The organism is Cytobacillus oceanisediminis (assembly GCF_022811925.1).
In the GTDB taxonomy this organism is placed as follows: Bacteria; Bacillota; Bacilli; order Bacillales; family Cytobacillaceae; genus Cytobacillus; species Cytobacillus oceanisediminis_D.
The window spans coordinates 2,121,618-2,236,960 of sequence record NZ_CP065511.1; the positions used below are offsets into that span (position 1 = coordinate 2,121,618).

General features: G+C 40.3%; 115 protein-coding genes, 1 tRNA gene and 1 pseudogene (2 of these 117 cut by a window edge). 102 read left to right on the plus strand and 15 right to left on the minus strand.

The window, feature by feature from the left end; genetic code table 11:
- From pnp to IRB79_RS11050, 35 genes are all read left to right on the plus strand, one after another.
- Window positions 1-1,493: the 3' portion of a polyribonucleotide nucleotidyltransferase gene (gene pnp / locus IRB79_RS10880; RefSeq protein WP_243508444.1), read on the plus strand. The gene continues 628 nt to the left of window position 1, outside the view; only the last 1,493 of its 2,121 coding nucleotides appear in the window; the start codon falls outside the window, past its left edge; the stop codon is at window positions 1,491-1,493.
- A gap of 185 nt (window positions 1,494-1,678) precedes the next feature.
- The gene (locus tag IRB79_RS10885; RefSeq protein ID WP_243508445.1) at window positions 1,679-2,695 is read left to right on the plus strand and encodes a polysaccharide deacetylase family protein; all 1,017 of its coding nucleotides are present in this window, start codon (window positions 1,679-1,681) and stop codon (window positions 2,693-2,695) included.
- A 42-nt stretch (window positions 2,696-2,737) separates the two neighbouring features.
- Window positions 2,738-3,973 carry a M16 family metallopeptidase gene (locus IRB79_RS10890; RefSeq protein ID WP_243508446.1) on the plus strand — a complete coding sequence of 412 codons (1,236 nt, stop codon included), beginning with the start codon at window positions 2,738-2,740 and terminating at the stop codon, window positions 3,971-3,973.
- Window positions 3,974-4,122: 149 nt separating this feature from the next.
- The gene (locus IRB79_RS10895; RefSeq protein WP_243509346.1) at window positions 4,123-4,377 is read left to right on the plus strand and encodes a YlmC/YmxH family sporulation protein; all 255 of its coding nucleotides are present in this window, start codon (window positions 4,123-4,125) and stop codon (window positions 4,375-4,377) included.
- A gap of 375 nt (window positions 4,378-4,752) precedes the next feature.
- Complete coding sequence (gene dpaA, locus IRB79_RS10900) at window positions 4,753-5,655, plus strand: dipicolinic acid synthetase subunit A (RefSeq protein WP_221877847.1); 903 nt, start codon at window positions 4,753-4,755, stop codon at window positions 5,653-5,655.
- Window positions 5,652-6,251: a dipicolinate synthase subunit B gene (gene dpaB / locus IRB79_RS10905; RefSeq protein ID WP_243508447.1), complete on the plus strand. Its 600-nt coding sequence runs from the start codon at window positions 5,652-5,654 to the stop codon at window positions 6,249-6,251. The genes dpaA and dpaB overlap by 4 nt, the downstream gene beginning before the upstream one ends.
- A gap of 287 nt (window positions 6,252-6,538) precedes the next feature.
- Entirely contained in the window at window positions 6,539-7,588 is a 1,050-nt protein-coding gene (asd, locus tag IRB79_RS10910) for an aspartate-semialdehyde dehydrogenase (RefSeq protein ID WP_243508448.1), read from the plus strand.
- Between the two features lie 41 nt (window positions 7,589-7,629).
- Complete coding sequence (gene dapG / locus IRB79_RS10915; RefSeq protein ID WP_243508449.1) at window positions 7,630-8,874, plus strand: aspartate kinase; 1,245 nt, start codon at window positions 7,630-7,632, stop codon at window positions 8,872-8,874.
- Between the two features lie 128 nt (window positions 8,875-9,002).
- On the plus strand, window positions 9,003-9,869 hold the full coding sequence (gene dapA, locus IRB79_RS10920) for a 4-hydroxy-tetrahydrodipicolinate synthase (protein ID WP_243508450.1): 867 nt from the start codon (window positions 9,003-9,005) through the stop codon (window positions 9,867-9,869).
- Between the two features lie 330 nt (window positions 9,870-10,199).
- Window positions 10,200-11,867, plus strand: coding sequence for a ribonuclease J (locus IRB79_RS10925; RefSeq protein ID WP_243508451.1), 1,668 nt, complete (start codon window positions 10,200-10,202; stop codon window positions 11,865-11,867).
- Between the two features lie 139 nt (window positions 11,868-12,006).
- On the plus strand, window positions 12,007-12,747 hold the full coding sequence (locus tag IRB79_RS10930; protein ID WP_243509347.1) for a ClpP family protease: 741 nt from the start codon (window positions 12,007-12,009) through the stop codon (window positions 12,745-12,747).
- Entirely contained in the window at window positions 12,744-12,965 is a 222-nt protein-coding gene (locus tag IRB79_RS10935) for a YlzJ-like family protein (protein ID WP_009330685.1), read from the plus strand. The genes IRB79_RS10930 and IRB79_RS10935 overlap by 4 nt, the downstream gene beginning before the upstream one ends.
- Before the next feature lie 164 nt (window positions 12,966-13,129).
- Entirely contained in the window at window positions 13,130-15,469 is a 2,340-nt protein-coding gene (locus IRB79_RS10940; RefSeq protein ID WP_243508452.1) for a DNA translocase FtsK, read from the plus strand.
- A gap of 428 nt (window positions 15,470-15,897) precedes the next feature.
- The gene (locus IRB79_RS10945; RefSeq protein ID WP_113881995.1) at window positions 15,898-16,623 is read left to right on the plus strand and encodes a GntR family transcriptional regulator; all 726 of its coding nucleotides are present in this window, start codon (window positions 15,898-15,900) and stop codon (window positions 16,621-16,623) included.
- Window positions 16,624-16,696: 73 nt separating this feature from the next.
- Window positions 16,697-17,803 (plus strand): BMP family lipoprotein, encoded by a 1,107-nt coding sequence (locus tag IRB79_RS10950; protein WP_243508453.1) that lies wholly within the window; start codon window positions 16,697-16,699, stop codon window positions 17,801-17,803.
- 237 nt (window positions 17,804-18,040) lie between these two features.
- On the plus strand, window positions 18,041-19,576 hold the full coding sequence (locus tag IRB79_RS10955) for an ABC transporter ATP-binding protein (protein ID WP_243508454.1): 1,536 nt from the start codon (window positions 18,041-18,043) through the stop codon (window positions 19,574-19,576).
- Window positions 19,569-20,615 carry an ABC transporter permease gene (locus tag IRB79_RS10960; protein ID WP_206836555.1) on the plus strand — a complete coding sequence of 349 codons (1,047 nt, stop codon included), beginning with the start codon at window positions 19,569-19,571 and terminating at the stop codon, window positions 20,613-20,615. Before IRB79_RS10955 ends, IRB79_RS10960 begins: the two co-directional genes overlap by 8 nt.
- Window positions 20,616-21,575: an ABC transporter permease gene (locus tag IRB79_RS10965; protein WP_243508455.1), complete on the plus strand. Its 960-nt coding sequence runs from the start codon at window positions 20,616-20,618 to the stop codon at window positions 21,573-21,575.
- Window positions 21,576-21,898: 323 nt separating this feature from the next.
- On the plus strand, window positions 21,899-23,179 hold the full coding sequence (gene yfmF, locus IRB79_RS10970; RefSeq protein WP_243508456.1) for an EF-P 5-aminopentanol modification-associated protein YfmF: 1,281 nt from the start codon (window positions 21,899-21,901) through the stop codon (window positions 23,177-23,179).
- On the plus strand, window positions 23,179-24,468 hold the full coding sequence (yfmH, locus tag IRB79_RS10975) for an EF-P 5-aminopentanol modification-associated protein YfmH (protein WP_243508457.1): 1,290 nt from the start codon (window positions 23,179-23,181) through the stop codon (window positions 24,466-24,468). Before yfmF ends, yfmH begins: the two co-directional genes overlap by 1 nt.
- Window positions 24,469-24,528: 60 nt before the next feature.
- Entirely contained in the window at window positions 24,529-25,251 is a 723-nt protein-coding gene (gene ymfI / locus IRB79_RS10980; RefSeq protein ID WP_243508458.1) for an elongation factor P 5-aminopentanone reductase, read from the plus strand.
- A 116-nt stretch (window positions 25,252-25,367) separates the two neighbouring features.
- Window positions 25,368-25,625, plus strand: a complete 258-nt coding sequence (locus IRB79_RS10985) for a DUF3243 domain-containing protein (RefSeq protein WP_206836571.1) — start codon at window positions 25,368-25,370, stop codon at window positions 25,623-25,625.
- A gap of 232 nt (window positions 25,626-25,857) precedes the next feature.
- Window positions 25,858-26,649 carry a YmfK family protein gene (locus IRB79_RS10990; protein WP_243508459.1) on the plus strand — a complete coding sequence of 264 codons (792 nt, stop codon included), beginning with the start codon at window positions 25,858-25,860 and terminating at the stop codon, window positions 26,647-26,649.
- 21 nt (window positions 26,650-26,670) lie between these two features.
- A complete protein-coding gene (locus tag IRB79_RS10995; protein ID WP_243508460.1) occupies window positions 26,671-27,591 on the plus strand; it encodes a helix-turn-helix domain-containing protein in 921 nt (306 codons plus the stop codon).
- Between the two features lie 120 nt (window positions 27,592-27,711).
- Window positions 27,712-28,290, plus strand: coding sequence for a CDP-diacylglycerol--glycerol-3-phosphate 3-phosphatidyltransferase (gene pgsA / locus IRB79_RS11000; RefSeq protein WP_243508461.1), 579 nt, complete (start codon window positions 27,712-27,714; stop codon window positions 28,288-28,290).
- 26 nt (window positions 28,291-28,316) lie between these two features.
- Window positions 28,317-29,567 (plus strand): competence/damage-inducible protein A, encoded by a 1,251-nt coding sequence (locus IRB79_RS11005; RefSeq protein WP_243508462.1) that lies wholly within the window; start codon window positions 28,317-28,319, stop codon window positions 29,565-29,567.
- Between the two features lie 270 nt (window positions 29,568-29,837).
- Window positions 29,838-30,878, plus strand: coding sequence for a recombinase RecA (recA, locus tag IRB79_RS11010; protein WP_206836583.1), 1,041 nt, complete (start codon window positions 29,838-29,840; stop codon window positions 30,876-30,878).
- A 421-nt stretch (window positions 30,879-31,299) separates the two neighbouring features.
- Entirely contained in the window at window positions 31,300-32,862 is a 1,563-nt protein-coding gene (gene rny, locus IRB79_RS11015; RefSeq protein WP_206837660.1) for a ribonuclease Y, read from the plus strand.
- A 129-nt stretch (window positions 32,863-32,991) separates the two neighbouring features.
- On the plus strand, window positions 32,992-33,789 hold the full coding sequence (locus tag IRB79_RS11020) for a TIGR00282 family metallophosphoesterase (protein ID WP_221877865.1): 798 nt from the start codon (window positions 32,992-32,994) through the stop codon (window positions 33,787-33,789).
- Between the two features lie 281 nt (window positions 33,790-34,070).
- Window positions 34,071-34,331, plus strand: a complete 261-nt coding sequence (gene spoVS, locus IRB79_RS11025) for a stage V sporulation protein SpoVS (protein ID WP_026585459.1) — start codon at window positions 34,071-34,073, stop codon at window positions 34,329-34,331.
- Between the two features lie 154 nt (window positions 34,332-34,485).
- Complete coding sequence (locus tag IRB79_RS11030) at window positions 34,486-35,409, plus strand: dipeptidase (RefSeq protein WP_243508463.1); 924 nt, start codon at window positions 34,486-34,488, stop codon at window positions 35,407-35,409.
- A gap of 300 nt (window positions 35,410-35,709) precedes the next feature.
- Window positions 35,710-37,446 (plus strand): 2-oxoacid:acceptor oxidoreductase subunit alpha, encoded by a 1,737-nt coding sequence (locus IRB79_RS11035; RefSeq protein WP_206836592.1) that lies wholly within the window; start codon window positions 35,710-35,712, stop codon window positions 37,444-37,446.
- On the plus strand, window positions 37,447-38,313 hold the full coding sequence (locus IRB79_RS11040; protein ID WP_035330715.1) for a 2-oxoacid:ferredoxin oxidoreductase subunit beta: 867 nt from the start codon (window positions 37,447-37,449) through the stop codon (window positions 38,311-38,313).
- Between the two features lie 308 nt (window positions 38,314-38,621).
- Window positions 38,622-40,172 carry a tRNA (N6-isopentenyl adenosine(37)-C2)-methylthiotransferase MiaB gene (gene miaB, locus IRB79_RS11045; RefSeq protein WP_243508464.1) on the plus strand — a complete coding sequence of 517 codons (1,551 nt, stop codon included), beginning with the start codon at window positions 38,622-38,624 and terminating at the stop codon, window positions 40,170-40,172.
- The gene (locus IRB79_RS11050; protein ID WP_243508465.1) at window positions 40,172-40,597 is read left to right on the plus strand and encodes a YlbF/YmcA family competence regulator; all 426 of its coding nucleotides are present in this window, start codon (window positions 40,172-40,174) and stop codon (window positions 40,595-40,597) included. The genes miaB and IRB79_RS11050 overlap by 1 nt, the downstream gene beginning before the upstream one ends.
- 103 nt (window positions 40,598-40,700) lie before the next feature.
- Here IRB79_RS11050 and IRB79_RS11055 read toward each other — a convergent pair whose 3' ends face one another.
- The 3 genes from IRB79_RS11055 to IRB79_RS11065 all read right to left on the minus strand — a co-directional run bounded on the left by IRB79_RS11055 (window position 40,701) and on the right by IRB79_RS11065 (window position 41,833).
- Window positions 40,701-41,051, minus strand: a complete 351-nt coding sequence (locus tag IRB79_RS11055; RefSeq protein ID WP_009330660.1) for a hypothetical protein — start codon at window positions 41,049-41,051, stop codon at window positions 40,701-40,703.
- Between the two features lie 65 nt (window positions 41,052-41,116).
- The gene (locus IRB79_RS11060) at window positions 41,117-41,413 is read right to left on the minus strand and encodes a hypothetical protein (protein ID WP_243508466.1); all 297 of its coding nucleotides are present in this window, start codon (window positions 41,411-41,413) and stop codon (window positions 41,117-41,119) included.
- A gap of 45 nt (window positions 41,414-41,458) precedes the next feature.
- Window positions 41,459-41,833 carry a hypothetical protein gene (locus IRB79_RS11065; RefSeq protein WP_243508467.1) on the minus strand — a complete coding sequence of 125 codons (375 nt, stop codon included), beginning with the start codon at window positions 41,831-41,833 and terminating at the stop codon, window positions 41,459-41,461.
- Window positions 41,834-42,150: 317 nt separating this feature from the next.
- Here IRB79_RS11065 and IRB79_RS11070 point away from each other — a divergent pair, with 317 nt between their 5' ends.
- The 13 genes and pseudogenes from IRB79_RS11070 to IRB79_RS11130 all read left to right on the plus strand — a co-directional run bounded on the left by IRB79_RS11070 (window position 42,151) and on the right by IRB79_RS11130 (window position 58,427).
- On the plus strand, window positions 42,151-42,696 hold the full coding sequence (locus IRB79_RS11070) for an outer spore coat protein CotE (RefSeq protein ID WP_206836605.1): 546 nt from the start codon (window positions 42,151-42,153) through the stop codon (window positions 42,694-42,696).
- A 208-nt stretch (window positions 42,697-42,904) separates the two neighbouring features.
- Window positions 42,905-43,123 (plus strand): annotated as a pseudogene (locus IRB79_RS11075) (VOC family protein); the annotation flags it as partial.
- 336 nt (window positions 43,124-43,459) lie between these two features.
- A complete protein-coding gene (locus IRB79_RS11080; protein WP_431833431.1) occupies window positions 43,460-43,909 on the plus strand; it encodes a VOC family protein in 450 nt (149 codons plus the stop codon).
- 117 nt (window positions 43,910-44,026) lie between these two features.
- Window positions 44,027-44,644: a PH domain-containing protein gene (locus IRB79_RS11085; protein WP_243508468.1), complete on the plus strand. Its 618-nt coding sequence runs from the start codon at window positions 44,027-44,029 to the stop codon at window positions 44,642-44,644.
- 324 nt (window positions 44,645-44,968) lie between these two features.
- Complete coding sequence (gene mutS / locus IRB79_RS11090; protein ID WP_243508469.1) at window positions 44,969-47,569, plus strand: DNA mismatch repair protein MutS; 2,601 nt, start codon at window positions 44,969-44,971, stop codon at window positions 47,567-47,569.
- Window positions 47,570-47,587: 18 nt separating this feature from the next.
- Complete coding sequence (gene mutL / locus IRB79_RS11095) at window positions 47,588-49,510, plus strand: DNA mismatch repair endonuclease MutL (protein WP_243508470.1); 1,923 nt, start codon at window positions 47,588-47,590, stop codon at window positions 49,508-49,510.
- Window positions 49,511-49,927: 417 nt separating this feature from the next.
- On the plus strand, window positions 49,928-51,655 hold the full coding sequence (locus IRB79_RS11100; RefSeq protein ID WP_243508471.1) for an ABC transporter substrate-binding protein: 1,728 nt from the start codon (window positions 49,928-49,930) through the stop codon (window positions 51,653-51,655).
- A gap of 59 nt (window positions 51,656-51,714) precedes the next feature.
- Complete coding sequence (locus tag IRB79_RS11105; RefSeq protein WP_243508472.1) at window positions 51,715-52,704, plus strand: ABC transporter permease; 990 nt, start codon at window positions 51,715-51,717, stop codon at window positions 52,702-52,704.
- Between the two features lie 16 nt (window positions 52,705-52,720).
- Window positions 52,721-53,575, plus strand: a complete 855-nt coding sequence (locus IRB79_RS11110) for an ABC transporter permease (protein WP_243508473.1) — start codon at window positions 52,721-52,723, stop codon at window positions 53,573-53,575.
- Complete coding sequence (locus IRB79_RS11115; protein WP_243508474.1) at window positions 53,575-54,600, plus strand: ABC transporter ATP-binding protein; 1,026 nt, start codon at window positions 53,575-53,577, stop codon at window positions 54,598-54,600. The genes IRB79_RS11110 and IRB79_RS11115 overlap by 1 nt, the downstream gene beginning before the upstream one ends.
- Window positions 54,600-55,643: an ABC transporter ATP-binding protein gene (locus IRB79_RS11120; protein ID WP_243508475.1), complete on the plus strand. Its 1,044-nt coding sequence runs from the start codon at window positions 54,600-54,602 to the stop codon at window positions 55,641-55,643. Before IRB79_RS11115 ends, IRB79_RS11120 begins: the two co-directional genes overlap by 1 nt.
- A gap of 17 nt (window positions 55,644-55,660) precedes the next feature.
- Complete coding sequence (locus tag IRB79_RS11125; protein WP_243508476.1) at window positions 55,661-57,055, plus strand: M20/M25/M40 family metallo-hydrolase; 1,395 nt, start codon at window positions 55,661-55,663, stop codon at window positions 57,053-57,055.
- A complete protein-coding gene (locus IRB79_RS11130; RefSeq protein WP_243508477.1) occupies window positions 57,036-58,427 on the plus strand; it encodes a M20/M25/M40 family metallo-hydrolase in 1,392 nt (463 codons plus the stop codon). Before IRB79_RS11125 ends, IRB79_RS11130 begins: the two co-directional genes overlap by 20 nt.
- 147 nt (window positions 58,428-58,574) lie before the next feature.
- Here IRB79_RS11130 and IRB79_RS11135 read toward each other — a convergent pair whose 3' ends face one another.
- Window positions 58,575-59,177, minus strand: coding sequence for a GntR family transcriptional regulator (locus IRB79_RS11135; protein WP_243508478.1), 603 nt, complete (start codon window positions 59,175-59,177; stop codon window positions 58,575-58,577).
- Between the two features lie 170 nt (window positions 59,178-59,347).
- A complete protein-coding gene (mreBH, locus tag IRB79_RS11140) occupies window positions 59,348-60,355 on the minus strand; it encodes a rod-share determining protein MreBH (RefSeq protein WP_243508479.1) in 1,008 nt (335 codons plus the stop codon).
- A gap of 275 nt (window positions 60,356-60,630) precedes the next feature.
- Between mreBH and miaA the strand changes: the two genes are divergently transcribed.
- The 8 genes from miaA to IRB79_RS11180 all read left to right on the plus strand — a co-directional run bounded on the left by miaA (window position 60,631) and on the right by IRB79_RS11180 (window position 67,604).
- The gene (gene miaA / locus IRB79_RS11145) at window positions 60,631-61,593 is read left to right on the plus strand and encodes a tRNA (adenosine(37)-N6)-dimethylallyltransferase MiaA (RefSeq protein ID WP_243508480.1); all 963 of its coding nucleotides are present in this window, start codon (window positions 60,631-60,633) and stop codon (window positions 61,591-61,593) included.
- Between the two features lie 27 nt (window positions 61,594-61,620).
- A complete protein-coding gene (gene hfq, locus IRB79_RS11150) occupies window positions 61,621-61,854 on the plus strand; it encodes an RNA chaperone Hfq (protein WP_035330690.1) in 234 nt (77 codons plus the stop codon).
- Between the two features lie 419 nt (window positions 61,855-62,273).
- Window positions 62,274-63,224 carry a stage V sporulation protein K gene (spoVK, locus tag IRB79_RS11155; RefSeq protein ID WP_243508481.1) on the plus strand — a complete coding sequence of 317 codons (951 nt, stop codon included), beginning with the start codon at window positions 62,274-62,276 and terminating at the stop codon, window positions 63,222-63,224.
- Between the two features lie 66 nt (window positions 63,225-63,290).
- A complete protein-coding gene (locus IRB79_RS11160) occupies window positions 63,291-63,524 on the plus strand; it encodes a glutaredoxin family protein (protein WP_221877880.1) in 234 nt (77 codons plus the stop codon).
- Between the two features lie 353 nt (window positions 63,525-63,877).
- The gene (locus IRB79_RS11165) at window positions 63,878-64,828 is read left to right on the plus strand and encodes a hydroxyacid dehydrogenase (protein ID WP_243508482.1); all 951 of its coding nucleotides are present in this window, start codon (window positions 63,878-63,880) and stop codon (window positions 64,826-64,828) included.
- 111 nt (window positions 64,829-64,939) lie between these two features.
- Entirely contained in the window at window positions 64,940-65,284 is a 345-nt protein-coding gene (locus tag IRB79_RS11170; RefSeq protein WP_243508483.1) for a UxaA family hydrolase, read from the plus strand.
- 2 nt (window positions 65,285-65,286) lie between these two features.
- The gene (locus IRB79_RS11175; protein WP_243508484.1) at window positions 65,287-66,444 is read left to right on the plus strand and encodes a UxaA family hydrolase; all 1,158 of its coding nucleotides are present in this window, start codon (window positions 65,287-65,289) and stop codon (window positions 66,442-66,444) included.
- 74 nt (window positions 66,445-66,518) lie between these two features.
- Window positions 66,519-67,604, plus strand: coding sequence for an Ldh family oxidoreductase (locus tag IRB79_RS11180; RefSeq protein WP_243508485.1), 1,086 nt, complete (start codon window positions 66,519-66,521; stop codon window positions 67,602-67,604).
- A gap of 66 nt (window positions 67,605-67,670) precedes the next feature.
- On the opposite strand, the gene IRB79_RS11185 is transcribed toward IRB79_RS11180, so the two are convergent.
- Window positions 67,671-68,366, minus strand: coding sequence for a FadR/GntR family transcriptional regulator (locus tag IRB79_RS11185; protein ID WP_243508486.1), 696 nt, complete (start codon window positions 68,364-68,366; stop codon window positions 67,671-67,673).
- 159 nt (window positions 68,367-68,525) lie between these two features.
- Window positions 68,526-69,590, minus strand: coding sequence for a YeiH family protein (locus IRB79_RS11190; RefSeq protein ID WP_243508487.1), 1,065 nt, complete (start codon window positions 69,588-69,590; stop codon window positions 68,526-68,528).
- 418 nt (window positions 69,591-70,008) lie between these two features.
- On the opposite strand from IRB79_RS11190, the gene IRB79_RS11195 reads away from it, so the two are divergent.
- From IRB79_RS11195 to IRB79_RS11205, 3 genes are read left to right on the plus strand one after another with little or no spacing between them, the layout of a single operon-like run.
- On the plus strand, window positions 70,009-71,004 hold the full coding sequence (locus IRB79_RS11195; protein WP_243508488.1) for a TRAP transporter substrate-binding protein: 996 nt from the start codon (window positions 70,009-70,011) through the stop codon (window positions 71,002-71,004).
- A gap of 19 nt (window positions 71,005-71,023) precedes the next feature.
- Window positions 71,024-71,596, plus strand: coding sequence for a TRAP transporter small permease (locus IRB79_RS11200; RefSeq protein ID WP_243508489.1), 573 nt, complete (start codon window positions 71,024-71,026; stop codon window positions 71,594-71,596).
- A 19-nt stretch (window positions 71,597-71,615) separates the two neighbouring features.
- A complete protein-coding gene (locus tag IRB79_RS11205; RefSeq protein ID WP_243508490.1) occupies window positions 71,616-72,896 on the plus strand; it encodes a TRAP transporter large permease in 1,281 nt (426 codons plus the stop codon).
- 18 nt (window positions 72,897-72,914) lie between these two features.
- Here IRB79_RS11205 and IRB79_RS11210 read toward each other — a convergent pair whose 3' ends face one another.
- Window positions 72,915-73,532 (minus strand): trimeric intracellular cation channel family protein, encoded by a 618-nt coding sequence (locus IRB79_RS11210; RefSeq protein WP_243508491.1) that lies wholly within the window; start codon window positions 73,530-73,532, stop codon window positions 72,915-72,917.
- Window positions 73,533-73,751: 219 nt separating this feature from the next.
- Here IRB79_RS11210 and hflX point away from each other — a divergent pair, with 219 nt between their 5' ends.
- The 5 genes from hflX to IRB79_RS11235 all read left to right on the plus strand — a co-directional run bounded on the left by hflX (window position 73,752) and on the right by IRB79_RS11235 (window position 80,839).
- Entirely contained in the window at window positions 73,752-75,026 is a 1,275-nt protein-coding gene (hflX, locus tag IRB79_RS11215) for a GTPase HflX (RefSeq protein ID WP_431833417.1), read from the plus strand.
- Window positions 75,027-75,039: 13 nt separating this feature from the next.
- Window positions 75,040-76,311, plus strand: coding sequence for a methionine gamma-lyase family protein (locus tag IRB79_RS11220; RefSeq protein ID WP_243508493.1), 1,272 nt, complete (start codon window positions 75,040-75,042; stop codon window positions 76,309-76,311).
- 188 nt (window positions 76,312-76,499) lie between these two features.
- Window positions 76,500-76,907, plus strand: a complete 408-nt coding sequence (locus tag IRB79_RS11225) for a MerR family transcriptional regulator (protein WP_279401056.1) — start codon at window positions 76,500-76,502, stop codon at window positions 76,905-76,907.
- Window positions 76,908-77,011: 104 nt separating this feature from the next.
- Window positions 77,012-78,346 carry a type I glutamate--ammonia ligase gene (gene glnA, locus IRB79_RS11230; protein ID WP_035330680.1) on the plus strand — a complete coding sequence of 445 codons (1,335 nt, stop codon included), beginning with the start codon at window positions 77,012-77,014 and terminating at the stop codon, window positions 78,344-78,346.
- Window positions 78,347-79,057: 711 nt separating this feature from the next.
- On the plus strand, window positions 79,058-80,839 hold the full coding sequence (locus tag IRB79_RS11235) for a phage tail family protein (RefSeq protein WP_243508494.1): 1,782 nt from the start codon (window positions 79,058-79,060) through the stop codon (window positions 80,837-80,839).
- 500 nt (window positions 80,840-81,339) lie between these two features.
- Here the strand turns inward: IRB79_RS11235 and IRB79_RS11240 are convergent, their stop codons facing one another.
- Complete coding sequence (locus IRB79_RS11240; RefSeq protein WP_009330566.1) at window positions 81,340-81,624, minus strand: DUF4257 domain-containing protein; 285 nt, start codon at window positions 81,622-81,624, stop codon at window positions 81,340-81,342.
- Window positions 81,625-81,909: 285 nt separating this feature from the next.
- The gene (gene lexA, locus IRB79_RS11245) at window positions 81,910-82,533 is read right to left on the minus strand and encodes a transcriptional repressor LexA (protein WP_053436273.1); all 624 of its coding nucleotides are present in this window, start codon (window positions 82,531-82,533) and stop codon (window positions 81,910-81,912) included.
- Between the two features lie 156 nt (window positions 82,534-82,689).
- Here lexA and yneA point away from each other — a divergent pair, with 156 nt between their 5' ends.
- From yneA to IRB79_RS11290, 9 genes are all read left to right on the plus strand, one after another.
- Complete coding sequence (gene yneA / locus IRB79_RS11250) at window positions 82,690-83,022, plus strand: cell division suppressor protein YneA (protein ID WP_243508495.1); 333 nt, start codon at window positions 82,690-82,692, stop codon at window positions 83,020-83,022.
- 9 nt (window positions 83,023-83,031) lie between these two features.
- Entirely contained in the window at window positions 83,032-83,679 is a 648-nt protein-coding gene (locus IRB79_RS11255; protein ID WP_243508496.1) for a YneB family resolvase-like protein, read from the plus strand.
- A 144-nt stretch (window positions 83,680-83,823) separates the two neighbouring features.
- Complete coding sequence (locus IRB79_RS11260; protein WP_009330562.1) at window positions 83,824-84,057, plus strand: DUF896 domain-containing protein; 234 nt, start codon at window positions 83,824-83,826, stop codon at window positions 84,055-84,057.
- Window positions 84,058-84,293: 236 nt separating this feature from the next.
- Window positions 84,294-86,300 carry a transketolase gene (tkt, locus tag IRB79_RS11265; RefSeq protein WP_243508497.1) on the plus strand — a complete coding sequence of 669 codons (2,007 nt, stop codon included), beginning with the start codon at window positions 84,294-84,296 and terminating at the stop codon, window positions 86,298-86,300.
- A gap of 276 nt (window positions 86,301-86,576) precedes the next feature.
- Window positions 86,577-87,014, plus strand: a complete 438-nt coding sequence (sirA, locus tag IRB79_RS11270) for a sporulation inhibitor of replication protein SirA (protein ID WP_243508498.1) — start codon at window positions 86,577-86,579, stop codon at window positions 87,012-87,014.
- A gap of 86 nt (window positions 87,015-87,100) precedes the next feature.
- Entirely contained in the window at window positions 87,101-87,316 is a 216-nt protein-coding gene (locus IRB79_RS11275; RefSeq protein WP_009330559.1) for a YneF family protein, read from the plus strand.
- A 134-nt stretch (window positions 87,317-87,450) separates the two neighbouring features.
- Window positions 87,451-87,891 carry a DUF6376 family protein gene (locus IRB79_RS11280; RefSeq protein ID WP_243508499.1) on the plus strand — a complete coding sequence of 147 codons (441 nt, stop codon included), beginning with the start codon at window positions 87,451-87,453 and terminating at the stop codon, window positions 87,889-87,891.
- A gap of 105 nt (window positions 87,892-87,996) precedes the next feature.
- Window positions 87,997-89,745, plus strand: a complete 1,749-nt coding sequence (locus tag IRB79_RS11285; protein WP_243508500.1) for an ABC transporter transmembrane domain-containing protein — start codon at window positions 87,997-87,999, stop codon at window positions 89,743-89,745.
- Window positions 89,746-89,749: 4 nt separating this feature from the next.
- Complete coding sequence (locus tag IRB79_RS11290) at window positions 89,750-91,543, plus strand: ABC transporter ATP-binding protein (protein ID WP_243508501.1); 1,794 nt, start codon at window positions 89,750-89,752, stop codon at window positions 91,541-91,543.
- A gap of 39 nt (window positions 91,544-91,582) precedes the next feature.
- On the opposite strand, the gene IRB79_RS11295 is transcribed toward IRB79_RS11290, so the two are convergent.
- Window positions 91,583-92,344 carry an MBL fold metallo-hydrolase gene (locus IRB79_RS11295; RefSeq protein WP_243508502.1) on the minus strand — a complete coding sequence of 254 codons (762 nt, stop codon included), beginning with the start codon at window positions 92,342-92,344 and terminating at the stop codon, window positions 91,583-91,585.
- 118 nt (window positions 92,345-92,462) lie between these two features.
- On the opposite strand from IRB79_RS11295, the gene IRB79_RS11300 reads away from it, so the two are divergent.
- Entirely contained in the window at window positions 92,463-92,870 is a 408-nt protein-coding gene (locus tag IRB79_RS11300; RefSeq protein ID WP_243508503.1) for an Lrp/AsnC family transcriptional regulator, read from the plus strand.
- A 68-nt stretch (window positions 92,871-92,938) separates the two neighbouring features.
- On the opposite strand, the gene IRB79_RS11305 is transcribed toward IRB79_RS11300, so the two are convergent.
- Window positions 92,939-93,109 carry an aspartyl-phosphate phosphatase Spo0E family protein gene (locus IRB79_RS11305; RefSeq protein WP_243508504.1) on the minus strand — a complete coding sequence of 57 codons (171 nt, stop codon included), beginning with the start codon at window positions 93,107-93,109 and terminating at the stop codon, window positions 92,939-92,941.
- Window positions 93,110-93,455: 346 nt separating this feature from the next.
- On the opposite strand from IRB79_RS11305, the gene IRB79_RS11310 reads away from it, so the two are divergent.
- The 3 genes from IRB79_RS11310 to IRB79_RS11320 all read left to right on the plus strand — a co-directional run bounded on the left by IRB79_RS11310 (window position 93,456) and on the right by IRB79_RS11320 (window position 95,443).
- Window positions 93,456-94,163, plus strand: a complete 708-nt coding sequence (locus IRB79_RS11310; protein ID WP_071156551.1) for a cytochrome c biogenesis CcdA family protein — start codon at window positions 93,456-93,458, stop codon at window positions 94,161-94,163.
- Window positions 94,164-94,442: 279 nt separating this feature from the next.
- Window positions 94,443-94,802 (plus strand): response regulator, encoded by a 360-nt coding sequence (locus IRB79_RS11315; protein WP_275723591.1) that lies wholly within the window; start codon window positions 94,443-94,445, stop codon window positions 94,800-94,802.
- A gap of 152 nt (window positions 94,803-94,954) precedes the next feature.
- Window positions 94,955-95,443, plus strand: a complete 489-nt coding sequence (locus IRB79_RS11320) for a CcdC family protein (RefSeq protein ID WP_243508505.1) — start codon at window positions 94,955-94,957, stop codon at window positions 95,441-95,443.
- A 48-nt stretch (window positions 95,444-95,491) separates the two neighbouring features.
- Here IRB79_RS11320 and IRB79_RS11325 read toward each other — a convergent pair whose 3' ends face one another.
- Together IRB79_RS11325 and IRB79_RS11330 are read right to left on the minus strand one after the other, a co-directional pair.
- Window positions 95,492-96,019 (minus strand): DinB family protein, encoded by a 528-nt coding sequence (locus IRB79_RS11325; RefSeq protein ID WP_243508506.1) that lies wholly within the window; start codon window positions 96,017-96,019, stop codon window positions 95,492-95,494.
- A gap of 77 nt (window positions 96,020-96,096) precedes the next feature.
- Window positions 96,097-96,522 (minus strand): DUF2621 domain-containing protein, encoded by a 426-nt coding sequence (locus IRB79_RS11330; RefSeq protein WP_243508507.1) that lies wholly within the window; start codon window positions 96,520-96,522, stop codon window positions 96,097-96,099.
- 332 nt (window positions 96,523-96,854) lie between these two features.
- Here IRB79_RS11330 and IRB79_RS11335 point away from each other — a divergent pair, with 332 nt between their 5' ends.
- The 25 genes from IRB79_RS11335 (at window position 96,855) to IRB79_RS11455 (ending at window position 114,877) form a co-directional block, all read left to right on the plus strand.
- Window positions 96,855-97,829 (plus strand): tyrosine-type recombinase/integrase, encoded by a 975-nt coding sequence (locus IRB79_RS11335; protein WP_243508508.1) that lies wholly within the window; start codon window positions 96,855-96,857, stop codon window positions 97,827-97,829.
- Window positions 97,829-97,942, plus strand: a complete 114-nt coding sequence (locus IRB79_RS11340) for an anti-repressor SinI family protein (RefSeq protein WP_243508509.1) — start codon at window positions 97,829-97,831, stop codon at window positions 97,940-97,942. Before IRB79_RS11335 ends, IRB79_RS11340 begins: the two co-directional genes overlap by 1 nt.
- 1,563 nt (window positions 97,943-99,505) lie before the next feature.
- Window positions 99,506-99,721 carry a BhlA/UviB family holin-like peptide gene (locus IRB79_RS11345; protein ID WP_243508510.1) on the plus strand — a complete coding sequence of 72 codons (216 nt, stop codon included), beginning with the start codon at window positions 99,506-99,508 and terminating at the stop codon, window positions 99,719-99,721.
- Complete coding sequence (locus IRB79_RS11350; protein WP_243508511.1) at window positions 99,721-100,071, plus strand: hypothetical protein; 351 nt, start codon at window positions 99,721-99,723, stop codon at window positions 100,069-100,071. Before IRB79_RS11345 ends, IRB79_RS11350 begins: the two co-directional genes overlap by 1 nt.
- 10 nt (window positions 100,072-100,081) lie before the next feature.
- Window positions 100,082-101,380: a hypothetical protein gene (locus IRB79_RS11355; RefSeq protein ID WP_243508512.1), complete on the plus strand. Its 1,299-nt coding sequence runs from the start codon at window positions 100,082-100,084 to the stop codon at window positions 101,378-101,380.
- Window positions 101,377-101,652 (plus strand): hypothetical protein, encoded by a 276-nt coding sequence (locus IRB79_RS11360; protein WP_243508513.1) that lies wholly within the window; start codon window positions 101,377-101,379, stop codon window positions 101,650-101,652. The genes IRB79_RS11355 and IRB79_RS11360 overlap by 4 nt, the downstream gene beginning before the upstream one ends.
- 21 nt (window positions 101,653-101,673) lie before the next feature.
- On the plus strand, window positions 101,674-102,099 hold the full coding sequence (locus IRB79_RS11365; RefSeq protein ID WP_243508514.1) for a hypothetical protein: 426 nt from the start codon (window positions 101,674-101,676) through the stop codon (window positions 102,097-102,099).
- A gap of 80 nt (window positions 102,100-102,179) precedes the next feature.
- Window positions 102,180-103,058 carry an SU10 major capsid protein gene (locus IRB79_RS11370; protein ID WP_243508515.1) on the plus strand — a complete coding sequence of 293 codons (879 nt, stop codon included), beginning with the start codon at window positions 102,180-102,182 and terminating at the stop codon, window positions 103,056-103,058.
- A gap of 72 nt (window positions 103,059-103,130) precedes the next feature.
- Complete coding sequence (locus IRB79_RS11375; protein ID WP_243508516.1) at window positions 103,131-103,304, plus strand: helix-turn-helix domain-containing protein; 174 nt, start codon at window positions 103,131-103,133, stop codon at window positions 103,302-103,304.
- Between the two features lie 206 nt (window positions 103,305-103,510).
- Window positions 103,511-104,365, plus strand: coding sequence for a hypothetical protein (locus IRB79_RS11380; RefSeq protein WP_243508517.1), 855 nt, complete (start codon window positions 103,511-103,513; stop codon window positions 104,363-104,365).
- A gap of 94 nt (window positions 104,366-104,459) precedes the next feature.
- Complete coding sequence (locus tag IRB79_RS11385; RefSeq protein ID WP_243508518.1) at window positions 104,460-104,621, plus strand: hypothetical protein; 162 nt, start codon at window positions 104,460-104,462, stop codon at window positions 104,619-104,621.
- A 36-nt stretch (window positions 104,622-104,657) separates the two neighbouring features.
- Complete coding sequence (locus IRB79_RS11390; protein WP_243508519.1) at window positions 104,658-105,749, plus strand: hypothetical protein; 1,092 nt, start codon at window positions 104,658-104,660, stop codon at window positions 105,747-105,749.
- A 336-nt stretch (window positions 105,750-106,085) separates the two neighbouring features.
- A complete protein-coding gene (locus IRB79_RS11395; RefSeq protein WP_243508520.1) occupies window positions 106,086-106,331 on the plus strand; it encodes a hypothetical protein in 246 nt (81 codons plus the stop codon).
- Window positions 106,331-106,726, plus strand: coding sequence for a hypothetical protein (locus IRB79_RS11400; protein ID WP_243508521.1), 396 nt, complete (start codon window positions 106,331-106,333; stop codon window positions 106,724-106,726). Before IRB79_RS11395 ends, IRB79_RS11400 begins: the two co-directional genes overlap by 1 nt.
- A gap of 50 nt (window positions 106,727-106,776) precedes the next feature.
- Window positions 106,777-108,381, plus strand: coding sequence for a terminase large subunit (locus tag IRB79_RS11405; RefSeq protein WP_243508522.1), 1,605 nt, complete (start codon window positions 106,777-106,779; stop codon window positions 108,379-108,381).
- Between the two features lie 75 nt (window positions 108,382-108,456).
- Complete coding sequence (locus IRB79_RS11410; RefSeq protein WP_243508523.1) at window positions 108,457-109,782, plus strand: phage portal protein; 1,326 nt, start codon at window positions 108,457-108,459, stop codon at window positions 109,780-109,782.
- A 372-nt stretch (window positions 109,783-110,154) separates the two neighbouring features.
- Window positions 110,155-111,042: a hypothetical protein gene (locus IRB79_RS11415; protein ID WP_243508524.1), complete on the plus strand. Its 888-nt coding sequence runs from the start codon at window positions 110,155-110,157 to the stop codon at window positions 111,040-111,042.
- 79 nt (window positions 111,043-111,121) lie between these two features.
- Window positions 111,122-111,361, plus strand: coding sequence for a hypothetical protein (locus IRB79_RS11420; RefSeq protein WP_243508525.1), 240 nt, complete (start codon window positions 111,122-111,124; stop codon window positions 111,359-111,361).
- Window positions 111,362-111,474: 113 nt separating this feature from the next.
- Window positions 111,475-111,855 (plus strand): hypothetical protein, encoded by a 381-nt coding sequence (locus IRB79_RS11425; protein WP_243508526.1) that lies wholly within the window; start codon window positions 111,475-111,477, stop codon window positions 111,853-111,855.
- Window positions 111,856-112,036: 181 nt separating this feature from the next.
- Window positions 112,037-112,312, plus strand: coding sequence for a hypothetical protein (locus IRB79_RS11430; protein ID WP_243508527.1), 276 nt, complete (start codon window positions 112,037-112,039; stop codon window positions 112,310-112,312).
- A 221-nt stretch (window positions 112,313-112,533) separates the two neighbouring features.
- Window positions 112,534-113,019, plus strand: coding sequence for a restriction endonuclease (locus IRB79_RS11435; RefSeq protein ID WP_243508528.1), 486 nt, complete (start codon window positions 112,534-112,536; stop codon window positions 113,017-113,019).
- 422 nt (window positions 113,020-113,441) lie between these two features.
- On the plus strand, window positions 113,442-113,693 hold the full coding sequence (locus IRB79_RS11440; protein ID WP_243508529.1) for a hypothetical protein: 252 nt from the start codon (window positions 113,442-113,444) through the stop codon (window positions 113,691-113,693).
- A 45-nt stretch (window positions 113,694-113,738) separates the two neighbouring features.
- Window positions 113,739-114,080, plus strand: coding sequence for a hypothetical protein (locus tag IRB79_RS11445; protein ID WP_243508530.1), 342 nt, complete (start codon window positions 113,739-113,741; stop codon window positions 114,078-114,080).
- A 15-nt stretch (window positions 114,081-114,095) separates the two neighbouring features.
- Window positions 114,096-114,467: a hypothetical protein gene (locus tag IRB79_RS11450; RefSeq protein WP_243508531.1), complete on the plus strand. Its 372-nt coding sequence runs from the start codon at window positions 114,096-114,098 to the stop codon at window positions 114,465-114,467.
- 313 nt (window positions 114,468-114,780) lie between these two features.
- Window positions 114,781-114,877: transfer RNA gene (locus tag IRB79_RS11455), tRNA-Sec, on the plus strand.
- Window positions 114,878-115,173: 296 nt separating this feature from the next.
- On the opposite strand, the gene IRB79_RS11460 is transcribed toward IRB79_RS11455, so the two are convergent.
- Window positions 115,174-115,343, minus strand: partial view of an LCP family protein gene (locus IRB79_RS11460; RefSeq protein WP_243508532.1) — the final stretch only. 775 nt of this gene lie beyond the right edge of the window; the window shows 170 of its 945 coding nt (coding positions 776-945); its start codon lies off the right edge, out of view — the gene reads right to left on this strand; its stop codon occupies window positions 115,174-115,176.

Sequence of the window (115,343 nt, forward strand, 5' to 3'; positions counted from 1 at the left end):
AGGAAATTAAACGCCTTATTGCTTTCCAGGAAGCAATTGCATCTGAAATCGGCAAAGAAAAAATGGAAGTTGTTTTATACCAGGTTGACCAGGACCTTGAGGCTGAAGTTCGCGGCATCTGTGAGAAAGATATGATTCAAGCAATCCAGGTGCAGGAGAAGCATGCCCGTGAAGCTGCCATTAAAGCAGTTAAAGAAGAAATTACAGCTAAATATGTAGGTGAAGAAGCAGACGAAGACAAGCTGAAGCAAATCAGGCAGATCCTTGATAAAATTGTTAAAGCTGAAGTGCGACGTCTAATCACAGAAGATAAAGTTCGCCCGGATGGACGTGGACTGGATGTTATCCGCCCGCTATCATCAGAGGTAGGCCTTCTTCCGCGCACACATGGTTCCGGTTTATTTACACGCGGACAAACTCAGGCTCTGAGCATTTGTACCTTAGGAGCTCTTGGCGACGTACAGATTCTTGATGGGCTGGGAATTGAAGAAGAAAAGAGATTCATGCACCACTACAACTTCCCTAACTTCAGTGTAGGTGAAACTGGGCCAATCAGAGGGCCAGGACGCCGCGAAATCGGGCATGGAGCTCTTGGAGAACGTGCTCTTGAGCCGATTATTCCTTCTGAAAAGGATTTCCCTTATACGATCCGTCTTGTATCTGAGGTATTGGAATCCAATGGTTCAACATCACAGGCAAGTATTTGTGCAAGTACATTGGCTATGATGGATGCCGGTGTGCCTATTAAAGCGCCAGTTGCCGGTATAGCAATGGGTCTTATTAAATCAGGCGAGCATTATTCAATTCTGACTGACATTCAGGGTATGGAAGACCACCTTGGCGACATGGACTTCAAAGTGGCGGGTACTTCCAAGGGTGTTACTGCCCTCCAAATGGATATCAAAATTGAAGGCTTGTCACGTGAGATTCTTGAGGAAGCATTGCAGCAGGCGAAAAAAGGCCGCATACAGATACTTGATTCCATGCTGAGCACTATTGGGCAGCCAAGAAAAGAGCTGTCTGAATATGCTCCTAAGATTCTGATGATGTCAATCAACCCTGATAAAATCCGCGATGTTATTGGGCCAAGCGGAAAGCAGATCAATAAGATTATTGAAGAAACAGGCGTTAAGATTGATATCGAACAAGATGGAACAGTATTCATCTCATCTGTAGATGAAGAGATGAATCAAAAAGCGAAGAAGATTATTGAAGATATCGTACGTGAAGTGGAAGTTGGACAAATGTATCTTGGCAAGGTGAAACGAATTGAGAAATTCGGTGCATTTGTTGAAATCTTCTCCGGTAAAGATGGATTGGTTCATATTTCTGAACTTGCTGAAGAGCGTGTAGGAAAAGTGGAAGATGTTGTATCCATCGGTGACGAACTTCTAGTAAAAGTTACTGAAATTGATAAGCAAGGCCGCGTAAACCTTTCCCGCAAAGCCGTATTGCGTGAACAGCGTGAGCAAAAGGAAAAAGCACAGCAATAATACTAACCTCTATTTAGGAGAGAAGCATTTTGCGGGGCGAAATTTCCTAAAAGCCAGGGGAAACCCTGGCTTTTTACATACACGAATATCCATGGGCGTTTGCCCTATACTGCATACCTTTGTAATATGCTTCCGTTCTACCTTGTCCCTTTGAATCATACTATGAATTGAAGGAGGCATGAAGAATGAGAAAGTTTATCCATATTGCTATCATGTTTGTTATAGCACTTGCTTTTATCAATAATCCTTTTACTGATCAGTATGTATCAGGCCTCAAACAGGAGACGGGAGCCGTAACTGTTTCCAAGGCTAAGGATTCACTTTATGAAGAGATTGCAGCAAGAAAAGAGGAATACAGCATTCCTGCACAGGATGCAAAAATAGACCCTGTATGGAAAGCCATTCCAGGGCTTAACGGAATTGAAATAGATGTTGAGGCATCTTATAAAAAGATGAAATCAGAGAAAGAGTTCATTGAAGATAAGCTTGTATTTAAACAAATTCAACCGAAGGTGAAGTTAAAGGACCTTCCTCCGTCACCTGTATATAAAGGCCATCCCGATAAACCGATGGTCAGTTTCATTATTAATGTGGCTTGGGGAAATGAATATTTGTCAGGTATGCTGGCCACTTTAAAGGAACATAATGTGTCAGCAAGTTTTTTTCTTGAAGGAAGATGGGTAAAGAATAATCCGGAACTTGCCAGAATGATTATGGATGCAGGACATGAAGTGGGCAACCATTCGTACACTCATCCGGATATGAAAGTGATTTCTTCGGCTAAGACAAGGGAAGAAATCCAAAAGACAAATGATGTGATTGAAGCCACGATGGATGAAAAGCTGAATAAGCCAATTACATGGTTTGCTCCTCCAAGCGGCAGCTATAGGGATGAAACAGTGAAGATTGCTGCTGAGAAGAATCTCGGCACCGTTATGTGGACTGTTGATACAGTGGATTGGAAAAAGCCACCCCCTGATGTGCTGATAAATAGGGTGTTATCAAAGGTCCATAATGGAGCACTGATTCTGATGCACCCTACTGACTCCACCGAAAAATCACTCGATAGACTTATAACGGGGCTTAAGCAGAAGAACCTGCAGATTGGAACAGTATCTGAATTGTTAAGCGAGAAGAGAATTCAGAATCGGGAAAATAATAATCAGGATTTTGGAAAAAATAACAATAATAATATAAACTAATGGAAGCATATGTCTTTGGGTTTCAGAACAGGAGGAATTTATTTGATCAAGAAATATACATGCCAAAACGGAGTAAGAGTCGTACTAGAAAACATTCCAACCGTCCGTTCAGTTGCGATCGGAGTATGGATCGGAACAGGTTCACGAAACGAGATTCCCGAAAATAATGGAATCTCTCATTTCCTCGAGCACATGTTTTTTAAGGGAACGAAAACAAGATCAGCCCGGGAAATTGCCGAGAGCTTTGATAGCATTGGCGGCCAGGTGAACGCCTTCACTTCAAAAGAATATACATGTTACTACGCAAAAGTGCTGGATACCCATTCTGACTTTGCTCTTGAAGTGCTTTCTGATATGTTTTTTAACTCCACCTTTGTGGATGAAGAACTGAACAAAGAAAAGAATGTTGTTTACGAAGAAATCAAAATGTATGAAGACACGCCTGATGATATCGTACATGACCTTTTGAGCAAAGCAATCTATGAGAACCACTCTCTTGGCTATCCGATCCTTGGCACAGAAGGAACTCTGGCCACGTTCAATGGTGAAACATTAAAACAGTATATGCATGAAACATACACACCTGAAAATGTCGTAATCTCCATTGCCGGAAATATCGAGGAGTCTTTCATCAAGGAAGTAGAAAAATACTTTGGATCCTATGAAGGCGGAAAGAGAGAACGCTCTGAGCAGAAGCCTGAATTCCATTCAAACCATCTTGCCCGTAAAAAGGATACCGAGCAGGCACATCTTTGCTTAGGGTTCGAGGGGCTGCAGGTAGGGCATGAGGATATATACAATCTGATTGTTTTAAATAATATATTGGGTGGAAGCATGAGCAGCCGCTTATTCCAGGATGTCAGGGAACAAAAAGGATTGGCATATTCTGTTTTCTCTTATCATTCTGCCTTCCAGGATAGCGGAATAGTGACGCTTTACGGCGGAACAGGCGCTAAACAGCTGGACGTACTGTTTGATACGATTCAGGAAACCCTTGCCACTCTTAAAAAAGAAGGCATTACAGATAAAGAGCTGAATAACAGTAAGGAACAGCTCAAAGGAAGCTTGATGCTTAGCCTTGAAAGCACAAACAGCAGGATGAGCCGTAATGGCAAAAACGAACTGCTTCTGGGCCGCCATCGTTCTATGGATGAAATTGTAGAGGAAATCGATGCAGTTTCCATGCAGGGCGTGAATGACATGGCGAATTCCATTTTCACAGATCAATACTCTGTTGCTTTAATCAGCCCGGATGGAGAACTTCCAAAAAACCTTTAATATATTTGTTGTGGCCCTATTGCAAAAGCGGTGAACAGCATACTAGAAACAGCCTGTATTCCTGCAGGCTGTTTTCTTTTGTCTTGGACTTCTAAAACTTCTCGCTGAACGATAAAAATATAGAGAAAGAGAAAAGAGGAGGGCAGATGATGAGATTAAGTGAGCTGAGCGGAAAGGAAATCGTGGATGTGAAGCGTGCGGAACGGCTGGGGGTACTTGGGCAGACAGATCTTGAAATAAATGAAAAAAATGGACAGATCCAGGCATTGCTCATCCCTTCATTAAAGTGGTTCGGCTTCAAGCGCCAAGGAGACGAAATCCGGGTTTCATGGCAGCATATAAGGAAAATTGGCAATGACATGATCATTATTGATATTCCGGAAAATGCTGATCAGCAGGAATAGTCTTGAAAGAAGGGCCGATTAGGTCCTTTTTGTTTTTGGCTGTTTTTAGGCAATCTCCTTAATATCTTCAAAAATCCCCTTCCATCGCTGACCCATTTTCTTTTTAGTGGAAAACTCACCTATTGCCCCGTTCACACATAAGATGTTGAAGTAGTTCAATACAACAATTCCCTTATGGTTATTAGATGAATTGCCGGCCAAAAAATAACGCCACATTTCGTTTAAGATAGATCTGCTTGTGCAATTGCTGTCTCGTGCCGCAGCTATTGTATAGTGGCGTTGCCGGTGCGAGGATTTTTTACCAGGAGTCATGCGGTCATTGGCTTCAAAAATAAATGCTTTCTAAAAAGAAAGAAAAAAGAAGGTGAGTGTTGCATGCTGACAGGAACCCAAATAGCAGTCATCGGCGGTGATGCACGGCAGCTGGAAATCATCCGGAAACTGACTGAGCTTGATGCAAAGCTCTCATTAATTGGATTTGAGCAGCTGGATCATGCGTTCTCTGGTGCGGTAAAAGAAAAAATAGATGAAGTGGATTTTTCCAATATAGACGGGATTATCCTGCCTGTTCCCGGCACGGGTCTGGAGGGTCAGATCGAAACGATTTTCTCCAATGAAAAAGTGACTTTTGAAGAGGAAATTCTTTCGCAGACTCCAGCACACTGTACAGTTTATTCCGGCATAACCAATTCGTATTTAACAGGAGTTACTAAATCGGCAGACCGCCGTCTTGTTCAATTATTTGAACGGGATGATGTTGCTATTTACAATTCAATTCCAACAGTAGAAGGAACCATCATGATGGCGATCCAGCATACTGATTTCACCATTCATGGATCTAATATAGCCGTAATCGGCCTTGGCAGAGTCGGAATGAGTGTAGCAAGAACCTTTCATGCACTGGGTGCAAAAGTGAAAGTGGGGGCGAGAAAAAGTGAACACATTGCCCGGATAACGGAAATGGGTCTTACCCCATTCAACCTGAAAGAGATTGAGGATGCGGTAAAAGATGTTGATATTTGCATAAATACAGCTCCTCATTTAGTTGTAACAGCGTCCGTCATTTCGAAAATGCCTACACATACGCTTATCATTGACCTGGCTTCAAAGCCCGGAGGAACCGACTTCCGCTACGCGGAAAAACGGGGAGTGAAAGCGCTGCTCGCACCAGGCCTGCCTGGAATTGTTGCTCCGAAAACAGCCGGGCAAATCTTGGCGAATGTTCTTTCTCAATTGATTATGGAAGATTTGCAAAAGAGAAAGGGGAATACAATATGAGTTTGAAAGGAAAAAGAATCGGATTTGGCTTAACAGGATCACATTGCACGTACGATGCAGTGTTCCCGGAAATAGAAAGGCTTGTTCTTGCAGGGGCTGAAGTGCTTCCGGTCGTTACCTTTACGGTAAAGAGCACTGAGACTAGATTCGGGAAAGGGGAAGACTGGGTTCAAAGAATTGAAGATCTGACTGGCAATAAAGTGATCGATTCAATTGTGAAAGCGGAGCCGCTTGGACCTAAGATTCCTCTGGATTGTATGGTGATTGCCCCGCTTACTGGAAATACCATGAGCAAATTTGCCAATGCCATGACCGATTCGCCCGTGCTGATGGCAGCAAAGGCAACCCTAAGAAACGGCAAACCAGTTGTGCTTGGTATCTCCACAAATGATGCACTCGGTTTAAATGGGGTAAACTTAATGAGACTAATGGCTACGAAAAATATTTATTTTATCCCTTATGGCCAGGATGATCCTGTGAAGAAGCCAAATTCAATGGTGGCAAGAATGACAGCATTATCTGACACAGTGCTTCAAGCCATGGAAGGCAAGCAGCTGCAGCCTGTTTTAGTGGAAAGATATAAAGACGAAAGTTAGCCCCCTATTTTTTCTAGCAAAAATTTTAGTCCTTTAGTGAGCGAATATGTTAGAATAAAGATTATTACGATAACCAACCTCCAAGCTGTGTTTAAAATAATATTAACCCCTTGGAGTAATGACAATATGCTGATAATATAAATGGAAGCCTGCCATCTTTAAAATCAGGCAGGAAAACGGCTGCCAATTGACTTTGGCTGCCGTTCTATTGAATTTTGGGCATATTGTTTGTCACTAAAACTAATTTTGCTAGAAAAATATAATGTTACTGGAAGGGGAAAAGAAATTTGGAACAGAAAAAAGGATTTCATGTCGCGGTAGTTGGAGCAACTGGTGCAGTTGGCCAGCAAATGATCCAAACACTTGAAAATAGAGATTTTCCGATCTCTGAATTAACACTTTTATCATCAGCCCGTTCTGCAGGCTCGAAGGTAGCGTTCAAGGGCCAGGAGTATACGGTTCAGGAAGCAAAGCCAGAGAGCTTTAAAGGCGTGGACATCGCATTATTCAGTGCCGGCGGAAGCGTATCCCAGGAACTTGCTCCTCATGCGGTTGAACATGGTGCCATTGTGGTAGACAACACAAGTGCATTCCGTATGGATCCAAATGTGCCTCTTGTCGTACCTGAAGTAAATGAAGACGACCTTCATACGCATAATGGCATTATCGCCAATCCAAACTGTTCTACGATTCAAATGGTAGTTGCGCTAAAGCCGGTTAAAGAAAAATACGGTTTGAAAAAAGTAATTGTTTCTACTTACCAGGCTGTTTCAGGTTCAGGAGCAGCTGCAGTTCAAGAGCTGAATGAGCAGACAAAAGCCATTATAAATAATGAAGACTATGAGCCTGCAATTCTTCCTGTTAAGAGCGATAAAAAACACTATCAGATTGCTTTCAATGCGATTCCGCAAATTGATAAGTTTCAGGATAATGGCTACACTTTTGAAGAAATGAAAATGATCAATGAGACAAAGAAAATCATGCATATGTCCGATTTGCAAGTGGCTGCTACATGTGTGCGTCTCCCAGTGGCAACTGGACACTCAGAGTCCCTTTATTTTGAAGTGGAAACAGACAGCGTTACTGCAAATGAAATAAAGAGTCTTCTTGAAAATGCACCAGGTGTTGTCCTGCAGGATGATCCGGATAACCAGATTTACCCGATGCCTGCTGATTGTGTCGGTAAAAATGATGTGTTTGTCGGCCGTATCCGCAAAGATTTGGATGAGGATAAAGGCTTCCATATGTGGGTGGTTTCTGATAATCTTCTTAAAGGGGCAGCATGGAATTCCGTGCAGATCGCCGAAAGCTTAATTAAACTTGGGATAGTGAAATAGTTAACGTATTCTCTTCATGTTGAGAGGTTAGAGGTGTTTTAATGAATATCATCGTTCAAAAATATGGAGGCACATCAGTCCGCGATGAAAATAGCCGCGGACATGCGCTTAAGCACATAAAAAAAGCGCTGGCTGATGGATATAAGGTTGCTGTCGTTGTTTCGGCGATGGGCCGAAAAGGCGATCCTTATGCAACAGATACACTGCTTTCGCTTGTAGAAGGCAATAACAGCAAGATCAGCAGACGCGAAACGGATCTGCTTTTATCCTGCGGTGAAGTTATCTCAAGTATCGTTTTTTCAAACATGCTAAATGAACATGGAATCACAGCAGCAGCTCTAACAGGGGCACAGGCAGGATTTAGAACAAATAATGATCATACAAATGCAAAAATTATCGATATGAAATGCGACAGACTTTTGAAAGAGCTTGAGAATCACGATGTTATCGTCGTCGCAGGATTTCAGGGTTCTTCTAAAACCGGTGATGTCACCACGATTGGAAGGGGCGGCAGTGATACCTCCGCAGCGGCACTTGGCGCAGCCTTAAATGCCGAGTGGATTGATATCTTTACTGATGTGGAAGGCATCATGACTGCTGATCCGCGCATTGCTGAAAACGCACGCCCATTATCAGTTGTCACTTATACGGAAGTATGCAATATGGCGTATCAGGGTGCTAAGGTGATTCACCCGCGTGCTGTCGAAATTGCCATGCAGGCCAAGATTCCGATCCGAATCCGCTCAACATACTCCGACAGTCTCGGAACGCTTGTCACAACATTGAATAAGAACAGACGCGGAACAGATATTAAAGAGCGCTCGGTAACTGGAATTGCCCACGTATCCAACGTGACACAAATAAAGGTTCTTGCGAAGAAAGACCAATATGATCTTCAGTCAGAGGTCTTTAAAGCCATGGCAAACCAGGGGATCAGCGTTGACTTTATCAATATATATCCAAATGGCGTCAACTACACCGTTACGGAAGAAATGACGGATAAAGCGATTAGTATTCTAAAGGGCCTGGGTCACGATCCGCTGGTTGAAAGAGAGTGCGCAAAGGTTTCGGTTGTCGGTGCAGGAATGCAGGGTGTACCCGGCGTGGCTTCACGAATCGTGACGGCATTGTCCGAGCAGGGAATTCGCATCTTGCAATCTGCAGACAGCCATACAACAATATGGGTTCTGGTGAAGCAGGCAGATTTGGTAAAGTCTGTTAATGCATTGCACGATGCTTTTCGCCTGGAAGAAGATTTGGCAGAATATGAGAGAACAGACATTTAATCTTAGAAAAATATCATGTTTAAAAAAGGGGAAGAAAGCCCTTCAGCGGTTAACGACGGATTTGCATCCTATTCGGCAGATCCGCCCGTTTCTTCCCGGTCTTTTAAACATCTGCAAGGAGTGTAAACATGTTTCTATTTGGCCGAGTATCAACAGCAATGGTAACGCCATTCGATCATAAGGGACATATTGATTTCCCTAAAACGACACAGCTTATCAATCATCTTATTGAAAACGGTACAGATTCATTGGTCATTGCCGGAACTACCGGCGAGTCGCCAACACTGACAAAAGAGGAAAAGCTGGCATTATTCAAACACACAGTGAAAGTGGCTGACAAACGCGTGCCTGTTATTGCCGGCACTGGAAGCAATAATACGTATGAATCCATTGAATTAACGAAAAAAGCAGAGCAAATTGGTGTAGATGCCATCATGATCGTGGCACCTTATTACAATAAACCAAATCAGGAAGGGCTTTATCAGCATTTCAAGGCAATTGCGGAAAGCACAAGCCTCCCAGTAATGGTTTATAATATTCCGGGACGCTCTTCAGTCAATATTCTGCCTGAAACGATCATCCGCCTTTCGGAAATCTCAAACATCGCGGCAGTTAAAGAAGCAAGCGGAGATCTGAATGCAATGGCAAAAATCATTGCCAATACGGATGATGACTTCATGCTTTATAGCGGTGATGACGGGCTTACTCTTCCATGCATGGCAATTGGCGGAACTGGAATCGTATCTGTGGCTTCCCATGTGATTGGCAATGAAATGCAGGAAATGATCACAGCTTATCTGAATGGTGAAAATGAAAAGGCTGCAAAAATCCATCAAAAAATTCTTCCGATCATGGAAGGCCTTTTTGCTGCCCCAAGCCCTGTGCCTGTAAAAACAGCACTGCAGCTTAAAGGGCTCGATGTCGGATCCGTCCGTCTTCCAATGGTTCCGTTGACAGAACAGGAACGCAGCGCAGTTGCTTCCCTTTTTAAATAATTCCGAGCCTGCCAACCAGTGTTTTGCTGGTTGGTTTTTATTTTTGTTAACAAGTCGTCAGTCTTTTGTAAAAACGGTCACCATGGAGTTCGCATGAAGCCCAAAACCAAAAGCCGTAAGTGGAAATGGTCGTCATGGTGCTTCCAAGCAGCCTAAACCAGAGCCATGTATTTTCTTCAATGAAACCCTGTAAGCATACGAGAAGCCAAAAGTATCTGGCCCACTCCTATACGCCCCATGTATAAATTTGGTTGTCATGGTTTTATGACTTCAAGTATAATATGGATAACTGATCTTGATCGGCTGAACATGCATGGGAGGATACGTACATTGAAAAAGAGACAGAATGAAAGCATCAAGCTAGCAGCACTCGGAGGAGTCGGAGAACTTGGGAAGAATATGTATTTGGCAGAGGTGGACGAGGACATATATGTTATCGATGCCGGATTAATGTTCCCTGAAAATGAAATGCTCGGAATTGACATCGTGATACCGGATATTACATATTTAGTACAAAACAAGGAAAGAGTGAAAGGGATTTTTCTGACACATGGACATGAAGATCACATTGGCGGCCTGTCTTATGTGCTGACAAAGGTCAATGTACCTGTTTATGGAACAAAGCTGACTCTGGCGCTGGCAAAAGCCAAAATGAAGGAACAGGAATACAAAGGCAAAGCGCAGTTTATTGAAATTAATTCAGACACCAAAGTGGAATTTGATTCGGCAGATGTAACTTTTTTCAGGACTGGCCATAGCATACCGGATAGTGTCGGGGTGGCTATCCATACATCCGAGGGTGCGATTGTGTATACAGGAGATTTCAAATTCGATCAGGCATCGACTGCCTTATACAAACCTGAAATCGGTAAAATGGCGCGCTTGGGGGAAGAGGGGATTCTTTGCCTTCTATCTGACAGTACAGAAGCAGAAAAGCCAGGCTACACCAACTCAGAATCGAAAGTGGCCAGAGAGATGACAGCTGCATTCTATGCTGCAAAGGGGAGAGTCATTGCTGCTTCATTTGCGTCTGACTTAATCCGTATACAGCATATTTTTGATGCTGCTATGGAAACGGGCAGGAAAGTGGCAGTGGTCGGGAGAAGTCTGCAAAAGATCTATGATATTGCCATGCAGCTTGGATATTTACAGGTAGGAGAAGATGTGATTATACCTGTCGCTGAAATCGGCAAATACAGTGATGACCAAATCGTTGTTCTTACGACAGGTACTCAGGGGGAGCCAATTGAGGCCCTTCAAAAAATGGCGAAGCAGTCTCACAGACAGGTGAATATAAAGAAGGGTGATACCGTTTTACTGGCGGCATCCCCTTTAAGAGGAACAGAGGTATTAATTTTTAAAACGATCGATATGCTGTTTAGGGCGGGTGCTGAAGTCATCCCTGGGAAGGGAACTTTTAATACCTCCAGCCATGGCAGCCAGGAAGAACTTAAATTTATGATTAATCTGATGAGCCCAAAATTCTTCATCCCGGTTCATGGGGAATACCGAATGCTGAAAGCGCATGCTAAAATTGCCAGGGACTGCGGATTATCAGGCGGACAAATTTTCATCCCGGATAAAGGCGATGTAGCAGAAATTAAGGATGGTGCAATCGTTCCCGGAGGAAAAATCCCTTCAGGAAATGTGCTGATTGATGGGATCGGTGTTGGCGACGTCGGAAATATCGTATTAAGGGACCGAAAGCTGCTATCGCAGGATGGAATCTTATTAGTGGTGGTCACTCTCAATAAAAAGGAAAAGAAAATTTCCGCTGGCCCTGAAATCATTACAAGAGGTTTTGTATATGTCAGGGAATCAGAAAAGCTTCTGGAAGAATCTGTAAAAATAGTAAGGGAAGCGGTAGAGCAGAACCTTGCCAGAGAATCCTTTGACTGGTCCGGCATTAAGCAGGATATGCGTGACAGCCTGAATCAGTATCTGTATGAAAAAACAAAACGCAGACCAATGATTCTTCCAATTCTTATGGAGGGATAACAAATAAAACACAGCCCGGCATTGAATGCCGGGCTGTGTTTTTTGCCCTCACTCTTCAGCAATAAAGCGCATGAAAAAGAATCCCGCGTTCATACTAACAATATATTGCTTGAAGGGAGAAATAAGGATGGAAAACGATATGAAAAATAACCGCAATGAGAGCGGGGAAGGGCAAGAACAGCCGAAAGAGGATAAACCATCTGCCCTTATGGAGAAGATTCAGCAGCTTGGACAGACGAATGTGCCGCAGCTGTCCCAGGATTCCAAAATTCATTGCTTGACCATTGTCGGACAAGTAGAAGGACATCTTCAGCTTCCGCCGCAAAATAAAACAACAAAATATGAACACTTAATTCCTCAAATTGTAGCGATTGAGCAAAACCCAAAAATAGAAGGTCTTTTGGTCATTTTGAATACAGTAGGCGGTGATGTGGAAGCCGGGCTGGCAATATCAGAAATGCTGGCATCTTTATCAAAGCCAACCGTCTCCATTGTCCTGGGAGGGGGCCATTCCATTGGTGTGCCTATTGCTGTGTCATGCGATTATTCATTTATTGCAGAGACGGCTACGATGACCATCCACCCAATCAGACTGACTGGCCTGGTAATCGGTGTGCCGCAAACGTTTGAGTATATGGATAAAATGCAGGATCGGGTAATTAATTTTGTAACAAAGCATTCAAATATCTCCGAACAGAAATTTAAAGACCTGATGTTTGATAAAGGCAACCTAACCAGGGATATTGGGACAAACGTGGTCGGCAGGGATGCTGTTGAATATGGCCTGATTGATGAAGTAGGCGGGGTAGGGCCTGCGCTGGCAAAGCTGAATGAGCTGATTGATATGAATAAACCCAAAGAAGAAGTGATGGTTCAATGATCCTATATACCATGATGCCACAGGAACTCATTTATCAAAATGAGCAGGATGATTTTGGAAAACAGAAAATTGTGTCATATGAAGGAATTCCCCTACTAGTTGAAATGAATGCAGGACAGGAATGCCGTATCTTAAGAATCATGAGCAGTGACCCTACCCATTATATGGATGAAAGATATACTCCCGGGTCCATGATCACTTTAACTCAGTTAAGCTGAGAAATACATTTAAAAAACAACTTAATTAAGAATCGATATGATATAATAAAAGTAACTTTAGAAGCAGCCAAAAAATGGCTGCTTCTTCTTTCATAGCAGACATGATGTATTACATAATGAGATTTTGATGATGCTGTTAATAAGAACAATGATAAGGTGATAAAATGGCCAAAAGAAAGAAAAGAAAATCTAAAAAAAACGAAACATTGAAACGGACAATGAAATTTGAACTTATTGCGCTGATCATACTGGCACTTGCTGTAATATCAATCGCTAAGCTTGGAGCGGTCGGCAAAGCAACCGTGCTTTTTTTCCGTTTCTTTATGGGAGAATGGTACATGCTCAGCCTGATAGGGTTAGTCATCTTTTCAGGTTACCTGATGTGGAAGAGGGCTCTTCCCTACCTATTCCACACTAAATTAATTGGTATTTATCTCATCATCAGCTCCCTGCTGCTGTTAAGCCATGTCACATTATTTCAGCTTCTCTCAAATGGAGGGAAATTTGATGATCCAAGTGTGATAGCCAATACATGGGAATTATTCAGGATGGAAGTCCGGGGAGAAACAAGCACAACCGATTTAGGCGGAGGAATGCTGGGGGCTATTTTTTTCGCACTGTTTTATTATCTTTTTGATGAGGCAGGTTCAAAGATTGTAGCCTTTTTATTAATTATTATCGGTTTTGTACTCATTACAGGAAAAACCTTCGGAGATGCTGCCGGAAAAATGATGGCCGCAATGCTGAATTTCTGCAAAAAACAATGGGCTGCTTTTATAGATGATATGAAAGAATGGAAACAAAAAAGCAGAGACAGACGAGAAGAAAGGCAGTCGAGAAGAGAAGAAGAACAGCAGGCTATCCAGCACGAAGAAGAATCTGAGACTGTTATAACCATCAATAATTCTGTTGAACCGGTATCTGAACCGGCGCCAGAACCGATTATTTCAAGCTTTGCCGAAAGAGCTTATCAGGAAGATCCTCGGGAAGCCGCTTCTAATCAGCCTCAGGAAGCAGCAGAGACTGAGCCGGAGGATGAGAATGCACCGCCAATTACGTTTACTGAAGTGGAAAACAAAGACTATGAGCTGCCGCCAATCAGACTTTTGAAATTGCCAAGGCAAACCGATCAAAGCGGTGAGTATGAGCTTATCCATGCGAATGCGGCTAAGCTCGAAAGAACATTTCAGAGTTTTGGGGTAAAAGCGAGAGTGACACAGGTTCATTTAGGACCGGCTGTTACAAAATATGAGGTACATCCCGATGTTGGGGTAAAGGTCAGCAAAATCGTTAGTCTGAATGATGATTTGGCATTGGCACTGGCAGCAAAGGATATACGGATAGAAGCACCAATCCCAGGTAAATCTGCCATTGGAATTGAGGTCCCTAATTCTGAAGTGGCCATGGTTTCTCTAAGGGAAGTTATTGAATCCAAGCAAAATGACAAACCTGACTCCAAGCTTCTGATCGGGCTTGGCCGTGATATCACCGGGGAAGCTGTCCTCGCAGAACTTAACAAAATGCCCCACCTACTTGTTGCCGGTGCGACAGGAAGCGGGAAGAGTGTGTGTATTAACGGAATTATTACCAGCATTTTGATGAGGGCAAAACCTCATGAAGTAAAATTAATGATGATCGACCCTAAAATGGTGGAATTGAATGTATATAATGGGGTGCCGCATTTGCTGGCGCCGGTTGTGACAAATCCGAAGAAAGCAGCTCAGGCGCTGCAAAAAGTCGTCAGTGAGATGGAAAGGCGCTATGAGCTTTTCTCCCATACTGGCACAAGAAATATCGAAGGCTACAATGAGTATGTAAAAAGGCATAATGCCGAAGAGAAAGCACAGCAGCCCCTTCTGCCTTACATTGTGGTCATAGTGGACGAGCTTGCAGATTTAATGATGGTAGCGTCCTCCGATGTCGAAGATGCAATCACGCGCCTTGCTCAAATGGCAAGGGCAGCAGGCATTCATTTAATCATCGCAACCCAGCGTCCGTCAGTAGACGTTATCACAGGTGTAATCAAAGCGAATATACCATCAAGGATTGCATTTGCCGTTTCATCCATGACGGATTCCAGAACCATTTTGGATATGGGCGGTGCGGAAAAACTACTTGGAAGAGGAGATATGCTCTTCCTGCCTGTAGGTGCTTCCAAGCCAGTCCGTGTACAGGGTGCCTTCCTGTCTGATGAAGAAGTCGAAGAGATAGTGGATTTCGTCATCGGTCAGCAGAAGGCACAATATCAGGAAGAGATGATTCCAGAGGATATCCCTGAAGCGGCAGGAGAAGTGGATGATGATCTTTATGAAGAAGCTGTTGAATTGATTCTGGAAATGCAGACTGCTTCTGTATCCATGCTTCAAAGGAGATTCAGGATCGGCTATACCAGGGCTGCAAGGCTGATTGACGAAATGGAAGCAAGGGGCATTGTCGGTCCATATGAAGGCAGCAAGCCAAGAGCTGTGCTGCAGGGCAAGCCTTCTGAAGAAGCAAGCTCCTAAATTTTATAAGCATGACACATTAAAAAATGGCCAGTCTTCAGACGGCCATTTTTTTATGCTTTTAGAAGATATATGCCTAAAAAATGACGGCAGCAAAAAAAGGTATGTAAATATGCCATACTACTAAAAACGCTTACATAAAATGAAAGAGGTATGGTACTTTCAACTCATCACAAAATAGGATTTTATGCCAGGTGCATTTTTCACCAAAAATCAAAATGTAATCGTTTTCAAAGTAGTATTATACCAGAAAAAAGGAATTGGTACAGAGGGATTCACAAACATTTTGTTCTTTTCACCTTTTTTCGACAAATTGATAAATTTCTATTTCTTTATTGGGTAAAAAGTGTTATAGTATTTTCGATTAGTAGGAATGATTGAACATCAGAGGTCTGATGTCTTGAGAACTGAAGTTGGAGGAACCCTGCATGTCTATTAAGTCAGATAACCGGCATTTATATTTGCAAGTCATCGATCGATTAAAACAAGACATTGAAGATGGAGTGTATAAAGAAAAAGAAAAACTTCCGTCCGAATTTGATCTTGCCAAACAGCTTGGTGTTAGCAGAGCTACACTGAGGGAGGCGTTGCGCATTCTTGAAGAAGAAAACGTAATTATCCGCCGTCACGGTGTAGGCACCTTTGTCAATGCAAAGCCGCTTTTTACATCAGGCATCGAACAGCTTAATAGTGTCACAAATATGATTTTGCAGGCAGGGATGAAGCCGGGAACCGTTTTCTTAAGTTCTGTAACTATGGGACCGACTGAAGATGATATCCGCAGATTCTCATGTTCGTTAGACCAGGAGATTGCCGTGATTGAGCGGGTAAGAACTGCAAATGGTGAACCGGTCGTTTATTGTGTGGATAAAGTTCCTGAGAATATTCTTCCGGACACATTTTCCCACGAACAAGAGTCGATCCTCAACATGCTTGAAGAAGAGGCAAACCGGAAAATCACCTATGCTGTTGCCCAAATCGAGCCTATTGGCTATCACGAGAAAATTTCTCCTATTCTGGAATGTGACCCGGAAACCGCATTGCTTGTATTGAAGCAGATGCATTTCGATGAAGCGGATACTCCGATTCTCTATTCGGTCAATTATTTCAGAGCTGATAAGTTCAGTTTCCATGTCCTCAGAAAGAGAATCTAGCTTTTGGGGGATACACGAAAACACAATCATTCATTCCGCTAATGCAAAATCAATTTCTTAGGGGGTACCAACCTTGAAAAAGCGTAAATTTGGATTGGCGCTATCTTTAGTTCTTGCTGCTGGAACGATTCTGGGTGCTTGCGGCAAAAGTGAAGAAAAAGGCGGAGAAACAGCTGGCGGAGACGAAAAAGAAAAAGCATTCTCTGTAGCGATGGTAACAGATGTCGGCGGTGTAGATGATAAATCATTTAACCAATCTGCCTGGGAAGGTTTACAGGCATTTGGTGAAGAAAATGGCCTTGAAAAAGGAAAAGGCGGATTTGACTATCTTCAATCACAGTCAGATGCTGACTATTCTACAAACCTTAATACATTAGCTCGTCAAGATTTTAATCTTGTTTTTGGTATCGGCTTCCTAATGGAAGGTGCGATCAATGAGATTGCTCAACAGCAAAAGGATGCGCATTTCGGTATCGTTGACGCGGTTGTCGATCAGCCAAACGTAGCAAGCATCATGTTCAAAGAGCAGGAAGCTGCATTCCTTGCAGGTGTTGCTGCAGCCAAAGCAACTAAAGAAAACAAAATTGGTTTCATCGGCGGTATGGAAATACCGGTTATCGAGCGTTTCGAATCTGGATTCCTAGCTGGTGTTCAAGCGGTAAACCCTGATATTAAAGTAGAAGTTCAATATGCTGGAGCATTTGATAAAGCTGAATTAGGTCAGACAATTGCTTCTAAAATGTACTCTTCTGGCGTAGACGTAATCTTCCACGCTGCTGGCGGAACAGGAAACGGTCTATTCAAGGAAGCTCGTGACCTTAAAAAGAAAGACCCGGCAAGAGAACTTTGGGCAATTGGTGTTGACTCAGACCAGACAGCTGAAGGTGTAGTTGAAATCGATGGCAAAGAGCACAATGTAATCCTTACATCTGCACTTAAGCGTGTAGACAATGCTGTTAAGGACCTTTCTACAAAGGCAAAAGACGGCAGCTTCCCTGGCGGAGAAACGACTACTTACGGATTGGCTGAAGACGGTGTAGGCCTTGCTCCTATCAATCCGGAAGTATCTGCAAAAGCAGAAATCGAAGGTGCAGTTAAAGAATGGCAGGAAAAGATCAAGAGTGGTGACCTGACTGTTCCATCTACAAAAGATGAACTGGCTTCTTTCTCAGCTGAATAATTAACTTACAAGGAATAAGCAGGTTGCACTGCGGCCTCTTATTCCTTTTTTAAAAAAATTAAAAGTTTAATTGAAGGACAGAAAGAATTCTGTATTTCACTTAGATTTTTAGTTCCTTTATATTTTACTATTCTTTAAAGGGAACTTGGCGTTTTGGCCAGGTTTTTCTAAGAATTGCCAAGGTCTGACCTCTTACTACTAATGATTTCCTTATATTTTGAGCAAGGAGTGAAACAAATGGATTATGTTATTGAAATGCTCAACATCCGCAAGGAGTTTCCTGGAATCGTAGCCAATGATAATATCACGCTTCAGCTGAAACCAGGTGAAATTCATGCGCTGCTTGGCGAAAACGGTGCGGGCAAATCAACATTGATGAACGTCCTTTTTGGCTTATATCAGCCTGAAAAGGGTGATATAAAAGTTAAAGGAAAACCGGTGCGCATCACCGATCCAAATATAGCAAACGACTTGGGCATCGGGATGGTTCACCAGCACTTTATGCTAGTAGACCGTTTCACCGTCACTGAAAATATTATTCTAGGAAAAGAAACGACTAAAAGCGGAAAAATAGATATTAAAAAAGCTGAGAAGGAAGTCAGGGAAATTTCCGAGCGATATGGACTTGCTGTAGACCCTCAGGCGAAAATTTCAGATATTTCTGTAGGTATGCAGCAGAGGGTGGAGATTTTAAAGACCCTGTATCGGGGAGCAGAAATCCTTATTTTTGATGAGCCTACAGCTGTTCTGACTCCACAGGAAATTAAAGAGCTTATTCAGATCATGAAAACCTTAATCCAGGAAGGCAAATCTATTATTTTAATCACCCACAAGCTGAAGGAAATTATGGAAGTTTGTGATCGTGTAACGGTTATCCGCAAAGGGGTAGGTATCGGTACGGTTAATGTCAGCGAAACGAACCCTAATGAACTTGCCAGCTTAATGGTGGGAAGGGAAGTTACTTTTAAAACGGATAAAACAGACTCGAAACCGCAGGAGCAAGTGCTTGAAATTCAGGATTTACATGTAAAAGATTCCCGAGGGCTTGGCGTGGTTAATAAACTTAACCTTAATGTACGGGCCGGGGAAATTGTCGGTATTGCCGGTGTAGACGGAAATGGACAGTCTGAGTTAATAGAAGCAATCACAGGCTTGAGGAAGTCTGAAAGCGGTTCAATTAAATTGAATGGCAAGGAAATTATGAATATGTCTCCGCGTAAGGTAACGGAGAAGGGGGTAGGGCATATCCCTCAGGACCGTCATAAGCATGGACTTGTCCTCGATTTTCCTATTGGAGAGAATATGGTTCTGCAAACCTATTACAAAGCTCCATTCTCTAAAAAAGGTGTTCTGAACTTTAAAGAAATCTACAGCAAAGCAAAAAAGCTGATTAAAGAATTCGATGTCAGAACCCCAAGTGAATATACACTTGCAAGGGCACTTTCTGGAGGTAACCAGCAGAAAGCCATAATCGGACGTGAAATTGACCGCAATCCAGATCTCCTGATCGCTGCTCAGCCGACACGCGGATTGGATGTTGGAGCGATTGAATACATTCACAAGCGTCTGATTGAACAGCGTGACCAGGGGAAAGCAGTGCTGCTTATTTCATTCGAATTGGAAGAAATTATGAATGTCAGCGACCGTATTGCTGTTATTTATGAGGGTGAAATTGTAGCAGTAGTTGACCCGAAACAAACAACTGAACAAGAATTAGGTTTATTGATGGCCGGTTCTAAACGGAAGGAAGCGGGTGGCGAAAACCATGTCTAATCGCATGAAGAATATTGTCGTACCTCTAGTTGCCGTTCTGCTAGGTGTATTAGTAGGTACAATCATTATGATAGCAACAGGGTATAATGCCGGATCTGCATTTATTGCCCTATGGAACGGTGCTTTCGGAGAAATCTACTACACTGGTGAAGTAGTCAGACAGGTGACTCCATATATTCTTGCCGGTTTGGCAGTTGCATTTGCTTTCCGTACAGGCTTATTTAACATCGGAGTTGAAGGACAGCTGATCGTCGGATGGCTCGCAGCTGTTTGGGTAGGAGTTGCATTTGAACTTCCAAAGTTCATCCATCTGCCGCTCGCTGTTCTTGCAGCTGCAGCAGCGGGTGCGCTATGGGCATTCATTCCAGGACTGCTGAAAGCCAAGTTTAAAGTTCATGAAGTAATTGTCACGATCATGATGAACTATGTGGCATTGCATGTAACGAACTATATAATCCGTACGGTTCTTTCAGAAAAAAGTGACCGTACTGAGATGATTGCAGACTCTGCATCACTGCGTTCCCCATTTCTTGAGGGATTAACTGATTATTCTCGTCTGCACTGGGGAATTTTAATTGCTTTAGCTTGTGTGTTTATTATGTGGTTCCTATTAGAAAAAACATCAAAGGGATACGAATTGCGCGCTGTAGGCTTTAATCAGCATGCATCTGAATATGCAGGCATGAGCGTCAGTAAAAACATAATTCTTTCAATGGTCATCTCAGGAGCATTTGCTGGTCTTGCAGGTGCGATGGAAGCTTTGGGTACATTCGGATACGCTGCCATCAAGGGCGGTTTTACCGGTGTAGGATTTGACGGGATCGCAGTTGCACTTCTAGGCGGTAACGGTCCAATCGGAATTATTTTTGCAGCATTGCTATTCGGAAGCTTGAAGGTCGGCGCCTTAAACATGCCGCTTGAAGCTGGAGTCCCAAATGAACTGGTAGATATTATCATTGCTCTTATTGTGTTCTTTGTTGCAGCAAGCTATATGATTCGCATCTTTATTGACCGTATCAGCAAAAAGGGGGTGAAGTAAGTGGGCTTAATGGAGATCCTATTAATTATTATTCCATCAACTTTGCTTTGGGCAGCCCCGCTTATTTTCACTGGATTGGGCGGAAACTTTTCAGAAAGCTCCGGTGTTGTAAATATCGGTTTAGAAGGCTTGATGGTAATTGGAGCATTCACTGCCATTGTCTTTAACCTTACGTTCGTAGATGTATTTGGCAGCATGACGCCATGGGTAGCATTACTCGCAGCTATGGTTGTCGGAGCGCTTTTATCCATCCTGCATGCTGTTGCTTCTATTACGTTTAGAGCAGACCAGGTAGTCTCCGGTGTTGCGATTAACCTTCTGGCAATTGGAGCTGCACTGTTCCTGGTTAAATTCATTTATGGGAAAGGCCAGACGGATATCATTCAAAAAGGTTTCAGCAAGGTGGATATACCATTTTTAAGCGATTTACCTTTAATCGGAAAACTTTTTTTCTCAAACACATACTATACTTCATTTGCAGCGATTGCCGTTGCATTTCTTGCCTGGTTTGTGATGTTTAAAACTCCATTCGGACTAAGGCTGAGGGCGGTTGGTGAACACCCAATGGCTGCCGATACAATGGGTATTAATGTTACCAGAATGAGATACATTGGGGTATTAATCTCCGGTGCCCTAGCAGGAATTGGCGGCGGTGTGTATGCGCAATCCATTTCTTCAGATTTCGGCCATGCAACGATCAGCGGCCAGGGCTTTATGGCATTGGCAGCATTGATCTTTGGTAAATGGCATCCGCTTGGTGTTATGGGTGCGGCTTTATTCTTTGGATTTGCGCAAAGCTTGAGTATCATTGGCTCAAGCCTTCCATTCCTGGAGAATATTCCAAATGTATATCTTCTCATTGCACCATATGTTTTAACGATTCTGGCATTAACTGGTTTCATAGGACGCGCTGATGCTCCAAAAGCATCTGGTACTCCATATATAAAAGGAAAACGCTAAACAGCAAAGCCTCATTTCATTTAGAAATGGGGCTTTTTATTGCTCATTGAAATCCTGTCTTCTTGTCTTTTGTTCCTCATTTGGAGATATGCAGTTAATCCGCAAGCATTCATCGGCATAACTTCCCGATTTTCTTATATATAACCTTCCATTACAGCCAATAACTTGAAATAAAGAAATAGGGCAAGGTATAGTAAGAATATGATTTAATACAAAGGATATTATAGAAGATAGCAGCAAAGTGCTTACATATAGGGGATGTTCCCTATTCTTCATATTGACCGTACTTTGGACTCATCAATCTACCGACAGGAGGAAAAGAAATGGCTGTAATCTCTGAATCCGTAAAAGCCATGAATGGCTATAAGCTTCATGTAGTTAAAACAGAGAAATATAAAACCAATACACTGGTTTGGAAAATGAAAGCCCCGCTTGAAAAGGATACTGTTACATTAAGATCTTTATTGCCGCATGTCCTGCAAAGCAGCAGTTCGTCTTACCCTGCAACCGGAAAGCTACGCTCTTATCTTGATGAACTATATGGTGCAACTCTTTTTGTGGATTTGGCGAAAAAGGGCGAGTATCATGTCATTACCATTTCAGTTGAAATTGCGAATGAGCAGTTTCTTTCAGACCCGACTCCTCTATTGAAAAAAGCGTTCCAATTTTTATCGGAGATCCTGACTAAGCCAAATGTGCAAGGCGGTGCTTTTGACCAGGATACGGTTGAAAAAGAGAAAAGGACGCTGAAACAGCGAATTCAATCCGTTTATGATGATAAAATGCGCTATTCCAATTTCCGGCTGGTACAGGAAATGTGCAAAGATGAGCCTTATGCGCTGCATGTGAATGGTGAGAAAGAAGATGTGGACAAAATTACGCCTGATAGCCTTTATGAATATTATCAGCAGGCAATGGCGCAGGATGAGCTTGATTTATATGTTATAGGTGATGTGGATGAGGCGGATGCCGAATCCTACGCAGGTGAACTTTTATCTTTTGAGGAAAGAACACCTCAGACAGCGCCGGCATCTGCAGGAAGGGCCAAGGAATCTGTTAATGAAGTCAGGGAAGAACAGGATGTGAAGCAGGGGAAACTTAATATCGGCTACCGGACAAATGTCGTTTACGGAGATCCTGATTATTATGCCCTTCAGGTATTCAATGGAATTTTCGGAGGTTTTTCTCACTCAAAATTGTTCTTGAATGTCCGCGAAAAAGCCAGTCTCGCATACTATGTAGCCAGCCGCCTTGAAAGCCATAAAGGCTTAATGATGGTTATGTCGGGAATCGATAACAGTAATTATGACCAGGCAGTGAATATTATTAAAGAACAGCTGGAAGCCATGAAAAACGGGGACTTTACGGAACAGGAAATGGAGCAGACCAAAGCAGTCATAAAAAATCAGCTTCTGGAGACTGTTGATACAGCCCGCGGGATTGTCGAAGTCCTCTATCATAATGTTGTGTCAGGCAAAGAAATTACGCTTCAAACCTGGATGGATGAAATGGATAAGGTAACTAAAGAGGAGATTGCCGAAACAGCTAAGAAGGTCAGTTTGGATACAGTGTATTTCCTGACAGGAAAGGAGGCGGGCAAGTAATGGAAAAAATCACTTTTGACCAGCTTCAGGAAGAGCTGTATTATGAAAGCCTCGAAAATGGGCTGGATGTATATATTTTGCCGAAAAAGGGTTTTAACAAGACCTATGCCACGTTTACAACGAAATATGGTTCGATCGACAATCATTTCCTGCCCCCTGGAAAAGGTGAATTTGTAAAAGTTCCAGATGGGATTGCCCATTTTTTGGAGCACAAGCTTTTTGAAAAAGAAGATGGCGATGTATTCCAGCAATTCAGCAAGCAGGGAGCATCAGCTAATGCCTTTACTTCTTTTACAAGGACGGCTTATTTATTCTCCAGCACATCCAATGTAGAGTTGAACCTTGAGACGCTGATTGATTTTGTGCAGGATCCTTATTTTACAGAAAAGACTGTTGAAAAAGAGAAAGGCATCATCGGTCAGGAAATCACCATGTATGATGACAATCCTGACTGGCGCTTATATTTTGGCCTGATCGAAAATATGTACAAAAACCATCCGGTTAAAATCGATATCGCAGGTACGATCGAGTCCATTTCCCATATCACGAAAGATATGCTGTATGAATGCTATGAAACCTTCTACCATCCAAGCAACATGCTTCTGTTCATCGTCGGACCCGTTAATCCGGATCAGATTATGTCCCAGGTGAGGAATAATCAAAGCAAGAAGAATTATAAAGAGTTGCCGGAAATAAAACGCCAATTCGAAGAAGAGCCTGCTGAAGCGGCCGAAAAGAAAAAAGTTCTTGAGATGAATGTTCAGACATCAAAGTGCCTTGTTGGGATAAAGAGCAGTAATGCAAACCAGTCCGGCAAGGAAATGCTTAAAAATGAACTGAGTCTGAATGTGCTGCTGGATATCTTATTCGGTAAAAGCTCTGAGCACTACAGCTCACTGTATAATGCAGGATTAATTGATGACACGTTCTCTTTTGATTATACACAGGAAGAGGGCTTTGGTTTTGCCATGGTGGGCGGGGACACAAATGATCCTGACCGTTTGGCAGAAACATTGAAAAAGATGCTGCTGGATGCAAGGGAAAAGGGAGCTATTTCACAGGAAACACTTGATAGGACAAAGAAGAAGAAAATAGGCGCATTCCTGCGTGCCGTCAATTCACCTGAATATATAGCCAATCAATTTACCCGGTATGCTTTTAATGAGATGGATTTGTTTGATGTAGTGCCGACGCTTGAAAGCATTACGCTTGAGGATGTGGAAAATGCTGCTGGTAATTTGATAAGCGAAGAACGGTTTACGGTTTGTCAGGTTGTGCCTAAGAAATAAAAAGCTGTTTCAGCAGAGCGCCATAAAAAGGCGCTTTGCTTTTTTTGAGGAGTGTATGAAATGAGAAAATTTGCGTTAATAACTGGAGCGAGCGGAGGAATCGGCCAGGAAATCAGCATCAAACTGGCGGAGGAAGGCTATTCGCTTTATTTGCATTACAATCAAAACAAGCAGAGTATAAACAGTCTGCTGGACCGCCTGCAGACCTTTGACGGAGAATACATTCCGATCCAGGCTGACCTGTCTGTACAAGGCGGCTATAAAAAAATTATACCAAATATCTTTTCGCTTGATGCCATTATCCATAATAGCGGGTCAGCACAATATGGACTTCTTACGGAATTGCCGGAAAAGGAAACAGAGGCTCTGATGAATCTTCATGTGACCTCACCGCTCCTGCTGACCAAAGAGCTTCTGCCAAAACTTATTTCAAAGGGCAGCGGGAATGTCGTAGTTATTTCCTCTATATGGGGCCAGACGGGTGCAGCTTGTGAAGTTGCATACTCAGCAGCAAAGGGTGCTCAAATTGCTTTTGCAAAAGCTTTAAGCAAGGAAGTTGCCCTGAGCGGGGTGAGGGTTAATGCTGTTGCACCAGGTGCCGTCGAGACCGCCATGCTGAATGATTTTTCTGAAGAAGAGCTCGATGCCGTAAAAAGCGGCATTCCTATGGGCAGGCTTGCCTTGCCTGCTGACATTGCCAACTCCGTTTCCTTCCTTCTTTCAGAAAAGGCCTCCTATATTACCGGACAGGTTTTGGCTGTAAATGGCGGCTGGTATACGTAACTGCCAATCGTTCAAAGAAGTGTCACTTATTTTTTGGTTATGTCTATTAGTGCATGCATATTTTATTCAGCCCCTAAGCACAATATAATTGTACAACATTTAAAGGAGGCAAAATTATGTCTGTACTAGATAACTGGCAGCAGTGGAAAGATTTCCTTGGCGATCGTCTTCATCAGGGAATGGATCAGGGAATGAATAAGGAAACTGTAAATGACCTTGCTTTTCAAATCGGCGATTATTTAGCCAAGCAAGTGGAGCCAAAGAATGACCAGGAAAAAATCCTTGCTGATCTTTGGTCCGTAGCAAGTCCGGAAGAGCAGCATGCCATTGCAAATATAATGGTAAAGCTTGTTCAAAATGACGGTACTCACTAAGAATTTAATAGCAGTCAGCGAAAAGAGAGGATTTCCTCTCTTTTCGTTTTTCCCCCAAAAAGATTTCCTTCCCGGCCAAACGGTTTTTTTCTTTCATATTGGCAAAAAATCATATATTATAGAACCTAGATGAAAATTTAGGATAAGTTTAATAAAAATTTACATAACCAAAAGTTACATATACATATAAAATGCGCAAATAGGTGCGCATGATGCAGGAGGAGGTTTTCCGGTGGAGAAAACAGAATGGTATTTGGAATATGAAATCCAAAAGAATCGTCCCGGCTTGCTTGGTGACATTTCTTCCCTGCTGGGTATGCTTTCCATTAATATTGTGACGATCAATGGTGTGGATGAAGGCCGAAGAGGCTTGCTGATCTTGGCTAAGGACCACGAACAGATTGAACGCTTACAGTCTATTCTTAATACAATGGATACGATTAAAGTGATTAAGCTCCGGGAGCCTAAACTGAGAGACCGTCTTGCCGTGCGCCATGGAAGATACATTCAAAGGGATGCCGACGACAAGAAAACGTTCAGGTTTGTCAGGGATGAGCTGGGCCTCTTAGTAGATTTCATGGCCGAATTATTTAAACAGGAAGGGCACAAGCTAATAGGGATCAGGGGGATGCCAAGGGTTGGAAAGACAGAATCTATTGTCGCTTCCAGTGTCTGTGCTAACAAACGCTGGCTATTTGTTTCATCCACTCTGCTGAAGCAGACGATACGCAACCAGCTGATCGAGGATGAATACAATGAAAACAATTTGTTCATAATAGACGGAATTGTCTCAACCAGACGTGCAAACGAACGGCACTGGCAGCTCGTCCGGGAAATTATGCGCCTTCCTGCAGTAAAGGTTGTTGAGCATCCGGATATTTTTGTGCAAAACACTGAATACTCCCTTAATGATTTTGATTATATTATTGAGCTCCGTCATGATCCTGAGGAAGAGATTACTTATGATGTAGTAGAGAAAAACAATATGTTCTCTGAATCTGATTTTGGAGGCTTTGATTTTTAGTAAGTTGGAAGGTGTTGTAAATTGACAGAACTAGGCAATCGTTTAAAAGAAGCGCGGCTGGCTAAAGATATGAGCCTTGACGATCTGCAAAAGGTCACAAAAATACAAAAGCGCTATTTGATGGGAATTGAAGAGGGCGATTATAGCATGATGCCCGGAAAGTTTTATGTCAGGGCATTTATAAAGCAATATGCTGAAGCGGTTGGAATTGAGCCGGAAGAAATTTTCGAGCAGTATAAAAATGACATTCCGGCACAGGTGGATGATGATATTCCGGAAAAGCTATCCCGTGTTCAATCCAGAAAAGATCTTTCGGGCAGGACTTCAAAGGTATTCGATATTCTTCCAAAGGTACTCATTGGTGTCTTTATAATTGGTCTCATCGCGGTCCTTTATAATTTCCTGGGGGCCAAAGATCAGGCGGATAATGATGAAAAGCCATCAGATCGGACAGATGGACAGACGGTAATAGAAGAGTCTGAAAATCTTGCAGATAGTAAAAAAGAAGAAAATGATAAAGATGAATCAGCAGGTAAGAAAGAAGAATCTGCTGACAAAGAGTCTGCTGAGGATAATGCCGAGGATCAAGAAGCAGAGGAAGCGCCAAAGCAGGAGGTTGCTGTGGTGCAATCCAGCGGAAATGGAACGGTTTATGAATTGAAAAATGCGGACAAGTTTGAACTGGAAGTTGTGTCTACAGGAGAAACCTGGGTGAATATCAAAAACGGCAAAGGAAATTCCTTCTACCAGGGAATGCTGACAGCTGATGGCACGAAAAGCAAGAAGGTAGACTTTTCAAAGGAAACCGAAGCTTCCATTGTAGTCGGAAATTCGACTCAAACTGAAATCTATGTAAACGGCGAAAAAATTGAGTATAAGGTGCCGCCTTCACAATCTGTCAAGCAGGATATAACCATTAAGTACGCGCCGAAGACCGAATAGTCATCTTCTTTAGATGACTATTTTCGCTTTTTATGTAAAAATTATCAGTAAAAGGTTTGCTGCGAATGTTTGAGACCTTTTTTTGCAAGAAGCTTCATTTACTATACTTGGAGGTAAAACATGAATCTGCCAAATAAAATTACTGTGTCACGTATCATGCTGATACCAATATTTCTGCTCGTAATGCTTGTTCCTTTTTCCTGGGGAAATGTAGAGTTCCTTGGAGCGGAAATGCCGGTAACCCATCTGATTGGAGCTCTTATCTTTATCATTGCTTCAGTTACCGATTGGGTCGACGGCTACTTTGCCCGCAAATACAACCTGGTTACAAATCTGGGCAAGTTTCTTGATCCGCTTGCAGACAAGCTCCTGGTCTCTGCGGCATTGATTGTCCTGGTTGATCTTGGGCTGGCTCCATCCTGGATTGTGATTATTATCATCAGCCGTGAATTTGCCGTAACAGGTTTAAGGCTCGTTCTGGCGGGGGAAGGAGAAGTAGTCGCAGCGAATCAGCTTGGCAAAATCAAAACATGGGCTCAAATTGTAGCCATTTCTGCACTGCTTTTACATAATATTATTTTTGAAATGGTTTCAATTCCGTTTGATCTGATTGCCCTATGGGTTGCGATGTTCTTTACCATCTGGTCCGGCTGGGACTATTTTGCAAAAAACAAGCAGGCCTTCATTAACTCAAAGTAATTTTTTTGCCAGAAAGGGGCTTTTGAATGAATGCAGAAATTATAGCTGTCGGGTCTGAGCTTTTACTTGGACAAATCGTTAATACAAATGCCCGCTTTCTTTCCCGGCAGCTTGCTGAACTGGGCATTAATGTTTTTTACCATACAGTGGTTGGCGATAACCCTGAGCGCCTGAAGTCTGTGATCAAAATTGCGGAAGTTCGATCAGATCTGATCGTTTTCACTGGCGGGCTGGGGCCGACAAAGGATGATTTGACGAAAGAAACGATTGCCCGCCATCTTGGCAAAGAGCTTGTCATGGATGAACAGGCGCTTGAATCCATACAGCTGTATTTTAAACGGACCGACAGAGTGATGACTGAAAATAATAAAAAACAGGCTCTTGTACTTGAGGATGCACAAGTGCTACCTAACGAGCATGGAATGGCTCCTGGAATGATTTCCGATAATGGCGGGCATGTTTTTATGCTCCTCCCGGGACCGCCAAATGAAATGGAGCCTATGTTCCTGAAACATGCTTTTCCAGCCCTGCAATCCAAGCTGGGCACAGATGATGTGATTGTTTCCCGGGTATTGCACTTTTTCGGGATTGGAGAAGCCATGCTTGAAACTGAGATTGAAGATATTATCGATGCGCAGAGTAATCCAACGATTGCCCCGCTTGCCTCTGATGGGGAAGTCACGCTAAGGCTTACGGCAAAGCATAGCCAGCCTAACACTGCTATGATGCTGATGGATGAAACTGAAGCCAAGATCCTCGATCGTGTCGGTGAATTCTTCTATGGCTACGATGACACTTCCTTGATGCATGAGCTTACCAAGCTGATCAAGGAAAACAATATGACTATTTCTGCTGCTGAGAGTTTAACAGGCGGCATGTTCCAGCAGGAGTTTACATCTATTCCGGGAGCAGGCAGTCTTCTAAAAGGCGGAGTGGTTTGTTATACAAACGAAGTTAAGGCTGAAGTTTTAAAAGTCCGCAAAGAAACGATTGATAACGACGGGGTCGTCAGTGCTCAGTGTGCAGCAGAGCTTGCTGAGAATGTAGCCAGTCTGACTAACTCAGATATCGGGATCAGCTTCACAGGTGTTGCAGGTCCTGACGAACTGGAAGGCAACCCGGTGGGAACCGTATATATAGGCATCTGGATAAAAGGTAAGCTTGTCCAGACTGAAAAGCTGAACCTTGGGGGAACCAGGGCAGCAAACCGGGTCCGTACGGTAAAATACGGCTGCCATTTTCTTATAAAAGCATTAAAAGAAAGTCAGAGCGCCTAAAAGCGTTCTGATTTTTTAATAGCCTGAAAAATAGACAGAATTCTTATCGAAATGCCATTTCTTCTATTGATTCACACCTGAAAATTCCATTTTCCTCCGCATGAATTGATATTTTCGGGCAAAATGTCCCGGTGAAAAAAATCGAATGGATGTTCGACTTTTTGCTCGACAAATGCATTGAAAAGGTTTATAGTAGAGTTAGGTTTTGAGATGAGACAAAACGAATCTAATCAAAAGATAGATTCGTCTATATAAAAGGAGGAACTATTAGTGAGTGATCGTCAAGCAGCTCTTGAAATGGCGTTAAAACAAATAGAAAAGCAATTTGGTAAAGGTTCTATTATGAAGCTTGGTGAACAGACTGACCGCAAAATTTCCACTGCACCAAGCGGATCCCTTGCCCTTGATGCAGCTCTTGGGGTAGGCGGCTACCCAAGAGGACGTATTATTGAAATTTATGGACCTGAGAGCTCTGGTAAAACAACAGTAGCCCTGCATGCAATTGCAGAGGTTCAGGCAAGCGGCGGACAAGCTGCTTTTATCGATGCTGAACATGCTCTAGACCCTGTTTATGCACAAAAGCTTGGTGTAAATATTGACGAGCTTCTTCTTTCCCAGCCGGATACAGGTGAGCAGGCGCTTGAAATTGCAGAAGCTCTTGTTCGAAGCGGCGCTGTTGATATCCTGGTAATTGACTCTGTTGCAGCCCTTGTGCCAAAGGCTGAAATTGAAGGGGAAATGGGTGACTCCCATGTTGGTTTGCAGGCCCGCCTTATGTCCCAGGCACTTCGTAAACTATCTGGTGCAATCAACAAATCTAAAACCATTGCGATTTTCATTAACCAGATCCGTGAAAAAGTCGGAGTTATGTTCGGAAACCCTGAAACCACTCCTGGCGGACGCGCATTGAAATTCTATTCTTCTGTCCGTCTTGAAGTACGCCGTGCAGAAACCCTTAAGCAGGGCAATGAAATGGTTGGTAATAAGACAAAAATCAAAGTTGTCAAAAACAAAGTCGCTCCGCCATTCAGAGTAGCGGAAGTAGATATCATGTACGGTGAAGGAATCTCGAAGGAAGGCGAAATCATCGATCTTGGATCTGAACTGGATATTGTCCAAAAGAGCGGTTCATGGTACTCATTTAACGAAGAGCGCTTAGGCCAAGGCCGTGAAAACGCCAAAGTATTCCTAAAAGAAAACCCGGAAATCCGCCTCACTATCCAAAAACAAATCCGTGAACACTACGGACTTGACGAAGATAAAGTAATCAGCGGAGACGAAGAGCAGGAAGAATTCGAGCTTATCGATTAATACAAAGAAAAAGCAAAGCCCGGGCGGCTTTGCTTTTCTTATGGATAATTAGTGATTCACTAAGCATTTATTAATAGAGCCAAAACTTGCACAAAATTATTAAGAGTTCAAACCAATCGAAATATTAAGAAAAGCCCTTAGGACAAACCCTTGACAATAAAATTCCACAGCTTTACAATTAAAAATGTATATTTTACATTTTATATGTAAAGAAATTCTTACTGAGTTAGACTTTGTCTGGCTCCAGGCTCCATTGGCTATTCATACGTTAATATTATGCCAGCCCAAAATGGATGCCCAATGCTTTTTTAAGATTGAAACGTTTAAAAGCCTTAGTGCTGTATGTTGAATTGGACAATGTACATGCCGACACTTTAAAAAACGTAACACAAACAAGTTCATAGCAAGAGGAGGTGAAATGATGGATCTAGTAACAGCAATCATCTCCATTTTGCTTGGCCTAATCGTCGGTGCTATTGTTGGCTATTTTGTTCGCAAATCTATTGCCGAAGCAAAAATTGCAGGAGCTAAAGATGCTGCTGAGCAGATTTTGGAAGACGCAAAGCGAGAAGCTGAGGCTACGAAGAAAGAAGCCCTGCTTGAAGCGAAAGATGAAATTCACAAGCTTCGCACAGATGCGGAAAGTGAAATTCGTGATCGAAGAAATGAACTGCAAAAACAAGAAAATCGCTTAATGCAAAGGGAAGAGAACCTTGATCGCAAAGATGAAACGTTAGATAAACGTGAAGTGCTTTTAGAAAAGAGGGACGATTCTCTTAGCAAAAGACAACAGCATATTGAAGAGATGGAAAGCAAAGTGGACGAGATGATTAAAGAGCAGCAAGCTGAGCTGGAACGTATCTCAGGCTTGACTCGTGAAGAGGCAAAGTCCATCATTTTAGAGCGCACGGAGCAGGAAGTGGCTCACGATGTCGCTATTATGGTAAAAGAGAGCGAGACTAGAGCGAAAGAGGACGCAGATAAGAAAGCGAAGGAAATCTTGTCACTGGCTATCCAAAGATGTGCAGCGGATCATGTAGCAGAAACTACTGTATCAGTTGTCAACCTGCCAAATGATGAGATGAAAGGGCGCATTATTGGCCGTGAAGGCCGTAATATCCGTACTCTGGAAACTCTGACTGGAATTGATCTCATAATCGATGATACGCCGGAAGCGGTTATTTTATCCGGTTTTGATCCGATTCGCCGTGAGACTGCACGCTTAGCTTTAGACAAACTGGTTCAGGACGGACGCATCCATCCAGCTCGGATTGAGGAAATGGTTGATAAGGCCCGCCGTGAAGTGGATGAACACATCCGGGAAATCGGTGAACAAACTACTTTCGAGGTTGGTGTTCATGGTCTGCATCCAGATTTAATCAAAATTCTTGGCCGTTTAAAATTCCGTACAAGCTACGGTCAGAATGTGTTAAAGCATTCAATGGAAGTGGCTCAGCTTTCAGGTTTGCTGGCTGCCGAATTAGGACAGGACGAAACATTGGCACGCCGTGCAGGATTGCTTCATGATATCGGTAAAGCAATCGACCATGAGGTGGAAGGAAGCCATGTTGAAATTGGTGTGGAACTTGCCACTAAGTATAAGGAGCATCCTGTTGTCATCAACAGTATCGCTTCCCACCATGGTGACACAGAGCCTACATCGATCATTGCCGTACTTGTCGCTGCAGCTGATGCTTTATCAGCAGCAAGACCTGGAGCAAGAAGAGAGACGCTTGAGAACTATATTCGCCGTCTGGAAAAGCTTGAAGAGATTTCAGAATCCTATGATGGCGTTGAAAAATCATTTGCCATTCAGGCAGGACGCGAAATTCGTATTATGGTTAAGCCTGAACAAATTGATGACCTTGAAGCTCATCGTTTGGCAAGGGATATCCGTAAGAAGATTGAAGAGGAACTTGATTATCCAGGCCACATCAAAGTCACGGTTATCCGTGAAACGAGGGCCGTTGAATATGCAAAATAAAGCGATGCTCATGCATCGCTTTATTTCTTTTTTGGGAAGTGCTTTATATTGATGCAGGAAACTGTGTTAAACTAATAAAAATGACTGGAAAAGCATACATATATCTTTAAAAACAGAAAGGGATATGACATGAATATATTGTTTGTCGGAGATGTAGTGGGTTCCCAGGGGCGGGATATGATCACTGAATATGTACCGAAGCTAAAAGAAAAATACCGCCCGCATATCACGATTATTAATGGGGAAAATGCAGCGGGTGGAAAGGGAATTACCGAAAAGATTTACCGCGGCTTTCTGGAAGCTGGTGCTCAGGCGGTAACTCTCGGTAATCATACCTGGGATAACCGGGAAATTTTTGAATTCATTGACCGCGCTAAATATATGGTTCGTCCGGCCAATTTTCCTTCAAATAATCCTGGCAAAGGCATGGTGTTTTTAAAATTTAATACAGAGGAAGTAGCGGTGATCAGCCTTCAGGGCAGGACTTTTATGAATACAAGTGATTGTCCTTTCCAAAAGGCGGATGAACTGATAAAAGAAGCCCGTGAAAGGACTCCGTTCATTTTTGTTGATTTTCATGCGGAAGCAACAAGTGAAAAACAGGCAATGGGCTGGTATTTGGATGGAAAAGTATCAGCAGTCGTGGGTACGCATACACACGTGCAGACAGCCGATAACCGTATTTTGCCTGGCGGGACAGCCTTTATGTCTGATGTGGGAATGACAGGCCCTTATGACGGTATCCTTGGTGTTGAAAAAGAAGCTGTAATCAAAAGGTTTTTGACCGGCCTGCCGGTTCGATTTGAGGTTCCGAAAGAAGGCAGGACCCAATTAAGTGCAGCATTCATTGAGCTGAGTCCAAAAACGGGTCTGGCAAAAAAAATTGACCGGATCTTGATTAACGATGACCATCCTTTTTACTCATAAACTGATAAAAACTGCATTCGGATGTCCGAGTGCAGTTTTTTAGTTTTTGCAGAAAATTCAGCCTTAAACCCTGCTTTTTTTTGTCCAAGCCGGAATATGTGAATTCTAAGCTGAATATAGTAGCAATGGAATGATATATAGACCTGGTGCTAAATTCCATCAAAGCGGGATGTGCATGAACGGAAAGTAATTGCTTATCTGAAGGCATTCAGCCTTTGCAGAAGGCGAATCAGCGCTTTGAGCAATGCATACAGGAGGGGTAAAACGAGGAGGAGCTAGGAATGGAAATATTAAAAGTTTCAGCAAAATCTAATCCTAATTCTGTAGCTGGTGCGCTTGCTGGAGTTCTTCGCGAAAGAGGAAGTGCGGAAATCCAGGCTATTGGTGCGGGTGCATTGAACCAGGCTGTTAAGGCAGTAGCGATCGCAAGAGGATTCGTAGCGCCTAGCGGAGTGGATTTAATTTGTATCCCTGCATTTACGGATATCCTGATTGACGGCGAAGAGCGGACTGCCATTAAGCTGATTGTGGAGCCGCGTTAGGCAAAAGCTTCAGAATGGGAAATCATCCTTTGTCATATGCATAAGTCAGCAAAATATAAATTCATGCAAAAATATTAAAACCTGTTTGCATTATAGGCAAACAGGTTCTTTTTTTAATAAGATAAAGCTATGCAGAAAAAGGGAGGAAAACAGCGTGAAAATATTTGATGCACATTGTGATGTCCTATATAAAATGTTTATGGACAGAAAGGTTGACTTTAAAAATTCAGGCAGTCTTCAGGTGAACCTGGAAGGGCTGCAGGCTTCCTGTTTAAAAGTTCAATGTTTTGCCATATATGTTCCTGAATCTGTCCATCCAGAAATGAAGTTCAACGCAGCCCTATATATGACCGATCTGTTTTACGATAAAGTGCTTAAACCCAACCCGCAATTAAAGCTCATTAGAAGCAGCCGGGACATCGACCTGCTGCAGGATGATGAAGTAGGGGCAGTGCTGACACTGGAGGGATGTGATGCAGTTGGCTGCGATCTGCTTAAACTGAAGACGCTTCTCAGGCTGGGAGTGTCTTCAGTGGGATTGACCTGGAATTATGCAAACTGTGCAGCTGATGGAGTGCTTGAAGAAAGGGGGGCAGGGCTTTCTTCATTTGGCAAACAAGTGGTTTATGAATTAAATGCCAGCAAAGCATGGTGCGATGTATCCCATCTTTCTGAACGCGGGTTCTGGGATGTGATGGAATGGGCGGACTATCCTTTTGCCTCTCACTCGAACTGCTATTCGCTGTGCCCGAATCCCCGCAATTTATCAAACGAACAGATCGAAGCCCTGATTGACCGGGACAGTGTGATGGGCATTACATTTGTGACGGAGTTTTTATCAGGAAAACAAACAGCCACGATTACAGACATCCTAAGACATCTTGAACATGTATGTTCACTTGGAGGAGAGAATCATGTAGGCTTTGGTTCGGATTTTGACGGTACGGATGGAAGAGTTACAGGTTTGGAGGATGCAAGAAAATACGATAGCCTGATAAATGAACTAACAAAATATTATTCTGATATACAAGCTGAAAAATTTTCATTCCGGAATTTTTATAACAGATTTCCAAGGTGAAAATGGTGAAAAAACTGTATATCAAGGGATGTGAGAGACCTAATAAATCCAAAATGAAATAATCTTTTTAGTATTTTTCAAAAAATAAAAAAATATTCATCTTTTAGCCAATAAATATTCAGAAAGGGTTGCTTTTTTAGACACATAGGTCTAGAATTGAAAGCGTTTAGTACCCATCCATCTTCCAGAATATAGCCTTTCAGGTATGGTGAAATAACAGGATTGACTGGACAAGTACTACACTTATATTAAATAAACGTTTTTACATAATTTCTTAACGTATCTAAAGGGGTGTAAGACATGATCAATCAACTTTCATGGAAAGTTGGAGGACAGCAAGGGGAAGGTATCGAAAGTACCGGGGAGATTTTTTCCATTGCATTAAATCGTTTAGGCTACTACCTGTACGGTTACCGCCACTTTTCATCACGTATTAAGGGCGGGCACACGAACAACAAGATTCGCGTCAGCACGTCACAAATTCGTTCTATTTCGGACGATTTAGATATTCTGGTAGCTTTTGACCAGGAAACAATCGATTTAAACTACAAAGAACTTCACGATAAAGGGATCATGATTGCAGATGCGAAATTTGATCCAAAACAGCCAGAAGATACGAATGCAGCTTTGTTTGCAGTGCCTTTTACAGAGATTGCTACAGAGCTTGGAACATCCCTGATGAAAAACATGGTTGCTGTTGGTGCGACATGTGCAGTTCTAAATTTAGATATTAAAGTATTTGAAGAAGTAGTTCAAGAGATTTTTGGGCGAAAAGGACAGCAGGTTGTCGATAAGAACATGGAAGCCATTCAGGCTGGCTTTGATTTCATGAAAGAAAAGCTAAGCGATGATGTGGAATTAATGGAGCTTGAAAAAGCTGACGGGCTGAAGCGTTTATTCATGATCGGAAACGATGCAATCGCTCTTGGTGCGCTTGCAGGCGGATGCCGCTTCATGGCCGCTTACCCAATCACACCTGCATCCGAAATCATGGAATATCTGATTAAAAAACTTCCGGCGCTTGGCGGATCTGTCATCCAGACTGAAGATGAAATTGCCGCAGTTACAATGGCAATTGGTGCAAACTACGCCGGTGTCCGCTCAATTACAGCATCTGCTGGTCCTGGACTTTCCCTTAAGATGGAAGCAATCGGCCTTTCAGGGATTACTGAAACACCTCTTGTTATCGTTGATACACAGCGTGGCGGCCCTTCTACAGGACTACCGACAAAGCAGGAGCAATCTGACTTAATGGCAATGATTTACGGAACTCATGGCGAGATTCCAAAAATCGTGCTTGCTCCAAGTACTGTACAGGAAGCATTCTATGATACGGCTGAAGCTTTCAACCTTGCAGAAGAATACCAGTGCCCGGTTATTGTCCTCTCAGACTTGCAGCTTTCTCTTGGAAAGCAGACAGTGGAGCCGCTTGATTTCAGCAAAGTTGAAATCCGCCGAGGAAAGCTTGTTACAGAAGAACTTCCTGAAATTGAAAACAAAGGCTACTTCAAGCGCTTTGAGGTTACAGAAGATGGGGTTTCACCTCGAGTGATCCCTGGCATGAAGAACGGAATCCACCATGTGACGGGTGTGGAGCATGATGAAACTGGAAAACCTTCTGAATCAGCTGCAAACCGCAATGCGCAAATGGATAAGCGTTTCCGCAAGATTGAAAATATTAAATTCAATACACCTGTTCACAAGAATGCTCCTCATGAAGAAGCAGACTTGCTAATCGTCGGCTTCAACTCAACACGCGGTGCAATTGAGGAAGCAATGAGCAGACTTGAACAGGACGGTATTAAAGTGAACCATGCACAAGTTCGCCTGATTCATCCTTTCCCAACTGATGAGTTATTGCCGCTTGTGAAATCAGCTAAAAAAATCGCTGTAGTAGAAAACAACGCTACTGGACAATTAGCGAACATCATGAAGATGAACGTCGGACATGCTGAGAAAGTACATAAGCTATTAAAGTACGACGGAAATCCATTCTTGCCGCATGAAATTCACACAAAATGCAAGGAGTTGTTCTAAATGGCCACATTTAAAGATTTTCGAAATAATGTAAAACCAAACTGGTGCCCAGGCTGTGGAGACTTCTCCGTGCAGGCTGCGATTCAGCGTGCGGCAGCAAATGTTGGTTTAGAGCCTGAGAACTTAGCTGTAGTATCAGGCATTGGATGCTCCGGACGTATTTCCGGCTATATCAATTCATACGGTTTCCACGGCATTCATGGGCGTTCACTGCCGATCGCCCAGGGTGTGAAAATGGCTAACCGCGATTTAACAGTTATCGCATCCGGCGGTGACGGAGATGGATTCGCGATCGGTATGGGCCATACGATCCATGCGATCCGCCGTAATGTGAACATCACTTATATCGTAATGGATAACCAAATCTATGGTTTAACAAAAGGACAGACTTCACCGCGTTCTGCGGCTGGTTTCAAAACGAAGTCCACTCCGCAAGGTTCTATTGAGCAGGCGATTTCTCCAATGGAAATGGCATTAACAGCCGGTGCGACTTTCGTGGCACAAAGCTTCTCAACTGACCTTAAAGATTTGACTGCGTTAATCGAAGCAGGCATCAAGCATGATGGCTTCTCTTTAATTAACGTGTTCAGTCCATGTGTTACATACAATAAAGTAAACACATATGACTGGTTTAAAGAAAACCTGACAAAGCTTAGCGATGTGGAAGGCTATGACCATTCAAGCCGTGAAATGGCTATGCAGACTCTTATGAAGCACAGCGGCCTTGTAACTGGCTTAATCTATCAGGACACAGAGCGCAAGTCTTATCAGGAATTGCTTTCAGGTTACTCTGAAACTCCTTTATCACAAGCGGATCTTGAACTTGATCAAGCTCACTTTGATAAACTTGCAGCTGAATTTATGTAATCATAAGAAGTCCGGGAATCCCGGGCTTCTTTTTTCTTGTGTTGAAATAAGATTAAATGTGACACTTATCACACACAAAATATTAAATTTAGTCTAGTATTAGTGAATGTGCAGGATTAAAATTATCCCTGATCGTACATACAAGTAATAGCTTCTGATAAGAGGCTGAGTGCTGTTTTCTATTGTTTTAACTATCAGAAAGCCTTATACTATAATAATGTGCACATATATAAATTGCACAACATGATAATAGCTGAAAATTGAGTTTAAATGATAGATGCTGCTCAGGAGAAAGAGAAAGGGGATACATGATGAACGAAAAACAGCGTTTAGAAAGCCAGCAAGTGCAAACAGCAAATCCTTCGGACAAAAAATCCGTAAAGGATTACAGCAAATACTTTGAAACTGTTTATACTGCACCTTCCTTAAAGGAAGCGAAAAAACGCGGTAAAGAAGAAGTGAAATATCATAAAGATTTTAGCATTCCTGAAGAATTTCATGGCATGGGGAATGGCCGCAAATTCTATATCCGCACTTACGGCTGCCAGATGAATGAGCATGATACCGAAGTTATGGCTGGTATTTTCCTTGGTCTTGGCTATGAGCATACAGAATCAGTGGAAGATGCAAATGTCATTTTGCTTAATACATGTGCCATCCGTGAAAATGCCGAAAATAAAGTGTTTGGAGAACTTGGCCATCTAAAACATTTAAAAAAGGAAAATCCCGATCTTCTAATTGGTGTCTGCGGATGTATGTCACAGGAAGAATCTGTTGTTAACAAGATTCTTAAAACATATAACCAGGTAGATATGATATTTGGAACACACAACATTCACCGTCTTCCTAACATTCTTCAAGAAGCGTATATGTCGAAGGAAATGGTTATTGAAGTATGGTCTAAAGAAGGGGATGTAATTGAGAACCTTCCAAAAGTGCGCCGCGGCAATATTAAAGCATGGGTCAACATTATGTACGGCTGTGATAAATTCTGCACGTACTGCATTGTTCCTTATACACGCGGAAAAGAGCGGAGCAGACGTCCTGAGGATATCATTCAGGAAGTGCGCCAGTTAGCGGCACAGGGCTACCAGGAAATTACCCTGCTTGGGCAAAACGTAAACGCGTATGGAAAAGATTTTGAGGATATGAAATACGGCCTTGGCGATTTAATGGATGAAATGCGCAAAATCGACATTCCGCGAGTACGCTTTACAACCAGCCATCCGCGCGACTTTGACGATCATCTGATTGAAGTGCTTGCCAAAGGCGGCAATCTGGTAGAGCATATTCACCTTCCAGTTCAATCTGGTTCTACAGATGTCCTGAAAATCATGGCCCGTAAATATACAAGGGAACAATACTTGGAGCTGGTTCGCAAGATTAAAGCGGCTATTCCAGAGGCTACTTTCACAACTGATATCATCGTCGGCTATCCTAATGAGACAGAAGAGCAATTTGAAGAAACAATATCCCTGTATAGGGAGGTAGGCTTCGAAGCTGCTTATACGTTCATTTACTCACCTCGTGAAGGCACACCAGCGGCTAAAATGGTGGATAACGTGCCAATGGAAGTGAAGAAAGAACGTCTTCAGCGCCTGAACGCAGTTGTTAATGAATTATCGGCAGAAGCAATGAAAAAATATAAAGGCCAGACTGTCGAAGTTCTTGTGGAAGGGGAAAGCAAGAACAATCCTGAAATTCTTGCAGGATACACAAGAAAGAACAAGCTGGTAAACTTTAAGGGACCGAAAACAGCAATCGGCAAAATTGTGAATGTAAAAGTAACCGATGCGAAGACTTGGTCCCTAAACGGAGAAATGGCAGAAGAACTAGACGCGGTTGAGGTGAAGCAGTAATGGCAAAATACACAAAAGATGAGATTGTAGAACGTGCGAAGGAATTGGCACGCATGATTGCAGAGACAGAAGAAGTGGATTTCTTCAAGCGTGCAGAAGCACAGATTAATGAAAACGAAAAGGTTAGTGCTACCATTACAACGATCAAAGGCTTGCAAAAGCAGGCTGTCAATCTTCAGCACTATGGTAAAGCTGAAGCATTAAAGAAAACGGAAGAAAAAATTGCCCAGTTGGAACAGCAGCTGGATGAAATCCCGGTTGTCCAGGAATTCAAGCAATCCCAGGTGGATGTTAATGAATTGCTGCAGATTGTGGCTAATACGATTTCCAACACTGTAACAGACGAAGTCATTACTTCTACAGGCGGAAATCTCCTGAGCGGCGAAACGGGATCAAAAATCAGCAACAGCAGCTGTACACATTAATAAACTGATAGCGAAACACCCTGCACCAATTAGTGCAGGGTGTTTTTTACGTTCTATATTTAAGGGAGGAATTGGTATTGGCCATGGGTTGTGGGGGGGCCTTTTATTGGTTTCGCAATAGTTCTACTGCCTTTAAAAATTCTTTTCTGTACTCCTGCTGTTCAATGATCGCAGCATTTAACGTTGACAGCAGGGATTGATTCAGCATTTTAGTCCCTGCATCATCAGATTTTTTGTCCAAAAAGTTGAGGAGAAAAGTATATACAAGGAGCAATGTCGAGTAATTATCCACATATGTGAGATTGATAGCCCGTCCGCCCTTTCCGCCAGCAGCATGGTTATTGATCGACGGTATTCCGGCTTCTGCAGCCATATCAATAAACTCCTTTGGAATACCCAGCTGCTTGAGGACTTCCGGATCCAGATCCAGCTTTTGCATATTTTGACTTAGCATGGTACTCCCTCCCTTCTTTTTGGACGTTTTAAGATTCTGTATAGAAAGAATTGCTTTATCTTTAATTATGCTTTGTTGCTTTGCTGCTGAGTTGTAGTGTTCACAGAAATGGCTGTGGAGTCTCCTCCATTTGCAATATTGTATTGAGCTGAAAGAATTGGAATGTTGATCAGTGCAGCGTTAATAGCAAAGCCTCCACCAGAAATCGGCAATTGGCCGTTTAGGTTTGTTTGAGGAAGGTTTGCTTGTGCAGCGAAAGTAAAAGCTTCCGCTTCATTGCCGCTGTCTGCTCCATTTACTGCTCCGCCGCTCGGCAATACGCCATTGTCTTTTTCGTAATCGTCATAGCATCTTGATAGCATATTTTTTTCACCTCCTTCAATTGATTGAAGTGGCTGTTTTCTAGATTATGAGTCTTTCTTCATCATGTCTGAAAGATCCAGATCCAGAAGTTTTTTACCGTTTACAGATAGTTTCACCTGTTTATAATCCTCGGATGTTTCCACAACAGGCAGCAGATTTTTTAATGCAGGAATTATATTCCCGATCCCGGAGGAATTTTTTGTGAAGAGCCCTTCTAAGTTTTTCAACGGCTTAAGAGATTCCATAAGATTTCCTTTTAACTCTTCAGACTGAATTTTTTCTAATCCTTTTGTATAGAATCCGCCCAATGTTTCAGTAAACTTGGCTACCATTTGTTCAGCATATTGTTTTGCTTCTTCCCCTGTCAGCTCCTTGCCATTGATTGAAACTTTATAGTTGGAGTTCTCCTTGTCTGCCATTCCTGTTCACCTCCTTATCGATAGTTTATTATATAGATTCTTGAGCCAAGCTGTCTCCGCAGATGCAGCAGGACAAACGTGCATTTTTCAATCACATACCTATCAGTGAGTTTTAAGGCCTTACCATAGGCAGGCACTTTCCTTATTTATATAGAGAATTCTCCTGCTGGATTTGTTCTGACCGGAACATTCGCCCGCTCCCGGCATACTATAAATCATGCCAATACTTTTGCCTAACATTCATCAAAAATTATCGCACACTAGTCTAATATCCCGCATAGGATGAATTGAAAATGAATGAGGAGGGTTCGCTCGCAATGGGAGATTACAGAGAGATTATAACGAAAGCGGTCGTTGCGAAAGGACGTAAATTCACACAGTCCAATCATACGATCTGCCCGTCACACCATCCGTCAAGCATACTTGGCTGCTGGATCATAAACCATACGTACGAGGCGAAAAAAGCTGGAAAAACAGTGGAAATCTGCGGCCATTATGACATTAACGTTTGGTACTCTTTCAACAACAATACAAAAACCGAAGTTGTTACCGAACGGGTTGAGTATAAAGATGTCATTAAATTGAAGTACCGTGATCCGGACTGTTTGGATGATCATGATGTCATCGCCCGTGTTCTGCAGCAGCCTAGCTGCTGTGAAGCAGTCATTTCTCCAAACGGCAACAAAATCATCGTCACTGTGGAAAGAGAGTTCATGGTCGAGGTGATCGGCGAAACAAAAGTTTGTGTAGCTGTTTACCCAGACAAGTGCGAATGTGATGATGACGATTGGGGACTTGATGTGGACGATGAAGAATTCGAGGATTTAAATCCGGATTTCTTGGTGGGAACTGAAGAAGAATAATGACAAACTAGGAGGTTTTGCTTCCTAGTTTTTCTTTTTATATTTTCATAATGCCAGCCATATTCCAGCGAATTAACGATAGTATCTTCCGCCTTTAGTCTGAATTCATCTGCAGAGTCTTTCCTTAGAATGGAGGTATAAGATGTAAAGGGGAGAGGCAAGGATGAAAATATTTCAATTGAATTTGAAGTGCAATGATTTAGACAGGATGAAAGAATTTTATACAAATGTGCTGGAGATGGAGCTGCTGACGGAGACTGAAAGTTATTTTACGATCATGGCCGGCTCAACTAAGATTCTTTTTGAGAAAGATGCAGCGATTCCTTTTTATCATGTATGCTTCCGGACTAATACTGAGTACTTTGATCATATATATCAGAAATTAGGGGCTGAAAGTGTGCTGCTGCCAAATGAGTGCGGCGAATACAGTATGTTTTGGAAAGGAAAGCAGGCCTATTTTATCGATCCGGACGGAAATATTATGGAGATGCTGGAGCGGCCTTTGGATGGTGTAAAAAAGGAGGGTATCCGCTGGCATGATGTTGGGGAAGTTGGCTTGCCTGTCAAAGATGTAGCTGCAATGGAGCAGGAATTAGATCAGTATCTGTACAATGAACAGATGGATTCCAGCGAGACGTTTGCTTTTTACGGAGACAGGAAAGGGGTTTTTGTGTTAGTGAAGGAAGGGCGGAACTGGTATCCAACAGAAAGGGCTGCCGTTATTTCTCCTATTAAGATATTTGCTTCGGGACCAAGGGATGCCATGTTTCAGCATCAGGAATATCCTTACGAAGTGATCGTGAGAAAGGAATGGGAAGGGAGCATCCCAGCTGTGCAATTTCGCATTGCACGTCCGACAAACCAGCTTGATAAACTCATCTCCTTTTATGAAAAAGGACTGGGTCTGAAGAGAGTCGGCGAGTTTCGGAATCATGAAGGCTATGATGGCATTATGATTGGTCTGCCTGATAGCCAGTATCATCTTGAATTTACTCAATCCAAGGAAAAAATGGAGCTTCCGCAGCCGACAAAGGAGCATCTATTAGTCTTTTATGTGGGAGACCGCCTGGAGCGGGATAACATTGCCGAAAGGCTTTCTGCTTTTGGGTATTTGGAAACAGAACCGGAAAATCCATATTGGGGCAGAGGCGGAGTTACGATAGAAGATCCTGATGGATGGCCGATTGTATTGATGAATACGCCAGGAATATGAAGCTTCCGGTTTGCCGGGAGCTTTTCCAATGATAATTTTAAAATGAATAAGCCATCGTTTTCCTAAATATGTTAAAATAGCAAAGTAGTAAAATGAATGCAGAAAGGTTGAGGGTTTATGTTTAAAAAGGTTGCCTCTGATGTGCTGGGATTAAGCGATGTAGGAAGCGTCATCCAGCCGGCTGATTATGACAAAGTTGATGCTGACGATTATGTCCTGCATGAAGATAATGAGAAAATTTATTTCCTGATCAAGTCCAAGTCGGATGAATACTGCTTTACGAATAAGGCGCTTATTCATCTGGATGGTACTAGTGCAATCAGCAAAAAACGAACTCTAAAGCGCTACAGCTACCGCGAATATAGCATTTCAAATGTGATGCTGGAAACAGCTGGTACAGTTGATTTGGATGTGGAAATCAAATTCGTGATCGGATCTCAGGCTTTCTCTATTGACGTACATAAAAAGCATATCGAAGAATTGAAAGATTTATATAAAGCCCTGATCCGCATTTCCGAAATCTGCCGAGAAAATGAGGTGTCCATGGAGTATGCTGAAAAAAGCCTGAATTTGGCATCAAGCACTCTTGGACGTTCAGTGTCCAATCAGGACGCTAATGTGGTGGACAATTTCCGTGTACTAAATGAAACAGCCTTCAACTGGCTGATGAACAGCCGCAAGAAATATAATGTGAAAGATTTCGGATATGTGTTTGAAAAATACATCAATAACTAAGAAATACTGGCAGCTCTCCATTTGGGGAGCTGCTGTTTTTCTAAAATAAGAAGGTTTAAGTTTTGAACTTCGATAACTGTCTAGCTCCGACGCCTACCCCCTCGAGGTCACAAGCCAATCCTCCCAAAAAGGCAAAGAACGCCTTTCCGTGAGGATCATCTTGTGCTTGTCGGGGGTGGGGCAAGGCGCTTCCGCTTTTCTAATCGCCAAATATTGCACGACTGAGTCAGCCGATAATCTATGATATAATGAAAAAGACGTTTTTAGAGGAAATCTCTAAAACAGGATTATAAAATAATAGATTATCGAACGTTGGAGGAAGTTATGGCAGCAGCATATACGCCTATGATACAGCAATATTTAAGGGTAAAGGCAGAATATCAGGATGCCTTTTTATTTTTTCGCCTTGGCGACTTTTACGAAATGTTTTTTGATGATGCACTTAAAGCATCACAGGAGCTTGAAATCACACTAACCAGCCGCGAAGGAGGCACGGAAGAACGGATTCCCATGTGCGGGGTGCCGTATCATTCAGCACCAGTTTATATTGAACAATTGATTGAAAAAGGCTACAAAGTCGCAATCTGCGAGCAAACAGAAGATCCGAAACAGGCAAAAGGTGTTGTGAAGCGGGAAGTCGTACAGCTTATCACGCCTGGAACAATGATGGAAGGCAAAGGCCTTCAGGAAAAAGAAAACAATTACATTGCATCGATTTCGGTTTTTGAAGATGAAACTTTTGGATTTGCCACAAATGATTTATCAACAGGTGAGACGAAAGTAACGATGTTAAGCAGCGGGTTTGATGAAGTTTTGAACGAGCTGTCCATGTCAGGAGCAAGGGAAGTGGTCATCTCATCCGATTTTGATGGAGATTGGCAGCGGAAAATGAAAGAACGATCCGTCATGGCGATTTCATTCGAGGATGATTGCGGAGTCCGAGACTCTTTCGAGGGGCTTTTGGCTGATTTAAATCAGGACAAGCTTAGGACAACCTCTTCCAGACTGATTAATTACCTGTACCGTACGCAGAAGAGAAGCTTGGATCACCTTCAAAAAGTGGCTACTTATCAGATTAATCAATACATGAAAATCGATTATTTTTCGAAAAAGAATCTTGAGCTGACAGAAACCATCCGCAGCAAAGGCAAGAAGGGTTCACTGTTATGGCTGCTGGATGAAACGAAGACAGCCATGGGAGGACGCCTGTTAAAGCAATGGATTGACAGGCCGCTTATTGATGAACAGGAAATCAAGCGCCGCCATTCGCTGGTTGAAACGTTCATGGGCTCTTTCTTTGAACGGGAAGAAATCCGGGAAAAGCTGAAGGAAGTCTATGATCTGGAACGCCTTGCTGGAAGAGTGGCTTTTGGAAATGTGAATGCCCGCGACCTTGTGCAGCTTAAGAAATCTCTTCAGCAGATACCTATTTTAAAAGAAATGGTCTCAAATCTGCCGAATGAAGAAGCAGTGAGGCTTGCTGAGCGCCTGGATGCCTGTGAAGAAGTCACGGATACTTTGGAAAGCGCGATTATGGAAAATCCGCCCCTGTCTTTGAAGGATGGAAACATCATTCAGGACGGCTACCATGAAGAGCTGGATAAATACCGTGATGCCAGCCGCAATGGGAAAACCTGGATTGCCCAGCTTGAGAAGCAGGAACGTGAAAAAACAGGCATTAAATCATTAAAAATCGGATTTAACCGTGTGTTTGGCTATTATATTGAAGTTACTCGAGCTAACCTTCATCTTCTAAAAGAAGGGCAATATGAGCGCAAGCAGACCCTGACCAATGCGGAGCGATTTATTACGCCTGAATTAAAGGAAAAAGAGGCACTCATACTGGAAGCGCAGGAAAAGTGTGTGGAGCTCGAGTATGAATTATTTACGAATGTCCGCGAATATGTAAAAGAGTATATTCCGAGATTGCAAAAGCTGGCGAAAACGGTAAGTGAGCTGGATGTACTTCAGTGCTTCGCTGCTGTCAGCGAGCAGAGGCATTATATAAAGCCAAGCTTTTCAAATGAAAGACGGGTTTATATCAAAGACGGCCGACATCCAGTCGTTGAAAAAGTGCTGAATGCACAGGAATATGTGCCAAATGACTGTTATATGGATGCCGACCGGGAAATGCTGCTGATTACAGGGCCGAATATGTCCGGTAAAAGTACGTATATGAGGCAAATCGCACTTACAGCCATTTTAGCGCAAATTGGCTGCTATGTGCCTGCTTCTGAAGCCGTGCTGCCGATTTTCGATCAGGTATTTACGAGAATCGGGGCCGCCGATGACCTTATTTCCGGCCAGAGTACGTTCATGGTCGAGATGCTTGAAGCGAGAAATGCGATTGTGAATGCTACGCAAAATAGCTTGATTTTATTTGATGAAATCGGGCGCGGAACATCAACCTATGATGGGATGGCATTGGCGCAGGCAATCATTGAATATATTCACAACCGGATTGGTGCAAAGACCTTATTTTCCACTCACTATCATGAATTGACCGTGCTTGAAGAAGAACTGCAAAAAGTGAAAAACATCCATGTCAGCGCAGTCGAGCAAAATGGACGGGTTGTGTTCCTTCACAAAATTAAGGAAGGAGCTGCAGATAAGAGTTACGGAATCCATGTTGCCCAGCTTGCAGAGCTCCCGAATGAACTGATTGTAAGGGCAAATGAAATTTTAACAGGGCTGGAATCGAACGATCCGGGTCCTGTGAAAAAAGAGATTCCTGCTGCAGAAAAAATGGCAGAGCCTGCTGCCCAATTATCTTTCTTTGAGGAGCCTGAAGACGTTAAGAAACCTTCAATAGGCTCTAAGGAAAAGAAGATAATTGATAAAGTCAAAGCGCTCGATATCCTTGATATGACGCCAATGCAGGCATTAAATACATTATATGAACTGCACAGGAAATTGAAGAATTAGTAAACAGGGGGTGACGAGATGGGGAAAATCATTCAGCTAGATGATGCGCTTTCTAATAAAATCGCTGCCGGCGAGGTGGTGGAGCGGCCTGCATCAGTGGTAAAAGAATTGATGGAGAACTCGATTGATGCCGGAAGCACGATTATTGAAATCGAAGTGGAAGAAGCCGGCCTGGCCAAAATCCGCATCATTGATAATGGCGATGGGATTGAGGAAGATGATGTCCTGAATGCCTTTCATCGCCATGCTACCAGTAAAATTAAAGACGAAAATGACCTTTTCCGCATCCGCACGCTCGGATTCCGCGGCGAGGCATTGCCAAGTATTGCGTCGGTTTCCAGGATTGAGATGAAAACCTCAACCGGGGATGCCGGCACACGTGTTGTCATCGAAGGCGGAAAAGTGGAAGTGATAGAAAAGGCGCCCGGCAGAAAAGGGACTGACCTGACCGTAACGGATTTATTTTTCAACACGCCGGCACGGCTTAAATATATGAAGACGATTCACACAGAGCTTGGCAATATTACGGATGTGGTTAACAGGCTGTCGCTTGCCCATCCGGAGGTCGCCATCCGCATGGTCCATAATGAGCGAAAGCTCCTGCAGACGAACGGAAACGGGGATGTCCGGCAGGTGCTTGCTGCTATTTATGGGCTCACTATTGTGAAAAAGATGGTTCCAATTGAGGCAAGTTCTCTTGATTTCAAAATCAGCGGCTATGCAGCTCTGCCAGAGATTACAAGGGCATCAAGAAACTACATTTCTACGATGATCAACGGCCGCTTTATTAAGAATTACTCATTGGCCAAAGCCATTCAGGAGGGGTATCATACCCTGCTGCCAATCGGCCGCTACCCGATTGTGCTCCTGAACATTGAAATGGATCCGCTCCTTGTTGATGTGAACGTCCATCCGTCGAAAATGGAGGTACGCTTAAGCAAGGAACATGAATTGAATGAGCTTGTATCAGGTGCTTTGAAGGCTGCATTTAAAAAAGAGGAACTGATTCCTTCCGGATTTACACAGCCGAAGAGCATGAAGCCTAAATCGGAACAGACTGCTCTTGATCTGGATCATTTGCCTGAACATCGGGGGCATGTACCTTCTTATGTGCGTGAAACAAGGGAGGAAGCTGTCCGGCAGTACCCGAATGGGGGAGTTCTGAAAAGCCCGCAAAGTCCTCCAGCTGAACCGCCAGCAGCAGAATCACCTGAAGTGCAGGATACTCCTTTCATGGATTTCAGCCCTTCAGCTGAAGAAATGCCTGAAGCGGATCATCATTTATTCCAGACCGAAGAGCCGAGAGCTGCAGGACTGAAACAATTTTTTGCAGAGACTGCAACTGTGGAGGAGCCATCCCGGGTGCCGCCGCTCTATCCGATCGGGCAAATGCATGGGACTTATATTTTTGCCCAAAATGACCGGGGCCTTTATATCATTGATCAGCACGCCGCCCAGGAGCGGATCAAGTACGAGTATTTCAGGGAAAAAGTCGGCCAGGTTGAAAGCGAATTGCAGGAAATGCTCATACCGCTGACCTTTGAATACTCAACGGATGATTATATCAAAATTGATGAATACAAAGGCGAGCTTGAAAAAGTGGGGGTATTTCTGGAGCAGTTCGGACATAACAGCTTTATCGTCCGTTCCCACCCGCAATGGCTGCCAAAAGGCGAGGAACAGGAAATCATTGAGGATATGATTGAACAGCTCTTAGCTATGAAGAGAGTCGATATTAAAAAACTGCGGGAGGAAGCCGCCATCATGATGAGCTGTAAAGCTTCCATTAAAGCGAACCACCACCTGCGCAATGATGAAATCCAGGCGCTGCTTGATGAATTGCGGAGGTCCTCCGATCCGTTCACATGCCCGCATGGACGGCCGATCATCATTCATTACTCAACCTATGAAATGGAGAAAATGTTTAAGCGGGTAATGTAGAGAGGAAGACGCTGAACTAAGGGTTTAGCGTCTTTTTACTGATGAATAATTTTATTATGTAAACTATCAAATCTAATAAAATTAAATTTATTTTCGAAAAACGAAAGAAAATATTGACTATATTCTGAATATTTAGTAATATTTCAAGAAAGAATCTTGTATACTGAATACAAAGTAGACTTCGCTAGACTTCCTTAATAAAGATTGTCGACAAACGACTATCACATCACCCTACCTCTATGTGTCACCTTTTCTTCACCTAAGATTCCTTTGTCCATATTCTTTTAAATAGCTTTTTAGTAAATAATCTGCCTTTTTCAAGTTATATATATTATTTTTTCTCTTTCCTTTAAAGGAGGTGAGAAGTACATAATTTCTAGCAAGAACTATAATTGAAAAAAGAGGGGGAGTTTTATTTTGGCAAAAAGAAGTTTTGTAATCTTTATGCTTCTATTTTCTATTCTTCTATCGGCTTGTTCCATGAAAGTTACGAAGGAATCCGATGAAGAAGAAAAGGTACAAGTGAATGTTACAGAAGGATTATCGAAGGAAGAAAAAGTCCGCCAGATTGAAATGTATGTCACAACTCCTGATTACGACCCTGTTCGATATGAATTCGGTCTAATGATTGCTGATGAATGGAAGAAGCTTGGCTTTGATGTTAAGGTTACACCGTTAGAATGGAATCGTTTAGCTGAGTTAGGTATGCAGCAAAAGGATTTTGATGCCTTCACATTATCTTGGGCAGGAAGAGCTGAAAGAATAGATCCTGATCATTTTATTTACCAAACTCTGCATTCATCTAACAGGGGATTAGGAGCCTATAACATTGTTGGATATAACAATCCTGAGTTTGACAAACTAGCAGAAGATCAAAGAAAAGTAACTGATTTAGAAGAAAGGAAAAAAATTGTATTTAAAGCACAGGAAAAATACTTGGAAGATCTGCCTTATGCCCCGGTAGCTCATCGAGATCAAGTGATGGCCTATAATAAGAAAAATTTTAAGAATGTAAATTATATGCTGGGAGAAGGACTTAATAGCTATTGGACATTCCTGGAAATGGAGCCTGCAGGGGATCAAAAGGTTGTTCGGTGGGGATATCCAAGCGACATTGATTCTCTAAATCCTTTAAGTTCTACAAATTCCCATGATTTTCAGGTTACTCGCTTAATTTACGATAGGCTAGTACAGATTACACCAACAGGAGAACCGAAAAACTGGGCAGCAGAAAGCATAGAAGATGTTAATGGAGATGGTAAGACGTATAAAATCAATATAAAACCTGGAATGAAATTTCATGATGGAGAACCAGTTACAGCGGAAGATGTCAAGTTCTCATTTGATCTTGTGAAAGAGATTCAGTCGCCTTTCTTTATGGGAATGGTTGAGCCAATTGAATCCGTTGACTTAATTGATGACCTGACTGTCCAGTTTAATTTAAGAGAACCATTTGCTCCTTTTATCAGCAATACATTGGCACAAATGTATATTTTCCCAGAACATTATTGGAAACCAATTCTGGAAAGTGAAGGGGCACAAGGTGTTTTAGAACATAAAAATGAAAAAATTATTGGCAGTGGTCCGTTCAAGATGGATTATTGGAGACCAAACCAGGAAATGAAGCTGGCTCGTAATGATGACTTCTATACACCTGCGAAGGTAGAGGGTATCCTAAGCATCCCTTATGCAAATACACAAGGCATGGTTGCAGCAGTTAATAAGGGAGAAGCGGATATTACCGGCTGGTGGCTGGAACCTATCAAGGCAGAGGAATTAAAGAAAAATCCTGATCTTGAAGTCATAAGTGTTCCGGACCATGGACTTTATCACATTAACTTTAACATGAGAAGGATGCCATTTGATGATAAGGCAGTTCGATTAGCAATGTCGTATGTAATTCCTAAACAGAGGATTGTAGATGAAATCCTGGAAGGTTACGGTTCAGTGGCAGATTCACTAATCGGTCCGGCAAACGAGTTTTGGCATAATCCGAACGTGAAAAAGTTTGAATTTGATCCGGAAAAAGCCAGAGCCATTTTAGAGGAAGCTGGTTATAGGTGGGATGCTGAAGGGAAAATCTATTATCCAGAGGGAAAAAGTGATTCCGGCAAAGAGAAAGGTATCATTGAAGAGGTTGAATAATAGATTGTGAGGAGGGAAGTATAGCTTCCTTCCTTACTCTACTATTGAGAGGAGCCGTAATGATGAAAGGTATAAAGGGCTTTATTATTAAAAGGCTTATCCAAAGTGTTATTACGCTTTATATATTATTAACTGTCCTGTTTTTCATGTTCAGAGTCCTCCCCGGTGATCCGACAACAATGTTTGTTGATGCTGCTCTTCCTCAAGAAGCACGGGAAGCAGTCCTTAAACAGTTTGGCTTAGATAAGCCCCTGCTTGAACAATATTGGATATATTTAAGTAATTTTATACAAGGGGAATTCGGTATTTCCTTTACCTCCAGAGAGCCTGTGGTTGATGTGATTTCTGATTATTTAGCTGCAACCATTTTATTGATGGGTTTTACAATCGGGTTTGCCTTAATAATCGGGATAATTGGTGGGGCTTTAACAGCCTGGTTTCGAGGAACAAAGTTTGAAGCTGCAGTAGTGTCGATTGCTTTATTCTTTCGTTCTGCGCCAATTTTTTGGATTGGAATGGTGGCATTAGCGTTTTTCTCTTATAACTTGAGCTGGTTCCCTACAGGAGGAATGCATGTACCGGGTCAGCAGTTTGAAAATTTTTTTGATAAATACATGACATTAGAGTTTCTACATCATTTAACTCTCCCAGTACTTGTAGGTGCTGCTTATTATGTTGCGAGCCCTCTGCTCATAATGAGAAATTCAATGATAAGTATTATGGAAGAAGATTTCATTGAAATGAGCCGGGCAAAAGGTCTAAAAGAGCGTTACATATTGTTTAAGCATGCAGTGAGAAATGCATTGCTGCCGGTTGTGACAGAGGTCGCTTTATTAGTTGGTTTTGCAATCGGCGGGCAGGTCTTGCTTGAAGTAGTGTTTAATTGGCCTGGCATAGGCCGATTAATCGTGGACTCCATCCAAAGAAATGATTACCCCGTAGCACAGGCAACCTTTTTTCTAATGGGTGTTATTGTAGTCTTTCTAAACCTGCTGTCTGACATTTTATACGGGTATTTAGATCCCCGTGTAACTTACAAGAAATCTTAATAAAGGAGGGAAATCTATGACATGGAAGCAAACAATGCGTTTGTTAATAAAGGATAAATTAGGACTATTGGGGATCATCCTCCTTACTTTCTTTATTGTTATCTCAATCTTTGCACCACAAATAATTCCCTATGATCCCAATGAACAGCATTACTCAGAAACAGGGGAATTATTGCGAATGGAGCCCCCTAGTAAAGAGCATTTATTTGGAACAACGCGGCTGGGAAGAGATATTTTCAGTCAAGTCATTGCTGGAACTAGGGTTGCCTTATTTGTTGGAATTGTCTCGGCAATAATGGTGACAATCATCGGGACAGTAATCGCATTAGTAGCAGGATATTTTGGAGGATGGATTGATGATCTCTTAATGAGAATGACTGATATTGTTTACGGTATTCCATTTTTGCCATTTGCTATGATTATGGTTGCTGTATTAGGGCCTAGCATTTGGAATATTATAATAGCCATTGTTCTCATTTCTTGGAGGACAACAACCCGGGTAATACGTTCTGAAGTCTTGACTCTTAAGCAGAGATCTTTTATCCAAGCTGCAAAATTAAGCGGAGCAGGATCATTTAGAATCATTTTCCGTCATTTAGTGCCTAACATACTGCCCCTTGCTTTAGTTTTTGGATCACTCGCTATGGGCTGGGCAATTGTTACTGAGGCCAGTGTAAGCTTCTTGGGGTATGGTGACCCGCTATTAATAAGCTGGGGGAAAATTTTGTTCGATGCCTATGTTGCCCAAGCTATAACAGAAGCATGGTGGTGGGTAGTCCCACCGGGATTAGCCATAACTTTATTAGTGATGTCCGGCTTTTTTGTAAGCCGCAGTCTTGAAGAAATCTTAGATCCGAGGTTGAGAAGATAATGAACGATAATTTATTGGAAATCAAAGACTTAAGAACTTGTTACAAGGTGCAAGATGGAGAGGTTTGGGCAGTTGATGGAGTCTCTATTAATCTTCAAGCTGGTGAAAATCTCGGTCTTGTTGGAGAATCCGGCTGCGGTAAGACAACAATTATTAAATCAATTATGCGCTTGCTCCCAAATAAGGCTTTTTCTGAAGGGGAAATTAATTTTAAAGGAAGAAATCTTTTGAACTTGCCTGCAAAAGAGATGCGAAGGATACGCTGGAATAATATATCAATCGTCTCGCAAAGTGCCATGAATGCATTGGATCCTGTTTATAAAGTAGGAGATCAAATTGTTGAAGCAATCCAAATTCATCGAAAAGTATCAAAAAAGGAGGCATGGAGCCGGGCGGAAGAGTTATTTAATTTAGTAGGTGTTGATAAAAGCAGATTAAAAGATTATCCCCATCAATATAGCGGTGGTATGAGACAGCGGGCAATCATTGCAATGGCCCTTGCACTTGATCCGGAAATTGTGGTCGCAGATGAACCGACTACTGCACTGGATGTTGTTGTTCAAGCCCAGATTCTGAAGAGAATCCGGAATATTCAAGGTAAACTGAACAGTTCCATGATTATGGTTACACATGATATGTCAGTTGTCGCAGAAACCTGCCAAAAAGTAGTGGTGATGTATGCTGGGAAAGTAGTGGAATCTGGACCAGTCAGTGCTATTTTTAATGAACCTTATCATCCTTATACAATGGGACTAAAAAATGCATTCCCGAGTGTTAAAGGCGAAAAGTTTGAATTGATTTCGATACCAGGTTATCCCCCGGATTTGCAATCGCCGCCAGCAGGGTGCCGTTTTGCGGACAGATGTCCTTTCGCCACACAACTTTGTAACGAGGAAGAACCGGAGGTAACTGAAGTAGGTGATCATCATCATGCAGCCTGCCATCATTTATACAAAGTAGAAGAAATGCGGGAAAAAGCATCTATAAGAGAAACCTGGAGTAAAGTAAGTAAGGAGTTGGCTTAATGGAAAAGATGAGCCTGCATGAGGATTCAGTCGTCAAAGAAACACTGGTTGATGAGCGGCCAACTGTTTTGGATATTAAAGGGCTAAAGGTACATTTTCCGGTTAATCAGGGGTTCATTGAGTCATTGACAAATAAAAAAGAAGATCAAAAATATGTTAAAGCTGTAGATGGTGTCTCACTGACTATTAAAGAAGGTGAAACAATTGGTCTAGCCGGAGAATCTGGCTGCGGGAAAACTACGTTGGCAAAAACACTGGTAAAGCTTGAAGAAGCATCCTCAGGACAAGTTATCTTTAACGGCAAGGATATAAAAGATATCAAATCAAAAGAATTAAAGAATTTCAGAAAAGAAGCGCAAATGGTGTTTCAAGATCCCTTTGAGTCACTTAATCCTCGGTTTTCAATTAGGCAAACATTGGAAGAGCCGCTTATTATTCAAAGTATGAAAGGAAAAAAAGAACGCAGAGAAAGGATAGTGGACACACTTGAAAAAGTGGGGCTAAGGCCTGCAGAAAATTTTATTGACCGATATCCGCATCAAATGAGCGGAGGGCAGCGTCAACGTGTTGCCATAGCCAGGGCACTTGTAATTAAGCCAAAATTTTTAGTCGCAGATGAACCAGTTTCCATGCTAGATGTTTCAATCCGTGCAAATATCCTGAATCTGCTGCAAGATCTAGTAAAAGAATTAAATCTTGCGAGTGTTTATATTTCACATGACTTATCCCTCATTCGGTATGTTTGTGATAAGACAGCCATAATGTATTTAGGCAGAATTGTTGAGATGGGGCCAACTGAAGATGTTATCCGCAACCCGATACATCCCTATTCTAAAGCGTTGCTTTCAGCAGTTCCCTCTCCGGAGCCAAATCCGGATGGACTGAACGTCTCGTTGGAAGGTGAAGCACCAAATCCGATTGATCTACCCAAGGGATGCCGTTTCCACCCGCGTTGCCCTTCAGCTACACAAGCCTGCAGGGAAAATGAACCTAAGGGAACCTATCATGAAGGCCGCTGGGTAGAATGCCATCTATTCGAATGAAAGGATTGAACCTGCCAATGAAAGATACTGTTGAAACGATTGAAAAAAGAGTAGAAAAGGATTTGCCTGACCTTATTTCCAGTTTGCAAGATTTCTTAAGAATAAAAAGTATATCTGCCCAAAACATAGGGATGGAAGAATGTGCTTCATTCTTATTAGCTGCTATGAAATCTATTGGAATAGAATGTAAAATGCTTGAAAAAGAAGGCGCTTTTCCTGTTATATACGGAGAAGTTTTAAATCCTACTGCTAAAAAGACTTTGCTTATTTATGGCCATTATGATGTGCAGCCACCCGAACCTCTGCATTTATGGGAGAGCGATCCATTCGATCCTGTTATTAGAGAAGATAAGATCTTCGCCCGAGGTGCAACTGATGATAAGGGAAACCTTTTGGCAACAATAATGGCTGTTAAGTGCTTAAAAGATGCAGGTATTCCTATTCCTATAAATCTTAAATTCTTCTTTGAGGGAGAAGAGGAAATAGGCAGCCCTAATTTTAAAGCGTACATGGAAGAAAATAAGGAACTGCTTTCCGCAGATTATACGATTTTATGCGATCGTGGTGTCCATGAATCAGGCAGGCCACAAATGTATCTAGGGCATAAAGGGATTACGTATGCTGAAATAACAATAAAAGGGGCTAAACGTGATGTCCATTCAGGGCAGGCCCCCTTTATCCCTAATGCTGCCTGGCAGTTGGTGAGGTTATTAAACCAGTTAAAGGATGAAAATGAAAATATTATGATACCTGGTTATTATGATGATGTATTGCCTCCTTCAACTGAGGACTTAAAGATGTTGGAGAATATCCCTTTTGACAAAAAGCAATATTGTGAAGTGTATGGAATCCCAGATATCTTACCCAAAAGTACCGGAGTTGAAGCATTAACCTCACTTCTTTTCAAACCAACTGCAACAATTAACGGATTATCCTCTGGATATCAGGGAGAAGGAAATAAAACAATTGTACCTAATATGGCAACTGTAAAGCTTGATTTTCGGTTTGTAAAAAACCAGGATCCTCAAAAATGTGTGGAATTAATAAGGGGATATCTAGAAAATCATTGTGAAGGATCCATAGTAATTAAAATGGGGGATGTCCGGAATCCTTCAAAAGTTTCACTTAATGCTGAAGTGGTCCAAGTTGCAATTGAAGCATCAAAAATCATTTATAAAGAGGATCCTGTTGTTTGGCCTATGCTAGATGGAGCAGGTCCGATGTCTTTATTCGAGGAAATATTAAATGCCCCTGCTATTATTGTTGGACTTGGAGCACCGTTTGCTTTTGCGAATACACATGCTCCAAATGAAAATATCAGTATTGAAAACTATTCGAATGGAATTAAACTTATGGCGAGTATTTACTATCTTTATGGAATGAGGGATGAAATTGAGTTTAACGCAAGTTGAAAATCTAATATCTTCCAGAAAAGAGCAATATTTAAATCAGTTATTCAGATTGCTAAAGCAGAAGAGCATAAGTGCACAAGATGTAGGAGTTAGAGAATGTGCAAATTTACTTAAAGAGATGATGGACAATATAGGGATAAACACAAGGATCATGGAAACAGCCGGCCATCCAGTTGTTTATGGTGAAATCATGAATGATCCAAATGCATTTACCTTACTTATTTATGGCCATTACGATGTTCAGCCGCCTGAGCCTATTGATGAATGGCTTTCACCTCCGTTTGAACCTACTATTCGGGATGGGAAAATTTATTGCAGAGGTGTTGGAGACAACAAGGGCCAATTAATGTCACAAATACTTGCAATAAAAACATACAAAGATGTCTTTGGAGAGATTCCAATTAATATTAAATTGGTCTTTGAAGGCGAGGAAGAAAGTGCGAGTGCCAATTTAGCTGAATTTGTAAAGGAAAATAAAGAGCTGTTAGCCTGTGACCTTGTTTACACCTCAGATGGTCCCATGCATGATAGCGGATCCCCTTTTGTCCTGTTGGGTGTAAGAGGTATGCTTTATGTGGAGTTAACTGCTAAAGGTGCTGAATGGGACAATCATTCAGGAAACAAGGGTAATATTGTACCGAATCCTGCCTGGAAGTTAATCGATTTACTTAGAACGATGCGTGATGAGAATGGTAGAGTATTAATAGAAGGTTTTTATGATGACATTAGACAGCCAACCGAAAAAGAACTCCAGATAATAAAAGAGCTGCCATTTAATCAAGATGATATCGCTGAAAAAATTGGTTACAGTAAACTAGACATGGATGGTGAAATGTATTACAGAAAGTTAACATTGGAACCGACATTTAATATTGCAGGGTTCACAAGCGGATATGGCGGTGAAGGATCAAAAACAATTATTCCTTCAAAAGCTGTATTAAAAATGGATATGCGTCTTGTAGTTGATCAAGACCCAGATGATATTTATGAAAAGTTTTGCAAGCATGTTAAAAAGTTTGCTCCTGATATTGAAATTAAACGTTTAGGAGACATGAAACCTTCCCGTACATCAGCTGATCAGGAAATAATCCGGGTTGTTACAAGGGCAGTTCGCAATTCCTTTCAAAAAGAACCAGTGCTTCAGCCAAGCCTCGGGGGTAGTCTACCTGACTATGTCTGGACAAAAATTTTAAACACTCCTTCAGTTGTTGTACCATATGCTAACTTTGATGAAGCAAATCATTCCCCGAATGAGAATATGGGAGTAAATAACTTTTATGATGGAATTAAGTGCACATGTTATGTAATTAATGAAATCAGCAGGTTTTACAGTAAGACAAAAATCCAGCATAATGTAGAATTAGCTGATTAAGTTATACCTTGTAGAATTGAAGGGAATATGCAATTAAGTATTATTAAAACAAGGTTAGGGTATCAAAGATTAAATACCCTAACCTTATTTACTTAGTTTCTGTTTGTTTTAGAGGAAAATGTTTTAAAACATTCTGGTTATGTTTCATTAAAACCATTTTCGCTTCATCAAAATTATGTCTTTTAAATTGTCAAGAATAACAATATGTTCTTTCAAAGATTGTTTAATAGACCCTTCTCCCCCAAATGAGACACGTTGTAATGATAATAAGGGCAGTCCAAGCCGCAAATACATCATTCTTATTATTTCACTTTTGCTCATATCAATGATTCCCAAGTGAAATTCTTGATTTAAATTAGTGTATTCTATGGTATTTTCCTGGATACTTTCCATTTTTATGACCAGTTCTTCCATGACTTTTATTAAAGTTTCAGATATGCCGTTTATTGCAATTCTATCCATGGCTAAAGCTTCCAGTGTCATTCTAATTTCTATTAAGTCAATTATGTCTTTTTCTGAGTAGCCGCGAATAATCGATCCTTTCCTCGGAATGCGGTCTACCAGACCATCAATAGCCAATAAATAAAAAGCTTCCCTTATAGGGGCTCTGCTTGTTCCAAACTCTTCTGCATAATTTGCCTCAATTAATTTATCTCCTGATTTAAGCCTGCCAGTTATTATATCTTCAGCGATTTTTTCTGCAATAAGTCTCGAAAGTGAGCTGTGATCAATTAGGTTAGTATCTTTCATGATAGTTCTCCTTAAAAGAGTCAGAAATAGGTTAAGTTTATATATACAATACCAAAATTTTTAAAAAAAATGTACATCTTTAAAGAAGCAGCAAATTTCATAACAAAAAAGCATAGGTGTAATAGAAAAAAGCACCCATTCCGCAAAATGGGTGCTCTTAATCTATAACCTTATCTTACCAATGTATGCATCTTATCAATATATTTTAATGCAACCCCTGTTCCAACCGCTACAGATTCAAGAGGATTTGGAGCTAGGTGCACAGGCACAACAATTTCTTGGGATAGCCAATCCTGCATGCCATTAAGGAGGGCGCCGCCGCCGGATAAAATAACTCCGCGGTCAACGATGTCACCGCTCAGTTCGGCAGGGCTGTCTTCTAAAGTGGCACGGATGGCCTCCAGAATATGCAGGAGTGCTTCTCTCATTGCATCACGAATCTCATATGAAGATAATGTGATTGTTTTTGGCAAACCAGTCACGAGGTCCCGGCCGCGGACTTCCATTGTCATTTCTTCATGGTCGGCTAATGCATAGCCGATTTCCATCTTAATTTTTTCAGCTGTTCTTTCCCCTATAAGGACATTGTATTCTTTGCGAACATGCTGAATAATGTCATCATCGAGTCTGTCACCGCCAATACGGATGGAATGGCAGGCAACAACGCCGCCAAATGAAATGATGGCGACTTCAGTTGAACCGCCTCCAATATCTACAACAACGTTCGCAACGGGCTCATCAACAGGCATGCCTGCACCTATTGCAGCTGCTACCGGTTCTTCAATAAGATGTACTTTTTTTGCACCAGCATTTCGTACTGCGTCCTGAATAGCTCTTCTCTCTACAGAAGTAGAACCTGAAGGAGTACATACGACCACGTTAGGCTTTCTGATTGCAAATCCGACTTTTTTCGATGCTTTTCGCATAACCTGGCGAAGCATTTCAGTTGTGGTGTCATAGTCGGCAATAACCCCGTCTTTAAGCGGACGGATGGCAACGATGCGGCCCGGTGTTTTCCCGATCATTTCTTTTGCGTCTTTACCAACAGCTAACACTTTTTTCGTTTCTGTATCAATTGCTACTACAGATGGTTCATTTAGGATAATGCCTTTTGTTTTGCTGTATACAAGGATATTTGCAGTTCCTAAATCTATTCCAATTTCAGATGTATTTAACATGAATTCTTCACCCAATTTCAAATATATATTGTCACAATATAACCTTCTAATAAATTAACATGATTTTGGGGGTTAGCCTTTGTTTGTTATGGAATCGTTAATAAAATGTAATTTTATAAGAAAATTTTAGGAAAATTGTCGAATAGAATGGGCAAAACTTGTTCATAATGCATAAATGTTCTGTTTTTGTAAAAAGAATGGTAAGATGATACCTGAAAAATTTTCCTGCTTTATGTTAGGATAATAAATAGAATGGCAGTAAAGGCAGTGAACAGATGATTGAAAAAGAAAAGCTGGCAGTGCTGATAGGCCCTACAGCTGTTGGAAAAACAAAATTAAGCATTCTGCTGGCGAAAAGATTTAATGCCGAGATTATCAGCGGAGACTCTATGCAAATATATAAAAGCATGGATATCGGCACGGCAAAAATTAAAGAGGAAGAGATGGAAGGGATACCGCATCATCTAATTGACATCAAAAATCCTGAAGATCCCTTTTCGGCAGCTGAATTTCAGGAACTGGTCCGAAGCAAAATCACAGAGATAACTTCAAGAGGCAAACTTCCAATGATCGTTGGAGGCACGGGATTGTATATTCAATCCGTTATTTATGATTATCAATTCTCTGATGCGCCTTCAGATGAAAAATTCAGAAAAACATTGGAGGAACGCGCCGAAAGGGAAGGGAACGATGCCCTTTTTAAGGAGCTTTTGGCAATAGACCCTGAAAGTGCAGAAAAAATTCACCCCAATAACATTCGAAGAATGGTCAGGGCATTGGAAATTTACCATTGCACAGGGAAACCGATGTCTCAGTATCAGGAGAATCAGGATCCAGAACTTCTTTATGATACGGCACTGATTGGGTTGACCATGGATCGGGATACCTTATATGAACGCATCAATTTCCGAGTAGAGATCATGATGAAGGAAGGCTTGCTTGAAGAGGTGAGATCCCTATATGATCAGGGATTAAAGGATTGCCAGTCCATACAGGCCATCGGGTATAAAGAGCTGTATGAATACTTTAATGGACGTGTTTCTCTGGAGGATGCCGTAGGAAATCTGAAGCAAAATTCAAGAAGATATGCAAAAAGGCAGCTAACATGGTTTCGAAACAAGATGAATGTGGAATGGTTTGATATGTCCGATACAGCCGACCCTCATGAGTTTGAAAAAAAATTCGCTGAAATTTCTGCTCATATTGAAGGAAAGCTGAAAATAAAATCGAATACATAATGATAGAGATAAAAGAGGAGGATTATAATGAAATCAGCAATCAATATTCAGGATCAGGTTCTTAACCAGCTACGCAAGGATAATACGAATTGTACCGTGTTCTTATTAAACGGATTCCAAATTAGAGGCTGTATTAAAGGCTTTGATAATTTTACTGTACTATTTGAATCAGAAGGAAAGCAGCAGCTTGTATACAAGCATGCGATTTCAACATTCGTCCCCCAGCGCAATGTTCAGTTGGATTTAGAAAACCAGCAATAAAATATAACACAGTCAGGATGAAAAGCCCGCTTTGAATGAAGCGGGCTATTTTCTTATGTGGAGACCGCTAAGAAAGGCAAAAATATTTAATGAAATGGACGCTATCTGAATACATATAGGTATGGGAATTTATTGTTTCTGTGAAGGCAAGCTGACTGCGGGCTCGTTTCCCTTGTCCATCAGGAACGGTTTAATTACTCTGTCCCATGCTGAAACGGAGTATAGCCATAGCTGATGGAAGTTTCACCTTATTTCTCGGGAAACCGCATGAACCGACACTCCTGCATCATTGATTGCTGAAATGGACTGGAACTTGTCGTATTTTGCCTAATAACCGTAATTTCACGGATGCATATAGGCTTTTGTCACAACGATTACTTCTATGCGTATACTGTGCTAAGAATGTGAGGTGATAGCTTTTGGACCAGCCGATTCGCCTGAAGAATAACGGACAGATCAGTATCGTACTCAATTCTCAAAAGCGAAAAACATACACAAAAGAGCTTCCCGAATCCCAAGCGGCTCCAAAAGTCATTCCGCCTGAGCATACAGCTCTGAAAGAAATTGAAGAAGAACTTGGCGCTCTTGTGGGAATGGAAGAGATGAAGAAAATGATCAAGGAGATCTATGCCTGGATTTATGTGAATAAAAAGCGGGAAGAAGCCGGTCTCAAAGCTGGAAAGCAAGCATTGCATATGATGTTCAAAGGGAATCCAGGCACCGGTAAAACAACGGTTGCCCGATTAATAGGCAAGCTTTTTCAAAAAATGAATGTACTGTCAAAAGGCCATCTGATTGAAGCAGAACGGGCCGATCTTGTCGGTGAATACATTGGCCATACCGCCCAAAAGACAAGGGATCTGGTGAAAAAAGCCATAGGCGGGATCCTGTTCATCGATGAAGCGTACTCTTTAGGGAGAGGCGGAGAAAAAGACTTTGGGAAGGAAGCCATTGACACCCTCGTCAAGCATATGGAAGACCGCCAGCATGAATTTATCCTGATTCTGGCTGGCTACTCAAGAGAAATGAATCATTTCCTGACGCTGAATCCAGGTCTTCATTCCCGATTCCCCCTGGTTGTTGACTTTCCTGACTACTCGATTGAGCAGCTGATGGAAATCGGGGAGCGGATGCTGAAGGAACGGGAGTATAATTTAAGCCACGAATCCGAAAAGAAGCTAAGAGAGCACTTACACTATGTAAAAAATAATCTCAGCCCAAACAGTTTTTCGAACGGGCGTTACATCCGAAATATCATTGAAAAATCAATCCGGGCACAGGCCATGCGCCTGTTAATGCAAAACAGCTATGACAAACATGATCTGATGACAATCAGAAGCAATGATATGGTGTTTGAAGAAGCCGATTAAGGGGATATTGTAATAAAAAGACAGTGTCAAAGAAACATTGTTTTTTTATTGAAGGAGGAATATAAAATGAACACTATTACGGTTTATACAACGAATACTTGCCCTTACTGTACGATGGTGAAGAATTTTCTGGATGAGCAAGGGCTGGAGTATAAAGAAGTTAATGTGCAGAATGACCAGCGAGAGGCACAAAAACTGGTTGCAACCACCGGACAAATGGGAGTGCCGCAGATCAATGTAAATGGCAAATGGGTCATTGGCTTTGATCCAAATACGATTATGGCGAATGTGAAGCAATAATATTGAGGGGACCTGCTCCTGGATTGAGCAGGTCTTTTTTTATGGAATTGTGAACTCTACAAATAAAATTGGAAACTAGCAAAAAAAGTACCTGTATTCGCAAACAAATAGGAAAATTAGCAAAGAAATTGCCTAAACTGGCAAACAAACAGCTTAAACCGGCAAATAAACATCTGAACCGTGATTCTGTTTGTCTTTTTAAGTATTACCTCGAAAAAACATCAGGCTAATCTGATGTTTTTTATTTTAAAGAAAGAATTTTCAAAAAACATTGACCGAAATTCCCGGGGGTGTTTTAATAATTATAAGTGGTTGGGTCACCTAACCATTTTAATCTGGAAGGAGCTTGAAAAATGAAAATCCTAATTACTGAATTAATCTGGAAAGAAGGAATTGAAGAGTTAATAAACAATGGCTATCAAGTGGATTATGACGAGAGTCTATGGAGTAACCGTGAAGAATTATTAAAAAAAATAAACAAATACGATGCTTTAATTGTAAGAAATCAAACAAGTGTAGACCAGGAATTAATGGCAGCTGGTACACAATTAAAGGTCATAGGAAGGCTTGGAGTTGGACTTGATAATATAGACACAAAAACAGCAAAGAAAATGGGAATCCCAGTTGTTTATGCTAAAAATGCTAACGCTACTTCGGTGGCCGAGTATGTGATGATGGCCATGCTAAGTGTTTCCAGGCCTCTTCATCTGGCTGATTATGATGTCAAGAAAGGCAATTGGGATAGAAAAACATATACAGGTATGGAAATTGCGGGTAAAACGCTGGGCCTTATAGGATTAGGTGAAATCTCACATCGCGTTGCTAAAAGAGCAATATCGTTTGGAATGAATGTGATTGGCTACGATCCCTATATTGCAGATTATGATCACATCGTTTCTGAAACAGGAGTTCAAATAAAAGAATCATTAGCAGATCTCCTTGCTGAATCTGATTTTATTTCCTTGCATGTTCCGCTTACACCTTCAACTAAGTATTTAATCTCCGAGTCAGAACTTCAATTAATGAAGGTTACTTCCTATATTATTAATACGTCCCGGGGCGGTATTATAAATGAACGTGATCTTGCAGCTGCTTTGACCAATGGTTCGATTGCAGGAGCGTTTCTGGATGTACTTGAGACAGAACCAATCCACCCAGCGAACGAACTATTGACCTGCCCGAATGCTGTCGTTACTCCGCATATAGCTGGTTTAACTGAAGAATCACAAATTAGAACTTCCTTATTGGTGGCAAAGGAAGTGGCGAAGGTTATGAAGCATCAGCCATCATTATGTGTAATATAAAAAGTTTCCGAAAATTTAAATAAATTAATTGACTTTACCATTTAAGAGTGGTTTAATTAACCTATAAACAGTGGTTGGGTCACCCAGCCAAAATAAAGAGGAGGCAATTGAATGAGTAATAACAGTCAATCTACAACTCTTGCAGAAACGCATTCGCCTGAGTCCAAAGAAGTTAGCACACATAAGTTTTTAATTCATCATAAGGGAGATCATGTAGGGGTAGCAACTAGTCCAATAAAAGAAGGAGAACAGGTTATCGGAATCTATATGGACGATAATTCTGAAGTGTCTGTAAAGTCTCGGGGGGATATTCCTTTAGGACATAAAATATCATTAGTGGACTTAAACAGTGATCAGCCAGTATTAAAATACGGAATTCAAATTGGGTTAACTACAACAGAATGGACTGTAGGAGACTATGTCCATACTCATAATATTAAAACGGCGAGGTGGTAAAAATGAATAATACACTAATGGGTTTCCGCAGAGAAAATGGAAAAGTTGGAATACGTAATCATGTCATTATTTTGCCTGTTGATGATATCTCAAATGCTGCCTGTGAGGCTGTAGCAAGACAAGTTCAAGGAACGATGGCCCTTCCTCACGCATATGGAAGACTCCAGTATGGACCAGACCTTGATCTTCATTTCAGAACAATGATAGGAACCGGCTCAAATCCAAATGTGGCCGCGGTTATTGTCATCGGCATTGAAGAAAACTGGTCTAAGAAAATCGCGGAAGGTATTGCAGAAACTGGTAAACCAGTATCCTATTTTTCTATCGAGGGAAATGGTGATTTTGAAACGATCCGCCAAGCATCATGGAAGGCTAAAGAGTATGTTCAACGGGCATCTGAACTTCAAAGAGAACCGATTGAATTAAAAGATTTAACGATCAGCATCAAGTGCGGGGAATCGGATACGACTACAGGATTGGGATCATGCCCAACTGTATCTCAGGCAGTTGACCGCCTGGTTGATGCCGGTGCGACCGTATTCTTTGGGGAAACATCAGAATTAACTGGTGGAGAACATCTGATAGCACAAAGAATGGCAACTCCTGAACTTCATGAAAAGTTTATGGCCATCTATAAAGATTATGTAGGCGAAATCGAATCCAAAGGAGTAGATCTGCTTGGCTCCCAGCCAACACAGGGAAATATTGCAGGAGGCCTATCAACTATAGAAGAAAAGGCTCTTGGTAATATCGCCAAAACGGGCACTAAGGATGTAATTGGGGTGCTTGATCCAGCGGAAAAGCCAGATAATGGCAATGGCTTGTATTTTATGGATACTTCTTCAGCAGCAGCAGAGTGCATTACCTTAATGGCAGCTGGCGGAGCAGTACTCCACCTTTTCCCAACAGGGCAGGGTAATATTATCGGAAATCCAATTGAGCCTGTTGTGAAAATTACCGCAAATCCCATAACAGCTGGAACAATGAGCGAGCATATTGATGTAGATGTACAGGGATTATTGTCCCGTCAGATTTCCCTGGAAGAAGCAGGCGACAAATTAATGGAAGTTATTTGCCGTACGGTTAATGGCCGATTGACCAGTGCTGAAGCTTTAGGACATCGTGAATTTGTCATGACAAAACTATACCGAAGCGCCTGATTCAATTTCTCCCTGCACATTTATGAGTAGGGAGAATCCTTTTTTAAAGAGAGTATAAAAAAAGGAGTTTAGACATGAACACATATAATGAATTGGATCTAAAGGAATTCTGTGAAAAAGTTCTTGAAAAAATGGGAATGCGCAAAGATTATTCGGAAGTTGTCGCGGATTCACTGGTAAAAGCAAACTTAGAAGGCACGGATAGCCACGGGATCAGCAGACTCCCCATATATGCCAAACGATTCATGGATAAAAGAATAAATGTGAATCCGGATATTAAAGTCACTAAAAAAGCTCCATCCGTGCTGCAGATTGATGGAGATAATGGCCTGGGCCATATAGTAAGCTGGAAGGCAATTAAAGAAGGCATTGAAACGGCAAAAGAAAATGGCACTGCAGCAATCGCAATTCGTAATAGCAATCATTTTGGGACTGCTTCTTATTTTTGCCAGATGGCATGCGAGCAGAATCTCGCATGCATAGGCTTTACTAATTCCCCGCCAGGCATTGCACCCTGGGGAGGGAGGGAAGCTTTCTTTGGCACAAATCCTATCGCGTTTGGCTTTCCAACTGGAAATGATCAGCCTGTAATCATTGATTTATCAACCAGTATAGTGGCTAGAGGGAAAATCATATTGGCCGCTAAACAGGGGACTGAAATACCGGATGACTGGGCAATAGATGAAAATGGATATCCCACCAAAGATCCTGCAGCTGCTTTAAATGGGTCTGTATTACCGCTTGGAGGAGCAAAAGGAGCTGCACTTGCGCTTGCGGTTGAGATATTAACTGGAGTGCTTTCAGGAGCGGCATTTGGCCCTCATGTGAAAAATCTATATGATGATGGTGAAACAGAGAATGCAAATGTTGGACATTTCTTTTTGTTATTAGATATTGAGAAATTTATGGATTTATCACTTTTCTTTACTTCCATTCAACACCTGCTGCAGGAAATGAAGGAAGTTCCTAAGAAACCAGACATAAGCGAAATACGCTATCCTGGAGAAAGAAGAAAAAGAGAAAGTGACGGCAGGTTATTAACAGGAATTGAATTATCAGGCAATGTTGAACAGGAATTAAAAGAATTGGGTGAGAAATTCAATATCCATTTTCCTGAGGCGATGTCACTTGATCATTCCAGTAAAAGTCTTTCTCTTTAAAAAAAGCTGTATGGTGATTATTGCCCCATCCAATTGGATGAGGTATATAACACCATGACAGCTTTTTTAGCTGGATAATGTATTTTGTGAAATCGAGCATTCAACACTTTCTATATGGTCTTTCATACGTTCCTGGGCTAACTCAATGTTGTTCTGCTTTATTGCCTCAAGAATCCTTTCGTGCTCTTGAACAGATTTTAACGCGCGGCCCGGAATGTTAATTGATTTTGTACGTGACTCGGACAGCAGATCGATTAGAAAGTGCATAATCCTTACTAGCACAACATTATTTGAATGATCTGCAAGAGTCATATGAAATTTATGATCTAATTCAGCAAGACGGTCAAAATTTTGGTCACCACTTACACTTTCATTTGCTTCCTTAAGGATTTGATCTAATTGCTGAATAAGATCCGGGCTTGAATTCTCTATGGACCATTTTACTGTCCAATCTTCAAGAATCTTTCTGACGGAGAAGAAATCCTTAAATTGATCTGAGGATACAAAAAACGCTTCAGTCATTTTTTGTATCTGCTGCTCTGGAGAAGCTACAAAGACCCCTGTTCCGTGTTTGGCGGTTAAATACCCATATGCTTCTAGAATCTTATAGGCTTCCCTTACTGTATTTCTGCTGACAGAAAGTTCCATTCCCATTTCTCTTTCGCCAGGGATTTTTTCACCTGCTCTATATACGCCATTATGGATTTTTTTCTTTATACTATCGGCTACCTGCTCCGAAATTCCTTTTCTATTAATGTCCAAATTTACCCCTCCAACCAAAATTTACTGATGGGCATTCTTTTATAGGCAAAATGGTTCAATGGCCCAACCTATTTTATTAAATCATTAACGGGTCAAGTTATCAACACCCCTGTCATAATTTTCTCAAAAAGGAAAATAGAGCTGCCTTCATAGGCAGCTTTAAATAAAATGAACGATTAAAAATCCCAATGCTGCTAAGGCGGCAGCTCCGAAAGTTCCAGTAAAAATCACCTTGCTGTTTAACTTTTTAAATTCACTATAGTTAACTCCTAAACCTAAACCTGCCATGGCCATAGATAATAAGAAAATACTTAGTGCAATCAGCATTTGAGTCATCCTATCAGATAGTATACCAGCAGTATTAACCAGGCACATAAACAGAAAGCCGAAGATGAACCAGGGGATCGGCAAATCTCTGAGTCTTGTTTTCTGTTTCTTTAAGCTGTTCTTATTAAATATCATTCCAAGTATAATCGCTGCGGGAATTAATAATGCTACACGTCCCAGTTTTACTAGAATTGCAGTATCACTGCTCACATCTCCTCCTGGAGCAGAAGCTGCAATGACATGAGCAAGCTCATGCAAAGTTGCTCCAGTTAATACACCATAATCACGGGGGCTTAAATCCAGCACAGGAAACATAAAGGTATAAATAATTGTCACTATGGTGCCCATAATGGCAATAAAAGCTACGGAGATAGCAGTCAATTCATTCTTAGCCCTGATTAGGGGGGCAACAGCAACTATGGCAGCGGCTCCGCATATCGCAGTACCGACTGCAATCAGTGTGGATAAATGGCGGTCAATCGAGAGAAGTTTGCCGATATACATCATAAGGACAATCGTGAAAACGATTACAATAATATCGGCAATAATAATAGAAAAACCAGCTGCAAAGATTTGTTCAACATTGAGTCTTAATCCCATCAGAATAATCCCTGCACGAAGAAGAGTCTTGCTGCTGAATGTAATCCCGGCAGATGCATCGGCTGGCACATCCATTATTCCTTTCCAGCTCATGCCAAGCAGTATGGAAATAATCATAATTCCCATTACTGAAAAAACAGGCAATTTCGCTATTGAACCAGCTAACACAGCAAGGATTAAAGTAAGGAGGACTCCTTTTAACCAGCCCTTTTGAAGCTTTAAGGTTTTTATTTTTTTTCTTGCGTGAAGGGGTACTGTTTCTGCTTTATGCAGTTTTGTTGCTCCAGCATTGCTCAATCTTCTGCCTCCTTTTTTATGGAATTGGCCCGGTGGTCAGGAGACCCAACCAATATAATTTAATTTAAGCATTTTTAAAAAGGGTTATCAAGAAAAATATAAAAAATAAATAAAAAAATTTGGAAAGTATTGATTTTTTAGAAAATTATAAATAGAATATGGATAGTGGTTGGGTGACTGTACCATAACTTAAGTGATCTCCTTGAAAAAAGTCATTCCATGAAAAAAGATTTTAATAGATCTGCAGGAAAGTGAATAAAAAGGAGGAATTTTAATGGGAAAATTAATTTAGTCTAATCAATTAACAATATTAACAACTTATTTATGTAGACTTGGCGGCGGTAAATCTAAGGAATCGTAGCAGTTTTTCAATCATGTATTTGTAAGGGCTTACAATAAAGTGCGGGAGGCGAATTATATGAGGGCGTATCTGTCCATATTATCAATCCTATTTTTATTATTTGTGAGCGGCTGCTCCAGCAATGTTAATGGCAAAGAGCCGGAAGCAGAATATGTTTTGAGACTGGGTCATCTTCAAACGGAAACTCATCCTTACCACAAAGGGGCATTGAAGTTTAAAGAGCTGGTGGAAGAAAAATCTAACGGGCGGATAAGAATCGATATATTTCCAAGCAGCCAATTAGGAAATGGAAGAGACCAAATAGAAGGAGCGCAAATTGGCTCCATCCATTTTCATATTGGGTCAGTAGCACCAGTAACCAATTTCGCACCTAAATTTAATTTACTTAATCTTCCATATTTATTTGAAAGCCGGGAGCATGCTTTTCGGGTCCTGGATGGGGAGATAGGCAAAGAGATAGCTTCTGATTTAGAGAACAGGGGCCTTATAAACCTCGGCTATATGGAGAATGGCTGGAGGCATATGACAAATAATAAGAAACCCATTAAGACAAGTTCCGATGCAGCGAAATTAAAATTAAGGGTCCAGGAGTCGCCTCCATACATCTCATTCATCAAAGCTCTTGGCTCAACTCCTGTTCCTGTTCCGTTCGGTGAACTATATACTGCTTTGGAACAAAAAGTGGTCGACGGCCAGGAAAATCCGCTTGCGCAAATCTATTTAAATAAATTTCAAGAGGTGCAGAGCTATTTGACATTAACTGCCCATAACTATGATGCCGCTGTTTTTCTTATGAGTAAAACAACATATGACACATTGCCTGAAGAACTTCAAAAGGCAGTATCTGAAGCCTCTGCAGAAGCAGTTGATTATGAACGCAAAGTTGCATTGGAGGATGAGAAAAAACTGCTGGAGGACCTTAAAAAGACGGAGATAGAAATTGAAGAAAATCCAGATTTGGATTCATTTAGAGAAGCAGTAAAGCAAGTTTATGAGGAATATGAAGAAACTTTAGGAAAAGAGCTGTTTGATAAGATAGAAAGCTTAAAATAAATGGCGGGGGTGTAGAAAAATGAGTGACTTTTTCGGGAAATTAAGTGACAAAGCGGATAAGATATCGAGGAATATTGTTATCTTATTTTTTGTCATTGCCTTTATCTCCACAGTGTATCAGGTATTTTCAAGATACGTCCTGCAAAGTGCGATTGCAAAAAATATACTCCCTTTTGTAGACTTCAGTATTTTCAACTTAACCTGGATTGAAGAGCTTATCAGGTACATGTTTGTATGGATCGTTTTCTTAGGGATCGGAATCGTATATAAAAGCAAAGGGCATGCCCAAGTAGAAATTCTCCATCATTATTTATCTGAAAAATGGAAAAGTAAAGTCATGCTGCTGGTTGAATTTATTAACAGTGCACTTTTTCTGTTTCTCATTATTTATGGATCAAGAATATTAAAATTCTCCATTCAGCAAATTTCTCCCTCGCTTGGACTGAATATGACTTTTATTTACGGAGCAGTCCTAGTCAGTTCAATTGTCTGTTTTGTTCACTCATCGGTTAATATTTTGGAGCTGCGCACTGCAAAAAGGGATGAAAAAGTGGTCGTTCAAGTAGAATCCCAAAATACAAATATGGGTTAGTTGAAAGGGAGGGAATCTGATGACGGTAGCAATAATAGTATTGGCTGTATTGTTTTTATTAATGATTCTGGGTGTGCCAATTGCGATATCATTAATTATAGCTTCCATTTCCGGATTTATATCCAGCATATATTATATTCCTCTTGAAGTGGTTCCACAGCGTTTAATTACATCAGTTGATTCGTTTCCACTGCTGGCGATTCCTTTCTTCATGCTTACAGGGGAATTTATGATGTCAGGGAGCATGGGTAAAAGAATAGCAGCATTTGCTTTTGCCGCAGTGGGCTGGGTAAGGGCAGGTCTTGCCCAGGTTTCAACCTTAACAAGTATGTTTTTTGCCGGGATATCCGGTTCAGGTGCTGCAGATACCGCTGCTGTAGGTAAAATGATGATACCAATGATGGAGTCAAAGGGATATGATAAAGGGTTTGCAGCTGCCACTGTTGCTAGTGCGGGTACAATAGCTGTAGTTATACCTCCATCTATTCCCATGATTGTATACGGTGTAACTGCAGGAGTTTCCATAGGGGACCTGTTCACAGCAGGCATCATACCAGGGATATTAATAGGCTTGTCTTTAATGATGTTAAACTACTGGTTAACCAGAAAAAACAATTATTCTGAGGAAAAAAGGACATTCGAATTAACAACATTCCGGAAAACTTTTTTTGAAGGAATATTGGCTTTGCTTTTGCCGTTAATCATTATTTTCGGTATCAGGGGAGGGATCTTTACTCCTACTGAAGCCGGTGCAGTAGCAGCTGCATATGCTTTTATCATTAATAAGTTTGTTTATAAAGATATGGATTGGAAGGATATACCCGAAGCGTTTATAAACGCTGGAAAAATGTCTGCGATGGTTGTCTTTATTATAGCCGGGGCAAATTTATTCGGATGGTTATTAACGGCTGAACAAATTCCGCAGCAGCTTGCACAGCTTGTAATGAACGCAACAGAAAATAAATATCTGATACTATTTATCTTCAATATTATCTTCTTTATTGCAGGGTGCTTCCTGAACGCATCAGCAGCGATTACGATCCTAACGCCCTTGCTTCTCCCGATTGCTCTCGGAGCAGGCATTGACCCAGTCTTCTTCGGATTAATCATGGTTGTTAACTTATCAATCGGTTTAATTACTCCTCCAGTTGGATTGGATTTGTTTATAGTGAAGGGAATAGCTGATGTTTCCTACGATAAATTAATCAAGGCTGTAATTCCTTTTATTGCAGTAATGGTTTTTGATTTATTTATTATTACTTATTTCCCTGCGATATCAATGTTTTTAACAACCCTATAAATATTTAAAAAGCATCGGCTATCCGATGCTTTTACTTGTTCCCAGCCTCTTAACCGGAAGCTTCCAATTATATGTGTAAGATAAAACCCGCAAAGCGGTAATAATGATAAACAAAGTGTAAAGTTCAAACGGTGCTGAGGCGATTCCGAGTCCGACTCCAAAACCGCAAAGGATAGCCCAGACCGCATAGATTTCAGACCGCAATACAAGCGGTTTTCTTCTTGCAAGCAGGTCACGTATGATGCCGCCGCCGCTTCCAGTCAATACAGCAGCCACAATTACGGCGCTTAAAGGATGGTTCATTTCCGTTGCGTACAGTGCTCCTTGTATGGCAAAGGCGGATAATCCGATTGCGTCAGTGAAATTGCCCCATTTTTGCCAGTGTTTAAGCAGGTTGTTCGGGAACAGCATTACTGCTGTGATGGATAAAAGGGCAATCTGAAAAAATAAACCCTGTTCCCAAAGGGCAGAGACAGGAACACCTATCAGAAGGTTTCGGATGGCCCCGCCGCCAAAAGCGGTAACAATCCCAAGGATGTATACTCCTAAAATATCATATTCTTCTTCCATCGCCACGATTGCACCGCTGACAGCGAAAGCAACAGTGCCGATCATACTTAAAACTTCCCATGTCATATGCCATTTCTCCTCTTGATGCAAATCTATATATCTATTTAAGTTTAAGTTAATTAAAACGTAAATTCTTTCCAAACAATATGATTTTAACACGGAAAAAAAGAAATACAACCATTTTTTTAATCATTTCAAATGGACGTTGCAAAAGCCTGTGATTAGCGGTAAAAATTAGTAATTGAATATATTTTTTGTTATGATGTTATCAATTAAAATAAGCATATGAAAGAGGGATGCTGGTTGGACCATAAGCCAGATTATGAAAAAGTCATTCTTGTTGGCTGCCATACTGATGAAGATGACCAGCGGTTTGAATATTCAATGGAAGAATTGGAATCGCTGACTGAAACCGCAAACGGAAAAGTTTTAGCTTCGGTTACACAAAAAAGGGAACGGGTTCATCCGTCTACATATATAGGAAAAGGGAAAGTGGAGGAACTGGCTGCGCTTCAGGAAGAAATGGAAGCAGATATTATCATTTTTAACGATGAGCTTTCACCTAGCCAGGTTCGCAACTTATCTGCAGATTTGGATGCCAGGGTCATTGACCGCACACAGCTGATTTTAGATATCTTTGCGCAGAGGGCGCGCTCTAAAGAAGGGAAACTACAGGTCGAATTGGCTCAGCTGCAGTATTTGCTGCCGCGCCTGTCAGGCCAGGGTGTCCAGCTTTCAAGGCTTGGCGGGGGAATTGGCACAAGGGGACCGGGTGAGACCAAGCTTGAATCAGACCGCCGCCATATCCGCCGCCGCATTGATGATATTAAGGCCCAGCTTTCCGTCATTGTGCAGCACCGTGACAGATATCGTGAACGAAGGAAGAAAAACAAAGCATTTCAAATCGCGCTTGTCGGCTATACGAATGCAGGGAAATCCACCATTTTTAACAGGCTGTCTGAAGCGGACTCCTATGAAGAAAACCAGTTGTTTGCCACACTTGACCCGATGACCCGCAAGCTGATTTTGCCAAGCGGATTTATTACACTTGTGACTGATACAGTCGGATTTATTCAGGATTTGCCGACTACGCTTATTGCAGCCTTCCGTTCCACTCTGGAAGAAGTAAAGGAAGCAGATCTTCTTCTTCATGTGGTCGACATGTCCAATCCGGATTATTACCAGCATGAGCAGACAGTCAATAAACTGATAGAAGATTTGGAAAATGATAAAATACCGCAGCTGACGGTATATAATAAGAGAGATTTAAGGCATCCTGATTTTGTCCCGACCGCCAGAACAGAAACCATTCAGATCAGTGCCTTTAAAGAAGATGACCGCAATGAGCTGAAACGGAAAATCGAGCAGATGATCCTGGGAATGATGAAGCATTATCATGTGGAGGTGCCCTCGACAGAAGGAAAACTGCTGTCACAGCTCAAGAACGAAACCATCCTGAGGGAATTGACTTTCAATGAAGACAAAGAACTCTACGTATGTAAAGGCTATTTCCTCGAGGATCATCAGATTTCAGGGCCATTAACGAAATATACCGTATAGTTAGGAGAACATCATGTTTCAACAGTTATCACAAGGGGAGAAGCTCCAGCCAGTTGTAAAAGAAGTGGAGCAGCAGATTTCAGAAGTTTTATCGAACATTGATGAGCGGATTGATGAGAATCAATTCCGTGTTTTAAAAAGTTTTCAAAATTTTAAAGTCAGCGATTCGCATTTTATTCCTTCAACCGGCTATGGTTACGATGATATCGGCCGGGATACGCTGGAGAAAATATATGCAGAAGTTTTCGGCGGGGAAGCAGGATTGGTCCGCCCTCAGATTATCTCAGGCACGCATGCCATTTCCATTGCACTCTTTGGCGTACTGCGTCCTGGTGATGAATTGCTCTACATCACCGGCAAGCCGTATGACACACTGGAAGAAATCGTTGGAATCCGGGGAACTGGAAACGGCTCGCTGAAAGAGTTCGGGATTGGATACAATAGCATCCCGCTGAATGAAGATGGAAGCATCGATTATCCTGCAGTTGAGAAAGCAATCAGGCCGAACACGAGAATGATTGGCATTCAGCGTTCCAAAGGGTATGCGACAAGACCATCTTTTACGATTGAACAAATTCAAGAAATGATCCAGTTTGTAAAAGAAATTAAGCCGGATGCGATTGTTTTTGTTGACAATTGCTATGGAGAATTTGTTGAAGACCGCGAACCTTGCCATGTTGGGGCAGACTTGATGGCCGGGTCGCTTATTAAGAATCCCGGCGGGGGGATTGCTAAGACAGGCGGTTATATTGTCGGTAAGAAGGAGTGGGTGGAAGCCTGCTCCTACCGAATGACTTCACCGGGAATTGGTGCAGAAGCGGGTGCGTCCCTGTACAGCCTTCAGGAAATGTATCAGGGCTTTTTCCTGGCTCCCCATGTTGTCGGGCAGGCTTTGAAAGGGGCTGTTTTTACAGCAGCACTGCTTGAGCGGCTTGGTATGAACTCCAATCCAAAGTGGGACAGTAAAAGAACCGATTTAATCCAATCTGTTCAATTTGATGATAAAGAAAAAATGGTGGCGTTTTGCCAGGCAATTCAATTTGCATCTCCTGTTAATTCACATGTAACTGCCTACCCTGCTTATATGCCAGGATATGAAGACGATGTTATCATGGCAGCGGGTACTTTTATTCAGGGTGCAAGCATTGAACTGACGGCTGATGGCCCCATCAGGCCACCTTATGTTGCTTATGTTCAGGGCGGGCTGACTTATTCACATGTGAAAATGGCTGTATGCATCGCGCTGAACCAATTGCTGGAAAAAGGTTTAGTCCAAATAAATTAGGTAAATATAAAGAAGGACAGCTACATAGTTAGTTGTCCTTTTCTGTTGCTTTACTGAGAATTATATGAAAATATGAAAGGCAAAAATTTTTTGAAAAAATCATGTTATAAAAGCTAACATATTGTTGACAGATTATCTGACATTACATATAATAAACTCAAGAAGTAATTGAAAAGGGGGAGAAATAGTTGACTGGAAGCGAAATTCGACGTTCCATGCCGCTTTTCCCAATTGGTACTGTCATGCAGCTGACTGACCTGACCGCCAGGCAGATTCGCTACTATGAAGAGCACCAATTAATTTCTCCAGCTAGAACTGACGGAAATAGAAGGCTTTTTTCCTTAAACGACATCGATGTCCTTCTGGAAATTAAAGATTTGATTGATCAAGGCGTGAACATGGCTGGGATCAAGCAGCTATTTCTCGTAAAGGAACAGCAAGCGATAACTGAAAACATGAACAAGCAAGCAGAAAAAGCGAGACGCGATCTATCAGATGAAGAAATCCGGAAACTCCTTCGCAAGGAAATTGTGCAGGCGGGCCGATTTAATCGTTCATCAATGCGTCAGGGCAACATGCACCGCTTTTTCCATTAAAAAAAGCCGTTTTTAAGCTCGTTGATATTGTCTTGGATTTCTGAGCGCACATTAACAGAGCAAAAAAATAAATCACTCATGTAAATTTAAGGGAGGAACTACCAGTGGCAAAGTTTACTAAAGAAGATATTAAGCGTATTGCAGAAGAGGAAAATGTAAAATTCGTCCGTTTACAGTTTACGGATATTCTTGGAACTATCAAGAACGTGGAAATTCCGATCAGCCAGCTTGAAAAAGCCCTTGATAACAAAATGATGTTTGATGGATCTTCAATCGAAGGTTTTGTACGTATTGAAGAATCAGATATGAATCTTTATCCAGACCTTGATACTTGGGTGGTATTCCCTTGGACAGCAGAAAAAGGGAAAGTCGCACGCCTTATCTGTGACATCTACAATCCAGATGGAACTCCATTCCTTGGTGATCCCCGCAGCAACTTAAGACGAATCTTACAAGAGATGGAAGAATTAGGATACTCTGATTTCAACTTAGGGCCTGAGCCGGAATTCTTCTTATTCAAGCTTGACCAGGCTGGTGAGCCGACTCTTGAATTGAACGATAATGGCGGATACTTCGACCTTGCGCCAACTGATCTTGGAGAAAACTGCCGCCGTGATATCGTGCTTGAGCTTGAAGAAATGGGCTTTGAAATTGAAGCATCCCACCATGAGGTTGCACCTGGACAGCACGAAATCGATTTCAAATATGCGGATGCATTAACAGCTTGTGACCAAATCCAGACGTTCAAGCTTGTTGTTAAAACAATTGCCCGCAAGCACGGCCTGCATGCGACATTCATGCCAAAACCGTTGTTCGGTGTTAACGGATCAGGTATGCACTGTAACGTTTCATTATTCAAGGATGGCAAAAATGCATTCTTCAACGAAACAGGCGATCTTCAATTAAGTGAGGATGCTCGTCACTTTATAGCAGGAATCATCAACCATGCGACAGCATTCACTGCAGTAACAAATCCAATCGTTAACTCTTATAAGCGTTTGGTGCCTGGTTATGAAGCACCTTGTTATGTTGCTTGGTCAGCGCAAAACCGTTCACCGCTAATCCGTATCCCGGCTTCCCGCGGTGTAAGTACACGTGTTGAAGTAAGAAGTGTAGACCCTGCTGCAAACCCATACCTTGCAATGGCTGTGCTTCTAAAAGCTGGACTTGACGGAATCAAGAACAAATTGACTCCTCCGGCACCAGTAGACCGCAACATCTATGTAATGAACAAGCAGGAACGTGAAGAAGAAGGCATCAAGGATCTTCCGGCTACATTAGCAGCTGCACTTGATGAGCTTAAGAAAGATGAAGTTATCGTATCCGCTCTTGGCGAACATATCTTTGAACACTTCATTGAAGCGAAAGAAATTGAGTGGGATATGTTCCGTACGCAAGTGCATCCATGGGAGCGCGAGCAGTACTTGAGCATGTACTAAGAAATAAACCCCTTGACACTATTGGTGTTGAGGGTTTTTTTGTTTTCGTGCAGAAATTTTTTAAAAGTTATGTTCTTTGCTTTGCCCGAAAAAATGCCCGATTTTAAAGCTAAAAAAAAATTCAAGGACATTATTTAGGGGCACGATTAAAACGATAAAAGGTATCATCATTGCCCCAAACCTACAAAATTTAATTTTTTCCTTTTTAAGTTAACCTGCCCCTATGGTTGAATAAAAAGAACGGCTTAAAATGGCAGCCGTTCTTTAAGTAATGCACCCATTTGTTTAAGTAGAAATCTTCACAATTTTTTCTTTACCTAACAATATCTAATCTCTTAAATGTGTTGGGCCATTACAAAAAGACGCCCTCTTATTAAAGAAAAGCGCCCGATTGTGGAATAATAAGAATCGCGAAAGAGCTGCAAAATAGCACCTTAGCCCATTCATATAGTTTCTCGGAAATTAAATTTCCATTTTAGCTCTATTCTTTGGACTAGAGTTTTTTATTATTTCAGACCAAATGAATATTTACGAAAAACTTCTCCCACTTGCAAAACAAAAATTCCACTAACAGCAAAGTAAGTTTTTTAAAAACAGGCAGTAACACGCACCCAAAATAAAATGTACATAAGAAGCTTGTCCCTTTCAAATTTAACTCCTTTACATATATTGAATCATGTAAGCAATAAATTAAAAGGAGAGAAATAAAAAATGGAACAAGAAACCTCAATTAGAATATCACCATTTCAGTCCCTTAATGGTTCGTTAGACCCTAGACTTTCATTTGTCTGGTTACCGCCGATAGGAGACGGAACGACTGCCCCAAGTATATTTGATAACTCACTTCAAGGCTATATTACTGTAACCATAGAAAATCTGACGACAGGGGTTACAATCGATCAGTTAGAAATTCTCGCAAATTCCGAAAGCAATTATAGAGTTAACTGGAGAGCAAGAAATGTTCAACGAGGAGATCAAGTTCAATTTCTCGTTGAGGTAAACGAAGTTACTCGAAATGGTGTAGAACTTTCACCTATTGAACTAGACCCTGTTATTGTTACGGTCGCACCAAATACGTTTCTTAATAATCAGAACGTTCCGATTAGATTTAGAATTGATAACGATCCCGTCATTCGTGCCCGCCAGTTAAATATTCAAGGTGATACAGCCACGCAGATTGCAGAACAATTAAATGCTGAGTTCTTTTTAACTTTCCAACAAATTGCCTTAATTCTTACCAACGAGGCATTCACTGCACTCGAGGTAGCAGGTGCAATTGTAACAGTGTTTGACTTAGGAGTTTCGGAAACTGCCAATCTTCTAAGATCGCTGGGGTTTAATGTAATTGGAATTGCTCAAGCGCTTCAACAAGTTTTCGGTTTGGGTGCTCAGGCTGCGGCCACTATCTTAAAGGATCTCGGTTTTGTTGTTACGGAGGTTGCTCAAGCTCTTCAACAGGTTTTCGGTTTAGGTGCTCAGGTTGCGTCACTAATCTTAAAAGCAATCGGGTTTGTTGCCAACGAGATTGCGGCTGCTCTTCAACAAGTATTTGCATTGACTGCCCAAGCAACGGCTGAAGTCTTGAAAGCAATTGGGTTTGTTGCCAACGAAATTGCGGCTGCTCTTCAACAAGTATTTGGATTGGCTGCCCAAGCAGCGGCGAATATTCTAAAAGCAATCGGGTTTGTTGCCAACGAGATTGCGGCTGCTCTTCAACAAGTATTTGGACTGGCTGCCCAAGCAGCGGCGAATATTCTAAAAGTAATTGGATTTATTGCCAACGAGATTGCAGCTGCTCTTCAACAAGTATTTGGATTGGCTGCCTTAGCAGCGGCAGAAGTCTTAAAAGCGATCGGGTTTGTTGTTAACGAGATTGCGGCTGCTCTTCAACAAGTATTTGGACTAGCTGCCTTAGCAGCAGCTGAAATCTTAAAAGCGATCGGGTTTGTTGTCAACCAGATTGCAGCTGCTCTTCAACAAGTATTTGGACTAGCTGCTCTAGCAGCGGCTGAAATCTTAGAAGGGATCGGGTTTGTTGCCAACGAGATTGCGGCTGTTCTTCAACAAATATTTGGACTAGCTGCCCTAGCAGCGGCAGAAGTCTTAAGAGCGATCGGGTTTGTTGCCAACGAGATTGCGTCTGCTCTTCAACAAGTATTTGGATTGGCTGCTCAAGCAGCCGCTGTAGTCTTAAATGCGATTGGGGTTGCTTTCAACGAGATTGCGACTGCTCTTCAGCAAGTTTTCGGATCATCTTTGTTGCAAATAAGTCAGATTCTCAGGGATGCTTTTTCCTTTTCCGCTGAAGCCATTGCTCAACTTCTAAACAGTGTATTTGATGTAACGAACGATATTGTTGCAAGTATATTAAATGATCTTGGATATGCTTTAGAAGAAATAGGCGAGGCTCTTGAAGATGTGTTTGGAGATGTTGGCGACTTTTTCTGTGATCTTGTTTCAGATATTCCTGTTCTTGGTGACCTATTTTGCTAGATACTGTAAAATAGCTTAACATCAATAGATTACCAACAAATTCACCGTAGATGTTAATCCTGCTTCTCTAGTTTAAGAAGAAATCAAAAGCCCTTCTCACTCGAGAGGGGCTATAATAATTTTCTTCAGTAATTTCTTCAAAAGTGACTCCATAAAACTCTGCAAGCTTTTCTAATTTGTCTTTATTGGGAAAACTCTTATTCAAATCCAAATAGCCGATAGTAGTATAAAGATCCCCGATAGCTTTACTGAGAGTGTAGTAAATGTGGATGAAGAAGTCAATTTAATAATTGGCTTTTTTGGTTTGCATTAATAATGCAAAGCCGGAGGGTTGTTCCTTACGCAAGTGCATCCATGGGAGCGCGAGCAGTACATGAGCATGTACTAAGAAAATAGGAGAACCCCTGGCCGTTCGAGCCGGGGTTTTTTATCATGAAAATACAAAAACCCCGTTTACAGATGAACGAGGTTTTAACTAATTTGTATTTCCCTGCATGTCTCTATTCTTTATGTCTGATTTTTAAGAAATCAAGACATGTCAGCAATGCATCTCCTCCAAATCCAGCAATCACCGCCAGGAGAACTACCTTTAAGGCAGAGTCAGGATCTGAAGATACGACCAAAAAAACAGCCGCTAAAGCCCCCATGATTACTTCTTCAAAGACCCCCAGATAGATGAATTTTTTTGTCCTTCTGGGTTTGACCATTTTGCCTTCTTTCCGAATATGTCCAACGACACCAACCAGCCCACCAATCAACAAAGCGAAGGTAATGTTCAAAAACATCTTTTCTTCACACTCCTAAAGTCGAGATTTTGGACAAGCGACCTTAGGTTGATTCTCGGTGTATTACCATTATATAGAAAGTGGCTATAAATTAATATGCATAAAAATACCGAATTTTCTGAACAATAAAATAGTCATACATAACTGTAACTTTATGCCAAAAGAAAAAGTATCAGTTACTTTCGTATGATTTCGCTAATAGCATCAGGTAATAGGAACTGATAACCTTCTTAAAATTGGAAAAAATAAAAAGCAGGCAGAGGCTGCTTGCTTTTTATCATTCTATTAATGCATATGGCGGTAGACACCTATAACCTTGCCAAGGATGGAAACATTTCGAAGGATGATAGGTTCCATTGTAGAGTTTTCCGGCTGAAGTCGAATAAAGTCTTTTTCTTTGAAGAATCTCTTTACAGTTGCTTCGTCTTCTTCTGTCATAGCAACCACGATATCTCCATTATTTGCAGTGCTCTGCTGTTTGACGATGACATAGTCGCCATCAAGGATTCCGGCTTCAATCATACTTTCTCCCATGATTTCAAGCATGAAAACATGCTCGTCAGCAGGTGCCATTCTTTCTGGAAGAGGGAAGTATTCTTCGACATTTTCAATGGCCGTTATCGGCTGCCCTGCAGTTACTTTACCGACGATCGGAACATTGACGGCACTGACCTTAGGTATGTGAGAAGACTCGTCCAGATCTAAAATTTCAATGGCGCGCGGTTTAGTAGGATCCCTGCGGATCAGCCCTTTGCTTTCAAGTCTAGCGAGATGGCCGTGAACTGTAGAGCTTGAAGCCAGGCCGACTGCTTCCCCGATTTCCCTTACAGAAGGCGGATAGCCTCTCAATTTAACTTCTTCTTTTATAAACTCTAATATATCTTGCTGCCTTTTTGATAATTTCACCATCTTTACGCACCTCGTATGTTTTTGTTGTCTCAATTATAGCATCAATTACCATATGATACAAACATAAGTTCGAATTTATATTGACACAAAACAAATGTTCGGTCTATAATAAAAACATCCAATGCGAACATACATTCTTTTTAGAGGTGGTATATCATGCTGAAAAAATTGTGGAAATCATATTCTTATGCTATTATTCTCTTCGTTTTAAGCCTGGCAGCATCGTTTATTATGCTCGTGCAAATAGAAACTCCAGATACGGAAAAGTTTGTGAAAATCACTGTTGCAGAAGGCGACTCTTTATGGAAGATTGCTGAGAATTTTTCGGCTGAACATTCGCTGTCTACAGACCAATTTATTAATTGGGTAGAACAAAATAATGAGATCGCCTCTGGAAGGATTTTTCCGGGTGATGAAATTGTTATTCCAGTAAAAGCACTGGATGACGAGCCTTATAAAGAGCTTGCCAGTTCAGACCTTTATGAATAAGGAGAAGTTATGAAAGCAATTATTTACTGCAGGGTTAGTACAACAAAGGATACTCAGGAAACGTCCCTTTCAAGGCAGGAAGAAGAGCTGGTGAATCTGGCGAAAAAGCATGATTTTGAAGTGGTCAAGGTGATTCGCGAACAGGCCAGCGGATACGATCTTGAAAGAGACGGTATACTGGAGCTTTTAGACTTAATTAAAGAAAAGGATATCAAGGTTGTCCTCATTCAGGATGAAACCAGGCTTGGGCGGGGCAATGCAAAGATTGCAATACTCCATTGCGTCTTAAAAGAAGAAGTCCAGCTATACAGCATTTCGAATAACGGCCAGCTCGAGCTTTCGGAATCAGATTCGATGGTGCTGAACATTGTTGGGATGGTAGAGGAGTATCAGAGAAAGCTTCATAACATCAAAATCAGACGTGGCATGCATCGGGCTATTGATAAAGGATACCGGCCCGAGAAGAACTTAAGCAATCAGGGAGCAAATGGCGGCAGGGAAAGAATAGATGTGCCGATAGAGGAAATTGTCCGGCTAAGGAAAAACGAATTAACATTTGCAGAGATTGCTGCAACGCTTAGGGGTTTTGGCTATAATATCTCAAAAGCAACTGTCCATAGAAGGTATAAAGAACATATTGATTTACTTGCTGAATAGAGCACTTTTCTTGTCAAAGGTGCTCTTTTTTAGTATGATGGCAGTTGAGTTTCATTATTGTTTCATATCTGAAGCTATTGTATAATAAGAATTTCTATTTAGAGTATCCAGAGGTAAACTTTTGATATAAAGGAGCTTTAATATATGCTGCCAAAACAAAAACTTGCCCGAATTAATGAACTGGCAAAGAAGGCAAAGGAATCCGGATTAACAGAAGCAGAAGCGAAAGAGCAGACTTCTCTCCGCAAAGAGTATTTGGAGACTTTCCGCTCTGGCATGTTAAACACGCTTAAAGGTGTTACAATCGTTGACCCGAAAGGAAACGACGTAACTCCGAAAAAACTGAAAGAATTCCAAAATAAAAACCGCCTTCACTAATATTATAAATGCAAGGGATACACAATGCTGTATTCCTTCTTTTAATAGAAAGCGGAGATGACTTTACGGATCTATTGCCGGATCTCTCCGCTTTTTTACATATGCCGGGTCTTTTTGTGTCAATATAGTAACAAACCGGCTTTTTTTGTCCTTTTCTGACCCTATTGGTTGTGAAAAAAAGGGACACCCGATAATATAAAAAGAGTAAAGAATTACTACTCGAAAGGATGTATTGAATGTTTAATCACACAGATGAACTATCCATCAGTTCCATTCGTACTTTATCAATCGACGCCATTGAAAAGGCGAATTCCGGCCATCCGGGGATGCCGATGGGTGCAGCGCCAATGGCTTATACGCTTTGGACACGCTTCATGAACCATAACCCGAAAAATCCTGAATGGTTCAACCGTGACCGTTTCGTCCTTTCTGCTGGACATGGCTCCATGCTTTTATACAGCCTTCTTCATCTTTCCGGCTATGATGTTTCCATGAATGACATTAAAGAGTTCAGACAGTGGGGAAGCAAGACGCCTGGCCACCCTGAATATGGCCATACTCCTGGTGTTGACGCAACAACAGGCCCGTTAGGACAAGGTATTGCAATGGCTGTTGGTATGGCAATGGCTGAACGCCACCTGGCTGCAACATACAACAAAGACAACTTCAATGTTGTTGACCACTATACATACAGCATCTGCGGTGACGGAGACCTTATGGAAGGCGTTTCGGCTGAAGCTGCTTCCCTTGCTGGCCACTTAAAGCTTGGAAGACTGGTTGTTCTATATGATTCAAATGATATCTCACTTGATGGTGACCTTGATAAGTCTTTCTCTGAAAGTGTTGAACAGCGCTTCAAGTCATACGGCTGGCAGTATATCCGCGTAGAAGACGGTAATGATCTTCACGAAATCGCAAAAGCAATTGAGGAAGCGAAGCAGGATGAAAACCGACCAACAATGATTGAAGTTAAAACAGTCATTGGCTACGGTTCTCCAAACAAATCAGGTAAATCTGATGTTCACGGCGCTCCACTAGGTGCTGATGAATTGAAATTAACGAAAGAAGCCTATAAGTGGACTTTCGAAGAAGATTTCCATGTTCCACAGGAAGTATATGATCACTTCAAGCAGCAGGTTGTGGAAAGCGGCTCTAAGAAGCAGCAGGAATGGGAAGACCTTTTTTCACAGTATAAAGAAGCGCATCCTGAGTTAGGAAAACAGCTGGAGCAGGCAATCAACGGCGAGCTTTCAGAAGGCTGGGATAAAGACATCCCTGTTTATGAAGAAGGAAAGAGCCTTGCAAGCCGTGCTTCTTCCGGAGAAGTGCTAAATGCAATCGCACAAAACCTGCCTTCTTTCTTTGGCGGTTCTGCAGACCTTGCAGGCTCCAACAAAACAATGATTAAAGGTACAGGCGACTTTACAGCTGAGTCATTTGACGGCCGCAACATCTGGTTTGGTGTACGTGAATTTGCAATGGGTGCTGCACTTAATGGTATGGCCCTTCACGGCGGATTAAAAGTATTCGGCGGAACATTCTTCGTGTTCTCTGATTACCTGCGCCCGGCAATCCGTCTGGCTGCACTTATGAACCTGCCTGTTACGTATGTATTCACACATGACAGTATCGCTGTCGGTGAAGACGGACCTACACATGAGCCTGTAGAACAGCTTGCTGCATTGCGTGCAATGCCAAACCTATCTGTTGTCCGCCCTGCTGACGGAAATGAAACAGCAGCTGCATGGAAAACAGCAATTGAATCAACAAACAAGCCAACGGCATTAGTATTGACCCGTCAAAACCTTCCTACATTAAAAGGAACGGATTCAGCGGCATACGAAGGCGTACAAAAAGGTGCTTATGTTGTTGCACCAGCTACTAACAGCAATGCGGATGTATTATTGCTTGCTGCAGGATCTGAGGTTAGCCTGGCTGTTGAAGCACAAAAAGCGCTTGAAGGCGAAGGCATCCATGCATCTGTAGTGAGCATGCCTGCCTGGGACCGCTTCGAAGCTCAATCAAAAGAGTACAAAGAAAGCGTAATTCCTAAGACTGTCAAGAAACGTCTTGCCATTGAAATGGGATCATCACTTGGATGGCACCGCTATGCAGGAGACGAAGGCGATGTTCTTGCAATCGATACCTTCGGCGCATCTGCACCTGGTGAAAAGATTATGGAAGAATACGGCTTCACAGTAGAAAACGTTGTAGCACGAGTAAAAGCATTGCTGCAGGGATAATATTAACTGACGAGGGAGAGCTGAGAGGCTCTTCCTTTTTTGTGTGATGGGTTTTTCTTTTAAGAATAGGATTAAATTTCAGTAAAACCGGGAAATTGACGAAGTATATATTTTGATCAGACTAATTTAGCAGCTCTTCCACCAAGAATCCTCATAATCAACTGAATTCTTCTTTTTCGACAAAATTAGTGAAAGTTTTTAACATCTTCAGACACATTCCTTATGTTTGGTTGCTTATAATTGAAAGAAATGGATCGTCCCGGAAGGAGGGGCCAGATGAGAGCTTATCAATTGTATTTAATAGAAGATGAATTCGCGTCCCATTATTTTGGCAGAGAGCGGATGTTTTTTCAGTTGTTTGAAGAGTATGAGCGTTCGTCAGGTGAAATGAAGTCTATTCTATCGAAGCAAATTGATTTTGTGACTAAGCCAATCCCGGGTTTGAAAGTGCATCAATACATCCATCAGCAGCTGCAGCGAAAAAAGGACTTTATTATAGAAAAAAGTGCATACTATATAGAGATGAGTAAAAGAAGCAGGGCAAGGCTTGAAGTGTTTGAACGAAGCCTGGTTTTAGAAGCGGCCGGCAGCTATGAGGCAGAGACGGTATTTTTCGAAGTGCTGCGAAAAAGCGAGTCTTCCTTCCTGGCTGTTGACCTCCAGCATAAGCGGTATGGGTGGCTAAAACCGATAAAAGAGAGAAAATTCGTCTAAAATAAGAGAAAAAATGAAGCAAATATTGTATAATAACCTTTGGTCTAGTACACTGTATGATAGACAACATGAAGGAGGAAGTTAGTATGGGTATGTACATTCTAGTTGGTGTACTGGCGCTTCTTGCCGGTGTAGCACTAGGATTTTTCATTGCTCGAAAATATATGATGAGCTACCTGGAGAAAAATCCGCCAATTAATGAACAAATGCTTAAAATGATGATGATGCAAATGGGCATGAAGCCATCTCAAAAGAAGATCAACCAAATGATGAATGCCATGAACAAGCAGACTGGCAAGTAATCAGGGACAAGCATCCCATCGGAAACCACTTTTCTGTTACAATACAAGGAAGGTGGTTTTTTTATGGTGAAAATGAAACCTTCTTTGAAACAGACCGAATATATACTATGACAAATCATGAAAGGAACGAGCAAATGAAAAAAGTAATTCTAATAGGGCTCCTTACCGTTTCCATGTTATTAAGCGGCTGTTCCGTTCTGGGAGAAGTGAATAATTCCATTGACTATGTTAATGAAGCGACTGAGCATATCAATACGTTAAGCGACTTTGCTGAAGAGGCGCCGCAAATGATTCAGGATGCGGCAGCGGATCCGGCATTAAAGCAGGAACTTGAAGACCGTTTGACGACACTTAAGCAGGAAGTTGAAGAATTTATCGCCCTTCAGGATATCCCGACACTTGCAGAAGATGTTCACCAGGAGCTGGTGACCCAGAATGAAGCGCTTCTGGCTGAGATCAATAAAGTATTGGAGAACGGCAACCTTGCACTGGATCAGCTGGAGAACTCAGAGCTGTTCACTACCATTAATGAGACAACAAGCCTGATAAACCGCATAGAAGCATTAGGGCAATAAAGCATCCGGCAGGGTGCTTTTTTCTGCGAGAAAAAATCTTCCTTATTTTCTCAATATTTGTTAAACTATTTAAGCTATTATGTTTCGGATTTCGGAGGATGGGGTATGAAGGTTTTTTTGGATTTAATGTGGTTTTTTAAACAGGAGAAAAAGGCTTATGTAAACGGGATCATTCTGCTGTTATTTGTGGCACTGCTTCAGCTGGTCCCGCCTAGTGTTGTCGGCATTATGGTCGATTCGATTAAAAATGGCGAGCTGACTGCAAAAGCATTATTAATGTGGATTGGACTTCTTGCTGTTGTTGCCCTCATGATGTATGTGCTCCGCTATTATTGGCGGATTATGATTTTCGGTTCGGCCGTTAAGCTGTCCAAACTCCTGCGCAACAGGCTTTATCGTCATTTTACGAATATGTCACAGTCCTTCTACCAGAAAAAGCGGGTGGGGGATTTAATGGCCCATGCGACAAATGATCTGCAGGCGATTCAGCAGACAGCAGGCGCCGGGGTCCTCACATTTGTCGATTCACTGGCGACAGGCGGTTTCGTTATCATCGCCATGGCGACAACAATCAGCTGGAAGCTTACACTAATCAGTCTGATTCCAATGCCGTTCATGGCACTTTTGACAAGCTGGTATGGAACACTTCTTCATAAACGGTTCCACAAAGCACAGGAGGCTTTTTCTTCACTGAATGACAAAACTCAGGAAAGTGTTTCAGGAATTAAAGTGATTAAAACATTCGGCCAGGAAAAAGAAGATATTGAAGATTTCCGCAGGCAGTCTGAAGATGTAGTGCAAAAGAACATTTCTGTTGCACGGGTTGATTCTTTGTTTGATCCGACGATCAGCATTATTGTGGGGATCTCTTTCTTCCTATCTATTGCATTTGGATCAAGATATGTTATTGCAGGAGAGCTGACAATCGGGCAGCTGGTTTCATTTACTACCTATCTTGGTCTCCTGATTTGGCCGATGCTCGCATTTGGCTGGCTGTTCAATATTGTCGAGAGAGGCCGCGCCTCCTATGATCGAGTCTCTGCGCTTCTTGCAGAAGAAATCGATATTAAGGATGATGAGACTGGCATCATTGAAGTTCCGAGCGGTGATATTGAGTACAAGATTGAGAAGTTCGCCTATCCGGGTGAACAGGAAGCGCTGCTTAAGGATATTCATTTTAGACTGGAAAGAGGAGAGACTCTCGGCATAGCAGGTAAAACGGGTGCTGGCAAAACCACACTGCTGAAGCTATTGATCCGTGAGTTTGAAGGCTATAAAGGGGAAATTCTTTTTGCCGGACATCCAATAAATCGCTATAAAATTGAAAAACTGAGGGAAGCGATTGGCTATGTCCCGCAGGAGCACTTCCTGTTCTCGGCCACCGTTGCGGAAAATATCGGTTTCACGAGGCCGGATGCAGACCTTGAAGATATTTATTCGGCAGCGAAACTGGCCAATATCCATGAAGATATTCTCGAATTCACAGATGGCTATAAAACCGTTGTGGGTGAAAGAGGGGTCTCGCTTTCTGGAGGGCAGAAGCAGCGTATTTCCATTGCAAGGGCTCTTGTAATGAATCCTGAAGTATTGATTTTGGATGACTCCCTTTCTGCCGTTGATGCGAAAACTGAGGAAGCGATCCTCACTTCATTGCGTGGTGAGCGGGCAGGCAAGACAACGATCATAACCGCTCACAGGCTGAGCGCCATTCAGCATGCGAATCTCATATTGGTGCTGGATGAAGGGAAAATTGTTCAGCAGGGATCACATGATGAACTGATGGCTGAAGAAGGCTGGTATAAGAATATGTATCTGCGCCAGCAGCTGGAAGAGCTTGTGGAGCATGGGGGATAAGACGATGGAAAAGACACCGATTTTGAAGGGGAAAGAGCAGCGGAAGGTCCTTTTCCGACTTCTTTCCTATACAAAACCGCATAAGAAAACAATTATACTTGCCTTCAGTTTGCTTCTGTTAACGACGATTGGAGACATACTGGGGCCGATTTTTGTCAAAATCTTTATTGATGATTATTTAACACCAAGGGACCTCGCTTTCGAGCCGTTATTTGCCCTTGGTACTGCATACCTTGGCATTCAGATCATGAATGTACTGGTATCCTATTTTCAGCTGCTGAAATTTCAAGAAATCGCGCTGAAAATCATTCAGCAGCTGCGAGTAGATGTATTTTCAAAGGTACAGTCACTGGGTTTAAAGTACTTTGATAAAACGCCAGCAGGAAGTATTGTATCACGGGTTACCAACGATACAGAGGCTATTAAAGATATGTTTGTCAGTGTCCTGGTTACCTTCATTCAGGGGGCCTTCCTGCTGACAGGGATCTTTGTGGCGATGTTTATCCTGAATGTGAAGCTGGCCCTATTCTGCCTGGTGATTCTCCCGATTCTTTTTATGATCATTCGCACTTACCGTAAATACAGTTCGGTATTTTATAAGAACTTAAGGGAAAGGCTGAGCCAGCTGAATGCAAAGCTGAGTGAATCATTGCAGGGGATGTCCATTATCCAGGTATTCAGGCAGGAAAAAAGGCTGAGGAAGGAATTTGGCGATATCAATGAGCAGCATTACCAAGCAGGTATGCGCAATATCAAAATGGATGGGCTCCTGTTAAGGCCGGCCATTGACCTGGTTTATGTTCTGGCACTTATTATTGTATTGAGCTTCTTTGGGATTTCTTCTTTTAGCAGTCCGATCGAAATCGGTGTGCTGTATGCATTTGTCAGCTATCTGGACCGCTTCTTTGAGCCTGTTAATCAGATCATGATGAGGCTTTCCATGTATCAGCAGGCCATCATTGCGGCTTCAAGAGCGTTTGCGCTGCTGGACGAAAAGGAACTTGCTCCGGCACAGGAGGATAACCATTCTGCTGGAATTAAGGAGGGAGAGATTGAGTTCAGGAACCTCAGCTTCTCCTATGACGGCAAACGGGATGTATTGAAAAATATTTCTTTTACAGCCAAGCCGGGTGAAACCGTTGCCCTGGTGGGCCATACCGGCAGCGGCAAGAGCTCAATCATTAATTTAATGATGCGATTCTATGAATATGATCGCGGCGATATTTTCATTGACGGAAAAAGCATTAAGTCTTATCCAGCTGAAGAATTGCGCACGAAAATGGGGCTCGTCCTTCAGGATCCATTCCTATTTTACGGGACGATTAAGAATAACATCAGACTTCATAATGAGAAAATGACAGATGAAGAGATTAAAGCTGCTGCTCAGTTTGTTCAGGCCCATACATTCATAGATAAGCTGGAAGACGGATATGATCATCCGGTGGTTGAGCGCGGATCGACTTTTTCGAGCGGGCAAAGACAGCTTATTGCCTTTGCAAGAACGATTGCTGCCAATCCGAAAATTCTTGTCCTTGATGAAGCAACAGCCAATATTGATACAGAAACAGAGGAAGCGATACAAACCGCACTGGAAAAAATGCGGAAGGGCCGCACGACGATTGCGATTGCTCACCGATTGTCTACGATACAGGATGCAGAATTGATTTTGGTTCTTCACCAGGGGGAAATAGTCGAAAGAGGAACCCATCAGGAATTGCTTGCCAAGCGCGGCTTGTATCATAAGATGTATCTGCTGCAGAATGGGTCCGCTGAAAAAGTGGAGGATGCAGTTGGTTAATAGAAAAGACGTGTGATTGCTCACACGTCTTTTCGTTTCTTAAAAGGTGTAGGATTCTCCATCTTCAGGCACTAATACTTGATGGGAGATTCCTTTGTCTTTACTGTAGCTTTTTAATTCCTCTCTTGAGAGTGTCCAATGGTTGACGGCCTCCATATGGACGGAAATAATCTTAGTATTCGGGGCAGCCTTGGAAACTTCGTAGATATCCTCTTTCCCCATAACAAGCGAGCCGCCTTCAAGGAACTGGTTATCTCCGCCGTTTACTACGATGATTTCGGGGCTGTGTGTTTCAATGGCTTCCTGAACAGCATCATACCAAACTGTATCTCCTGCTACATAAAGTGTTTTTTCGCTGTGGTGCTTGAAGATCACTCCGCAAACCAGACCGGCTAGTTTTAAAATTTCGCCTCTGCCATGTTCGCCTTTTGTTTTTATTAATTGGATATCTTCAAAAGCAGTATCTTCCTGGAGAACTTCTACATTAGTAAAACCTGCAACTTTCACTAGTGCAGCATCTTCTTCATTTTGCACATACATTTTAATATCCTTTGCTAATGCTTCTTTGGCAGCATCATCAAAATGATCTAAATGCAGGTGGGTAACAATTACTGCATCCACATTATGAATAATTTCATCAATGGAGACTGGAAGCTCTGTTAAAGGATTGTTTTGATCTTGTCTTAACGAATTTGGAAATGGCGGGTAAGTCCCTTTTTCTGCTAAGAAAGGGTCAATTAAAAACTTTTTCCCTGCATATTGGACAACTAGTGTAGCGTTGCGGATTTGCTGTATATTCATATAAATGTACTCCTTTTCTTTGATTTACGTATAGTTTATACTAGGACCCATTGGCACTTACATAGATTAAATCAAGTCTTTTTGATGTTTAACTTGAAAAGTGAAAGGAGTTGAAAAAATGCTGGATCATACGGATCAGCGTATTTTGGAGGAACTCTCCAAAAACAGCCGGATCACCATGAAGGAGCTGGGGAAGAAAGTCCATTTAACTGGCCAGGCAGCCGCATCAAGAGTGACGAAATTAGAAGATCAGGGCGTTATTGAGGGGTACACAATCAAAGTGAACCAGGAAAAATTAGGATTTCACATCCATGCTTTCATTACGATTATAACTCAAAGTATGAATCATCAGCCGTATCTGACTTTTGTCAAAGCACAGGAGGAAATCATACATAATTTTAAAATCAGCGGAGATGGCTGTTATCTACTGGAATGCAAATTCCCGTCTAATGAACGGTTAGATCAATTTTTAACACACTTGAATAAGCATGCAAATTATAAATTATCGATTGTTATTAATAAATAGATGTTAAGAAGGATTCATGAAGAGAAATGAATGTAAAAAACAGCCTGCATTGGTTGCATGGCTGTTTCTTAATGTGTCTGCACTTTTTTTATAAAGATTCGGTTATATTCATTTAATAGGGCATCCAGTTCCTGGCTGTACCGGATTGCTGCGGCAGAGCTTAAGCCGCTTTTCATGGCCACTTGAATTAACTCTGTTCTTTTTTGTTCAATCAATGTAAGCAGTTCCTGTTTACACATGGCCAATAGTTCCTCTCTGATTATTTCTTATATGTAGGCTTTACTCTGCCAATTCGATTCCATGTCAAAAGCTGAAAGATAATAACAGAATTTGTTAAGTCCTATACTAGTATATCGAATTATGGTAATTAATTCAAAAGAAACTTGTTTTAAACTTTAGTAACATTTACATTAAAAATACATGTTTTAGGTTGAAATATAATATGAATTATTATAATAGCAGTTGGTTTACTCAGAAATGTGTGAAAATTTTGGGACACAAAATGTTCACATTCTATCCATTATCTTTTCTATATGGGATTTGTTAGAATGAAATGGGAATGAATGAGTATCAGGAGTTGTGACTATGACAGATTTGAATGTATTTATTGCATTAGGGGCAGGGTTCTTAAGCTTCATTTCTCCTTGCTGCCTGCCGTTATATCCAGCATTCTTATCGTATATTACAGGAATGTCTGTAGGGGAGATTAAAGAAGAGAATGCAATGCTGCAAAGACGGAGCATGCTGCACACGCTATTCTTCCTGCTTGGATTTTCGGCTATTTTTATTGCAATTGGGTTTGGGACTACTTTTATTGGCCGTTTCTTTACTGAATATCAAGACCTCATCCGCCAGCTAGGAGCAATATTTATCTTCTTCTTTGGTCTGTTGGTAGTGGGAGTCATCAAGCCGGAATTCTTAATGAAAGAAAGACGGTTCGAGTTTAAAAACCGCCCTGCCGGATTGCTTGGTTCGGTATTAATCGGGATGGCATTTGCTGCCGGCTGGACCCCGTGTACAGGACCGATTCTGGGAGCCGTGATTTCACTCGCAGCATCTAATCCAAGCTCAGCAATGGTTTATATGATTGCCTATATCCTTGGTTTCGGAATCCCATTCTTCGTGCTTTCGTTCTTTGTCGGCAAGCTGCAATGGATCAGACGAAACAGCGCAAAGATTATGAAAATCGGCGGCGTATTGATGATGATCATGGGTGTTGTCTTATTCTTTGACTGGATGACAAAAATCATTGCCATTCTTTCACCGTTATTTGGCGGATTTACTGGTTTCTAAAAGCAGGGGCACATTCAAATTGGGAATGTGCTCCTTTTTTTGCTATAAGTAAAAAGGGCTATGTCAGCTGGTCGAAATTTGTCATATTCTTTCAATTGAAATTTATCTGATACTTCGATATATTGAAATATGTGTTCCTTGGGCGTGGAAAAGTGTATCTCTCTAAAGGAATGATTTTTTTCTATTAGATGTTTAATAATTGTTTTTATGGGTATTTTTTACTATGAATGTAGTATAATAGAGATATAGCTTCCAATGCACTACAAGGGGGAAACAGCGGTGGCGAGAATTTTAATAGTAGATGATGCGAAGTTTATGAGGGTTACCCTTGGCAGCATTTTGAAAAAAGCAGACCATGAAATTGTGGGAGAAGGGGAAAACGGAATAGAAGCCGTGCACCTATTCGAAACTCTAAAACCTGATCTGGTAATGATGGATATCACCATGCCTGAAATGAGCGGACTTGAAGCAGTCAGGGAAATTAAGAGGGACAACCCTAATGCAAAAGTAATTATGTGTTCAGCCATGGGCCAGCAGAAGGTAGTGGTTGAATCCATTGAAGCTGGCGCGAAAGATTTTATCATAAAACCATTTGATGAAGGCCGTGTATTAGAAGCTGTGAATCGGGTATTAAGCTAAGAGCTGACTCAGGGTACCCTGGACATACGGATGTGTCCGGGTATCAGCTGGAGTGGCTTTTTTTATTGAACTTTTATCCTTCTGAGTACCTAAATCAAGCCTATTAAGATATAATATGGTTAGTAATCAAATGAAATAGAGGATGAAATCGAATGGACTTTGTATTAATTTCATCAATCGGTGCCGTTTTTATGGCGATCTTCGTGATGTTCATCCGCATGAAGGCCGCAAAGAAGCCGGCTTCCGCCAAGAAAATCATCTTGCCGCCGATTTTTATGAGCACAGGTGCTCTTATGTTTGTCGTTCCTTATTTTCGCGTTACCCCAATGGAGATCCTGGAAGCAGCCACAGTTGGAATGCTGTTTTCCATCCTTTTAATTAAAACATCCTCCTTTGAAATCAGGGACAGCGATATTTATCTGAAGCGTTCCAAAGCATTCGCTTTTATATTGATAGGATTGCTTGTAATCCGGATTATTGGAAAAATGGTCCTTAGCTCAACGATTGACTATGGTCAGCTGAGCGGCATGTTCTGGATTCTCGCATTTTCGATGATTGTTCCGTGGAGGATAGCGATGTATATGAATTACCGGAAGATTCATCAGGAGCTGCATGGGTCGGGGAATCCGAAAACAACTTGATAGAATGAAAGCCGCCGGGCATGGGCTCGGCGGATTTTTGTGTTCGGATTAATGGACACCATTTTTGGGGTCCCAAAGTCCATACATCTTCCTGATTTCTACGATTTGGCCGATATGATAGGCGTTGTGGATGGTTAGATTGGAAATGACAGACGACCAGGATTCAATGGGTTCCTTATAGGCGGACGAAAGCAATTTTTCTTCATTGCATTCTTTCAGGGTTTTGATCCATTCAAACAATACGTTTTGAAGAGCTTTTATGGCAGATTGCCAATCCTCTTCCGTAACGGATTCATTGATGCTGAATGTTTCGTCATTGGCGATATGGGTTTGGGCGAGCGGCAATTCTTTGAATCTTGATAGATAGCGGTCATTCCAGAAGGTAAGGTGGGTGACGATCTGCCAGACCGAATTGGCTGTTCCAGACTTGAATGATGCTTCTTTTGCTGATAGTCCTTCGATGGCAGCTGATAACGGGACAAACCAATTGGGCTGGTCGAGCAGGCGGATAGTTGTTTTAATAAGACTTCTTTTGTGGTCATTGGATTTCTCCTTTTTGGGTAGAGTACTCTTCATTTCTATTCAATAAAGTTGGAGAGTATCCTTCTTAAAGCCCGGAATAATAAAAAACCATTCCGCAGATCCGAAATGGTTTAGAATAAATGTTCGTATGGAGTCATGTTTATCTGTTTTTCAGTCAATTTCTTTCGCAGGAATTTGTGATCCCTTTTTGGAGTGGCTAGAATATAGCCTCGAATCAGGAGGTCCTGATTAATTTGTGCTGCCTTTTCCTTTAGGGCAAGTTCGCCGATTTTTCCGGCTATTTTCATTCTTGCTACATCCCTGAACAGTTCAGGCACTGGACTTACAAGATCCTCCAGCAGATCCTTTTCCTTCTGCTGCCAAAGATGGCGCGTCTCATTGACATAATGCTCTTCCCAATCCAAATCCGATTTGCCATCTTCTTTCGGCATGCGCTTTAAGAATTTGCGGAACATAAAAAAGCCGCCGATCGCGAAGAAAGAAATCAAAACAACAACCCAAAACAATATAAAATACATAAACCAGCCTTGTAGCATTTCCTTCACCTACACACATATTTTCCTGTCCTTATTATAAGCCTTGTCCCGCGATACGACAAGAAAGGAAGCGTTAGTCTTGAAAACAGAACCATTTGCCCTTATAATAGGAAGAGTCTTTACGGGGCTGATTGGGGTGCTGGTGCCCTCCACGGTCTTCAAAACCTAAAAGTTGCTAAATGTTGATATATCAAGGTTTTTAAAGGTTTTACATATGAAGTTCCCAACGGTCAAATATATAAAATTTACAGGTTACACACTAGACCGACTATGTGTGACCGTGTGAATTCCTCGTCTACCTCCACTATACCAAAATAGTAGGAGGTTTTATTATGTCTTCTTATTTCACTAGAAAGAAAGTAAAAACTAAGGGTGAGCAATACACCACTAGGAAACCTGTTTCCCCAGTAGATTTAACTCTAACGGAAATGTTTGAACGCTTCATGGACATCAAGAAAACAGAAGGGCTTGCAAAAAGAACAATTGATGACCATTATCTCCACTTCACTTACTTCTGTGAATTTATCCAACGTGATTTGAAAAATGAAGAAATAACAGTTGAAGTATTCAGGGATTATATCGCCTACATGCTTGAAGAAAGAGACTTATCTCCTGTGACTGTAAACATTAGAATTCGACCACTGAAAGCATTTCTAAGATACTCACATAAAGCAGGTTTTTTAAACTCTCCAATTCATGAAGATATTAAGATTTTAAAAACTCCAGAGGATACATTAGAATCTTTAACACCTGCTGAAATCAAATTAATACTAGGTCAAATAGATGACCGATATTATGCAGGCTTTAGGGATAAATGTGTTATTTTTACACTCCTAGACACAATGGTTAGAATATCTGAATTATTGGCTATAAAACGTGAAAATGTAGACCTTAAGCAAGGAACAATTAAATTGGAAGCCCATGAAACTAAAACTAAAAGGGCAAGGACTGTGCCTATTTCATCTAAGACAGTAAACTTATTAAGAGAATATATATCTGAAACTGAAGGATATAATAATGAATTATTGTTTCTCTCCTTTAATGGGGATGAACTTGCTGCTAATACAGTTAGAAGGGCTTTAATGACTTATGCTAGGTCTGCAGGAATCTCTAAGCGTGTATCACCTCACACATGGAGACATACAGGGGCTTTACTATATATTCTTAACGGTGGTGATCCGTTTTCTCTTCAGAAAATTCTGGGCCATGCTGATATGTCTATGGTTCGGAAATATATTCAAATGACTAATCAAGATATTAAATCTCAACATAATTACTTTTCACCGTTAAAGGCGGTGTTTAAGTAATGACTAACCAATTAGATCAGGAATGGTTACAACTTATTCAACAAGCCAAAGAATTAGGTTTGTCAATTGAAGAAGTAAAAGAGGCTTTAATATTACTATCAAATGATAATTGAGCAGGAGGATTTACCTCCTGTTTTTTATTTTGAGATTGTGAAAGTGTACATTTTAAAGTGCTACAAATGCCGTCATATCAACAACGTTCCTACGTAAGGATTCACAAACTTTCTAAGAATGTAGTAATAGCAAGGGATTCAGCCGATATTCCTTAATGGTCTACAAAGGAAGAAAAATGTTAAGAAAAAGCGTGGACAATTGAAAAAACCTTGCAGCCCTTGAAAACACTGGCTTTTTAGACACCTTGATTTTGTTGCTAAATCTAAGAAACCTTGATAAATCAATGTTTTGCTTAAAAATTGGAGAGTGTTTAAGGGAGCACTGTAAGAGATGTATTAGTTATACCTATTAGGGGTATATTGAAAATGTAACCATTTAGAAATCTCTCTAACTACTGATACATCAACATTGTTGTCAAATTTGGAAAGTGTGTATCCTCATGAATAGTCCTGAAAACTCAATAACAACAATGGTTTGTGATAGGTGGGGGATGTATTTTTTACAGAATCTTCTCTAAAGGAGGGTTTTTGGATTTTAGGATATTATACCTTATGAGGCATGTCAGGTGCGTGTACAAAATGAAATGCTCTCAACCCTTGATACATAAGGATCATACCTAAATTTCAAAACGGTATATTGAAAATAAAATGGTTAGAACCGTTGATATGACTAACTTTAGGGGTATACGGAAATTTTAAAAAATGGATAGTCGTTAAAGGAGCATAAACACATGGTAGAAAAAATGTTTGATATAGAATCCTTGATATGACTGTGTTGTAATTACACTTTACACTAACTTTTAAAAATTGAAGTGGCTGAATTCCTTGTCGCTGTAAGAAGGAAGTGATTTTTCAGTGGATGCTACTACTAAGGAGCAAACATTACTCAGCGTGACCTGAATCGTGTTCCGCCTTACAGCCACAATGGTTAGAGTGCATTTTGAGAAAATCATCTCTTAAGGAACATGCTACCGTTTTTTAAACTTGATGAGATACTGGTACATCAACACTTAAAAGTTCGAGTAGTGGTTGAACCATTGATAATTCTGGATTTCATGAATAACCGTTAAAGGAAGAAAAATAGTAGAAGTTTAGAAAATCTCTGTCCAAGTTTAGAAAACCACTGTAAATAAAGGGTTTATAAGGATAAAGTATTCACATTGTAAAAAATCCATTTTTGCTAAAAGTGGCTTGACGCTTACTCTCCGTAGGGAGGAGGGCTGTTTTTCCTTAATACTCTACAAAGGAGACATTAGTTAATCAAATACTGATTTTATCTTGCCATTTGGAAAGGAGTAATTTTCATTGATTGCCTATCAAGTATAGGCAGTGAATGAAGGGTATTCCCTTCTATCAAGTTCATAATAATTAATACCTCCTTAGTCAACTGTCACTGGTTGACTTCCATTTTCTGAAGAGTAGTCCTTATTGGGCTACTCTCTTATTTTTTTCTCATATTTATTCTTAAACTTAATCAAAGGAGTTGACAATTATGATTATTGTATTTTCAGGAATTTTATTAGGTTGGTTATTTGTAACACTTGCAGAAAGGAGGTAGTATCAATGGATTTAACAGCAATTCCTTTAGAACAATTTGCTTCAAATGGTGTTTTTGCTATCCTCTTTGTCTGGTTGCTTTACTCCACCAGGAAAGAAGCAATTGACAGGGAAAATAAATTAACTGCACAAATCGAAAAGCAAAATGAAGCACAAGAGAAAATTGTCAGTTCATTAGAACGACTAGAAACACAGATTCAGAATTTGAAGGAGGTTAAATAATGGCTGAAATTACTTCTGCAGCATATCAAAATTTAAGGGATTATATTCAATCCAATTGGAAGTACATTGAGTTACAAGATGAATCAGGAAATAAAATTATTAGGTTGTCTCCTTCAGATAGTCGGGTAACATGGACACATCTTGGAGGGGAATCAGTTTTAAAATTACAGGTGATTATTAAAGGTTCTGACGCTGATATTACAGCACCTAAGATATTTGCAAAGTCAGTTATTTATAATGTGGCTACTGGTGGCTCATCCTTTAGCACAGAATCATTTACACCTTTTACAATTGAGACAGATCAAGATGAATTAACAGTTATACATAATATTGTAGTACCGAAAGTTTAGGTGATGTTCTATGCTAGGTGCTGGAACACAAAGTAATCCTTACATAATCTCTACTCCATCTGATTTAGATTCAATGAGAAATAATAGAGCAAGAGGAGTTTATTATGAACTAACTAATGACATTGATATGTCCAGTTGGGGAAATTGGAATCCTATTGCTTATTATGACAATGCTACTTGGGTAAGTGGATTTGAAGGTAATTTGGATGGTAAGGGTTTTAAAATTAAAAATCTTACTATCACAAAATCTACTGGAATTTACTTAGGTTTATTTGGTCAAGCATTTTATGGAACTATTCAAAATGTTGGATTAGAAAATGTAACTATTAATGGTTCACAATGTCGCTTCATCGGTGCATTAGTTGGTTATTCTTATAGTTTGACAGTTAAGAATTGCTATGTGGCTGGCGGAAATATTACTTCACAAGATGAATCAGGTGGATTACTCGGTAAGGTAGATACTTGTACAATTGAAAATTGCTATTCAACAATTCCAATAAGCCTAAACACTTCTTATTATGGTGGCGGTTTAATTGGTGCGGTAGACAGTAATACAACCATTAGAAATTCCTATTCAAGTGGGAGGGTAACTTATAGCCAATCATCTTCTTATGATGGTAAGAGTGGTTTTGTAGGATTTATCAGAAATAATACAAATATTTTCTTTGAAAATTGTTTCTATGATAAAGAAATATCTACACAGGTAACTTCCCCTGCAAATGGAATAAATGCTAAAACGACTACTGAAATGAAAACACAGTCAACTTTTACTGGATGGGATACTACTAATACTTGGTCAATCAATAATGACTATCCAATACTAAAGGTGTTTGGTGTTCCTATTGTTGTAAAGAAGGAAACTGTTTCAGTTAATTCTTACAGTTTACCTATATATTCAATTATGAGTAAAAGTCAAAAGTCAACCAAACAATTAAATACCTTCACGAATACTATTAAGGCAGCCACACAAAGGAATACAGCGACATTACGTAGTGTCTCGACTTATTTATCACATTTAGATACATACGCTGAAAAGTTCTCAAGGACTGTCAGAAGTGGTACAGCAAATGTTACTTCATTTATTTCTCCTATCGGTTCATTTGTAAATAGGGAATCTAAAACAGTTAGAAATCTAATAGCCCATATAAAGCCATCAGAAAGCGATATAAGTGTTTTAGTGCCAATTATTGTATTTACACCTAATGCCTATGTAGCCACAGTAGAAAATTCTTCTAGGGCTTTCAAAATGGAAGATATGAGTAACGTTTCGTACATTGTCAATCCTTCCCATGTGGAGGTGATGAAATGATACAAGGGGATACTTTACAACTAAAAGTTAATTTCAAGAATTTTAAAGGCCAATTAGTTAATCCTGAAAATGTGAAATTAACAATTTACAAAAGTGATAAAACACAAATTGAACAAATAACCATTACAGACAGCGACCAAGAATCAGTCGGTGTCTATTTTTATGACTATACGCCTGCCAGTGAATTGAACGAATTTATATTCGAGTTTGCTGGCAGTTATAATTCTAAGCCAATCCTTGCAAGAGGAAAGGTTGAATTAAAATTTATTTAATCAATTTAGGAGGGTGAGAAGATGGAAGAAATCAGTTTTACACAGGAACAGTTGGATGAAGCAATTCAGAACGCAAAAAATGATTGGGTTGAGAAAGAATTCAATCCAGTTGTTGCTGAAAGGGATGAACTTTTACAGTTTAAACCTAAAGAATTATCAGAGGAAGAAAAGGCATTTCAAACTAAGCAGCAAGAGTTATTTCAAAAAGAAGTATCTCTTGAGTTAAAATCAGCAGGATTAGAAAAGTTTGCTGAATTTTTCAATGTCCAAAAGATTGAGGACTTGCAGCCACAAATTGAAAAGTTTCAAGGCTTGCTAAATGAAATTAAAGTTGAAATGGGTTATGTACCTGCAGATCATAAGAAACAAAATGAGTATGATGTATTCGCCACCAAAGGCGATACAAAAGGCATGATTGCCACGAAATTATCTAAATTATTTGGGTAACAAGCACTTTAACAGTCGTTAGGGTGCTTTTTATATTAAAAAATATTGGGTAGTGACCGACACTAAAGGAGAATTTATTAATGTTTAAATCTACTAATTTCACAGAAATCGAACAAATTTCACTTGCAAAGGAAATCGCAGTAATTGGAGTACAAGCAACACCACTAACTTCTATGCTTATGGCAAAAGGAAATATTGAGAAAGCACTATCTACAGTTTATACATGGAGAGAGAAGACACTTGACCATGCAGAAGATTTATCAGCGGTTGAAGGTTCAGATGAAGTAGTGTTTTATGAAACTGCTCGTGCTGAACTTAATAACATTCTTGAAATCTTCAAAAAGGGTGCAAGTATTTCAGGTACTGCTATTGCCATGAAATCTAACCAATTTGCAGAGGAAGTAAATGACCGTCTTCTTGAATTGAAAATCAACATGGAGAAGAAATTCATTAATGGATTAAGAAATGATGGTTCTGTCACTCCATTCAAACGTCAATTGTCAGGTCTAATTGAAATGGCTGATCCTTCTAATGCAGTTCCGGTAACTGGTGCAATTACTGAAGATGATGTAAAGAAAGTTATGCGTAACCTTTGGAATCAAGACCTTGCAGAAGGTAATGTATATGCTTTCCTTAATGCAGACCTTAAAGAGCAAATTGACGCTATCTATAAAGATAAATATGGTTACAGCCATGTAACTACTTCATTCGGCTTGCTTGTTGAATCAATCAATACTAACTATGGAACAGTTCATTTTGTGCTTTCTAAACATGTTCCAGCAGATAAGATTGTTGTTTTCAATGATTCTTATGTTGACCTGGCTTACCTTCGTGAACCACACTTTGAGCCACTTGCAAAAACAGGCGATTCTGTAAAAGGTCAAGTAATTGCAGAAGCAACTGTTAAAGTTGGTTCTAAGAAAGGTGTAGCAGTTGTAACTGTAACTCCACAAGCATAATCAATACATAACTAAGAGCGTTCCTTCTGCTTGGAGGAGCGTTCTTTTTAATTTAATCAAGGAGAAAAGAGGATGAATATTAAGGATGATTACTTTCTAAAACGTAGAAAAAAGAAAATTACACATAAAGAATTAGCAAAATATATCGGCTGCTCACAATCACTTATTTCTAGATATGAAACTGGTGAATGTGGGATGACCAAAGAAAAGAAAGAAAAATACAGAGAATATATAGATAAAAAATAATCTAAAACATAATCAGAAAATGGAGGTGGAGCAGTGAATAGAGGCGTTAATTCGTCATGACCACTTCCTTCTTTTAATCATAAATCAGATTTGAATTATTCATATCTGAAAATTTTTTTATGAGGATTAAAAGGAGGAAGTTAGACGGAAATTATTTCTGTCTAACGGTTATGACACTGTTTATTGTTGTCGGAGGGCTTTACCATTTGAAGGATAGTGGGAGAATTTTCTCTTTCACTAGAGGTATGAAACAAATTTTAAAGGAACGTTTTCCAGAGTGGTGTTCAGATTTTACACAAGTACAAAATTCATTAATTCTAACAGATGATTTTGATTCCCTTTTAGGTTGTGCAATTGAAAAGTATGTCAAAGGAAATAACATTAACTATTTCTATAACTTCAACAAACTGTATGTTGCAGATAGTTCAGACGATAAAAAAGCATTAGGAATAGACCTTGCACTCCATAAGGGTAAATCTTGGTGTAATCATGTTATAAGAATTAATGAAAATGACTATGTGAATCCACAGACAGCCAATATAAATGCCTTGTTAAAGGTTCATAGTGGAAACTACACAAAGAAATATGCGATGTCTACAGCATTAACAATGTGGAGTTTTTATGGCTTACCCTTACCGAAAACTAAGGAAGGTAAAATGTTGCTGCTATGTGTGGATTCAAGTTACTTAGGACACTACAGGGAAGCGTTTAAAGAGGTACATAATGAATATTTAAGGCTTTTAGGCTTTGAGAAATTAATTGATTTATTAAATGAAACAACTGAATTTGATTATGAGTTTCTTCAAGGAAAGTATAAGACTAAAGCAAAAATACAATTGAATAAAGATGGTTACTTACAAACTAATTTACCCCTTGCAGATTTGCAGGGGTTTTTTGATTTTCCTATAGAATTGCCGACAATGCAATTTACATTAAGGAATCAATTTAAGGAAGGTAAAGGAAATACTTTTCAAACTCAATCAAAGGAAAAGTTAGGTGAAAATGTTGTCAGTTTCGCCTTAACTGGTAAGAAATATTTCAAATATACATACATTGCCTAGTCGTCTATTTACGAACGTTCGGGTTTTATGTATAGTGATTATACATTAAAATCCGAACATTAAAATTAAATCAATCAAAAAAGGAGGTTAAATCATGAACTATTTTTTCTGCTATACAAAACGTGTTTCGGATTTTCTACAAGAACGGGGATTTTCCTATATAACCGTGGCGCAAGATCCAAAAAGTAAGAAGTTATTTTCCTTATATCTAATCACAGAAGAACTTCAAAAGGCACTTGCTGAATACAAGAAGTAATCATAAAAAAATCAATATAAAATCGGAGGTAATAAAATGAAGGTTGAATTATTAAAGTCAGGTCAAACGTTTAAAAATTATAAAGAGTTGTGCTTAGAGTTGGGAATGGAAATCAAGAAGAGCACCAACAGTAAAAATGCTCAATACAAGGAGTTAGCAAGGTATTGTGATTACTCTAAAGTTGGTCATCAAATTACAATCAATGAGGTTTTCAGTGAACAGAAACCAAAGATAGACAATAGAAAGAATAATAATAGTGTTTACCGAGGATTAGTTGAGTTTCTTGTTTGTGACTATTTAGCACAGTATGAAGGAAATATTTGCCCTAGTCGTAATGAATTAATGTTAAGAATCGGAATGATTAATGTTAATTATGGATTTTGCAGTCAGAATGTCGCCAAACTTTCTGCCTATTTTGAAAGCACTAAAAAGAGAACAATGGATGAGAAGTTAATATATGATTTCTATAATAAAAATAATGGGAATTTTAAAGGGATTGTAGAATCTGCTCTTGATAGTCTAATGGATAAAAGGGTTATCAGATATAGCAAAGTTAGAAAAGTACACCTAAATAACGAATACCTTAACAGAGTTGCTGACCCAGAAGAAGAATACATAATTGATGATACTGAAAAAGAGGTGCTTATTGAATTGGGGTATGAAAGTATGTTCTTAGTAAGGCAGTCAAAAGATTGGCTTAAATTCAAAACTAAAGTGAGTAATTTACTTTCTGAACGCACCCACATTAAGTATTACTACAATGCTTATAATATTCGAGTAAGCGATAAATATATTGAAGACGAAAGGGATAAGTTATTAGAATTATTACTTGATGACTCACGAAGAGAGCAACTGAAAAGTGAACTCAATGAAACCATTATCAATAGGATTATTGAAAAAGCACAGAAAAGGCACGAAAAAGAAATTAATGGAACATGGGGTACTTCTAAAAATAAAATGAGTGCAATGAGAAGAGGTGAAAACTATGTTTCTGATTTTGAGTTACTTAGTGCTGAGTTAATTCAGAAAGACGTTGCTTGTTTTAGAGACAGTGTAGAAAAGGTGAAATTAAAAGGTGACTTACTAGAAGAATTCACTGATGAGGAATTGTTCCAGATGTTCGGATAGAAAAAACGACCATTTGAACATGCTATAAGAATAATATAAATACCTTATAGTAGTTTCAAATGGTCAAATTTTTAATAACTAATCCATTCGGGTTTGGGGCGGGATGCAGAAGTCACTTTGTTTTGTAGCGATAGCGGAAAAAGTGACTTTAAGCCCCAAGGTTTTGTCTTTATTACTTATTTAGGTATGAAAACCTTTCGCCCCTAGGACTAACTTTTCCGCATACGCTACAAAGTAAGTCCGTCCCCCCGGGGAATTTAATTAATTTTTTAAGGATTGACTGTTAATTGGTCAGTCCTTTTTTATATTCAATCAAATAATCAGGAGGGTATTAATATGAAATTATTTAACCTATTTAAAACTAAGCAGCAGAAAGTTAAAGAAGCATGTCAGGATATTCATGGATTAATTGAGGATTCTCAAAGTAATATTTCAGATATGCAGAGAAATATCCAGTCAATGCAAGATGGTGTTAAATCCATGCAGGAGAATATTAAAGAATATCAGCGACTAAGCAAACTAAATATTTCTTTGTGTGATGATATTGTTGAATTCATTGACATGTTAGAAGGTGATAAATAATGAATATATATGAAGCGTTAAAGCAGACAGAGGGTAAAAAGAGAGCATATTTTGAATGGAAACATGATATTCGATTTGTACAAGGTGCTCCCAAAAAGTCAGAAGAAGATTTTTTAAAAACAGTCGGTTTAAAGACATTAAATGGTTTTATCCGTTGGGAAAAGAGTCAGGAATATAAAAATTTAGTTTTACTTCTGTTAGATAGTAAAGTAGCCAATGATTATGATGTGATCTACAAGAATATTGTTGATAAAGCAAAAGACGGTGACGAAAAGTTTATCCGTCTTTTCTTGTCTATTCAGAAGGATATTCAACAAAATGCAAAATTGGCTGCTAAAACATTTAATGTTGTAGAGGAAGAATCAGAAGAAAATGATGATTTAGTTTTGGATTAGGCAGATGTTCAGATGAACTTCTGTCTTTTCTTTTGTTTGGAGGTACGTAGATGGCAGTAAAAACAAAACAAAGTAAAGCATTGCAAAAGGTGTTAGGTGACTTTCGATTATTTGCAAAGAATTTCATTAAGATTATTGATAATAACGGTGAAAGTGTTCCCTTTGTGCTTAATCCTGAACAGGAACAATTCACTGACGAGATGGTCAAATACAATATCATACTTAAAGGAAGGCAAATTGGTTTTACGACTTGGTCTCTTTCGTATATGTTGTACAGTGCAGTTACTAAAAGTGACACTTCTTATTTAATGATGACACATCATAACAAGGTTACACAGTCATTATTAAGACGAATAAATAAAATGTATCAATCTTTACCACATGAAAAGTATCCTAATTTGTTCCCAAAAAAGGTTATCAGTAACCGAGATGAAATTTACTTTGAAAATGGTTCAAGGATTCAAGTAGCAACTTCAGGTGGGGAGGATTCAATTTCAGGTAATACATTTGAATTGATCCACCTTTCAGAAATGGCAAAGTATCCAAATGAAGCCCAGGAAGAAATTATTGCAACTTCTATTCCTGCCCTGGCCAAGAATCCTAACAGTAAAATAATCATCGAGAGTACAGCAATGGGATTTAATACATATCAAGAAATGTTCATGAAGGCATTTAGAGGTAAGGAAAGTGTTTGGAAGGCACACTTTTATAGTTGGCTTGCTAAGGCTTATAGCAATCAATTTAAGCATTCTTTTGATGAAGCAGAGGAATGGTTCAGGTTACATAATAAGGGTAGTAGAATGTCCTCTAAAGACCTTGAGCATGAAGAAAAGGAATTACATAAGAAATATGGTGCTACTTTCAGACAATTGATGTTTAGACGTTATTATATAGAAACGAATAGTTTAGAAAAGTTTCAGCGTGAATTTCCTACAACTCCTGATGAAGCATTTCAGACAAGTAATGTGGCTGTATTTGAAACTAAAAAGATTATTGAACGGTTACAGAATGTTGTTCCTCCAATTGCAACAAATGAGATATATGAGGAATTACCTGAAATTTTAAAGCCGTATATCAATAAAGAGTTATTCATTTACCATATGCCTAAACGTGGTATGAAGCATTATGGAGGAGTTGACGTTGCTTCTGGTACTGGTGGAAATAATGATAATTCAACTATGAGTATATTCAATGCAGATGGTCAACAAATGGCTTCCTTCTATACAAATGATATTCCTGTCTATAAGTTTGCGGAAATCGTGAACAGTTTAGGCAGGTTTTTTAATTATGCGTTTCTTGCAGTTGAACGGAATAGTTATGGGCTGCCTTTACTTGAGAAGTTACGGAAAGAATATGGCTATATGAATTTGCTAAAACAGAAGATATTCAATGAGAAAGGTAAGAAGAAACTTCAACTTGGATTCATGACAACCAATGTTACTAAGCCAATCATTATAAATGACATGAAGGAAAACTTTGAGTTAGGGTTTATTAATATCGAATGTGTGCAAACATTAGAGGAAATGAAAATATATCAGGACAATAATGGCAAGATGGGAAATAAGAAAGGTGCTAAATTACATGATGACTTAGTTATTGCGGTTGCAATGGCTTGTCAGTCAATGAAACAAAGTAAATATTATGTAGACATTTAGAGGTTAGGTTCATTGAGAACCAGACCTCTTTTTATTTTGCAAGGTTCATTGAACCTCACAAAGGAGGAATAAAAGTTGAATAAATTAGAACGTTACATAAAAGAGAAATATGACGGTGCTAATTATTGGTTTGTTGAGGAAATACAGAGTATTCATAATCAGCAACTTGTTCAAGATGTGTGGATTAAGAAAGAATATTTAAATGGTAATCATAAGATATTGCAAAGGTCGAGTTATAAATACAATGGCAAAGAGTTTAATCCTAGAAAGATTGTTCTCCAATATGCTAAAACGCTGCTAAACTTTCAGAAGGCATATTTATTACAGAATCCATCAACTCTAACAGGTAATGAGGGGATTATTAAGGAATACCAGAGGGTTAATCATAAGGGGAAGTATGACCGTTTAAATCTAAAGTTGCTTGATAAGATATTGAAATATGGTCGTGTGGCTGAATATGTCTATATGGATAAGGGTGTAATTAAATCTAAATTGATTGATCCTAGTGAGGGCTATCCTGTATATGATGAGAACAATGAGTTGTTAGCATTCATTGAATCATTTGTTTGTGATGGTATCTCCTACTATGTAGTGTATGAGGAAGATGTAGTAAGCAAATATGATAATGCTGGCGGTGATATGAGATTAGTGGAGAGGTTTGCTAATCTTAGTGGATTACCTATTGTTTATCATAATGATAATGAAATGTCAGATGTTGAAGGTCGTTCAGAGTTAGATGATTGGATAAGTATTCTTGATTCAATGGAGGACTTGATTAGTAAGTATACGGATTCCTTCTATAAGTTTATTGATCCAATCTTTGTTACTCAAGGTCAGCAATTAAAAGGTGAATCAATGCCTAGTGAGGTTGTAGGTAAAGGGATTAATCTTGATGATGGAGCAGATGCTAAGTTCCTTAGTAATCAGTTGGATTATAAATCATTTGAAACCATTTATAAGACTTTGCTGCAATCACTATTAGATGTGTCACAAACTCCTGCTGTGAGTATGAATAAGACGGATATAAGTAATTTGAGTGAAGTAAGTATCAAGTTATTATTCCAATTGGCTAATATCAAGGCAGGGATGAATGAACAGTTTATAAGAGAGGGCTTAGAGGAACGGTTTGAGAAGATAAGAGCATTGTTAGGATACAAAGGAATCAAGTTTTCCGATGATGAATTTGAAACAATTGATGTTGTGTTCCAGTATGGTACTCCAAGCAATGATAAGGAAATTATAGAGAACTTGCAGGCATTGAGGGAAATGGGAGCAATAAGTTTAATTGGAGTGTTAGAGGATAGTCCGTATACTCCTGATGTACAGTTCGAGTTAGATAGGATTGTAAAAGAGGGAAAGAGTGTGGAAACTCATGAGGGCAGTGAGAATATTAATTCCTAGTTGGTTAGTAGGGAATAGTTAAAGAGAAATATAGGCATAGCAAGGGCTGGATATTGTGAGTGATATACCGACTGTCACGCACATGTTATTAAGGGACTGGCTATTGACAACAGTAATTATCTAGTTTAAATTATTGTAAACTAGATTGTTTTTAAAAACCCTTGTAAATTGCATAGTACCAACACTTTTTCAGGGGTGCAAAACAACTACCGATAAGATGCATTATGTAAACTAGGGTGCAATCAGCACATAACGAACATTATATAGACAGTTATTTGAGCAATTATTAGATGATTTTAAGTCCAATTGATACCCCTAAGTCGAAAACTGTAGCCCCTAGCATACCATTTTACACACCCAGGAAAAATCTTAATGTATAATGGATTAAAAAATCGAAAAGGTGTGTTAGTAATGTTTTCTGATGATTTTTGGAAACAATACAAGGAGTTTACAACTAGAATTGTAGAATCAGTTGTTCCTATAATTGAAGATGTTAGAAAAACAGTTCAGGAAAGTATAATGAATTTTCCTTCTGAGAGTTTTGTGGAATTAGGAGAAATGCTTAGAGGAATAAATGACGAAGCAATTCAATTTAAGTCTATTATTGTTGAATTAGGTTATCCGCCCCATACAGAAATTTCAATTCCTCTTATGAGAGGTATTGTGAGCGATTATAATGAGCATGGTATTGAATGTGTAAAAGAATACATAGATGAAGTTATGATCTTTAATTTCGACTACGAATTTTTAGATTTTTTATCAAGAAAATGGGAGAAGAATGAATTTGTTAAAGATCGTATTCAAGTATTAAGGAACGTGATTAAATGTCATAACCAGCAAATGTATTCAGCATCTATTCCAACTTTGCTGCCACAATTAGAAGGAATAATTGCAAAGGGTTTTAAACATGAAGGTATCTTAAGTGGTAATCACCAAAAGATATACTTAAAAAACCTATTAATTGACCCGTCAGAGAATGAAGATGCTTTTAAATTTGAGCAGGCACTTCATAACTTTTATTTGCAACATATCCTTGTTAATTTTAAACATGGAGAAGTGATTCTATCAGATGTAAGTAGACATGCAATTTTACATGGTGGAAAAGTTGATTATGGATCAGAGGCGAATTCTTTAAAAATCATACTTGCGTTTGACTTTTTGCTAGATTCTCTTAGTTCTCTTACAGAAGATGTAATTACTGATGCACATAAAGAAATAAGATCGTTGGTCAATCAAAGTAAACAGAAAAATAAGAATTAGAAATTTTACATAAATCAGACACAACTACTTTGAAAAAATACCTCCCTAAAAGAGATATAATTTTTGGGGAGGTGTTTTTATGTTGGTAAAATTTATTTCTACAGAATCCCCATTAATCATATTAGAAAAGGAGTACAATGATATTCTGCCACTACTGGAAATGATTAAGCAGAGAGCAGAAATATCCATCTTCTTAGATCAAGAAGGAGATCAAAGGGTGAACGGTCGCTTGTCTGCTTACGAGTATATTATTCAAGAAAGTGGTCAAGAGACAATTCTTATTACCATTGATACAGAATCTAATACCGTTACGAATTGAGGGTGTGCTGGCAAAGTCACTCTCTTTTTATATTAAATTATTTCATATTAAATTATTTCATATTGAAATATTTTTATAGATTTTTGGTATATACTTTGGCTAATTGGAGACAAATGATTATTAGCAACAGAGCAAGCAATCAAAAAATTAATTTAGGTGGTGTGACTAATTTGCCCAAAGCAAAAGTAAGAAATAAAAACATTACAGAGCAGAATTTAATGGGAGAGGGGAAGTTAGTCAATAATTTACCACGTGTTGAAAAAGGAAATAAAGAAACATCTAAGCAGGAAAGTGATCTTGTTATAAGAGCAAGGTCTATAAAATTAAAAAAGGTAAAAGGTACTTACGGAACTTTTATTGTTAAGGAACGGTTCATCCCAGATGACATTAGAAATACACTATACCTTTCTTTTATTGTAGGTATTTTAATAGTAATTTTTAATAAAAATTTTAATTTAATCATAATAACCTCTTGTATTCATGGTAAAATTTAACTAACAAGTAAGAGTGGATTGGGGTTGTATACTTTGAAAGGTTTAATGTCAAAGAGTAAGTTATCTGAAAGTTTAGGATGGTCAGAAGCAAACGGTCGGAGATGGGTTAAGCAATTTAAAGAGTATATTCCTTTGTGAAAGAAGGAAAAAAGTTTATTACACTCCTGAATCTTTTAAGATTTTGGCATTAATTAAGAAATTAAGTGAAAATGGATTAACCAGTATAGATATCTTAGAAATATTTAAGTCAAACGGTATACCTAGAGATGATGAATTAGACAATGTTATTGAAAAATTTAATAATAGTAAATCTTTAAACCAGTACGATAAAGAAGTCATTGAATCTATACCTTTTCCAAAGGATATTATTATTCCACTGTTATCTCTTATAAAAGATAGAAAACCATACACTTCCTCAATGATGAATGAAGTTGTTGCTAATTACTTCCCTTACTGATGACCAAAAGACAGTTCCTTCCATAAATAATAGGGAAAGTGTTTTTCATATAGAATGAGAGATACCCGATATAGACTAAAAAACAAGGATATATAGATGAAGTTAGTAAATATACATATCAAATAACTGATATCGGTTTAAAGTTACTAAGTGATAATTCCGAGGATATCGAAGACGAGATTGAAGAATTAGATAAGGTAGTAAATCCTTATGATGTTATTTTGGAGCAGGTAAAGGAAATTGAAGGTGAACTAATAGAAAATATTATTGAATATTTAAATAAAGCCCATTGGAGAAGACTAGAAACAATTGTAGTCGAATTATTAACAACAATGGGGTATGGTGATGGGGAAGTAACTGGAAAAACTAATGATGGTGGTTTTGATGGAATTATAAAAGAAGATAGATTAGGATTAGACAACATTTATGTTCAAGCAAAAAGATGGGGAAAACCAGTTGGAAGTCCAGATGTACAGGGTTTTGCAGGTGCTTTAATTGGCAAAGGTGCAAGAAAAGGAATATTTATTACTACGTCTTCCTTTACAAAAAGTGCAAGAGATTTTGCTGATAAATTAGAATCAATGAAAATTATCTTAATTGATGGTACTCAACTAGCAAAATTAATGATAGAAAACAATATAGGAGTTAGTAGTAAAAAGAAATTAATAATTAAAGAAGTTGATTTTTCATATTTCGAAGGGGAATAAAAGGAATTTTCTCCTTTGTGTCGAAATATTTTTCTGAAGAGGAGGAGATATATATATGGGCTTTGATGATTTAGCAAAGGAAAATCAACAAATTGATCAGGACAGAGAAGAAAAAATTCTTTATTAAGAGAAATTAAAAGTAGATTGTCCTTGTATAATGAGCAAGTTAATAAATATGAAAATTTACCACAGTATGTTGAAAATTTAAATCAAATCTTTAATCGAACGGTTAGTGAGTTTTCTAATTTCTTCAGGGAAAAGGTTTTACTGTTAATCAAAATCAGGATGAGGTACTAGTAAAGTTAGTCAATCTTGATCTGACAATTAGGTTTAATCTCAATCGTACTGACAAAACCATAACTCTATTTTGTATAGAAAAGGATATGGTAAGTTTTCATACAATATTTTTATTAAAGAAGGTAATGAATTTCATAAGAATTCAGGAATTTTCCTATTGTATAATGATGAATTACATATTTCTAATTCAAAAGAAAGAAGATATTTCATATCTTAAATCAGAAGTAGAAACTATTGAATTAGATATAACAAAACTTAGGAATAGGACAAACCCTGATTTCTCAATTGATTTTGTTTTATACTGGGAAGATAAAGAGTCAGAACATCTTTCTATTATAGAAATCTTAGAAAAAATTGAAGAAGAACACTTCAGTTAAACTCCCCTGATTGGGGAGTTTTTTATTGAATGAAAGGGTGATTATATGAATAACTTACAACGTTTAGAAATGGAAACAAAGATTAAATTGTCACAAGATGAATTTATCATTTATTTGCAAGAAAATGATTTACTGCCATTTACAGAATACAATCCCCAATCAGCCACTAATAAAAAGAATATCTATTGTGCTGCATTGTCTATTCTTGAATCTATTGCTAATAATCCCGCAACTATGAAGTCATACAAAATGGATGATATGACTGTTTCTGATTTTCATGAGAATTTAATGAATCGTATTGATCAGTTAGAACGGAAAATTAGAACATTGAAAACGGATGAACAGTTGCAGAATGAATCAAGTTTCTTTGTGTTATTCGGTGATTAGAAAGGAGGTTTACAAATGTTTAGCAATGCCTTCCAAGAAATATTAAATGAAACAGGTCAAACAGTTTTAATAAATGATTTAGAGAGAATTGTGATTGTTACTAATCCACCTTTAAGTGAATATGAGGAAAGAAATATTCATAGCATTGAACGTGTCTCACAAGGCGATGTGGTGACGTTAGACTTTGAGAAGTATTTAGTAATTACTGAATCCATTAGTAAGCGTTCAGCAAAGTATAAAGCCTTAATTAGACATTGTAATGTAATGATTGAAATTAAGAATTATGAAAAAGTAAAAATTGGAGAAACGGAATTTGGAGTATATGAGTATGTATATACTTATTCAGATTATATTCCTTCTATCATAGATAAAAATCTTTCTCAATAGATAGTTCTCTTTGCAATTAGAGTACCTGATAATCAGATTATTGTAGTGGTTCAGGATAATGAATTGAGTAGGAATAGGTTTAAAGTAAATGATACTTTTACCTTTCAAGGAAGTTATAAAGTTTTACATAGTGATTTTACTAAAAGGGGATTAATGATATTAACTTGTGAAATGGTTGCTTAAAACTTCTCTCTTGAAAATTACTATTGATGATAGTAATATGGTACATGTGGTTCGTAGGCGAGTCCATTGGGTACTTTTTCATAAGACCGAGTGATACATGTTTAAGAACCTTGATAACATTACACTTTACGGGGCTGATTGGGGTGCTGGTGCCCTCCACGGTCTTCAAAACCGCTTGTGACCTGCGTGCCAGGTCAGCTGGGTTCGATTCCCAGGCGGTCCCGCCAACTATACATAGTTAACCCCACAGTAAATTTTTACTAGTGCGGTTTTTTCTCGATGTCCATAGGAATGTAGTAGAACAATTTTAACTAGGGTTTCGTAGGTGATGTTTTTATTAAAATGCTGTGTTAAAGCCAAGGTCAATGTTGATTTAAAGCACCTGCTGATTGGAGCAGAGGGCACTGGACTATCCTGCAGGCTCACCGGGCGCCCCGGGGAAAGTAAGTGCCTTGTGCGGACATCAGCAGTCTAATTTAATATAACTAAAAAAAGATTATGGTTATGGGTTTTGAAAGTTTGATCAGGGTTTACTTTTTTCTTTTTCTAAAAACCTTTTAAGAGCTGTTTTATTTTGTTCTAAGTCTACTTTTAAGACTTCTCCAATTTCTTCATGACGTTCATTTGAAAAACTGCCATCTTCAGGGATTCGGATTGTTTGTATTTCTCCACTTTTATTGCTCAAAATGTCTT

Bases quoted from the DNA above. Each gene is read 5' to 3' on its own strand.
- IRB79_RS11040 (WP_035330715.1), top strand. From the start codon at position 37,447: ATGGCCACATTTAAAGATTTTCGAAATAATGTAAAACCAAACTGGTGC.
- dapA (WP_243508450.1), top strand. From the start codon at position 9,003: ATGTTTCTATTTGGCCGAGTATCAACAGCAATGGTAACGCCATTCGAT.
- tkt (WP_243508497.1), top strand. From the start codon at position 84,294: ATGTTTAATCACACAGATGAACTATCCATCAGTTCCATTCGTACTTTA.
- yfmF (WP_243508456.1), top strand. From the start codon at position 21,899: ATGGCTGTAATCTCTGAATCCGTAAAAGCCATGAATGGCTATAAGCTT.
- IRB79_RS10885 (WP_243508445.1), top strand. From the start codon at position 1,679: ATGAGAAAGTTTATCCATATTGCTATCATGTTTGTTATAGCACTTGCT.
- IRB79_RS11195 (WP_243508488.1), top strand. From the start codon at position 70,009: ATGAGGGCGTATCTGTCCATATTATCAATCCTATTTTTATTATTTGTG.
- mreBH (WP_243508479.1), bottom strand. From the start codon at position 60,355: ATGTTAAATACATCTGAAATTGGAATAGATTTAGGAACTGCAAATATC.
- IRB79_RS11200 (WP_243508489.1), top strand. From the start codon at position 71,024: ATGAGTGACTTTTTCGGGAAATTAAGTGACAAAGCGGATAAGATATCG.
- IRB79_RS11005 (WP_243508462.1), top strand. From the start codon at position 28,317: ATGAATGCAGAAATTATAGCTGTCGGGTCTGAGCTTTTACTTGGACAA.
- miaA (WP_243508480.1), top strand. From the start codon at position 60,631: ATGATTGAAAAAGAAAAGCTGGCAGTGCTGATAGGCCCTACAGCTGTT.
- IRB79_RS11165 (WP_243508482.1), top strand. From the start codon at position 63,878: ATGAAAATCCTAATTACTGAATTAATCTGGAAAGAAGGAATTGAAGAG.
- mutL (WP_243508470.1), top strand. From the start codon at position 47,588: ATGGGGAAAATCATTCAGCTAGATGATGCGCTTTCTAATAAAATCGCT.
- IRB79_RS11405 (WP_243508522.1), top strand. From the start codon at position 106,777: ATGGCAGTAAAAACAAAACAAAGTAAAGCATTGCAAAAGGTGTTAGGT.
- IRB79_RS11370 (WP_243508515.1), top strand. From the start codon at position 102,180: ATGTTTAAATCTACTAATTTCACAGAAATCGAACAAATTTCACTTGCA.
- IRB79_RS11295 (WP_243508502.1), bottom strand. From the start codon at position 92,344: ATGAATATACAGCAAATCCGCAACGCTACACTAGTTGTCCAATATGCA.
- dapG (WP_243508449.1), top strand. From the start codon at position 7,630: ATGAATATCATCGTTCAAAAATATGGAGGCACATCAGTCCGCGATGAA.
- IRB79_RS11085 (WP_243508468.1), top strand. From the start codon at position 44,027: ATGTTTAAAAAGGTTGCCTCTGATGTGCTGGGATTAAGCGATGTAGGA.
- IRB79_RS11020 (WP_221877865.1), top strand. From the start codon at position 32,992: ATGAATATATTGTTTGTCGGAGATGTAGTGGGTTCCCAGGGGCGGGAT.
- IRB79_RS10930 (WP_243509347.1), top strand. From the start codon at position 12,007: ATGAAAAATAACCGCAATGAGAGCGGGGAAGGGCAAGAACAGCCGAAA.
- yfmH (WP_243508457.1), top strand. From the start codon at position 23,179: ATGGAAAAAATCACTTTTGACCAGCTTCAGGAAGAGCTGTATTATGAA.
- IRB79_RS11240 (WP_009330566.1), bottom strand. From the start codon at position 81,624: ATGTTTTTGAACATTACCTTCGCTTTGTTGATTGGTGGGCTGGTTGGT.
- IRB79_RS11235 (WP_243508494.1), top strand. From the start codon at position 79,058: ATGGAACAAGAAACCTCAATTAGAATATCACCATTTCAGTCCCTTAAT.
- IRB79_RS11325 (WP_243508506.1), bottom strand. From the start codon at position 96,019: ATGAAGAGTACTCTACCCAAAAAGGAGAAATCCAATGACCACAAAAGA.
- IRB79_RS11210 (WP_243508491.1), bottom strand. From the start codon at position 73,532: ATGACATGGGAAGTTTTAAGTATGATCGGCACTGTTGCTTTCGCTGTC.
- ymfI (WP_243508458.1), top strand. From the start codon at position 24,529: ATGAGAAAATTTGCGTTAATAACTGGAGCGAGCGGAGGAATCGGCCAG.
- IRB79_RS11105 (WP_243508472.1), top strand. From the start codon at position 51,715: ATGATGAAAGGTATAAAGGGCTTTATTATTAAAAGGCTTATCCAAAGT.
- IRB79_RS11160 (WP_221877880.1), top strand. From the start codon at position 63,291: ATGAACACTATTACGGTTTATACAACGAATACTTGCCCTTACTGTACG.
- IRB79_RS11445 (WP_243508530.1), top strand. From the start codon at position 113,739: ATGAATAACTTACAACGTTTAGAAATGGAAACAAAGATTAAATTGTCA.
- mutS (WP_243508469.1), top strand. From the start codon at position 44,969: ATGGCAGCAGCATATACGCCTATGATACAGCAATATTTAAGGGTAAAG.
- IRB79_RS11120 (WP_243508475.1), top strand. From the start codon at position 54,600: ATGGAAAAGATGAGCCTGCATGAGGATTCAGTCGTCAAAGAAACACTG.
- IRB79_RS11135 (WP_243508478.1), bottom strand. From the start codon at position 59,177: ATGAAAGATACTAACCTAATTGATCACAGCTCACTTTCGAGACTTATT.
- pgsA (WP_243508461.1), top strand. From the start codon at position 27,712: ATGAATCTGCCAAATAAAATTACTGTGTCACGTATCATGCTGATACCA.
- IRB79_RS11390 (WP_243508519.1), top strand. From the start codon at position 104,658: ATGAAGGTTGAATTATTAAAGTCAGGTCAAACGTTTAAAAATTATAAA.
- IRB79_RS11360 (WP_243508513.1), top strand. From the start codon at position 101,377: ATGATACAAGGGGATACTTTACAACTAAAAGTTAATTTCAAGAATTTT.
- yneA (WP_243508495.1), top strand. From the start codon at position 82,690: ATGCTGAAAAAATTGTGGAAATCATATTCTTATGCTATTATTCTCTTC.
- dpaA (WP_221877847.1), top strand. From the start codon at position 4,753: ATGCTGACAGGAACCCAAATAGCAGTCATCGGCGGTGATGCACGGCAG.
- IRB79_RS11275 (WP_009330559.1), top strand. From the start codon at position 87,101: ATGGGTATGTACATTCTAGTTGGTGTACTGGCGCTTCTTGCCGGTGTA.
- IRB79_RS11355 (WP_243508512.1), top strand. From the start codon at position 100,082: ATGCTAGGTGCTGGAACACAAAGTAATCCTTACATAATCTCTACTCCA.
- IRB79_RS11415 (WP_243508524.1), top strand. From the start codon at position 110,155: ATGTATAATGGATTAAAAAATCGAAAAGGTGTGTTAGTAATGTTTTCT.
- sirA (WP_243508498.1), top strand. From the start codon at position 86,577: ATGAGAGCTTATCAATTGTATTTAATAGAAGATGAATTCGCGTCCCAT.
- IRB79_RS11385 (WP_243508518.1), top strand. From the start codon at position 104,460: ATGAACTATTTTTTCTGCTATACAAAACGTGTTTCGGATTTTCTACAA.
- IRB79_RS11450 (WP_243508531.1), top strand. From the start codon at position 114,096: ATGTTTAGCAATGCCTTCCAAGAAATATTAAATGAAACAGGTCAAACA.
- IRB79_RS11170 (WP_243508483.1), top strand. From the start codon at position 64,940: ATGAGTAATAACAGTCAATCTACAACTCTTGCAGAAACGCATTCGCCT.
- miaB (WP_243508464.1), top strand. From the start codon at position 38,622: ATGATGAACGAAAAACAGCGTTTAGAAAGCCAGCAAGTGCAAACAGCA.
- IRB79_RS11365 (WP_243508514.1), top strand. From the start codon at position 101,674: ATGGAAGAAATCAGTTTTACACAGGAACAGTTGGATGAAGCAATTCAG.
- IRB79_RS11255 (WP_243508496.1), top strand. From the start codon at position 83,032: ATGAAAGCAATTATTTACTGCAGGGTTAGTACAACAAAGGATACTCAG.
- IRB79_RS11260 (WP_009330562.1), top strand. From the start codon at position 83,824: ATGCTGCCAAAACAAAAACTTGCCCGAATTAATGAACTGGCAAAGAAG.
- IRB79_RS11110 (WP_243508473.1), top strand. From the start codon at position 52,721: ATGACATGGAAGCAAACAATGCGTTTGTTAATAAAGGATAAATTAGGA.
- IRB79_RS11310 (WP_071156551.1), top strand. From the start codon at position 93,456: ATGACAGATTTGAATGTATTTATTGCATTAGGGGCAGGGTTCTTAAGC.
- IRB79_RS11175 (WP_243508484.1), top strand. From the start codon at position 65,287: ATGAATAATACACTAATGGGTTTCCGCAGAGAAAATGGAAAAGTTGGA.
- dpaB (WP_243508447.1), top strand. From the start codon at position 5,652: ATGAGTTTGAAAGGAAAAAGAATCGGATTTGGCTTAACAGGATCACAT.
- IRB79_RS11055 (WP_009330660.1), bottom strand. From the start codon at position 41,051: ATGCTAAGTCAAAATATGCAAAAGCTGGATCTGGATCCGGAAGTCCTC.
- IRB79_RS11425 (WP_243508526.1), top strand. From the start codon at position 111,475: ATGATTATTAGCAACAGAGCAAGCAATCAAAAAATTAATTTAGGTGGT.
- IRB79_RS10985 (WP_206836571.1), top strand. From the start codon at position 25,368: ATGTCTGTACTAGATAACTGGCAGCAGTGGAAAGATTTCCTTGGCGAT.
- IRB79_RS10945 (WP_113881995.1), top strand. From the start codon at position 15,898: ATGTCTATTAAGTCAGATAACCGGCATTTATATTTGCAAGTCATCGAT.
- IRB79_RS11220 (WP_243508493.1), top strand. From the start codon at position 75,040: ATGTTTCAACAGTTATCACAAGGGGAGAAGCTCCAGCCAGTTGTAAAA.
- IRB79_RS11070 (WP_206836605.1), top strand. From the start codon at position 42,151: ATGGGAGATTACAGAGAGATTATAACGAAAGCGGTCGTTGCGAAAGGA.
- IRB79_RS11060 (WP_243508466.1), bottom strand. From the start codon at position 41,413: ATGCTATCAAGATGCTATGACGATTACGAAAAAGACAATGGCGTATTG.
- IRB79_RS11080 (WP_431833431.1), top strand. From the start codon at position 43,460: ATGTTTCAGCATCAGGAATATCCTTACGAAGTGATCGTGAGAAAGGAA.
- IRB79_RS11345 (WP_243508510.1), top strand. From the start codon at position 99,506: ATGGATTTAACAGCAATTCCTTTAGAACAATTTGCTTCAAATGGTGTT.
- IRB79_RS11180 (WP_243508485.1), top strand. From the start codon at position 66,519: ATGAACACATATAATGAATTGGATCTAAAGGAATTCTGTGAAAAAGTT.
- IRB79_RS11340 (WP_243508509.1), top strand. From the start codon at position 97,829: ATGACTAACCAATTAGATCAGGAATGGTTACAACTTATTCAACAAGCC.
- IRB79_RS11115 (WP_243508474.1), top strand. From the start codon at position 53,575: ATGAACGATAATTTATTGGAAATCAAAGACTTAAGAACTTGTTACAAG.
- IRB79_RS11280 (WP_243508499.1), top strand. From the start codon at position 87,451: ATGAAAAAAGTAATTCTAATAGGGCTCCTTACCGTTTCCATGTTATTA.
- IRB79_RS11375 (WP_243508516.1), top strand. From the start codon at position 103,131: ATGAATATTAAGGATGATTACTTTCTAAAACGTAGAAAAAAGAAAATT.
- rny (WP_206837660.1), top strand. From the start codon at position 31,300: ATGGATCTAGTAACAGCAATCATCTCCATTTTGCTTGGCCTAATCGTC.
- IRB79_RS11285 (WP_243508500.1), top strand. From the start codon at position 87,997: ATGAAGGTTTTTTTGGATTTAATGTGGTTTTTTAAACAGGAGAAAAAG.
- hflX (WP_431833417.1), top strand. From the start codon at position 73,752: ATGAAAGAGGGATGCTGGTTGGACCATAAGCCAGATTATGAAAAAGTC.
- IRB79_RS11035 (WP_206836592.1), top strand. From the start codon at position 35,710: ATGATCAATCAACTTTCATGGAAAGTTGGAGGACAGCAAGGGGAAGGT.
- hfq (WP_035330690.1), top strand. From the start codon at position 61,621: ATGAAATCAGCAATCAATATTCAGGATCAGGTTCTTAACCAGCTACGC.
- IRB79_RS11330 (WP_243508507.1), bottom strand. From the start codon at position 96,522: ATGCTACAAGGCTGGTTTATGTATTTTATATTGTTTTGGGTTGTTGTT.
- IRB79_RS11065 (WP_243508467.1), bottom strand. From the start codon at position 41,833: ATGGCAGACAAGGAGAACTCCAACTATAAAGTTTCAATCAATGGCAAG.
- IRB79_RS11290 (WP_243508501.1), top strand. From the start codon at position 89,750: ATGGAAAAGACACCGATTTTGAAGGGGAAAGAGCAGCGGAAGGTCCTT.
- lexA (WP_053436273.1), bottom strand. From the start codon at position 82,533: ATGGTGAAATTATCAAAAAGGCAGCAAGATATATTAGAGTTTATAAAA.
- IRB79_RS10955 (WP_243508454.1), top strand. From the start codon at position 18,041: ATGGATTATGTTATTGAAATGCTCAACATCCGCAAGGAGTTTCCTGGA.
- IRB79_RS10895 (WP_243509346.1), top strand. From the start codon at position 4,123: ATGAGATTAAGTGAGCTGAGCGGAAAGGAAATCGTGGATGTGAAGCGT.
- IRB79_RS11305 (WP_243508504.1), bottom strand. From the start codon at position 93,109: ATGTGTAAACAGGAACTGCTTACATTGATTGAACAAAAAAGAACAGAG.
- IRB79_RS11335 (WP_243508508.1), top strand. From the start codon at position 96,855: ATGTCTTCTTATTTCACTAGAAAGAAAGTAAAAACTAAGGGTGAGCAA.
- IRB79_RS11205 (WP_243508490.1), top strand. From the start codon at position 71,616: ATGACGGTAGCAATAATAGTATTGGCTGTATTGTTTTTATTAATGATT.
- spoVS (WP_026585459.1), top strand. From the start codon at position 34,071: ATGGAAATATTAAAAGTTTCAGCAAAATCTAATCCTAATTCTGTAGCT.
- IRB79_RS11440 (WP_243508529.1), top strand. From the start codon at position 113,442: ATGAATTTCATAAGAATTCAGGAATTTTCCTATTGTATAATGATGAAT.
- IRB79_RS11050 (WP_243508465.1), top strand. From the start codon at position 40,172: ATGGCAAAATACACAAAAGATGAGATTGTAGAACGTGCGAAGGAATTG.
- IRB79_RS11395 (WP_243508520.1), top strand. From the start codon at position 106,086: ATGAAATTATTTAACCTATTTAAAACTAAGCAGCAGAAAGTTAAAGAA.
- IRB79_RS10935 (WP_009330685.1), top strand. From the start codon at position 12,744: ATGATCCTATATACCATGATGCCACAGGAACTCATTTATCAAAATGAG.
- IRB79_RS10960 (WP_206836555.1), top strand. From the start codon at position 19,569: ATGTCTAATCGCATGAAGAATATTGTCGTACCTCTAGTTGCCGTTCTG.
- IRB79_RS10940 (WP_243508452.1), top strand. From the start codon at position 13,130: ATGGCCAAAAGAAAGAAAAGAAAATCTAAAAAAAACGAAACATTGAAA.
- IRB79_RS11350 (WP_243508511.1), top strand. From the start codon at position 99,721: ATGGCTGAAATTACTTCTGCAGCATATCAAAATTTAAGGGATTATATT.
- IRB79_RS11320 (WP_243508505.1), top strand. From the start codon at position 94,955: ATGGACTTTGTATTAATTTCATCAATCGGTGCCGTTTTTATGGCGATC.
- IRB79_RS11420 (WP_243508525.1), top strand. From the start codon at position 111,122: ATGTTGGTAAAATTTATTTCTACAGAATCCCCATTAATCATATTAGAA.
- IRB79_RS11125 (WP_243508476.1), top strand. From the start codon at position 55,661: ATGAAAGATACTGTTGAAACGATTGAAAAAAGAGTAGAAAAGGATTTG.
- IRB79_RS11300 (WP_243508503.1), top strand. From the start codon at position 92,463: ATGCTGGATCATACGGATCAGCGTATTTTGGAGGAACTCTCCAAAAAC.
- IRB79_RS11400 (WP_243508521.1), top strand. From the start codon at position 106,331: ATGAATATATATGAAGCGTTAAAGCAGACAGAGGGTAAAAAGAGAGCA.